Origin of the sequence: Pseudomonas sp. 51_B (genome assembly GCF_017491595.1) — a bacterium.
Taxonomy (GTDB): Bacteria; Pseudomonadota; Gammaproteobacteria; order Pseudomonadales; family Pseudomonadaceae; genus Aquipseudomonas; species Aquipseudomonas promysalinigenes.
This window is the reverse complement of sequence record NZ_JAFGYW010000017.1, coordinates 1-110,622: the sequence shown is the minus strand read 5'-3', so window position 1 is coordinate 110,622 and position 110,622 is coordinate 1. Positions and strand designations below refer to the sequence as shown.

Here is a 110,622-nt window from a genome sequence, read left to right as displayed (position 1 = left end):
GCTGATCAGATCCAGCGAGGCGAACTGGCGGGCCACCTGAAAAGGCTCGGTGTAGCTGACGGTGACCGTGGCCACCAGGCCGATGTGGGAGGTAACAGCTGCCAGCGCTGAAAGTATCGTTAGCGGCTCGAAGCGATTCAAATAATGGGGGCTGGAGCGGGCGTGGATGTGCAAGCTGTCGGCGATGAAGGCAAAGTCGAACTTCGCAGCCTCCGCCAGTTGTGCCTGTTGCTTGTAGTAGCCGAAATTGACACTGGCGTCAGCCAGTGCCTGCGGATGACGCCATTCGCCCCAGCCGTGGCCGACGCCATGAATCATTGCGCCGAGGTGGATCTGTCGTTTACTCATGCTCATTACCTCTGGCCGATAGGCCTCAATGTCTGATCCGCGCGACACGCCTGTGCCGCGTGGCACACCGGTCAAACCGCCACGGGCAGCACGCTGCGCGAATGCCCTGGTACTGCGTCGATCAGCGCTTGGGTGTAGACGCTGGCCGGTTGGCCGAACACCTGCACTGCCGGCCCTTGCTCGACTACCTGCCCGCGCCGAAGCACCAGCACCTGGTCGGCCATGCTTGCCACTACCGCAAGGTCGTGGGAAACCAGTACGTAAGCCATGCCCGATTCGCGCTGCAGTTCATCCAGCAGGGCGAGGATCTGTGCTTGTACCGATACATCCAGTGCGCTGACCGGCTCGTCGAGCAGTAGCACGTCGGGCTCCAGGGCCAGGGCTCTGGCGATGGCCACCCGCTGGCGCTGGCCTCCGGACAGCTCTCGGGGCAAACGGTCGAGCAAGTGCACCGGCAGGTGCACCCTGGTGATCAGTTCGCGGGCCTTACATTCCAGTGCATGGCCCCTCAGCAAGCCGAACGAAACCAGCGGCTCGACGATGCTATCGAACACGGTGAAACGCGGGTCGAGGGCGGCAAACGGGTTCTGCTGCACCAACTGAATACGTCGGCGCAGGGGCCGGAACTGCCGCCAACTGAGCCCGCTGATATTCGCGCCAGCGAACTCGACATGCCCTTGGCTAGGTTTCTCCAACCCCAGGGCAATACGCAGCGCCGTGCTTTTGCCTGAGCCAGACTCGCCCACGATGGCTAGCGTTTCCCCGGGATGCACTTCAAGGTTCAGATCATCCAGGGCGGTGAAGTGGGTATGCTGGCCTGGCAGAGCAAAGTGTTTACCGATGTGACTCAGGCGCAGCAGGGGCGCCTGGCGCGCCACTGCATGCGGCCGGCGTCGTGGGACGAGGGCCGGGGCGGCATTGAGCAGACTACGCGTATAGGGATGCCTAGCGCTCCAGAGTATTTCCCTGGCAGAAGCGTGCTCAATGAGTTTGCCCTGTTTCATCACTAGCAACCGGTCGGCGCGGTCGCATGCCATGCCCAGGTCATGGGTGATGATCACTAACGAGATGCCGCGCTCGGCCACCAGCTGTTGCAGATGATCGAGAATGCGCCGCTGTACCGTGGCATCCAGCGCGCTGGTGGGCTCGTCGGCAACGATCAGCCGAGGCTCGCCCGCCAAGGCGATGGCGATCAGCACACGCTGACGCATACCTCCCGATAATTCGTGGGGATACTGCCGCGCCCGCAGCGGCGGCTCGTCAAGGCCGACTTGGGCCAGCAGCGCCAGCACGTCGCTGTCTACCTCGGGGTAGTGTTGGCCACGGGCCAGCTTCAGGGCCTCGGCGACCTGCTGGCCAACGCGCAGGGTAGGGTTGAGGCTGACCATCGGGTCCTGCGGCACAAAGCCTACGATACGCCCACGCAACCGGCGCCTGCTTCGCTCGTCGGCTTGGGCCACATCGACGCCTTCGACCCACAAGTGGCCCTGGTCGATGCGAGCATTTTCCGGCAATAGGCCCAGCAGGGCGTTGGCCAGGGTCGACTTTCCCGAACCCGACTCGCCGACGATGGCTAGGGTTTCGCCTAGGTTCAGGTTGAACGACAACTGGCTCACCGCCTCGGTGCGTTGTCCGGCGCACGAGTAACTGACACTCAGGTCGCGTGCTTCGATCAAGGTCGACGGGTTCATCGAGCATGCTCCTCGGCGCTGCGCGCCAGGTGGTTTAAGCTGAACACCACGGCCACCACGAACAGCCCCGGCAGCACCGATACCCAAGGCGCCGTGACGAGGAAGTGACGACCGTTGGCGATCAGCGTGCCCCATTCAGCTGCTGGCGGCGCCGCTCCAAAGCCAAGAAAACTGAGGCCGGCAGTGGCCAGAATGGCGGCGCCGAAGTCCAGTGTGGCGAGCACGGCCACCGGGCCCCAGGCGTTGGGCAGCACATGGCGCAGCAGCGTGCGCGCCCAACTGGCGCCTCCCAGACGCGCCGCTTCGACGTAGGGCAGGGTCTTGATTCTTAGCACCTCGGCGCGAGTGGTGCGGGCGAAGCCTGGGATGATCCCGACGCCCACGGCGACAGCCACAGGCACCGTGCCGAAGCCGATAGCAGTGACGATGGCCAGCGCCAGGAGGAGGCCGGGCAGCGCCAGCAACACGTCGATCAAGCGCATCAGTGCAGCGTCGATGCGCCCCCCGGCAAAACCGGCCAGCGCACCAACACCAAGGCCACCGAACAACGCGATTGCCACCGCCAGCAGGGCGGCCAGCACTGACAGGCGTGCGCCGTACACCACTCGTGTGTAAAGGTCGCGGCCCAACTCGTCAGTGCCGAACCAGTGCACCACCCCGGGTGTGCTGAGCTTGTCGCCAGGCGAAGTGGCATAAGGGTCGAAGCTGGTCAGCAATTGCGGCGCCAGCGCTGCAAACAGTGCGAACAGCACGATCAGCAGCGCCAGGCTGAAGCCGGGTTGGCGCAGCAGCGCGATCAGAGTGTGCTTAGTGCGCTGCAATCGGCTACGACGCTTCCAGGCGGCAGCAGGGCGTGCCGGGAAACCTGCAGAAGCAGTATCGTTGCGGGGCACCGGGATATGCATGGTCATCTCAGTTCACCTTGCCATTGTGGGTGATACGCGGGTCGAGGTAGGGATAGAGCAAATCGACGAGCAGGTTGACCACCACGAATGCAGTGGCCGATACCGCGACGATGGCCAGTACTACCGGGATGTCCTGGCGCAGTACGGCCTCTTGGGCCAACCGACCGATACCGTTACGCGAGAAAATGGTCTCCACCAGCACGGCGCCAGACACCGTGTTGCCGACCTGCAAGCCCACCAGCGTCAGCAGCGGCAAGGCCGCGTTACGGAGGGCGTGACGGGCTTGTACTTGGGCTCGGCTCAGGCCTTTTGCGAAGGCTGTGCTTATGTAGGGTTCCTGCCACACCCCCTGGAAACCACGGTGCAACACCTGGGCGTATACGGCGGCGCTGGGTATCGCCAAGGTGATTGCCGGCAACACCAGGCTGGCGAGGCCCTGGCTACCGGTAGCCGGAAACCAGCCCAGGGCAAAAGCGAACACCTGGATCAGCAGCAGGCCCATCCAGAACACCGGCATCGAAAAGCCCAGGGAGGGCAGGCGGGCCAAGGCCATCTTCAGTGGGCGCCATTGCACATAAGCGGTCAGATAGGCCAGACCAATCCCAGCCATCAGCGACAGCACGATGGCAGACCCCGCCAGCGCCAGTGTTTGCGGCAGGCGTTCGGCCAGCAGCGAAGTCACTGGCCTACCCAATGACAGCGACTGCCCAAGGTCGCCGTGCAACGCGCGCCACAGTAGATGGAGATACTGCTCGAAAAGCCCTTTGTCGAGCCCGTAGTAGGCGCGGGCCTTGGCCAGGTCTTCGGATGACAGACCATCTGCTTCCATTCCGGAGGCGCTGAGCATGATCGCTAGGGTATCGCCGGGCAGCAGATAAAGAATGAAATAGGTGATGGTGTAGGCGCCCCAAAGCACCAGCAGCGCCTGGCCGATGCGGCCGGTCAGATAGCCCCTCATGGCTGGCCGACCTGGATGTCGCTGAACAAGGCGAAGCCCTCAGCTGTCCAGCGGAAATCCTTGACTCGCGCTGCAGTGGCGGCCTGCCAGACGCGCTCGTACAGCGGGAACGCTGAGGCCTCGTCGATCAGCAAGTCTTGCAGTTGGCCGTAGGCTTTAGCCCGTTGCCCGTCGGCGGTGGCGGTGATTCCGCTATCGAACAGACCTTGGGCTATGGTCAACGCGAGTGGTTCGTAGGTGTTGGTGGCCAATGTGGCGCTATTGGCCGCGCGGGGGTCGAGTATCGTCTGCAGGATAATTGGGTCGGCGCGGGTCATATAGGTGGAGGTCAGGTCATAGTTGCCTGATGCGTTACCAGCAACCCATTCGGCGCGGGTCAGCACATTGAGTTTGAGCTCTATACCCACCTTGCGCAGTTGGTCCTGTACCAACACGTCGCCGGCGCTTTCGGCAGGGGTGAGGTTGTAGCGAAGGGTCAGGCGGTTGCCGTTCTTGTGCCGGTAGCCGTCCTCGCCCTTGTGCCAACCGGCAGCGTCAAGCAGTTGCTCGGCCCCCTCGGGGTCGTAGGCAAGCTTGCTGGATTGGGCTTTGAAATACGGCGTGGTGAGGTCAAAGACCCCGCTCACCACCGGGAAGGAGGCGTTGTAAACGGTGTGCGCGTAGCTGGTGCGGTCGATGGCTTTCTGCAGCGCCTGGCGCACTTGCCGGACGGCCAGCAGGCGGTCATTGCGGGTGTTGGGATAAAGGTTCAGCGCCGGCCCCGGCAGCGAGCGGCTCTGGATGGTCGCGCCCTTGGACTTGAACAGGTTCAGGTCGATTTCCGAGAACGGGTTACGTGGCCACAGGATATCGGCCTTGCCCTGGAGGAACAGGCCATTACGCACGCTTTCTTCGGGGATGTAACTAATGTCTACGGCGTCCACGTGTGCCGGCCCCTGGTTGCGCATGTTGGCCAACGGCCAGGCATAGTCTGGTCGTTTGACCAAACGAGCGCCTACCTCGGGGGTATAGTGCTCGAGGATGAACGGGCCAGTACCGATGATTTTGCCCAGGGAGCGTTCTTGCGCAGTCAGTTGATACGAGGCCGGGGCGAGGATCGCCAAATTGGTGGTGGAAGTTGCTTGAAGGAAGCCTGCGTTGGGCCGTGACAGCACCAGCCGTATGGTGAAGTCATCGATGACCTCAGCGTGGTCGTAGCCGGCGAGGTAGGTGGCACCGAAAGTCGCGGGTAACTGGGTGGCGAACGCTTTATTGCTGTCAAAGGCAGCTTTCACCGCGTGGGCATCGAAGCGCTCGCCATTGCTGAACGTGACGTCCTGGCGCAAGTGGAAGGTATAGTCGAGGGCGTCGGCACTGATTTCCCAGCTTTTAGCCAGCCATGGGATTATGCGCCCGCTGTCTGGGTCTTGGTCTGTGAGTGATTCAGCGACGTTGCGCAGCAGCACGCGATGCTCCAGCCAGTAGACCTGAAAGGGATCGACGCTGACCAGGGTGGTGTTGTCGCCCCAGAAGGCAACGCTGAGACTATTGCTGGTGCTGCTGTTGTCGGCGGGCGAGCAGGCGGTGAGGGCCAGTGCCAGGGAGCCGGTGGCGAACAGACGGTGCAGTGCAGGCATGGGGTGATCCTTCAATGAGATAGAGTTATCTCTACCGGCCTTTTAGCGGCTAAATCCGCTTGCAAAGGCTTGTGGGTTGGAGATGTTTGGGCTGGTAGATCCACCCACGCTGAGGCCGGTACAGACGACAGCTGCCAGTCACTCCTGGTAATCACGCCCCTCACGTTCCAACTGCCGGATCAACGCATCCCAGTGCCGCTGAATACCTTCCCCCTTGCCATCTGAAAACCGTTTGGATTGCTCGTGTACTTTGGCTATAGCCGCTTGCGGCGCATGCAACAGCTGTTCATTGCCCCCGGCCTGTGCTGCTATCTGGATGTTGCACGCACGCTCCAGCCCATGCAGTTCGCGGAACGCGTGTTCCACGCTAATGCCCCCGGTAAGCAACCCGTGGTTGCGTAAGATGAGGATGTTGCTGTCGCCCAGGTTGGCCACCAGACGCTGCTGCTCATCCAGGTCCAGGGCCACACCCTCGTAATCGTGGTAGGCCACTCGGCTGTAATAGGCCAGGGCGTGCTGGGAAATCGGCAGCAGGCCGTCGCGTTGGGCCGACACCGCCGCACCGTCGCGGGTGTGGGTGTGCAGCACAGCTTTGAGGTCGGGCCTGGCGCGATGAATCGCACTGTGAATCACATAGCCGGCCTGGTTTATGCCCAGACCCAGTGGGTCGTCGATGATCGTGCCGTCGACGTCCACCTTGACCAGGTTCGAAGCGCTTATTTCATCGAACAGCAAGCCGAAGGCGTTGATCAGGAAGTGCTCGTCAGGCCCTGGCACCCGGGCAGAGAAGTGCGTGTAGATATGGTCGGTCCAGCGCAGGAGCGCCGCTAGGCGGTAGGCCGCGGCCAGCTTGACCCGGACCTCCCACTCTTCGGCGCTGACACGGTTGCGCACGTTGGTGGGACGTTGGGTGATGGCAGACAATGAACTCATGAGGTGCTCTCCGGTAGTCAGTAGCCGCGTGCAGCGTCGACCAGGTTGGCCAGGGGTGCCTGCTCGCGGTAGCGGTGGAAGTTGGCGATGAACGCTTGGAGAAAGGCGGGATAACCCTCCTCGGAAATGGCCGATGTATGTGGCGATAGAAATACCCGTGGGTGCTGATACAGCGGGTGGCCGACCGGCAGCGGTTCGGGGTCTGTGACATCCAGGCTGGCACGGCTGATCAAGCCGCTGTCCAATGCCTCAAGCAGGGCCTGCTGGTCGAGCAGGGCACCGCGGGCGATATTGATAAGGTGCAAGCCCGGCCGGGCATAGTTGAGGACCTGACGATTGATCAGGCCGCGGGTAGCGGGGGTTAGCGGAGCGGCCAGCACTAGGTGATCGCTGCCGGCGAACAGTTGAAGCAGGTCGGCCGCTCGTTCCACGCCAGGCGCTTCGGCGATTGGCTGGCCAGGGCGGCTCATCGCCAGCACCCGCATGCCGAGTGCCCCTGCCTTGCGTGCCAGGCTCTGGCCAATGTTGCCGAAGCCAAGCACACCTAGGGTACGACCGTGCAGCGGCGCCAGGGGGGTCAGGCGCCATTCGGCGTCCTTGACCCAGAGCGTTGGCAGTTGCTTCGCAGCGGCGAACATCAAGGCCAGCGCGAACTCGGCCACTTGCTCGGCGTTGGCGCCTTTGCCGCTGGTCACTTGCGCGCCCTTGAAGACCCAATCGGGGTAGAAGTCGATGCCCGAAGATACCAACTGCACCCATTTCAGACCCCAGGGCCAACCCGCAGGTGGGCTGTCGACGCGCTGCCCGCGCACGTTGAGAGGGCGCAGTATGAGTACATCGGCAGGTGCTCCGAAGACCAGTTCACCCGGGGCAATATCGATCACTTGATGACCGGCCAATTGTTCGCGCAGATGATTATTGGCGTGGACGTCGAGCTGGCTGGCGATGATCGAGTGACTCATGACTGAACCTCCGTCAGCGCGGCACGGCCGGCTTGGCCGAACACCACGTCGTCCTGCGGAGTGTGAATGCGGCTGCAGAGTACGTCGCGATAGTGCCGCTCCAGCGGGTTGCGCCTGGAAAGCCCTGGGTTGCCGACAGCCTCGACGGCAAGCGTCACCGCCTGGATAGCATTGGCGCAAACCATGTGCTTGAGCTGTCCAGCATGCTGTGCAGCAGTTTGCCCGGCGACCGCGGCATCGAGCAGGCTCTGATTGGCGAACAACAGCGTGTCGATGCGGCCCAGCAAATCCTGGAAACGCGGCAAGCTGGCCAGCGCAGCGCCCAAGTTTGAGGGGGTACGTTGCTTCAGGAAGGCTGCCAGCCAGTCGCGGGCAGCGCGAGCCACGCCGTCATACACCGCAGGCAGTAGCACGGCCAACCACAGTAGGCCCTGGTTATCGAGTTCCGCTTTCGCGGCACTGGCGGGGGTGACACTGACGGCGTGGTCGAGCGGGATCAGCACGTCATCGAACTGCACCTCATGGCTGCAGGTAGCGCGCATGCCTAGGTGGTCCCAGTCCTCGATGATGGTGATTCCGGGCGTATCGCGATGCACCAGAAAGCCACCGATAAGGGGGTCGGCATCGTCGCTGCGCCCCCAGACTAGGTACCAGGTCAAGCCGTGACTACCGGTGGAATAGATCTTGCGCCCGCTAAGCCGCCAGCCTTCGGCGCTGCGCCGGGCGATGGTGGCGGGTAACCCGCCGCGTGCAGGGGTGCCTAGTTCAGGTTCGACGCGCAATGCATTGATCAGCGCGCCGTGTTGCACGGCATCGCGGGCTACGCGTTGGCGCAGGTGCTCGGGCCAGCGCGCATCGTCCTGCAGGCGGTAATGCTGCAGGTAATGCATCACCAGAATCAAAGCCGTGGCCGGGTCGCCTTTACCGACCGCACCAATCACTCGGCGAGCGCTGGCCAGGTCGGCGCCGCTGCCGCCGAGGCTGCGGGGTACCGTAAGGGCGAGCAGGCCGCACTGTTGCAACAGGTCGAAGTTGTCCCACGGGAACTGGGCGCTGCGGTCATAGCGCTCGGCATTGGCTGCCAGGGCCCGTGTGAGCTCAGCAAGAGCACTGTCGGTGGGGTGACTCATGGGTTTCATCCCTGAATAACGGTGAATTGCTTATGACCGTATTCGTCTGGATGAGCCCTGTAAAAGTCTTTTTAGTTCTATGCTAATTATTTGTTTTGAGAATTTATATTTAGATAGTTTATGCAAAAAATGCATTTAGTGCTGCAGGCCACCTCAAGCCTGATGATTCAGCTCAACAGTCTGTGGCCAGCGATTTCACCAAACAAGTCCACGGGCTCCTGCAAATTGCCTAAGTAGCGCGGATGGAACAACCAGAGGTCCACCTGCGGCTTGAAATCGCTGACATTGAGCACGTCCAGCGCATCACGATGACGGCTGGCTTGCAGCAGGGGTTCAGGGACCAACCCCAAGCCCTGCCCGTTGGCGACCAGTCCCAGTTGCAACTCGGTGCCAAAGGTTTCCAGATTGATTGACAGGCTCAGCCCCTGCTCGCTGAGTGCACGCTGCAGCCCTGCGCGAAAACCACAGCCGTCAGGGTTGAGTACCCATCCACGGGTATAGCAGTCCTTGAGCTTATAGCTGCGCTTGGCTGCGGTGCCTCTGGCCGCTACCACCTTCAGCGGCATACGTATGATCGACTGGCTTGCGATTCCTTCCGGGAATATTTTGCCAGGGGGGAACAAGGCGGCAGCAGCGTCCAATTCCCCGTTCTCCATGCGCGCGATCAAGCTGCTGCCCCATCCGCTGCTGACCTGGGTACGCAGCTGGGGGTAGGCTTCGCGGATCTGCGCCAAGGCGTCAAGCAGCACAACATCCCCCAAGGTCTGGGGTACCCCAAGGCGCAGCGTTCCCGACGGGGCTCCATCGTTGGCGACCAGCTCGCGCAAGGAGTCGATCTCGCGCAGAATCGCCTTGCACTGCTCATAGACGCGCAGCCCCATAGGCGTTGGCTTCAAAGGCTTAGTGTTGCGGTCGAGTAGTAGGGCGCCCAGGTCTTCCTCGAAGTTCTGCACCCGGCGGGTGATCGCCGGTTGCGTCAGTTGCAAGGCTTCGGCGGCGAGGTTGGTCGACTGGCATCGGATGACCGCTACGAAGGCGTCCATATCATCGATTTTCATAATCGGCGCTCACTGGATCGAATGAGAAAAATAAGCCATTAGCATAATCGCATAGGGAGTTGATGCCATACATCAAGCGCTATCTGATTGAAATGCATATTAGCATATTCCTAAAATCAATTTAGTTTATCTTGCGGTCTTCGTTAGAGTCCTCAGACCGGGCGGCATGATGCCGCCCGCCCAGGCATCTAGGAACGCCATGTCCATTCGAACCAAACTCTTGACCCTTGCCGCGGCCTTGTTGCTGATGGGCCAGGCCAGCGCCACGGAGCGCCTGACCCTGCGCATCGGTGACCAGAAGGGCAACATGCGTGCCCAGCTGGAAGCGGCCGACGCCTTGCGCGATTTGCCCTACGACATCCATTGGGCCGAATTCCCGGCTGCCGCGCCGCTAGCCGAGGCGCTCAATGCCGGGGCAATCGATGCCGGCATCATTGGTGATGCGCCGCTGCTGTTCGTACTGGCGTCGGGAGCACCTGTCAAAGCCATCGCAGTAGACAAGTCCGATCCCTACGGTACTGCACTGTTGGTTCGGCCTGATGCCCCCCTGCAAGGTGCAGCAGACCTCAAGGGCAAGCGGATTGCCACCGGGCGAGGTTCGATTGGTCATCACCTAGCGCTCAAGGCTTTGGCCCAGGCCGGCCTTGGCGAGAAGGACGTAGAGTTCCGTTTCCTCGGCCCAGTGGATGCCAAGATCGCCCTGGCCAATGGCTCGGTGGATGCCTGGGCGACCTGGGAGCCTTACACGGCGTTGGCCGAGCTCAGTGGACAGGGCAGGGTGCTGGTCAATGGCCGAGGGCTGTCCAGCGGCAACAGCTTTCTAGCTGCAACCGATAAGGCGCTGGACGACCCTGCTCGGCGTGCGGCGCTACAAGACTATCTCAACCGTCTTGCGCAGGCGCAGGTATGGGCTAACCAGCATCTGGATAGCTACTCCAACACCCTGGCCGCAATCATCGGCTTCCCCAAAGACGCCGCTCGTTTGCAGTTCGAGCGACGCCAGCTGCGCTGGCAAGTGATCGAGCCACAAACGGTAGCCGTACAGCAAGACACCGCTGATTTTTATCATGCCCACGGCCTGATGACCGAACGCCTGGACGTAGCACCGACCTTCGCCAATGGTTTCACCGTTCCTGATGCAACCAAACTGGCTGCGCATCCTTGACCCTGGAGATCGCTTCATGCAATTGAAAACTCTACGCCAGCTTACTATCGCGCTGCTGACCAGCGCTCTGCTGCCAACAATGGCCAGCGCCGATCAGACGTTGCGCATCGGGTACCAGAAGTCTTCGACCCTGCTGACCCTGCTCAAAGCCCGTGGCAGCCTTGAGCACCGCCTGCAGGCCCAGGGTATTCGGATTAGCTGGCACGAATTCCCCAGCGGGCTACCGCTGTTGGAAGCACTGAACCTGGGCAACGTCGACCTATCGGCGGATGTGGCTGACACCGTGCCAGTGTTCACCCAGGCGGCAGGCGCCAAGCTGACCTATTTCGCCCGTGAGGCGCCATCGCCTACAGCCCAGGCGATTCTGGTGCCGGCGGACTCGCCGCTCAAGACCCTTTCTGACCTAAAAGGCAAACGTGTTGCAGTGACCAAGGCGGCCGGCAGCCACTACCTGCTGATCCAGGCTTTGGCCAAGGCCGGGTTGACTTTCAAGGACATCACACCAGCGTACCTGATTCCTGCTGACGGCAGAGCCGCGTTCGAGAATCACAAGGTCGATGCCTGGGTGACCTGGGACCCGTACGTGGCCAGTGCCCAGCGCCAGCAGAACGCGCGCATCCTGGCAGATGGCAGCGATCTGGCCAGCTACCAGCGCTACTACCTGGCCGGTAGCGACTACGCCAAGGCCCATCCCGAGGTGCTGCAGCAGGTCTATCTTGCTTTGCGAGAGGTCGGGGCCTGGACCAAGGCCAATCCGGTGGAGGCGGCCCGTATCCTAGGCCCGTTGTGGGGCAACCTCGATAGCTCCACGGTCCAGCAAGCCAATGCACGGCGCAGTTATGACGTGCAGCCTGTGAAGGTGGAGAACCTGGCCGAACAGCAGCGCATTGCCGATGCATTCTATCGCGAGGGGCTGCTGCCAAAAGCAGTGGATGCCAGCTCGGTGAGCCTGTATGAACCGGCGCAGAACTAGCTATACGAGCAAAGCGTTGGGGTGCTCGCAGTGCCCCAGCAAAGTCGTCTGTTCGCAGTAATTGGTTTTTGATGATGTCGAGGATAAGGGGCTCTGGGTAATCGTGCGTTGCTGCTCAAGCAGGCCGGAAGAAATCACATAGACGTTGTCGAGCTGCGGCTCTTCTTGCTCGGCGCCATGGCCGCAGAGTTGCGGCAGCGACAGGCAGGCACTGATTGCTCACTAGGCAGCACGGTTTGCAGGGGTTTGCAGAGCTTAAGGTAATTCCAAAAAGGTATTTGTTCCCGCTTTTTAAGATCGATTAGCTTTATGCCTTGAGAGGCTGTCGCGCCAGGCGTGCAGCGTTTTTAGGCGCCAGGCTTACAGAATTTTGTTTCCAGCCTGCGCTCAGCCAATTTTTCTACTCTGGTGCGGGCAAGTTGCGCGCATGCCAGGGTTGCTCGCCCGGAGCTCCAGTGACACTCATGCAAACTTCTTCGGCCACCTTATCGATCGACTCATCTCAGAGACTTGCGCAGTCCTTAAGCAATTATGCGAATAAAGGTGAGGTCGTGCTTGAACTGCGCAATTTGACCAAGGCCTATGACAGCAAAAATGCGTCGGCGCTGCCGGCGGTTAGCGACTTCAGCTTGAAAGTGCTGCGCGGCGAAGTCCTGTGCCTGATGGGAACATCGGGAAGCGGCAAGTCCACATTGTTGCGGCACGTCAATCGGCTGATCGAGCCTTCCAGTGGTGAAATCCTGATCGATGGTCAGGCCATTAGCGGCTTGGGCCCCAAAGCCTTACGTGATTTGAGATCGCGCCGCATCGGCATGGTATTTCAACATTTTGGGTTGTTGCCTCACCGCACCGTGCTGGATAACGTTGCGTTACCCCTTGAATTGCGTGGCGAGCCTGAGTCAAGTCGTCATGCAGCAGCTATGGTGCAGCTGCAGGCAATCGGTCTGGAAGGTTGGGCAGAGCATTATCCACATGAGCTGTCAGGCGGTATGCAGCAACGGATCGGTTTCGCACGGGCGCTGGTAATTGACCCGGACATCCTTTTGATGGATGAGCCATTCAGTGCTTTGGATCCGACCATCCGTCGCGATCTTCAGAACCATTTCCTGGCGCTTGCACGCGAGCGCGGTATCACCACTTTACTGGTCACCCACGACCCTGCTGAAGCCATTCGTCTTGCCGACCGGATTGCCGTGCTGCGCCGAGGCGAGTTGGTCCAATTGGGCACGCCTCACGACATGCTCGAGCATCCGGCTGATGCTGGGGTAGCGGATTTTTTCCAGGACTGCGCTACCAAGCCTGGACCTACGCGAAGTGTCGCAGATCTAGTCAACGAAACGCCCCAGAGCATGCCCTCAGTGCCGCATCAGCGCCCGGGGTTGCGCGCTTGGCAATCCTTGTTACTGGGCCCAGCCGCGCTGGCTGCGCCCGGCCAAGGTGGAAGGTTCTGGCTAGGCTTTGCAACAGAGCTTGCGGCTATGGCGACACTGGTAAAAGGAATTGTCACGTCGTCATGGTTGGCGGCTTTGTTCGCAATCGTCATTTTGGGAAGCAGCCGCTTCATGGCGGTTTGGCTTGGCACCCAACCCAGGCGGCAACCAAAAGCGGGTTGGGGGCTGCCATTGGCGGTGCTCGTGGCTAGTCAGGCATTGGTGATTTTGCGCATGGTGACACCAGATGCATCTGGCGTTTTGTTTGAGTTCCCTGCTGACCGCCAGATCTTGCTGCTAGTAGCCCAAAGCATCGATCAGTTCATCAGCTGGTCGCAACTGACATTTGAAGGCGCATTCGTCGGCATCATTTTTGCGGTGCGAACTGTCATCGAAGGCATTGAGAATGTCCTTTCTTGGTTACCATGGCCTGTTCCGGCTCTGGCTTTGATGCTTTTGGCGTGGCGTTCAGCCAGCTTGGGGTTGGTACTCACCAGTGGCGCGGCACTGCTCTACATTGGCGTGTTCGGGTTCTGGGAGCGAACCATCGCCACGCTGGCACTGGTCGGATCATCGGTGCTGATCGCCCTGGTCTTAGGCGTCCCGATGGGCATCCTGCTGGCGAAGCGTCCTCTGGTAAGGCGGTTGGTCACGCCGCTGCTAGACGTTATGCAAACCCTGCCCACCTTTGTCTATTTGATCCCGGCCGTTGCGTTCTTCTCTGTGGGTAAGACACCCGCCGTGATTGCTACGGTGATATTTGCCTTGGCGCCTATGATTCGCCTGACGTCCCTGGGTATTCAGGAAGTCCCCAAGGATGCCGTCGAGGCTGCCCGAGCTCATGGCGCTAGCCCCTGGCAAACCCTGATCAAGGTGCAGTTGCCGCTGGCCCGTCGCTCATTGTTGTTGGGGATCAACCAAACACTGGTCATGAGCCTGTCGATGGTTGTCGTGGCGGCCCTGATCGGTGCAGGCGGGCTGGGTTACGACGTGATGACGGCTCTGCGCAATATCAAGGGGGGAGAAGGGGTGCTCGCCGGAGTGGCGATTGTACTGTGCGCACTTGTCCCTGATCGAATCATTCAATCCAGCTTGAACAAGCAAGCTCATCTGCATACCTGATAATAGTGAGATTTAAAGTGAAGACACACCTCTTGCGCAAACTAGTGCACGCGGTAACGGTGACCGCCCTGATCATTCCAGCAACCGTGCTTGCCAAAGAAAAAATTGTCATCGGCGAGCAGAACTGGACAGGCGCCATCGCCATTCAACATATCCTTGGAAACATCATTCAAAACCGGCTCGATGGCGATGTGTCGTATTTGGCGGGTGATGTTCCGGTACTCTTTAGTGCCGCGGCGAAAGGTGATGGCACCGTTGATGTGCTGACCGACATCTGGCTGCCCAATCAGTCTGCCGCCTGGGCCAAGTATGTTACAGGGGGTACCCGCTCACTGATACCGAACACTCACCCTTATGCTGGCGAGCAAGGGTTCTACATTCCTGGGTATTTGCAGGACAAATACGGAGTCAAATCAATCTACGATCTCCAAAAACCGGAAGTGGCGAAGTTGTTCGAGCCACTGGGCGGTGGTAAGGCACAACTGCTGGTTGGACCGGCAGGTTGGGAATCGACCTACATTGGCCAGATCAAGGCTAAGGATTACGGCTTTGCCGACAAGTTTGAGTCTGTGTCGACCGAAGCATCGGTGACCTATGCAAAACTGGCCGCAGCTTATAAAGCGCAACGTGGTGTGGTGTTTTATGCGTATACCCCGGACTGGATCTTCTCGGCGTTTGATCTGCGTCGTCTCGAAGAGCCGGCATTTGATGGCTACGCCCAGGACAACAAGAAAGATGACCCGCTCTACAAGGCCGACGGCTGCTGGAAGTTCATAAGCCCAACCGTGGACCCGGATTGGCTCAACAAAAGTCAGATCACCTGCGCGTTCCCCGATGCCAAGGTCCATATTCTGGCGTCTTCAGCATTAGGCAAGCGTGCACCGAGAATCGCTGAGTTTCTGCGCAATGTTGCCATCGAGCCTGCGCAGCTCAATGAGCTGATCCTGAAAATAGAAAAGGAGAAAATACCGGCTGATGAGGCCGCTCAGGCTTGGATCAAAGCCAATGGCGCCACGGTTGATCAATGGTTGGCAGCCTCGGCCCCCCTGGTGAGTAAAGCGCAATGAGTACCTCAATTTTGCGCTTGCTGGACGGCGGCATGGGTCGAGAGCTAAAGCGTATCGGAGCGCCATTCCGTCAGCCTGAGTGGTCTGCACTTGCCCTGATCGAAGCGCCCAGTTTCGTGTTAAAGGCACATAGCGCATTCATCGAGGCCGGTGCTCGCATCATCACCACAAACAGCTATGCGGTTGTTCCCTTTCACATCGGTGATGAGCGCTTTGAGCGAGAGGGACGAACGCTGGCCGACCGTGCTGGGCAGTTGGCTCGACAAGCCGCTTCGAGCAGTAGTGAACACGTTACCGTAGCGGGTTCGCTCCCACCCGCGTTGGGGTCCTATCGGCCCGACCTGTTCGATCATCACCGATCAATCGCCATCCATAGGGAGCTCATTGACGGATTGAGTGCGTATGTCGATGTCTGGCTTGCTGAAACCCAAAGCTCGATCGCCGAGCTACAGGCAGTCGCTCAGGCGCTCGTTGCAGACGCCAGACCTCTGTGGGTGTCGTTCACGCTCATCGACGAGGCTGGGGCGCCGCCAAGATTGCGCTCGCATGAACCCGTCATTGATGCGGTCAGGGTGGCCGCCGAGCTAGGGGCTAAAGCGGTGCTGTTCAATTGCAGCCAGCCGGAAGTCATGGCGCAAGCGCTTGCTGAGGCTCGAAAGGCCATTGCGCAGTCTGGCCAGCGTATTGAGCTGGGGGTTTACGCAAACGCGTTTCCACCGGTTAGCGCAGAGGCCGAGGCCAACAGCACCTTGCTGGAAGTGCGTCGCGATCTGGGCCCGGAGTCCTATCTGGGTTGGGCCAGATCTTGGGTCGCTGCCGGCGCCAGCATCATTGGTGGTTGCTGCGGCATTGGCCCGGAGCACATTGAACATCTGCACCTTCACTTGATCGGTAACGAAGGGGTTGAGCCATGACAGATATCGAAGCTGGGTTAGAAATTGAGCAGGCCACTTTTGGTGCCGGTTGCTTCTGGGGCGCAGAAGCAGCCTTCAGGGCATTGCCAGGCGTGGTAGATAGTCGCGTGGGTTTTGTGCAACTAACCGCGGCCGAGACTGAGTCGATCGAAGTTGTCCAGGTAGACTTCAATACAACAGTCCTCTCCTATGATCAGCTGATCGAACATTTCTGGACACTTCACGATCCGACGTCCATTGACCGCCAAGGTGCAGATGTCGGGGTCAAATATCGTTCTGCAGTGTTTTATCACTCTATGCAGCAGGCTGCTGTGGCACGGGAGGCCAAACAGCAGGTGCAAGCCTCAGGCCACTTCGACAAACCGGTTGTGACCGTCATCCTTCCACTGGGTGACTTTCAGCTCGCGCATGAGGATCAGCAGCAGTATCTGGAGAAACACGGCTCAAGCAGCTGTTCAATTTGAATGGCGCCACCGACTTGAGTGACTGAATCTTCTCACGGCTTCTTGCAGATGAACTTGCAGGTCATCTACTGCGTAGATGACTCGAGCTCGTCAAGCCGCAGCACTTAACAGTAAGCCGATGCTGATTTACCTCGGCAAGGATCCCGTCGCCTCTAGCATCGAGATGCTATGCATCGCCCTAAACATTTAAAGGAACAGTGATGTCTGACCCTAAACCCCTTATGTTTGCGCTGTACGAACAGGCCAGTGTCGGTTGCGGTGGGGCGCCGAGTTTGTGGACGCACCCGGCAGATGAACGCTTGGCTGCGAACACCTTCGAGTTTTGGGCTAACCAGGCACGCATTGCTGACCAGGCTAACCTCGATATGTTGTTCTTCGCAGACGTGTTGGGCTTCTATGACGTATTCGGCGCTAATGCGCAGGCAGCCGTGGAGTGGGCTGTCGAGGCGCCTGCAAATGACCCGCTGATGATCATCCCGGGCTTGGCAGCGATTACCAAGAACCTAGCGTTCGGCGCTACCGTGTCCACCACCTACGAGCATCCTTTTGCCCATGCCCGTCGTTTCAGCACGCTCGATCACATGACTAACGGCCGGGTGGGTTGGAACATTGTCACCTCCTATCTTTCCAGTGCTGCGCGTAACTTCGGTCTGGAAGAAATGCTCAAGCATGCAGATCGATACGAGCGCGCCGAGGAGTTCATGGATGTGGTGTACAAACTTTGGGAGGGCAGTTGGGCAGACGACGCAGTGGTCGCCGATAAAACCCGCCGTGTGTACGCGCAAGGCGGTCGGGTCAAACCGATCGACCATGCAGGAGAGCGCTACCGCGTGGCAGGGCCTCATTTGTCCGCTCCGTCGCCACAGCGAACGCCATTGCTGATTCAAGCGGGCTGGTCTGGAAGAGGGCGCGAGTTCGCCGCCAAACATGCCGAGCTGATCTTCATAGCCAAGTCCAATCCACATGAAATCCGCCAAGGCTTGGAAGAGATCTGGACGATGGCTGAGGCACGTGGCCGTGCTAGGGATGACGTGCAGTCGCTAACAGTGCTGCGCATCGTGACGGCGAAAACCGAGATTGAAGCCCAGCGCAAGTACGACGAGCTCCAGAGCAACTATCACTTGGAGGCACAACTGGTCAGCTATGCAGGTGACACAGGCATCGACCTGAGCCGCTATGCGGACAGCGATGCCTTGTCGACTCATACTGAAGGTCTTACGTCCTACATGATGCGACCCGATGGAAGCGGGAGGCCTTTAACCGCCGGTGACATCAAGAAGCGCTTCGCCAACGTTACACGGGGCACCGATCTTATCTTGGTGGGCACTGCGCAGCAGGTGGCGGACAGCATCGAGGAGCATGCACGGATCTCCGGTACCAGTGGTTACATGCTTAACCCCTTAACGAGCCCTGGCACATTGGAGGATTTTGTGGAATTGGTCGTGCCGGAGCTGCAAAAAAGAGGGCTTTATCGAACCAGCCCTCAGAGCGGGAGTTTGCGTTCGAGGCTCAGAGCTGATGGATCCAGTCGTCTACCAGAGTCCGCCTACGGAGCCTCTTACCGCTTCCCGGCCTCCAACTGATCTTGCGTTCGCCATGCCGACTCATCCGCATCGCTGTGGAGCATTCACCCTAAACGATGGTTCAGAAAGGTGCGGTGAGGGGGCATTTGTAGGGCTTTGAATCTTGATCTGTGTCGAGAAGGAATAAGGTGACGAAGAGGTCTTTTCAGCGTTCGCTGAAAAGAGTACAAATGTGCTCCATGGACAATCTCACCCCAAAACGCCGTGCAATCCTCGAATACATCCGCGAGCGCATTGCCGACCACAGTCAACCACCAAGCCTGGCCGATATCGCCAGCCGCTTTGGTTTCGCCTCGCGCAGCGTGGCCCGCAAGCACATCACTGCGCTGTGCCAGGCCGGCTATATCGATGTCACGCCCAACCAGGCACGGGGCATTCGCCTGGCTGAGCCGCTTCGCCGGCCTGAACTCCTTGAGCTTCCAGTACTGGGTCAGGTGGCCGCTGGTGCGCCCATCGGCCCGGACCTGGGCATCCATGAGCAATTGCTTCTCGACCCCAGCCTGTTTCGTCGCACCCCAGACTACCTGCTCAAGGTGCGCGGCGATTCGATGATCGGCGATGGCATTTTCGATGGCGATTTGGTCGGCATCCTTCAGCAGAGTGAAGCACGTGATGGCCAGATCGTGGTCGCCCGTCTGGACGGCGAGGTCACCATCAAGCGGCTGCAGCGCCAACCCGGTGGTTATCGGCTGTTACCGCGCAACCCGGCGTACGCGCCGATCGACGTAGGCCCAGAGCGCGAATTCTTCATCGAAGGCGTGTTCTGTGGCCTGTTGAGGCGCGACTGATGGGCGCGGTGGTCGATCTTGATCGGCTGCTCGATCAACGCCAGATCTGGCGGGGGCGCCAGGGCCAGGTACGCCCGGCAGGGCTGCAGCCTACCGGGCACGCAGCGCTCGACCAGCACTTGCCAGATGGCGGCTGGCCTGCGGCGGCCCTCAGTGAGCTGCTGCTGGCCAGCCCAGGGTGTGGCGAGTTGCAGCTGCTTTGGCCATCGCTGGCACGCCTGACCGCACAAGGCGGCCGAGTAGTGCTGATAGCTCCGCCGTTCATCCCCTATGCCCCCGCTTGGCAGGCCGCAGGTGTGGACCTGCGCTGGTTGATCCAGGTCCAAGCCCCCCAGGCCGATGTGCTTTGGGCGGCTGAACAATGCTTGCGCTCGGCCAGCTGCGCCGCTGTGCTGTGCTGGCCGGAGCGTGCCGATGACCGTGCCTTGCGGCGTTTGCAGGTGGCCGCCGAAACCGGACAGGCGCTGGCCTTCGCCTGTCGCCCACAACAGGCTGCGAACAACCCGTCACCGGCGGCGCTGCGTATAGCCGTTGATACGCGGCCGGCGCAATGGCGCGTACTCAAGTGCCGTGGCGGTATGCCGCCGGCCCTGCCAATCGCCTGTCCTGGGCGAGGCTGATGTTGCATGCTCTGGGCCTGTATCCTCTTGCCCCAGCTGGCGCTGGACTCGATCCTGCGCGAGCGTGACGATCCCGATACCCCACTGGTGCTAATCGGCGGCCCTGCCCAGCGTCGCGTGTTGCAAGCTGTGAACCCAGCAGCGGCGGCGCTTGGCTTGCGCGCGGGGCTGACACTGACGGCAGCACGGGCCTTGGCCGATGGTTTTCACTGCGTCGAGGCCGACCCGGCGCGTATCGATCACCTGCAGCAGTTGCTGGCAGCCTGGGCTTACCGGTTCAGTGCCCACGTCAGTCTTCACTATCCGCGCGCTTTGTTGCTTGAGGTCGGCTCCAGCCTGCAGTTGTTCGGCCCCTGGCCTGAATTCCAGGCCCGCCTGCGTGAAGAGCTCGCTGAATTGGGTTTGCGCCAGCGCATCGTCCTTGCTACCAACCCGGTCGCCGCACGCATGCTCGCCAACGGCCATGACGGCCTGGCCCTGACCTGCGCTGAGCAGACCCGAACGGCGCTTGCGCGAATGCCTGTCGAGCGGGTCGGGTTACCAGCAGACGCTGCCCAAGCCTTTGTTCGCATGGGCCTGCGCCAGTTGGGGCAGGTTCTGGAATTGCCCCGTGATGCGTTGGCCCGGCGTTTTTCTGCCCAGGTCCAGTTGCATCTTGACCAACTGCTTGGCCTGCGTACCTTCGGGCTGGATTTCTACCAGCCACCAGATCGCTTCGACTCACGTCTAGAGCTCAACTTCGATGTCGAATCGCACCAGGCCCTGCTGTTCCCGTTGCGGCGCATGTTGAATGACCTGGGGGTTTTTCTTGCTGGGCGCGATTGCGGTGTTCAGCGGTTCTATCTGTATCTGGAGCATGCCCAAGGCGCGGATACACAACTGCACGTGGGCTTGCTGGCCGCAGAGCGTGACCCTGCCATGCTCTTGGAACTGGCGCGCGGTCGTTTGGAAGCGCTGCGCATTCGCGCACCTGTACGCAACCTGCGCCTGGTCGCAGATGATCTGCCGGCCTTCGTGCCCCAGCACCAGGCGCTGTTCGACCCACGGGCCCAGCAGGCCCAGCCTTGGGAGCAACTGCGCGAACGCTTGCGTGCGCGGTTAGGGGACGACGCCGTCAAGGGGTTGCGTGCAGGGGCCGACCATCGCCCCGAATGTGCCTGGCAGCTGGCCGAACAGGGTGCTCAGGGAGGCCTGCCAGCCTTGCCCGGAAGCCGCCCCGGCTGGTTACTGCCCATACCCCAGGCGTTGGATGCGACACAACACACCGTGCTCGGGCAAGCAGAGCGCATCGAGTCGGGCTGGTGGGATGGTGGTGATGTACGCCGCGACTATTACCGCATCGAAACCCGTGATGGCCTGCGTGGTTGGGCCTATCAAGACCTCGCTCAGCCTGGCCCGCTGTGGCTGCAGGGCTGGTTCGCATGAACACGTGCGGTTACGCCGAGCTGCATTGCCTGTCCAATTTCAGCTTTCAGCGCGGGGCATCCAGTGCCGAGGAGTTATTCGTCCGCGCCCGCGAGCAGGGCTACCAAGCCCTGGCGATCACTGACGAATGCACCTTGGCAGGTATCGTGCGTGCCTGGCAGGCTGCCAAGGCGCAGCAGCTGCGCTTGATCGTCGGTAGCGAAATGCGTTTGCAGGACGGCCCCAAACTGGTTTTGCTGGTGCAGGACCTGGCCGGCTATCAAAACCTCTGCGCCCTGATCACGCGCGCTCGGCGCCGGGCCGAGAAGGGTGATTATCAAGTGTTCGCCGATGACCTTCGGCAACATCACACAGGCTTGCTGGCGCTGTGGGTAGCCGACGATCCTGATGATCAGGCGACTGGCCACTGGCTACGCGAGCTGTTTGCCGAGCGCCTGTGGCTGGCTGTTCACTTGCATCGCGCCAGTGATGACGAGTTGCGCCTGGCCCGTTTGCGAGTTCTGGCAGCGCAGCTTGGCATTCGGGCGGTGGCCTGCGGTGACGTGCATATGCATGTGCGCGGCCGGCGTGCGCTTCAGGATTGCATGACCGCCATCGGCCAGCACTGCACTGTGGCCGAGGCGGGCCGCCATCTGTTCGCCAATGGTGAGCGCCACCTGCGGCCAATAGCGCAACTGGCAGCGCTTTACCCAGCAGATTTGCTGGCCGAGACCCTGCTCATTGCCGAGCGTTGCCAGTTCGACCTAGCGCAATTGCGCTATCAGTACCCGCGCGAACTGGTACCCGAGGGGCACACACCTGCCAGTTGGCTGCGCCAGCTGTGCGAGCGTGGCTTGCCACAGCGTTGGCCAACCGGGCCAAGCAGCAAGGTACGGGCGGTGCTGGACAAAGAGTTGGCGCTGATCCAGGAACTGGGCTACGAGAGCTATTTTCTCACCGTGCACGACATCGTCGCCTTTGCCCGCAGCCAGCACATCCTATGCCAAGGCCGGGGCTCTGCGGCCAATTCGGTGGTGTGTTTCGTGCTGGGCATCACTGAGCTGGACCCGATGGAGCATCGCTTGCTGTTCGAGCGTTTCCTGTCACGCGAGCGCAATGAACCGCCCGATATCGACGTGGACTTCGAGCACGACCGGCGCGAAGAGGTGATCCAATATGTGTTTCGCCGCTATGGCCGCCATCGCGCTGCACTCACCGCAGTGGTCAACACCTACCACGCAGCCGGTGCCGTGCGCGATGTCGCCAGGGTGTTGGGCCTGCCGGCCGATCAGGTCGATGCCTTGGCCAAATGCTGCGGTCGCTGGAGCGACCGTATTCCTGACTCGCAGCGTCTGGCCGAGGCCGGTTTCGAACCGGGCAGCCCTTCGCTGCGGCGCATTCTGGTTCTGGCCGGTGAGCTGATCGGTTTCCCTCGTCATTTGTCTCAGCACCCCGGGGGGTTCGTCATCTCCGAGCAGCCGCTGGACCACTTGGTGCCGGTAGAAAACGCCGCCATGGCCGAGCGTACGGTGATCCAGTGGGATAAAGACGACCTGGACATGGTCGGCCTGCTGAAGGTCGATGTGTTGGCCCTGGGCATGCTTAGCGCTTTGCGCCGCTGCTTTGACCTGGTGCAACGCCATCGTGGTCGGCAACTGACCCTGGCGACGATCCCCAGCGAAGACCCCGCAACCTACGCGATGATCAGCCGTGCCGAAACCATGGGTGTGTTCCAGATCGAATCACGGGCACAGATGGCCATGTTGCCCAGGCTCAAACCCAGCACGTTCTATGACCTGGTGATCGAAGTCGCCATCGTGCGCCCCGGGCCGATCCAGGGTGATATGGTTCACCCTTACTTGCGCCGGCGTTTGAAGCAGGAGCCGGTGACATACCCCTCGCAGAAGCTCAAGGAAGTATTCGCCCGTACTCTCGGCGTGCCGCTGTTTCAGGAGCAGGTCATGGAGCTGGCCATGGTCGCGGCCGACTATACCCCGGGTGAGGCCGACCAGCTGCGCCGCAGCATGGCAGCCTGGAAGCGCCATGGTGGGCTGGAGCCCCACCGTCAGCGGCTGGTCGAAGGCATGCTGCGCAACGGTTACGACGTGGCATTCGCCGAACGTATATTCGAGCAGATCAAGGGGTTTGGCAGCTACGGTTTCCCCGAGTCCCACGCCGCCAGCTTTGCCTTGTTGTGCTACGCCAGCAGTTGGCTCAAATGCCATGAACCGGCGATCTTCACCTGCGCACTGATCAACAGCTGGCCCATGGGCTTCTACAGCCCGGACCAGTTGCTGCAGGAGGCTCGGCGGCAGGGTATCGAGGTGCGTCCAGTGGATGTGTTCCATAGCCAATGGGACTGCACCCTGGAGCCTGATGGCCAAGGCATCTTGGCCCTGCGCCTGGGCCTGCGCCAGGTGCGTGGCTTCAATGAAGTGGATGCTCGCCGCTTGGAGCAGGCGAGGGCGCAGCGCCCCTGGCGTGATATCGAAGACCTGTGCCTGCGTGCAGGGCTGGACAGCCGTGCACGTGCCCGGCTTGCCGATGCCGGGGCTCTGCGTGCACTGGCGCGGGACCGGCACCAGGCGCGCTGGCAAGTCGCGGCAGTGCAGCCACAGTTGCCGCTGTTCGCCGAGGTTCAGGCGTTGCCGGAGGCCGAGGTGATGTTGCCAGCGCCTACTGTGGGTGAAGACCTGGTTGCCGACTACGACACCCTGGGCACAACCCTTGGCCCGCACCCGCTCAGGCTATTGCGTCCACGCTTGCGGGCGCTGGGCTGCCGCAGCTCTGCTGAACTCGCCGGGCTGGAACATGGCGATGCGATAGCCGTCACCGGCCTGGTTGTAGGGCGCCAACGGCCCCAGACTGCCAGTGGTGTGACCTTCGTGACACTCGAAGATGAGTTCGGCATGGTCAATGTGGTGGTGTGGCGGGACCTGGCCGAACGGCAGCGGCGGGCGTTGGTGGGGGCCCAGTTGCTTAAGGTCAGCGGGCGCCTCGAGCAGGAAAATGGCGTGCGCCATCTGATTGCCCGGCGCCTTGAAGACATCAGCCCTTTGCTAAAAGGGCTGGATGTGAAAAGCCGAGATTTTCACTGACCTCCCGAGCCTGTCAAACCATCGCCAAATGTTGCTTGCGCTGCGGCGCAGGGAATGCCCGGTCGATTGCCCGCAAGTCCTCTTGGGTGAGGGTCAACGCCCCGGCAGCCGCATTCAACCGCACATGCTCCGCTGACACCGCTTTAGGGATGGCAATCACATCATGTTTGCGGGTAACCCAGGCCAGGCTGACCTGGGCAGGGGTCGCGCCGTGGCGCTCACCGATTTCTCTCAACACTGGATGATCGAGCAACTGCCCAGCTTGTGCCAGCGGGCAGTAGGCCATGGTCGGCAAGCCTCGCTGGCGGCTCCACGGCAACAAGTCGAACTCGATGCCACGCTGCGCAGGGTTGTACAGCACTTGATTGGTCGCGCATCGAGGGTCGTGCAGCTCGCGCAGGTCGTCCACATCGAAGTTCGATACGCCCCAATGGCCGACTTTTCCCTGTTCGCACAAGCGCTCGAAGGCCTCGACCGTCTCTTGCAGGGGATACTGACCACGCCAATGCAGCAGGTACAGGTCGATCATTTCAGTGCCCAGGCGCTTGAGGCTTCGCTCACAGGCCTGGGCAACGCCTTGGCGGCTGGCATTGTGCGGGTACACCTTACTGACGAGAAACACCTTGTCGCGGCGCCCGGCAATGGCTTGGCCGACCACGGCTTCGGCACCGCCTTCGGCATACATCTCGGCACTGTCGATCAGGGTCATGCCCTGTTCGATCCCTTGTTGCAGGGCCGCCACTTCAGCGGCCTTGCGAGCAGGATCCTCGCCCATGTACCAGGTGCCCTGGCCAATGGCCGGCACCTTGCAACCTGCCAGTTCTACGTAACGCATGTCACCTCCGGAGTGTGGGTGTGGGAAAGCACCACTTCGAGCAGCGCCTGAGCTGCGGTTGACAGTTTGTGGTCGGCCAGCGCGATCACGCCAATTCGCCGCTCAACGGCAGGCTCGATCAAGGTCACGCATCGCGCACCGAGTTCCTGCATCTGGTTGATACATAGCGCCGGCACTGCGCTGACGCCAAGGCCGCTGGCGACCATGCGGCCAATGGTGGACAACTGATGGCTTTCGAACGCCACCGCCAGCCTGCCATGCTGGACAGCGATGTTCTGTTCAAGCAACAGCCGCACCGCCGATGGCCGTTGCAGGGCAATGAAGTCCTGGGCCAGCAGCTGTGCCCAAGTCACCTGGGTTTGCAGCGCCAGCGGTGAATCGGCCGGCACCACGGCAACGAAACGGTCAAGGTACAGCGGGTGAAAGTGCAGGCCATCGGTGTTTTCCGGCTCGAAACCGATGCCCAGTTCGACGCGGCGGTGGCGCACCAGTTCCAGTACTTGTTCGTTGATCACGTCATGCACCGTAACGTTGACCTTGGGGTAACGCTGGCGGAACACTTTAAGCGAATGCGGCAGCAGGTTGCCGGCAAAGGCAGGCATGGCAGCCACCGAGACGCGGCCCAATTGCAGCGTGAAACGCTGGCGCAGCATTTCTTCGGTGTCGTCCCAGTCGGCCAACAGGCGTCGGGCCAGCGGCAGCAACACCTCACCTTCGGCTGTGAGGCTGACGCTGCGGGTCGTGCGGGTGAGCAGTGCGCCGCCCAGGTTTTCCTCCAAGGCCTTGATGGTCAGGCTCAAGGCAGGTTGCGACACATGCAGGTGTTCGCCGGCCTGGGCGAAGCTCTGGTATTTGGCTACGGCGGCGAAGGCACGTAGCTGCTTGACGTTCATGGTAGCCTCAGCGTTGTTTTGCAAAAGTTATCAATCAATGATGAAAACAAAATTAACAAATCAGTCGCCAGCGGTGAAGATGTCGTTACACGCTCACCGACAGCCTCGTCGGTTCAACAACTACAAAGGCGGATCAACATGGCCGGACTGGACAAGCGCGTTGCAACCTATGAAGAGGCCCTGGCAGGCCTGACCGACAACATGACGGTACTGGCCGGTGGTTTCGGCCTGTGTGGTATCCCTGAAAACCTCATCGCCGAGATCAAGCGCCGGGGCGTGAAGGGGCTGACCGTGGTTTCCAACAACTGCGGCGTCGATGGTTTCGGCCTGGGCGTGCTGCTTGAAGACCGGCAGATCCGCAAGATGATCGCCTCCTATGTGGGCGAGAACGCTGAATTCGAACGCCAGTTGCTCAGTGGTGAGCTGGACGTCGAGTTGACCCCGCAAGGTACGCTGGCCGAGAAAATGCGTGCCGGGGGCGCTGGTATTCCGGCGTTCTACACCGCCACCGGCTATGGCACCCCGGTTGCCGAGGGCAAGGAGGTGCGTGAGTTCAAAGGCCGCAAGTACATCCTCGAAGAAGCCATTACCGGTGACTTCGCCATCGTCAAGGGCTGGAAGGCCGACCACTACGGCAACGTGGTTTATCGCCACACCGCGCAGAACTTCAACCCGCTGGCCGCCACCGCCGGCAAGATCACCGTGGTCGAAGTGGAGGAGATCGTCGAGCCTGGGGTGCTGTTGCCCAGCGAGATCCACACCCCTGGTATCTATGTCGACAGAGTGATCCTCGGTACCTTCGAAAAACGTATCGAAAAGCGCACCGTCAAGGCCTGAGCGCCGCCCATCAGAACAACAAAGAGATCCTGACCATGGCACTGACCCGCGAACAGATGGCACAACGCGTCGCCCGTGAATTGAAGGACGGCTACTACGTCAACCTTGGCATCGGCATCCCGACCTTGGTGGCCAACTATGTCCCGGCGGACATGGACGTCATGCTGCAGTCCGAAAACGGCCTGCTCGGCATGGGCGAATTCCCTACCGAAGCCAGCATCGATGCCGACATGATCAACGCCGGCAAACAGACCGTGACCGCCCGGCGCGGCGCATCGATCTTCGACTCGGCGCAATCGTTCGCCATGATCCGTGGCGGTCATGTCGACCTCACCGTGCTGGGAGCGTTCGAGGTTGACGTTGAGGGCAACATCGCTTCGTGGATGATCCCCGGCAAGCTGGTCAAAGGCATGGGCGGCGCGATGGATTTGGTGGCCGGTGCAGAGAACATCATCGTCACCATGACCCACGCTTCGAAGGATGGCGAGTCCAAGTTGCTGCCGCGCTGCAGCTTGCCCCTGACCGGCGCGGGTTGCATCCGCAAGGTGCTGACGGACCTGGCCTACCTTGAGATCGAGAATGGCGCGTTCATCCTGCGCGAAACCGCGCCCGGTGTAAGCATCGACGAGATCGTCGAGAAAACCGCCGGCAAGTTGATCGTGCCGGACGATGTGAAAGAAATGACCTTCTGACGCTTCGTATTGCACCTGTGGCAGTGGGTTCATCCGCCAAGGCTTCGGTTACTGCACCGTTGCTCTTGCGGGTGAACCCGCTGCCACAGGTTTTGTCGTTTTGCGTGAAAAACTTCATAAAATCAATAAAAGGAAGTAACCGTGGCCGCTGAAATTCAAGACAGCCGCTCCGCCCGCTTTGCCCTGCGCTGTTCCAATTGGGCCGAACGCTGGTTCCCTGACTCCTGGGTGTTCGCTGCCCTTGCTGTGCTGCTGGTGTGCATTGCAGCCCTGGCCATGGGCGCCAAGCCGACCGACACGGCCAAGGCCTTTGGCGATGGCTTCTGGAGCCTGATCCCTTTCACCATGCAAATGGCCTTTGTGGTCATCGGCGGTTATGTCGTGGCCAGCTCGCCTCCGGCCGCCCGCTTGATCGACCGTCTTGCGCGCATTCCCAGCAATGGCCGCTCCGCAGTGTGTTGGGTAGCATTGATCTCGATGCTGGCTTCGCTGCTCAACTGGGGCCTGTCGCTGGTGTTCGGCGGCTTGCTGGTACGTGCCCTGGCTCGGCGCACTGAGCTTAAAATGGACTATCGCGCCGCCGGTGCCGCCGCCTATCTGGGCCTGGGCGCGGTGTGGGCGCTGGGCTTGTCATCCTCGGCCGCGCAGTTGCAAGCCAACCCGGCCAGCCTGCCGCCTTCGATTCTGTCGATCACCGGTGTGATCCCGTTCACCGAGACCATCTTCCTCTGGCAGTCGGGGGTCATGTTGGCGGCCCTGGTCATCGTCTCGCTGGTGATCGCCTATGCCACCGCACCCGGTCCAAACAGTGCGCGCAGCGCCGAAGATTGCGGCGTCGACCCCAGCTTCACCGCCCCGCCGGCGGCCAAGCGCACACGCCCAGGCGAGTGGTTGGAACATAGCCCGATTCTGATCATCATGCTGGTAGCCCTGGCTGGCGGCTGGCTGTATCAGGAGTTCGCCAGCAAACCTGCAATCACTGCCATTTCCGGGCTCAACACCTACAACTTGCTGTTCATCACGCTCGGTGCCTTGTTGCACTGGCGGCCGCGCAGTTTCCTCGACGCGGTGGCGCGGGCCGTGCCGACCACCACCGGTGTACTGATCCAGTTCCCCCTGTATGGCTCGATCGCCGCGATTCTCACCCAGGTCAAAGGTGTGGATGAACAGACGCTGGCTCACCACATTTCGTTGTTCTTCACCCAGATCGCCACCCATGATACTTATGCACTGCTGATGGGGGTGTACTCGGCGGTGCTGGGCTTCTTCATCCCATCCGGCGGCGGCAAGTGGATCATCGAAGCGCCCTACGTGATGCTGGTGGCCAACGACCTGCAGTACCATCTGGGTTGGGCGGTGCAGATCTACAACGCTGCCGAGGCGCTGCCGAACCTGATCAACCCGTTCTACATGTTGCCGCTGCTCGGTGTGTTGGGGCTCAAGGCGCGCGACTTGATCGGTTTCTCGTTCGTGCAGTTATTGGTGCATGTGCCCTTGGTGCTGTTGCTGCTATGGGCGCTGGGCACTACGTTGCAATACATGCCGCCCGTTATGCCTTGATGGCAGTCCGGATGCAGCAAGGGGCAGGGTGATGATCGAGGTTTCACGGTTCTGGCGCGATCCTGCATTGCCCTTCGTCGAAGCCAGGCGCGTGGGGGATGGGTGCAAGGTCTGCTATGCGCCCCATTCCCATGAAAGCTTCTCCATCGGTGTGATCACTGGAGGGCGCAGCACTTATCACAGCGGTGCGAGCCAGATAGAGGTTCAGGCAGGTACCACCGTGCTGATGAACCCTGGCGTGGTGCACAGCTGCAACCCGATCGCCGGGCAGCCTTGGTCTTACCTGATGCTATTCGTCGACATGCCGTGGTTGCAGCAGCATGGGTTTGTTCTGCCTGCGCAAACCTTCAGCACATCAGCGCGCCTTTACAGCCGGCTGCTGCAGCTGTTCGCCGATCTGTTCGATGCCCAAACTACCGACCGCCAAGCTCGGCTAGCCATTTTTTTCAAGGAGCTGCCCACTTACCTGCACAGCCCGGTGCAAACGCTGCGCGCCGACCACCCACAACTGGATGCGGCGGCGGCTTTCATGCGCGCCCACCGCAGTGACCCTTTGACCCTGGCGGACGTATGCGCTGCTTGCGGCCTGTCGCGGTCTTACCTGATCCGTGCATTCGAGCAGCGCTTTGGCCTGACACCTCATGGCTACCTGCTTGACCTGCGGATACAGCAGGCACGTGCGCAGTTGCGCCAGGGCCGAGCGATCGCCGAGGTGGCGGTGGAGGCTGGGTTTGCCGATCAGTCGCATTTGCAGCGTGCTTTCAAGCGACATCTGGCGGCTACGCCCGGGCATTACCGCGATGCGCCGCCGCTACCCGCACCAGTGGCTTCTCTGAGTTGCGAAGAGGCCAGCAATGGCAGCTTCAAACCAGCAGGTACACAGCGCTGCCCACCAATAGCACTGCCAGCCCGCGATTGAATAATTGCAGGTAACGGGGTTGGCGCAGGTACTGGCCGATCACACTCCCTGCCCAGGCCCAGCAGGCTACCGAGACGAAACAGATCGGCCCATAGATCCAGGTGAACAGCCACAACAATTGATGTTCGCCGCCGGTGTAGGCGCCCACTCCTGCGACTGCCGCCAGCCAGGCTTTGGGGTTGAGCCATTGCATCGCCGCACCCTGCCAGGCCGTTGGGGCGTCGTGCTGATCGGGGCTGCCCAGTTGCCCATCGTCGCTGGCCAACTTCCATGCCATGTACAGCAAGAACCCCACGCCCCCCAGGTGCAGCGCCTGGCCGAGTAGCGGCCAGCGCAACAGCAGTTCGTGCAATCCGAGGCCAACCAGCAGTAACAGCAGGCAAAAGCCCAGTGTCGCGCCGGTCACATGCCTGAGGCTGGCGCGCAGCCCATGGCGGGCACCGCTGCCCAGCGCGACGATGTTGACCGGCCCAGGCGAGATCGATGCTGCAAGGGCGAATGCGGCCATTGAAATGGACAGGCTCATGGGGTGGCTCCGATTGATGGACAATGCCGCAATCCTGCGCCCCTTCAATGGCCAGGTATTGAAAAATAATCCCCTGTGAAAGCCGTTAAGGTTTTGAAATAGTTTCGCGCTATGCGAAAAAGCTACCTCACTTGTAGGATCGTGTTCCCTATTCTGTTTTCAGGTCTATATGAGCACCTTCGCGGAGCCCCCCAGTTTTCGGCCTTCCTGGCCATCCTCCCCCCGTCCATGTGACGCTTTCAACGTGAGCACCCGCTAATGGAATGGCTAGCCGATCCAACGGCCTGGCTAGGCCTGTTGACGCTTATCGTCCTCGAGCTGGTGCTAGGTATCGACAATCTGGTGTTCATCGCCATCCTTGCCGACAAACTGCCGCCGCATCAGCGTGACCGTGCGCGAGTGATCGGCCTGAGCCTGGCGCTGATCATGCGTCTGGGCCTGCTGGCCAGTATCTCGTGGATGGTCACCCTCACTGCGCCGCTGTTCGAAGTCATGGGCAAGAGTTTCTCCGGCCGTGACCTGATCATGTTGTTCGGCGGTGTGTTCCTGCTGTTCAAAGCCACTATGGAACTGCATGAGAGGCTGGAAGGGCATGTGACACAGGCCAGTGGCGTGCTGCGCCATGCTGCGTTCTGGCCGATCGTGGCGCAGATCGTCGTGCTCGATGCGGTGTTTTCGCTGGACGCGGTAATTACCGCGGTGGGTATGGTCGAACACCTGTCGGTGATGATGATCGCGGTCATCTTCTCGATCGGTATCATGATCGTGGCCAGTAAGCCGCTGACCCGCTTCGTCAATGCTCACCCGACGGTGATCATGCTGTGTCTGGGCTTCTTGATGATGATCGGCTTCAGCCTGACCGCCGAAGGCCTTGGGTTCCACATTCCCAAGGGCTACCTTTATGCGGCCATTGGTTTCTCGATCCTTATCGAGCTGTTCAATCAGTTGGCTCGCGCCCGTCGCAAACGCAGCCTGCAACAGCATCGTCCGCTGCGTGAGCGCACGGCTCACGCCGTTTTGCGCCTGCTGGGCGGGCGCCGGGTGGAAGCTGACGAGGTCGGTGAAGAAATTGCCGACCTGGTCGAAGGTGGCGGTGAGCAGGTGCTGTTCGACCGCCGTGAACGCGTGATGATCAGTGGTGTGTTGAACCTGGCCGAGCGACCGATCCGCACGGTGATGACCCCACGGGCGCAGGTCGATGTCATTGACCTTGCGCAACCTGCGCAGGCCATCAGCCAAGCGCTGGCCAACTCGCCCTATTCGCGTCTGCCGTTGATTCGAAATGGCCATATCGAAGAGCCGTTGGGCTTCGTACACAAGAAGGAATTGCTCAAGGAAATGCTCGGCGGCAGCCAGCCCAACCTCGAACGCATGGCCCGAGCCCCGCTGAACCTGTTGGAGAGCTTCAGTATCTTCAATGCCCTGGAGCAGATGCGCAGCCAGTCGACCCATATCGCTTTCGTGATCAATGAGTTCGGGGATTTCACCGGGCTGTTGACCATGACCGACATCCTCGAGTCGATCGCTGGCGAATTGCCTGATGCCAGCGAGGTCGAGGGCCCAGCGATCGTCGAGGAGGGTGATGGCTTCATCGTCAATGGCGCCATGAACCTCAGCCAGGTCCAGGCCCGTACAGGCTTCAGCGCCCGTGCCACTGAGGACTACCAGACCCTTGCAGGCCTGGTCATGAGCCTGCTGGACCGTCTGCCAGTGGTAGGTGACCGGTTAGCCTACGGTGGCTGGAGCATGACGGTGGTGGCGGTCGAGGAGCGGCGGGTACGCCAGGTGCGCCTCACACAGAGCGCCGACGCTGACGCAGCAGGTGCTTGAAGCCTTCAAGCACCAGCACCAGTACAGCGGCCCAGATCGGTAGGTAAGTCAGCCACTGATCCGGGCCGATCGTCTCCCCGAGCAGCAGGGCGACGCCGACCAGCAAGACGGGTTCGACATAGCTCAGCAGGCCGAACAGGCTAAAGGGCAACAGGCGGCTTGCCAGCACATACGCGATCAGTGCGCAGGCGCTGATCGCCCCCAGCAGCGGGATCAAGCCATAGAGGCCAGGGTGTTGCTGCATGTCTGTCGCCGACAGTGCACCTTGGGTGACGAAGTACAACGCCCAGGGCAGCAATAGGCACATGTCGCACCACAGGCCGCCCAGGTGATCGGTGCGGCAGCGTCGCCTCAGCACGAAGTAGATCGGGTAGCCGATCATTACTACCAACGTTTCCCAGGCGAAGCTGCCATGCTGGTAAAGCTCGTGCCCCACCCCCACAGCTGCGCAACAAACCGCCACAGCCTGCAGGCGTGACAGCCGCTCGCCATAGACCAGCCGCCCGGTGAGCACCATCGCCAGCGGCAGCAGGAAGTACCCCATCGACACCTCCAGGCTGCGCCCGTGCAGGGGAGCCCAAAGAAACAGCCACAACTGCACACCCATCAGCCAGGAAGTACCCACCATACCCAGCAGCAGCGCCGGCGTCTGCCGAACCCGAGCGAGCAGCTCGCCGACGCGCTTCCAGTCTTTGCTGGCCAGCATGAACAGCGTCAGGCAAGGTAAGGTCAGCAATGTACGCCAGCCAAAGATCTCCTCGCCATCGAGCGGCGAAAGCAGGGAGGAATAGAAATACATCACGGCGAACAGACAGGACGCCATGACCGATGAAATAATGCCTTTTGACACGAATGCCTCGGATAGGAGAGTGGACCGGTGGATCAGCCGGGCATGATCTCAGGGGGCGCGTCCTGCGGCAACCTTGGGCCGCCCGGTCGCGCCGCGAGTGCCCGAAGAAAATCGGCTGCTGGCATTGGCCGAGCGAACAGGTAACCCTGCTGGAAGTCCACGCCGCTGCGCGCCAGGTAGTCCCGCTGAACCTCGGTTTCAACCCCTTCGGCAACGATGCCCAAGCTCAATTTGGCGCAAAGCTCGATGATGCTGTCCAGGATATGTTGCGACAACGCATCGCCCCCGATCATGGCCACGAAGCTCTGGTCGATCTTCAGGTAATCGACCTTGAACTGGCGCAGGTAGTTGAGGCTTGATTGGCCGGTGCCAAAATCATCGAGGGCGATCATCACCCCCATCTCATGCAGTTTGGCGAACAATTCCAATGCGACCGGCGTGGCCTCGAGCAGTTTGCGCTCGGTCAGCTCCAGTGTCAGCCGTATCCTTCCTGCGGGGAAATGCTCAAGGAAGGTTCGGCAGTCGTCGAGCAGGCTCAAATCTCGACAGTGATCGGCAGTGATATTGATGCCGATATGAAAGCCGTCTTCCAACAACGCTGCGTAAGGGGCGAGGTTCTGCGCAGTGTGCAGCATCAGCGCCCGGGTCATCTCGACGATCTGACCGCTGTGTTCGGCGTAGGGGATGAACAGGTCCGGGCGGACCAGGCCTTCGCGGGGATGGTTCCAGCGCATCAGCACTTCGGCCCCCGCCCAGCGGTAGTCCCCTCTGCGCACAACCGGTTGGAAATAGGGCAAGAACTCATCGGCTTGCAACGCCCGCTGCAGTTCCGCACGGGGGGAGCTGGCGCGGCGCAGTTGCCAGTGGCAGACACTGCCGGCGGCCACCCCGAGTATCAACAACAGGCTGAGCAGGGCAGGGTAGTGACTGCGCAGCATCTGGGCAGGTTTGTCGGCCCCGTAGCCACCGTGCACGCTGAAAGGGTAGCGAGCCGAGCCTAGGGTTAGATCGGCGGTGGCGGCAACCGGTGGAACGCCGCTATGCACCACGCCGTCCTTGCCCATCCAGGCGTTGCCGACACGGATCTGTAGTGCCTCCTGCGAGCCGATCAAACGCAAAGCCGAGAGCAGATGGTCGCCGTCCAGCGTGGTAATCGCTCCGCGATCGCCATCGATGGCGCGATACACCAGCAGGGGGTGGCCAGGCGTTACCGAGTTGCCATTCATCAGCCAGAGCTGCCCGTCAGTGTAATCACTCGCGTGAACGGGCTCGTGGTAATCGCCAAACAGTGAGGTGCAATACAGGTTGTTCTGGCGAAACAGGTTGGTTGACCTGACAAAAGCATTGCGCGTGACCTGAGTGCGCAGTGCCAGCTCCACCTCGCTGCATGGGCTTCCTGCCAGCGGCAGCAGCGCCTGCGCGGCGTTGGCCAGGTTGTCTAGAATGTGATCGACATGCTCGACCACCTGCTGTGTAGTCGCCTGGCTGCTGGCACGCAATTCGCGCTCGATCTGCCAGTTCATCACCGCCAGGCCGCAGGCCAGCGGCAGCACGCCGACCGCCCACGGCAGCAGAGAGCGCCAACTGCACCGAGCGGGGCGTTTGGAGGTGAGAGGCATGCGCTGTCGATCTTCCTGAATGCTGACAAGCTGAGGATAGCCTTTTGCTGGGCAGCGTGACTAACTAATGCGCGACAAAGCCATTTACGCCATGTAGAATTCATTTACGAATACAACAATAAGGTCCTTCCAGCGTGAAGGGTCAACCCCGCCGAGAATGGGTCCATATGACATACCATGGGTTCAAGCTGATCATTGGTGACTTCCTCGCGCGTAGCGTGCGCGGTATCCCGTGCTCTCCGCCACTGTCGTTCCACATCCTACGCATTCTTTAATTTTCGCTGCAGATGAGGGTACGAACATGGCTGATATCTTTGACAATCCAATGGGCCTGATGGGCTTCGAATTCATTGAGCTCGCCTCGCCGACGCCAGGGGTGCTGGAGCCGGTATTCCAGATGCTGGGCTTCACCAAAGTGGCCACCCACCGTTCCAAGGATGTGCACCTGTATCGCCAGGGCGGTATCAACCTTATTTTGAACAACGAACCCAAGAGCATTGCCTCGTATTTCGCTGCCGAGCATGGGCCGTCCGTGTGCGGCATGGCGTTCCGCGTGCGCAACGCGCATGAAGCCTATGCCCGGGCTCTGGAGCTGGGGGCTCAGCCGGTCGAGATAGAAACTGGCCCGATGGAGTTGCGCCTGCCCGCTATCAAAGGCATTGGTGGTGCTCCGCTCTACTTGATCGACCGTTTCGAAGAAGGCAGTTCGATCTATGACATCGACTTCAATTTCATCGAGGGTGTCGATCGCAACCCGGTTGGCGCGGGCCTGAAGATCATCGACCACCTGACCCACAACGTTTACCGCGGGCGCATGGCTTATTGGGCCGGGTTCTACGAAAAGCTGTTCAACTTCCGTGAAATCCGTTACTTCGACATCAAAGGCGAATATACCGGCCTCACGTCCAAGGCCATGACCGCACCTGACGGCATGATCCGCATTCCGCTCAACGAAGAGTCGTCCAAGGGGGCGGGGCAGATCGAAGAGTTCCTCATGCAGTTCAACGGTGAAGGTATACAGCATGTGGCCTTCTTGACCGATGACCTGCTCAAGACCTGGGATGCCCTCAAGGGCCTTGGCATGCGCTTCATGACCGCGCCGCCGCAAACTTACTACGAAATGCTCGAAGAACGCCTGCCTGGCCACGGCGAGCCAGTGGGCCAACTGCAAGCGCGCGGTATCCTGCTCGATGGCGCTTCCGAGTCAGGCGACAAACGCCTTCTGCTGCAGATTTTCTCGGAAACGCTACTTGGCCCGGTTTTCTTCGAGTTCATCCAGCGTAAAGGGGATGACGGGTTCGGTGAGGGCAATTTCAAGGCATTGTTCGAGTCCATCGAGCGCGATCAAGTGCGCCGTGGCGTGCTCAGTGCCGATTGAATGCATACCGCGTTGCGCCGTCAGCCCTGGCTGACGGCGCCCCTCACGCGGCGGCTACGCTGCCGGAACAAGCCCCAGTAGGCAATTGCGCCGGTGATGATGCCCACCAGCGCCAGGGATGGGAATAATTGTTTCATGGTCTGGCGAGCTTCCCGGGCCGAGTAGCCTGACGGGTACCCCGCTTTGACGGTGTACCCGTACTTTTTCGAAACACCCTCTTGGAAAAACTCGGCTTGTGAGGGCCTGGACGCGTCGCGACTGTCGCCGTCGCTCCAGATATACAGGTCTTCGAACTCCAGCAACAATGTCAGGCCAGTTTGAAAAGCGCGCAGTTCATTTTGAAGCAGGATGCCATAAGACGTGGCGATGACTCCTCTGTTCTCTTGCGTGGTCTGATAGACCAAGAGCATGTCGTGAGGTGTTACAGGAGGGTCCAGCATCAAACGAAACTGCGAGCTGACATCGGCGAAGCTTTGATCCGGTGCAGACGGCGCCTTCATGCTGTTGCAGTAGGGTCGCCCGTTGGAAGTCAAAGCTAGCGAGCGTAGGTGAGGTGCTTGGGTTACCAAGTCGATCAATTGTGGCTCGGCGTTCTCGCAGTGGGTTCCTGCCAGTGTCATTGCAGCAGTGGCCGATGCCTTGATGCGGTCCAGTGCCAAGTCCACCGAATAGATGGCTTCGCCAACCGAGATTCTTGCCGTCTCCTCGAGCTTCTTGTCTTGTTGATAGAACATGATCATCAGCCCAGTGCCCACCGGCAGCAAACTTATCGCCAATGTCAGTAAAAGTTCGATCAAACTCTGCCCTGCAGTTTTGATTCTTGACATGAATGTCCAGCCCCATTTCCCAGCAGCTCGAGATGAGCCGCCCAACGGCAAGCCTAAGAATCAATCGATGCATGGGATGTAGTCCAACGCCTTTGCCGCTTCGTGAACTACGCCGCTCGCCTGTAGGACTCACTGCGCCTGCAGTGCAGTAATCACCTTTTGCGCCAGCAGCGCCGTTGAGGCAGGGTTCTGCCCGGTGAGTAACCTCCCGTCGCCAACCACGAACGGTTGCCAGGGGTCATCGCCTTTGTGATAGAGGCCGCCGCGTGCGATCAACTCATTTTCAGTGAGAAAAGGCACCACCGTGTCCAACGCTGCCAATTTCTCTTCTGTATTGGAAAAACCGGTTACCTGCCGGTCCTTGAGCAGCAGGCTGTTGTCGCTGAGCTTGATGTTCAGTAAGCCGACCACGCCGTGACAAACTGCGGCAATGATGCCATTGCTTTCATAGACCTTGCGCGCCACGCCTTGAAGCGGTTGATTGTTGGGGAAATCGAACATCACCCCGTGACCCCCGGTGTAATACATGGCGCAATAATCCTCAGCCTTGAGCTGGTCCGGGCTTGAGGTTGAGCCTAGAAGATTCAAGAACGACTTGTCTTCTAACCATTGCCAGTCCAGGTCCGGCGCCATCTGCAAGCTATGGGGGTCGATAGGCACATAACCGCCGCCAGGGCTCACGTAATCAACTTGGTATCCAGCCTTGAGTACGGCATCGACGAAATGCACGGCCTCACCCAACCACAGGCCAGTAGCTCGTTTGATGGCGGGATATTTAGGAGTATTGGTCAGTACCACGAGAATTTTCTTGCTCATCGCCACGCTCTCTGATCATTCTTTCGAGGCTATGCGTTGCTTGGCGCAGGTAAACCTTTTGAGCATAGCTTGCGTTGTACCAAGCGCCATTGCGCAACGGCTTCTATGCTCAAGGCAGCACCTGCTGCATGCGCCACTCGCGCGCAGTGAATGCGCTGACGGATTTTCCAGCAGATGCGTAAAACGGACTTTCAACCAGCAGTGGTGGAATCACAGCGATGTTCGCAAAAGACAGGCCGCACAAGGCGTCGGGGCAGGGCAGGGGGCAGGCCACTGGGGGGCAATCGCCATCGGGCATGGCTGCACAGATTGCCCAATTCGACTGGCATAACACTCCACTTGGGGCGCTGCCGCACTGGCAGGCACCTTTGCGCACAGCCGTAGATATGATGCTGCTCTCGCCGTTTCCCAGCGCGGTGGTCTGGGGCGCCGAGATGACAGTGGTGCATAACGACCCTTACCTGGCATTGATCGAGGGTGATGGCCATGGGCTGGGCCAAGCCTTTGACACGCTCTGGGCCACAGCCTGGGAGAACATCGGGCCTTGGGTGTTCGAGGCATTCAATGGAGGGGCGAACTTTGTCGAGAATCAACCTGTGCGGCTCGTTCGCAAGCGCATGGGCGGCCAAGCCTGTTTCGTTTTTAGCTACACCCCGCTACGCGACGAAGACCATGAGGTGGCAGGTTTCATGCACACGGTCATCGATACTAGCGCCGGTGTCGATGCACATGATAAATGGCGTGAACAAGCGCTGGCGTTCGAGCGCCAGATCGAGCGCGTTCTGGCCGACCGCGATCAGATCTGGCAGCTTTCCCGGGACGCCATGATCGTGGTGACCCGCGACCTGCTGTTGCAAGCGGTCAATCCAACTTGGCAGCGCGTTCTTGGCTGGGCCGAGGATGAAGTGCGGGGTACGGCGATATTGGAATTGGTCCATCCTGCCGACAGGGCCGAGGTTGAGGTGGCGGTGATGGAATTCGTTCATGACCGCGGGCTCGAGCAACTGGAAACACGTTTGCGCCACAAGGACGGGCACTACCGTATGTTCCGCTGGACCGCTACGTTCGACGGCACGTTGCTGACTGCCGTGGGCCGCGACGTGTCACAGGATCAAGACGATGCCTTGCGTCAACTCGACAACCTGGTCAGGGCCAGTCAGCGTCTGGATGCCGTCAGCCACGTAGCAGGGGGCATGGCCCACGAGCTTAATAACCTGCTGTCGGGCATCAGTGGCAGCCTGGAATTGATGCAGCGACGGATGGAGCAAGGCCGCCTCGAGCAGATCGATCGTTACGTTTCGATGGCCAACGATTCGGTGAGCAAGGCTATGTCGCTCACTCACCATTTGCTGGCATTTTCCCGCCATCAGCCGTTGTCACCCAAACCGTTGGACATCAATCGCGAACTCAATGCGATGGAGCCGCTGCTACGCCAGGTGTTGGGCGCCGAAATGCGAGTGAACTGGGAACTGGATTTTTTACCCTGGACCGTATGCCTGGATGTCGCGCAGCTCGAGAATGCTTTGCTGAACCTCCTAGCCAATGCGCGCGAAGCTTGCCTGGGGCAAGGCCTGGTCACGTTACGCACGATCAACACGCGCGTGCAGGCATCTTCTTCCGATAAGCGTGGCGTTGCCCCAGGTGACTATGTCGCACTCTACGTGTGCGACGATGGCCACGGTATGCCTGAGATTGACCTGGCGCGCGCGTTTGAACCTTTCTTCACCACCAAGCCAATGGGCCATGGCGCCGGATTGGGGCTGGCGATGGTCTATGGGTTCGTCGGCCAGTCGGGTGGCCATGTCTGGCTTGAGTCCGAGCCTGATCAGGGTATGAAAGTCTGTATGTTGTTTCCACGTTGCCTCGAACATATTGCCCAAGCCCCTCAGCAGCCTGTACCCAGCGTTTCAAGGGCCAATGGGCAGCGCGTGTTGCTGGTGGACGATGAGGAGAACCTGCGGCTGGTGATGAAGGAATACCTTCAGGAGCGCGGCTTTGATGTCTGCGATGCGAGGGATGCCAAGTCGGCGCTCGAGCGCTTCCGCCATCACGGCCCCTTCGATCTGGTGATCACCGACATCGGCTTGCCCGGCGGTTTCAGCGGGCGGCAGGTGGCCCGGGCGATGCGCATGGCTAGGCCTGAACAAAAGATCCTGTTGATTACCGGCTTCAATGACCAACCACTGGAACCGCCGTTGTCCAACGCACCGGGTACCGCTTTACTGCTCAAGCCGTTCGCGTTATCGAGCCTGATGAACCAAGCGCTGATCATGTTGGGTGAATGAACGCGCTCAGGGTTTGCCCAATATGTTGGCCACACGAGCCTGCAACTGCTTGAGTTCGAAAGGTTTGCTCACCAATTGCATGCCGGGGGCAAGAAACCCTTCACGTGCCATGGCCGTCTCGGCATAGCCGGTGATGAACAGTATTGGCAGATGCGGGCGCAGGGTTCGCGCGATCTCTGCCAGTTGTCGCCCACTCATGCCGGGTAACCCGACGTCGCTTAGCAGCAGGTCGACCGCCAGCCCTGAACGCAGCAGCTGCAGGGCTTCGGTGGCGTTGCCCACACTCTGGCAAGGGAAGCCTTCATCTTCAAGTGCCTGGCACAGCAGTTGGCGTACATGGGGGTCATCTTCGACCACCAGCACATGTCGACCTTCACGGGGCTGTGGTGAAGGTTCAGGTGTAGTGCAAGGTTGTTGCTGGTCGAGGTAGCGAGGTAGATAAAGATCGACCCGAGTACCATGGCCGATCTCACTCCACAGTTTGACTTGGCCATGGGACTGCTTGCTGAAGCCGTAGACCATCGACAGGCCAAGGCCTATACCTCGGCCCACGGGCTTGGTACTGAAGAAAGGCTCGAAGGCGTGTTCCAATGTGCTTTGCGACATGCCGTGACCATCATCAATGATGCTCAGCCGAGTAAATTCGCCGGGTTCCAGGGCGATGATGGCAGCGCCATGGGCATCCATACGCTGGTTGCTGGCCTGGATCCTAACCGTGCCACCATTGGGCATGGCTTCGCAGGCATTGACCAGAAGATTGGTGATTGCCTCCAGCAGTTGCTCACTATCGGCCTGAACCGGCCACAGATCTTGCGGCAATTCTACCTGCAGGCTTACGCCAGGATCGATACAGGCCTGAAGCCGCTGTGGTTCGAGCAGGGCATGCAGATCTATGTGCTGGCTTTGCAGCGACTGCCTGGACGAAAACGCCAACAACCGATGGGTGAGTGCTGCTGCGCGGGACACGGCTTCCTGGCCCATCTGCAGGATTGTTTGCAAGCCATCGCTGCGATGTTGCTTCAAGCGCCGTTCGATCAGCTCGAAACTACCCCCGATGCTGGTCAGTAGGTTATTGAAATCGTGCGCAACACCCCCAGCTAACTGGCCAATGGCTTCCATTTTACGGGTCTGTTGCCGGGCCTGTTCGGCCGCCCGCTGCTCGTCGCGGCGCGCATCAAGACACTGTTGTAGCTCATTGATATGGTCCCGGGCCATGTACTGCCGGCTTCGGTTTCGCAAGGCTGTGCGGATCAGGTGAAGCAGGTGTTGTTCATCGTACGGCACGGCCAGCAGTATGAGGTTGCCAAGTGCTAGCACCGAGCTTGAGCGAGTTACCTCGGGCGTAGGGGTCAAAAGCACGATGGTCAGGTCCGACCAGAGCGGCTGCTGGTCGACAAAGCTTTTGAGGAGCAACGCTGCTTCGCTGTCCAGCGCCTGTTCGGCAATGATTGCCACGCCTGCACCCTCGAACAGGCAGCTGTGCAATTTGGCGACATCCTTTGCACACAAACATTGCACCCCGGCAGCGGCCAGCAATTTCGAAGCATTACTGGCAAGCCGCCGCGGAGCCAGGATCAGAGCACGTTCGTCCATCGACAGCGGACTGGCCAATGCGATTCTCCTGATGATGTCGACAAGGTCGATTGGGGACCTCGTCACCTTCAATGGTCCGATAATCACTCGACCATGGCTATTCTCTGAGGGTTCAACGCATCTACAGGCCTTTTTGCAGGAAGGGGTCGTCCGGGTTCTGGCGCTCCAGCTCAGCCAGTAAGACTTGAACGTTCTGTAACTGGCCGGTCTCCTTCCAGTACTGGATCAGCAGCACCCGTGCTCGGCGATTGGCCGGTTGGCGGCTGAGCACGGTTTCCAGCTGCTTTTGCGCGGCGTCTGGTTGTTCCAGGTCGTGCAGGGTGACCGCCAGGGTGTAGCGGTAGTCGGTGTTTTCAGGCTCCAGTTCCACTGCCCGCGACAGCGCGAGCAGGGCGTACTCACGCTGATTATGGCGAATCAGCCACAGCCCGAGTTCATACTGCAGAAATGCTGAGTTCGGGCGCAGGGCCAAGGCTTTGGCAAGCACTTGGCGGGATTGGTCATGCAGGCCCTGGCGTTCGAGCAAACGTACATTTGTGGCGAGGGCGTCGAGGTTCTCGGGGTCAACGGCAAGGCTGCGCTGCACGGCCGCGGCAGCCTGGTCGTAATCATTTTCGTGCAGATAAAGGCGTGCCAGGTGCACCTGGGCTTGCGCATCGTCGGGCTGGGTTTCCAGCACCTGCTGGTACTGCTCCAGTGCGCTCTGCAACGGCCCGAAATAAAGGCCAATGGCGTCCGGGTCGAGGCCGAGCAAGGCGTCAACCGCCGCAAAGCGCACGCTCTGATCATCATCGTCCAGCAAAGGGCCTAGTACCAAGCTGCGTTGGGAAGGCTGCAAGAGCCTTCGAACACTGGCGATGGCAGCGCGGCGCACCAAGGGTTCATCGTTCTCCAAGCCAAGGCGGGCCAGCTGCAGGGCCTGGGGCGAGGGATAATTGGGCAACTCGGCGTAAAGCGCCGCGCGGCGGATCGGCGTCAGATCATCGCGTCGCAGCTGTTGATACAGCACTCGGGCTGCACCTGGCAGGCCATCATGTGCCTGGCGCAGCGCCTTGCTGTAGCTGTAAGGCGGTTGCGCTGGCGCAGAGGGCTCATCGCCCCGGCGCAGTAAAACGATGGCGATGAACACCAGAATCAGCAGCAGGATGGCGATCAGGTAGCTGTGGCGTCTGGGCATCGGGCACTGCGGTCCATGGCCGTGAAAACGCAAAGCTTGGGGCAGAATGCCTTGAGCTGCAAGTTGCAGGGTGGCTGGGCGAGACAAAAAAAGCCCCGCTGACCTAAGCCGGCGGGGCAAACGGTTGGGAAAACCAACCAAAGGAGTCGTTGAAGCTGCAGGGGTCAGCGCACGCTGGCAACCGTCTCTGGTTGCCAGCCGCCACCCAGGGCCTTGTAGATCGCGACGATGCCGCGGTACAGCTCTACTTCGCCCTGGGCCTGAGCATCTTCGGCGCTCAGGCGCTCGCGCTCGGCATCGAGCAATACCAGGTAGTCCACGGTGCCCTCGCGGTAACGCACCGACGCAAGGTCTGCGGCCTTGCGGCTAGCTTCGCTCTGGCGCATCAGCGACATCAGCCGCTGCTGGGTCTTGTCGTAGTCGCTGAAGGCGTTGGCCGACTCTTCCAAGGCCAGCAGTACCTGTTGCTCATAATTGGCCAGGGCGCCCTCGGCATCTGCCTTGGCGCCACGCAGACGGGCCCTTACGCTGCCCAGATCGAACGCCGCCCAGGTGATGCTTGGCCCTAACGCCCATGCATTGGCGGCCGAAGCGCCGATCTGCGAGCCACGGGCAGCGGTAAAGCCCAGGAAGCCGCTGAGGCTCACCCGAGGGAACAGGTCGGCGGTGGCTACACCCACGTTGGCAGTGGCCGCAGCCAGCTGGCGCTCGGCGCTGCGCACATCCGGGCGGCGGCGCAGCAGCTCGCCGGGGTCACCCACCGGCAGGGCCTTGGCGATAGCCGGCAAGGCTTTGGGCGACAGGTCAACGCTCAGCGCCTCGGGGCGCTGGCCCAGCAGGGTGGCGATACGGTGACGCGCCCTGGCCTGTTCGGCCTGCAACTGCGGAATCGTGGCTTGCACACCTGCCAGGCGCGCATCGGCACGCACCACATCAAGCTCGTTGCCAACCCCCGCGTCGCGCAGGGTCACGGTGATGGTCCGCGATTGCTGTTGAGTCTTGAGGTTGGCCTGGGCGATGTTTTCGCGCAGTTGCGCGCCCCGCAGTTGGCCGTAGGCATCGACCAGCTCGGCGATCAGGCTGACCTGCAACTGTTGCAAGTCGGCCTGGGCCGCCGCTGCTTGGGCTTCGCTGGCTTCGATCTGGCGCTGGATGCGGCCGAACAAATCAAGCTCCCAGGCCATGTCCAGGCCTAGATCATAGCGCTCGCTATTGACCCGTTGATCGGTCTGGCCAGGAATCTGGCCTTTGCCGATTTCGCTGCTGGCGCGGCTTGTGACGACCGGAAACTGATCGTTGGCAGCGTCATCGCGGATCGCTCGGGCTGACTTGAACCGCGCGAACGCCACGCGCAGGTCGCGGTTGCCCTGCAGCGATGCCTGCACCAACTGGTTCAGCACAGGGTCGTCGAACTGCTTCCACCACAGGCTTTCGAAGCGATTGCGATCCAGGGCCGTGGCTTGCATGTTGCTGTTGTCCAAGCGCGCAGGCTCGGTGTCGGGGGTCTTGTAGTCCGGCCCGACCGCGCAGGCGGCCAGGGCCAGCGCCAGCAGGCTGGGGGTCAGGGGTTTGAGCAGGTTCATGCGTGGTTCTCCAGCACGTGCGCGTGCTCGGCCTTGCGGGCCTGGCGACGCTCGACGAAGCGGCGGATCAGGAAGAAGAACACCGGTGTCAGGAACAGGCCGAATACGGTCACACCGATCATCCCCGAGAACACCGCCACACCCATGGCATGGCGCATCTCTGAGCCTGCACCGGAGCTGAACACCAACGGCACCACGCCCATGATGAAGGCGATCGAGGTCATCAGGATCGGCCGCAGGCGCAGGCGGCAGGCTTCCAGCACCGCAGCGAGGGGATCGAGGCCCTTGGCTTGTTCATCCTTGGCGAACTCGACGATCAGGATGGCGTTCTTGCACGCAAGCCCCACCAGCACGATCAGGCCGATCTGGGTGAAGATGTTGTTGTCCCCACCCGATACGATCACCCCAGTGATAGCCGACAGCAAGGTCATCGGCACGATCAGGATCACCGCCAGCGGCAGGCTCCAGCTTTCGTATTGGGCGGCCAGCACCAGGAAGGCCAGCAGCACGCACAGTGGGAATACGAACAGCGCCGTGTTGCCCGAGAGAATCTGCTGGTAGGTCAGGTCGGTCCACTCGAAGGTCATGCCGTTGGGCAGCTCTTGTTTGAGCAGCTTTTCCATCGCCGCTTCGGCTTGGCCTGAGCTATAGCCTGGTGCTGCAGCACCGTTGATCTCGGCGGTGATGAAGCCGTTATAGTGCATCACCCGGTCTGGGCCGGAGGTGTCACTGACCTTGAGGAAGGTCGCCAAGGGGATCATCTCGCCCAGGTTGTTGCGCACCTTGAGCTGGCCGATCTGTTCAGCGTCGAGGCGGAACTGCTGTTCGGCCTGAACGTTGACTTGGTAGGTGCGGCCGAACCGGTTGAAGTCGTTGGTGTACAGCGAGCCCAGATAGACCTGCAGGGTGTCGAAGATATCGGTGATCGCCACGCCGTGGGTCTTGGCCTTTTCCCGGTCGATGGCGGCATCGACTTGGGGCACGTTGACCTGATAGCTGGTGAACAGGCCCGCCAGTTCCGGCACCTCATGGCTCTTGGCGATGATGTTCTGGGTTTCTTTGTACAGCGCTTCGTAGCCCAGGTTGCCGCGGTCCTCGATCTGCAGGCGGAAGCCGCCGATGGTGCCCAGCCCTTGTACCGGTGGTGGCGGGAAAATCGCGATGTAGGCGTCCTGGATATCTGCGAACTTGGCGTTCAGTGCAGCGGCGATCGCAGCAGCCGATTGGCTCGGGTCTTTACGCTCGTCGAACGGTTTGAGCGGAGTGAACACGATGCCGCTGTTGGGGCTGTTGGTGAAACCGTTGATCGAAAGGCCAGGGAAGGCGACCGAATCGGCCACGCCCGGTTGCTCAAGGGCAATTTCGCTCATGCGCTTGATGACCGCTTCGGTGCGGTCGAGGCTGGCGGCGTCAGGCAACTGAGCGAAGGCCACCAGGTACTGTTTGTCCTGGGCCGGCACAAAACCGGTTGGCGTGCTGGAGAACCCCAGGTAGGTCAGGCCCATGAGCCCTGCATATACGAACAATGCGATGCCGCTGGAACGGATGACCCGGCGTACGCCGCCCACGTAGCGGTGGCTGGCGCGGTCGAAGAAGCGGTTGAACGGGGCGAACAGCCAGCTACCCAGCAGCCGCTCGAGCAAGCGCGAGAAACGATCCTTGGGCGCGTGATGGTCCTTGAGCAGCACCGCGGCCAGCGCAGGCGACAGGGTCAGCGAGTTGAATGCCGAGATCACGGTGGAAATCGCGATAGTTAGGGCAAACTGCTTGTAGAACTGCCCGGTAAGGCCGGAAATGAACGCCGCAGGCACGAACACAGCGCACAGTACCAGGGCGGTGGCGATGATCGGCCCGGTGACTTCACTCATGGCCTTTTGCGTGGCTTCGAGGGGTTTGAGGCCCAGCCCGATGTTGCGCTCGACGTTCTCTACCACCACGATGGCGTCGTCCACCACGATGCCGATGGCCAACACCAGGCCGAACAACGACAAGGCGTTGAGTGAGAAGCCGAACAGGTGCATGACCGCGAAGGTGCCGATCAGCGAAACCGGTACTGCCATCAACGGGATGATCGAGGCGCGCCAGGTCTGCAGGAACAGAATCACGACCAGCACCACCAGCACCAAGGCTTCGAACAGTGTGTGCACCACCGCTTCGATGGAGCCACGCACGAACACGGTTGGGTCATAGACGATGCTGTAGTCCATCCCCTCGGGGAAGTCCTTTTTCAGTTCGGCCATCTTCGCCCGCACTTCGTCGGAGATATCAATGGCGTTGGAGCCGGGGCGCTGGAAGATTGGAATGGCCACAGCCGGCTGATTGTTCAGCAGCGAGCGCAAGGCGTACTGGCTGGAGCCCAACTCGACCCGGGCGATATCCTTCAGGCGAGTGATTTCGCCATCGGCGCCAGCGCGAACGATGATGTTTTCGAACTCTTCCTCGTTGACCAGGCGGCCTTGGGTGTTGATCGACAGCTGAAAGCTGGTAGAGCCAGGGGCGGGCGGGGCACCAAGCTGGCCGGCAGCGACCTGACGGTTCTGCTCGCGGATGGCGGCGACCACATCGCTGGCGGTGAGGTTGCGCGAAGCGGTCTTGTTCGGGTCCAGCCATACGCGCAGCGAGTAGTCGCCCATACCGAACAGTTGCACGTCGCCGACCCCACCAAGGCGTGCCAGTTCGTCCTTGATGTTGAGAATGGCGTAGTTGGACAGGTACAGCATGTCGTAGCGGTTGTCCGGCGAGGTCAGGTGCACGACCATGGTCAGGTCGGGGGACGCCTTGTCCACGGTGATACCGATCCGTGTCACTTCCTCTGGTAGCTTGGGCTGGGTCCGAGTGACGCGGTTCTGCACCTGCACCTGGGCATTGTCCAGGTCAGTGCCAAGGGCGAAGGTAATGGTCAGGGTCAGCTTGCCGTCGGCAGTGGACTGCGAGGACATGTACAGCATGTTCTCGACGCCGGTAATGGCTTGCTCCAGTGGCGCAGCAACGGTCTCACCGATCACTTTGGGGTTGGCGCCGGGGAAGTTGGCGCGCACGACCACGGTTGGCGGCACCACTTCAGGGTATTCACTGATCGGCAACTGGAACAACGAGATCGAGCCTGCGATCAACAGCACCAGCGATAGCACCGCGGCGAAGATAGGCCGGGTAATGAAGAATTTCGAAAAGTTCATCGGTGTGGTCCTTTAACCGCGTGGCGCCTGGGCGCTGGCGACTTTATCGGTTGAGCCCGCTACCTTCTGCACCGGGTTACTGGCTTGCAGGGCCTGGCGCTGCTGGGCCAGAGCAGCCAGGGTCTGCTCACTGGCCATAGGCGTTTCTTCCGGGGTCACCGGCGAGCCAGGGCGCACCCGCTGCAGGCCCTTGACCACGATGCGGTCGTCCTTGGCCAGGCCGCTGCGCACGATGCGTAAACCCTCAAGCTTTGGCCCCAGCTCAACGGCGCGGTAGGCGGCCTTGTTGTCTTTGTCCATGACCAGCACGAACTTCTTGCCAAGGTCGGTGCCCACAGCTTCGTCGTTGATCAGCACGGCGTCATATTGGGCACTGCCCACCAGCTTCAGGCGGGCATACAAGCCGGGGGTGAACTGGCCGTCGCGGTTGTCGAACACGGCGCGACCACGGATGGTGCCTGTGCGCGGGTTGACCTGGTTGTCGACGAAGTTCATGTGGCCCAGGTGCGGGTTGCCGTTTTCGTTGGTCAGGCCCAGGTACACCGGGGTGCTCTGACCACGTTGGCCTTCCCGCGCCAGCTGGGTGTACTTGAGGTACACGCGCTCGTCGGCGTCGAAGTAGGCGTACACCTTGTCGGTGGAAACCACGCTGGTCAGCGGCGTCACATCGGCGGTGACGATGTTGCCGGCAGTGAATTCAGCACGGCTGACCCGGCCGCTGATCGGCGCAGTGACACGGGTGAAACTGAGGTTAAGGCGTGCCAGGTCGAGCTGCGCCTGGATCGCATCGACCCCAGCGCGTGCTTCGGCAGCGGCGCTGCTGCGCGATTCGGCCAGCTCGGCGGAAATGGCATTGCTGTCACGCAGGCGTTCGCCACGGCGGGCTTCGTTGGCGCTGCGCAGGGCGGTCGCCTTGGCCTGTTGCAATTGCGCTTCGAGGCGGCGGACTTCGGCCTGGAACGGACGAGGGTCGATCTGGAACAACAGATCGCCTTTCTTCACCTGGGCACCTTCGGTGAAACCCACGGAGTCGATCTGGCCCGATACGCGTGGCCGCACTTCGACGGTTTCCGGGGCCTCCAGGCGGCCGGTGAATTCGTCCCACTCGTTGATCGGCTGCTCGATGACCTTGGCAACGCTGACCTTGGGCGCGGCGGGAGCCTGCACGGCGTCAGGGGTGCGGCCACAAGCGCTGATCACCACCACTGCCAGGGCAGCGAGGGGAAAGCGCAAGGGTTTGATTGAGTGATCCATGGAGAACTCCGCCAATGTATTAGTAGTGGGCGGAGTGTGAGTGTCTTGCGCGCAACGCACGAATCGAACGCAGCGAAGGTCATTATCACGGGCAATGATATCTACACGACTACTATCGATGCCAGGCATGCGACCGTGCTTGCAGTTAAGCTCTGCAATGATATTGCCGCCGCACAGACCTTCGCACCCTCATTTGACATAGGCTTACCTTGCAGACTCATTCGCGTTTACCCGGCCCCTTTGGCATCGTTCTGCTCGGTATGCTGCAGATTCTGGTCTGGGGCGGCTCGTTCTTTCTCATGGCCGTGATGGCCGACCCGATCAGCCGCGATACTGGCTGGCCCAGCCAATGGGTCTACGGTGCGCTGTCCCTGAGCCTGATGGTTTCAGCGCTGGTCGCCCCTTGGTCCAGCCGGCTGATCGCCCGCTACGGCGGGCGCCCACAAATGGCGGCCAGCGGCGCGGTGGTGGCGTTGGGATTGTTGATCATGGGCGCCAGTCACGCCTTGGCGTGGTTTATGATGGCCTGGGCCGTAATAGGCATTGGCATGGCCATGGGTTTGTACGAAGCACTGTTCGCCACCCTCGGTGGACTGTATGGCGAAGGCGCGGGCAAGGCCATCACTGGCATCACGCTGATTGCCGGCTTCGCTTCGACGCTGTCGTGGCCAGCGGTGGCATTGGGCATCGAGCACATCGGCTGGCGAGCGACGTGCGTCTGCTATGCACTGCTGCTGCTCGTCGTGGTCGCGCCGCTGTATTGGCGGGTGCTACCAGAGGGAGGGAGGGTCGAACTGCCGGCCAGATCGCAAGCCCAGGCGAGCACAATGGGGGTGGAGCGCAGCCTGTATCTGATGCTGACGAGTATGTTCGCCATCGGCGCGATCATCATGACCGCTATCGCTGTACAACTGGTGGCGGTATTGCAGGGGTTGGGGCACTCTTTGCCGATGGCCATCGGCCTGGCGGCCATGCTCGGCCCCAGCCAGGTGGCATCGCGGGTATTGCAGATCCTGGCGGGCAAACGTCACCCGATATGGACCGCGCTGGCCTGGGTCAGCCTGGTGCTGGCCGGGCTGCTGATCGTGGCATTCGTGCCTGCAGCCACGGCCGTGGGTTTGCTGATATTTGGCTGTGGCAATGGCCTGCGAGCGATCGTGCGGGGGCTGCTACCGCTGGCGTTGATGCCGCCAGACCAGTACGTGCTGCTGATGGGGCGGATGTCTCGGCCGGCGTTGATCGGGCAGGCCGTGACACCAGTGGTAGGAGGCTTTCTGTTCGAGCATTACGGCGCCATCGGCGTGCTGTTGGCTCTCATCCTGCTGGCGCTGACCAATGTGCTGTTGGTGGTGATGGTGATGCGCCGTGTGAGACACCAGGCCAACGGAGTGTGAAGGTCACCCTTGTGCAAATGCCAACAGTTTGTCGCCGGCGAGCCGGTAGCGTACCCACTCGGCCTGGGGCTCGGCCCCCAGAGATTGATAGAATTCGAGCGCCGGGGTGTTCCAGTCCAGCACGCTCCACTCGAAACGCCCGCATCCTTTGGCCACCGCTTCTCGGGCAATGTGCCGCAATACCTCACGACCAGCACCCCCCCCCCGTTGCTGGGGCGTGATGTAAAGGTCTTCCAGGTAGATGCCATTACGACCTTGCCAGGTCGAATAGCTGTAAAAGTACACGGCAAAACCGATGGCTTGACCGTCACGCTCACAAATAAGGCTGTGTACGTTGCTCCCCTCGTCGAACAGGGTTCTCTCGATGTCGGCCACGGTGGCGACCACCTCGTGACGCGCGCGTTCGTACTCGGCCAATTCGGTGATATACGCAAGGATCTGCGCGGCATCGTTACGAACGGCGGGGCGAATGCTCAAGCTCATGAAAGGCTTCCTTGGCTTCGAATGGGTACAGTAAGGTGTGTCTACGTAATTTTAGTTAACTGTATCGGTCGCCGATCAGGCGGCTGCACTAGTGTGACAGCACCCGCCATCATTCTGGAATATCTGCGATGTTTGCGTCTTTGGATTTACTCGGCGCCTTTATGCTGTTCGCCTTCGTCTCTTCCATCACTCCCGGACCCAATAACACCATGTTGTTGGCATCGGGGGTGAATTTCGGAGTGCGGCGTTCGATCCCCCATGCCATGGGGATCAGCGTGGGTTTCATGGTGATGGTACTGGCGGTTGGGCTAGGGCTGGGCGAGGTATTCAAGGCCTGGCCGCCGCTATACAGCGTATTGCGCTATACCGGGGCGGCTTACCTGCTGTATCTGGCCTGGAAAATCGCAACCTCAGGTCCGCTCGCAACCGACTCGCCCAGTGCCCGTAAACCCTTGAGCTTCTGGGGCGCGGCGGCGTTTCAGTGGGTCAACCCAAAGGCCTGGGTCATGGCGGTAGGTGCGATCACAACCTATACGCCGGCTCAGGGCTACGTCACGAACGTGCTGGTGATCGCTGCGCTGTTCGCCTTGGTCAACCTACCCAGCGTAGGCGTTTGGGTGATGTTCGGCAGCGCGCTGCGCACTCTGCTGCACAATCCTCGCTGGCTGATGCTATTTAATGTCCTGATGGCCGTGCTGCTGGTGATTTCGCTTTATCCCCTGCTGTTTGTAGAATCGGCCTTTTCATGAACCATCGGGTGCAGTAAACCATGCAGTTGATCCCCTGGTCCTTCGAGGCCCGTGAAGGCTTTACCTTGCGTGGATGGCGTTCACCCGCCAGCGGCAAGCCGCTGCTGCACTTTCTGCACGGTAATGGCTTTTGTTGCCTGGCCTATCAGCCTTTGCTCATGACCCTGAGCGACCACTTCGATTTGTGGCTCAGTGATGTCCAGGGCCATGGTGACAGTGACCATGGTGGCGATTTTCTAGGCTGGAACCGCAGCGCAGCGTTGGCTATCGAGGCCTTCGAGGCTGGCCGCAGGGAGTATGGCGAAGTTGCTCGTTACGCCGTGGGGCATAGCTTTGGCGGGGTGTTGACCGGTTTGATGCTGGCCAGTGAACCGGGTCTGTTCGCGCGCGCAGTATTGCTCGACCCAGTGTTGTTCAGCCGGCGCATGCTGGGCGTGATGGGGGCGGCAGCGTGGGTTGGCCTGCACCGGCATCACGCCTTGGCTCGCAAGGCGGCCAGCCGACGCAGCCATTGGCCGAACCGGGAGTCGGCACGCGTATCGCTACAGGGGCGGGGCATTTTCAAGGGGTGGAGCGACGCCGCACTTGAGGCCTATGTCGAGCATGCCATCGGCGATTGTGGCGAGGGCGTGGTACTGAAGTGTCGACCCAGCCGGGAGGTGGAAATCTTCAGCTCGTTCCCTTCACGGATGTGGGCGCAAATGGGTTCGATCCAAGTGCCTACGCGGGTGCTCTATGGCGGGCAAACCTATCCGTTCGTGCCCCGCTCGGTGCAGCGCTTGTCAAGCCTCAACCCGCTGGTGAGCGCTCTTCAAGTTCCTGGCGGGCACTGCTTCATGCAGGAGGACCCAGCTATGGCCGGGCGAAAGGTGCTTGAGCATTTACTTGGCTAAAGGATTGTTCCACTGGTGGAACAATCAATGCCAGTATGCCTGGCTACCGGTCGATTAGTAGCATTGCTAAGGTCTACCCAGTATTAAGAGGAGGTTTCTCGTGAAAAAAATTCTGGGTATACACCGCAGCCCCCACGCTCATTGGGTGGGCGATGGTTTCCCGGTGCGCAGCCTGTTCACCTACGACGACCTGGCTAGCAAGATCAGCCCATTCCTGTTGCTCGATTATGCTGGCCCTCATGACTTCACCCCCACCAATGGCCGGCGAGGTGTAGGCCAGCACCCGCATCGAGGTTTCGAAACCGTCACCATCGTCTATCAGGGTGAACTGGAGCACCGAGACTCCACAGGAGCCGGTGGGTTGATCGGCCCCGGTGACGTGCAGTGGATGACGGCAGCCAATGGCATCATCCACGAGGAGTTTCACTCCCCGGCGTTCGCGCGCAGCGGCGGTACGCTGGAAATGGTCCAACTGTGGGTCAATCTGCCAGCACGGGACAAGCGCGCAGCCGCTGGCTACCAGACGCTGTTGTCTGCCGATATTCCAGTGCTGCAACTGCCAGACAATGTTGGGAGCTTGCGCGTGATCGCTGGGGCTTATCAAGGCCTTAGCGGCCCTGCGAAGACCTTCACTGCCATGGACGTTTGGGACATGCAGTTGAATGCCGGCAGCACGCTGCAATTACCCGTTGCGGCTGGGCGTAACGCCGCGCTGGTGGTGCTGCGGGGCACTGTGCGCGTCAACGGTGAGCGTGACGCAGGCCCGGCCAGCCTTGTGCTACTTGAGCGCGAGGGCGAGGACGTGGCCATTGAGGCGCTTGAGCGGGCCAGCTTGCTGTTGCTCAGTGGCGAACCCATCGATGAGCCGATCGTGGGGTATGGCCCCTTCGTGATGAACACCCAAGCAGAGATCGCGGAGTCTTTCGACGACTTTCACTCCGGACGCTTCGGGCACATGGCAGGGAATGCCGCTGATACTTCCCGTTGATCGATGCCCTTGGGTGACGCCGCGCCAATAAGCTTTTGTCCCAAGTGCCCGCCCACGCTTACCGCCTGTCGCGAAGTGCCAGCATTCGATCGAACAGTCGAAGGCGCCGGGCGTTCTTCCACTAAGGTGCTTAAGGATTCTTAGGCATCACCATTGCCAAAGACCATGGAAGGCCGCTTTGGCATGCTCATTCTCAATTGGCATCCTGCCCCTATGAGGCGTAATCACACAACAGGCCATCCACTCAAGAGAGGGTCGGACAATGTCGTTAATTGGCGTTTCAATGCTGGAAATGCGGCAAATCATCGAACAGGCCTGCCTGCCTGACCGGTGCGAAATCAGCTGCCCTGATGGTACTACTTTGACTATTCGGTTGGGGCAGGGCCAGAGCCTGGAGCAAGCCGTGACCCTGTCGGGTATCTCATTACAGAGCCTGAACAACTGCCGCGACCTGGTAAACCTCGTCGGCCAACTTCACACGCTGCGCGGCAAGCAGCCTAAGGTGATCAAGGCCATTGCCTGATGGCGAGTGTGGGCCGGTCAGTCAGTTGGCCGGCCTTGGTGTAGGGGCGGCGATCGCTAGTTCGAATACTACGCTGGCTATCTACCGCTCATTGGAGCTCAAGCAGCATATTCAAGCCGCCGTCACCGCATTTTCCGTGGTGACGCACAAGCCCGTGATAACTGCGGCCATCCCAGATGAAAGCCACGCTATGAGCGCGCTCGACTTTGTGCGGCAGAGGTGGACATATGTGCAGCCGCAGCGCAGGGCGACCTTGCAACGTCAGTGCTGCCATCTGGCACTGGCATTCCACGGTTTGAGCGACTGGCCCGAACAGCGTGTCACGGACGTAGTCCAAGTGGAGGTTGGAGTTGGGTGCGCGGCCTGGCATTTTCATAGCTGCAGGCTGCATTGAGAAGGGTAATTGGAAGTGCAAAGAGTAGGCATTCGCAGCTGGCTCCTGGCTAAACGATGGCATTTATCGTCTTTTTGAAGCTTAGCGGTGACGGATGTTCAATTAGTTTCGGGTTTTTTGCCAAGTGGCAGTCTTCAGGGAGTGTCAGTGGCTTGCAACTGTCACGTAGCTCATGGGTTACCTAGCCCCAATCAACCGGCTTTGCGCAGGGTGAGGTTGATCCGCCGCTCGCCCATTCGCGAATGCAGCCCTGGCTTGATCGGTAGCACACCATGGAAGCGCAGCCTGTCTTCGCCGCCCCACACCAGCACATCACCGTGACTCAGCGGTACCCGCACAGTGCGATCCGAGCGCTGCAACCCACCGAGCAGGAAAACCGCAGGCAGCCCCAGCGAAACTGACACGATCGGTTGCTCGAAGTCCCTTTCGTTGCGGTCCTGATGCAAGCTCAGCCGAGTACCTGGCAGGTATTGATTGATCAGGCAGGCGTCCGGCACGAACCCTTCAAAGCCTGCTGCCAATGCTGCGCGGCCTGCCAGTTCAAGCAGCACCTGGGGTAGGGCAGGCCAGGCTTGGCCGCTGATTGGATCACTGGTTGTGTAGCGATAGCCCTTGGCATCACTAACCCAGCCCAGTGCCCCGCAGTTGGTCAATGCCACGGCCATGTTCAGCCCACCGGGTGTTTGCATGTGCCGCAACGGCGCGGCCCGCAGCACCGGGCGTAGCGCATCGAGCAGTGGCTCAAGCACGCTCAGCGCGAAACCTGGCAATAGCACGGTCTGGCTGGCCAGGTGTTGCGGCTCAGGGCCGAACAAGTCGAGGTCGGACTGGATCACGGAGCGTATGCCTGGTTTGGGTTTAAGACAGGAACGGCCTGTGGTTCACCCCTATGCAGACGAAATCAGTGAACTCGGCGGGCAGGCTGGACGTTCATACAGGCATACTATGCGGGATATGGGGCGGCACGTGAAGACATCTGCTCAGCGGTCAGGGGAGCAAGGCTCAGCTGAGTGCCCGTGCCACAACCGGCGGCGCTCAGCGTCATCCCAGTAGCCAATCAGGGCTGTTGAAATTACTCAATCGCCGATCGTCACCCGCGCATTCCAGAGCTTGTAGTCCCTCGCGCAGCAAGGCCTTCTGCAAACTGCGCTCACCCTCTGCCCAAGCCTGTTCAAGTACCACCAGTACCCTGCGTGGCAGGACACAAAACATAGGCTGCCAGTACCCACCCTGGCGCACCATTGCGGCGCCATCGCCTGCTGCCGCGATCTGCCGCAGGTCATCGAGCAGTGGCCGGTCAACCAATGGCGCATCACAGGCCAGCAGTACCACCCAGTTATGCCTGGCTATCTTCAGCCCAGCTATCACCCCGGCCAGCGGCCCGGGAAAATCCGGGTCGCTATCGCTGACCAATTGGTCGGCATAAAGCCCGTATGCGTGCTGGTTGCGATTGCAGGAAACCACCAGGTCATCGGTCAGTGGCCGAACCGTACGGTGTAGATGCGCGATCAAAGGCTCACCGCGCCAGTCCAGCAAGCCTTTGTCACGCCCGCCCATTCGGTGACCGCGGCCACCAGCGAGGATCAGTACGGAGCAGGGGGGCAGTGCAGCAGCCATGAAAAAAGGTCCCGGGCAGTCGATCCCCGGAACCCTCTCATTCAACGCCCGGCTTGTCCAGTCAGCCTTCGTCGGTCTGTACGCGTTCGGTTCTGGCAGGGGCGCGACCGGCCAACCTCATCACCACCACGAAGAATACCGGCACGAATACCACCGCCAGCGTAGCGCTGAGCATCCCACCAATCACCCCGGTGCCAATGGCCTGTTGGCTCGCGGAGCTCGCGCCGGTAGCGATAGCCAGCGGTACCACACCGAGGATGAACGCCAGGGAGGTCATCACGATCGGCCGCAGCCGCAACCGTGCAGCCTGTACCGCTGCTTGAGTAGCCTCCATGCCTTGATCGACCAGGTGCTTGGCGAACTCGATGATCAAGATCGCGTTTTTGGCCGATAGCCCGATCAAGGTAATCAGGCCGACCTTGAAGAACACATCGTTGGGCATGCCGCGCAAGTTTACGGCCACTACCGCACCGAGCACCCCAAGCGGTACCACCAACAGTACCGCGGTAGGGATGGACCAGCTTTCATACAGGGCGGCGAGGCACAGAAACACCACCAACAGCGACAACCCCATCAGCAAAGGGGCCTGGCTGCCGGACAGCCGCTCTTGCAGCGAAAGGCCAGTCCATTCCAGGCCCGTACCGGCCGGCAACTTTGCCACCAGCCGCTCGATTTCAGCCATGGCCTCACCCGAGCTGTAACCGGCTGCCGGCTCACCGGAAATCGCCACCGCGGGGTAACCGTTGTAACGGGTCAACTGAACTGGCCCGCTGACCCACTTGGCCTGAACGAAGGCACTGAGCGGCACCATCTTGCCACTGCTATTGCGTACATGGATGCGCAACAGATCCTCGACTTGGCTACGTTGATCACCCTCGGCCTGGACCACCACTCGCTGCATGCGGCCTTGGTTGGGGAAGTCGTTCACATAACTGGAACCCACCGCCACATCCAGCACCGAACCGATATCGTCGAACGAGACCCCCAGGGCGTTGGCCTGGCGACGATCGATTTCCAGTTGTACCTGCGGGCTCTCGGCCAGCGCGGCCTCGCGAACATTGGCCAGAACCTTGCTTTTGTTTGCATTGGCCAGCAGCTCGTCGCGAGCGGCCATCAGCGCCTCATGGCCCATACCGCCGCGATCTTGCAGGCGCAGCTCGAAGCCGGTCGACTCCCCCAGCCCGTCGATGGGCGGTGGCAGCACGGAGTAGGCAATGGCGTCCTTGAGCTGGGTGAAAGCCTGCGTAGCTCGGTCGGCGATCGCCTGGGCACTGTCATCGGCGCCGCGTTCGGACCAGTCTTTCAGGGTAGTGAAGGCCAGGGCTGCGTTCTGGCCGCTGCCTGAGAAGCTGAAGCCCAGAATCATGGTGGTGTTGCCCACGCCCGGCTCTTGGGCATTGTGCGCTTCGATCTGGGCCGCCACCTGCTCGGTACGCATGCGACTGGCGCCGGGCGGCAGCTGGATGTCCGTGATGGTATAACCCTGGTCTTCGGTGGGCAGGAACGCCGTGGGCAACTGGCTGAAGCCGTAACCGAGCACCGCCAGCAGCACGCCGTACAGCAACAGATAACGGCCGCTGCGTTTGATCGCCTGGATGACCCAGCCCTGGTAGCCGTCGCTGAGCTTTTCGAAGCGGCGGTTGAACCAGCCGAAGAAGCCTTTGCGTGCATGGTGCTCACCCTTGGCCAGCGGCTTGAGCAGGGTGGCGCACAGTGCCGGTGTCAGGCTCAGGGCAAGGAACGCCGAAAACAGGATCGACACGGCCATGGATACCGAGAACTGCTGGTAGATCACCCCTACCGAGCCTTTCATGAAGGCCATGGGCAGGAACACGGCGACCAGCACCAGGGTGATGCCGACGATGGCACCGCTGATCTGGCCCATGGCCTTGCGCGTGGCCTGTTTGGGCGTCAAGCCTTCTTCGGCCATGATCCGTTCAACGTTCTCCACCACCACAATGGCGTCGTCCACCAGAATGCCGATGGCCAAGACCATGCCGAACAAGGTCAGCACGTTGACCGAAAAGCCCAGCGCCAGCATCACGGTGAAGGTGCCCATCAGCGCCACCGGAACCACCAGCGTCGGGATCAGGGTGTAGCGCAGGTTCTGCAGGAACAGGAACATCACCGCGAACACCAGCAGCATGGCCTCGAACAGGGTAGTGATGACCTGGTGGATCGACACTTTGACGAACGGCGAAGTGTCGTAGGGGATGTCGTACTTCACACCTTCAGGGAAATAGCGTGCAAGCTCCTGCATTTTCGCCCGGACCAAGGTGGCGGTTTCCATGGCGTTCGCCCCAGGCGCCAGCTGCACGCTGAAAGCGGTAGCGGGTTTACCGTTCAGGCGAGTGCCGTACTGGTAATCCTGGGCGCCGATCTGAACCCGTGCGACATCGCCAATGGTCACGCTGGAGCCGTCGGGCTTCGCCCGCAGGACGATGGCGGCGAATTCTTCAGGGCTGCTCAGTTGGCCTTTAACCACCACGTTGGCCGTGATTTCCTGAGTAGGGCGGGCTGGAAGATCGCCGATGCTGCCAGGGGCGACCTGGGCATTCTGCGCGGCGATGGCTTGCACCACATCATTGGGCGTGAGATCGAAACCGATCAGCTTACGGGGGTCGATCCAGATACGCATGGCGCGTTCGGAGCCATACAGCTGCGCCTTACCGACACCCTTGAGGCGGCGTATTTCGTTCATTACGTTGCGCGCCAGTAGGTCGGAAAGCGCAGTTTCATCCAGGCTGCCGTCCTCTGAGGTGAGGGTGCCGAGCAGCAGAAAACCGGTGGACACCTTCTCCACCTGCAGGCCTTGCTGGGTCACCTGACGCGGCAGGCGCGACTCGACCACCTTAAGGCGGTTCTGCACATCGACCTGGGCCAGGTCCGGGTGCGTGCCCGGCTCGAAGGTTGCAGTGATGGTGGCGCTGCCCAGGCTGCTTTGTGATGAGAAATACAGCAGGTTGTCGGCACCGTTGAGTTCCTGTTCGATCAAGCTCACCACGCTTTCATCCAGGGTCGCCGCCGAGGCGCCTGGGTAAACGGCATAAATCTCCACTTGCGGCGGTGCAACGTTGGGGTACTGCGCCACCGGCAATTGAGGGATGGCCAGTGTGCCAGCGAGCAGGATGAACAGTGCGATTACCCAGGCGAAAATCGGGCGGTCGATGAAGAACTGCGGCATGGATCAGGCCCTCACTGGCCGTTGTGCTGGACGATGGGTTGCGCGCTGGGGGCAAGCTGAACTTGATCGCCCGCCTTGATGTGCTGCAAGCCTTCGACCACCACCTGTTCACCGGGCGCCAGGCCCTCGCTGACTTGCCAGCGGTCGCCCTGAGCGCTGCCCAGTACCACTTGGCGTTCGCTCACCCGGGCCTGGGCGTCCACCACCAGCACCTTCGGCACCCCGGCACTGTCGCGCACGACAGCCCGCTGCGGCACACTCAAGCCTTTGGGCTGGACGGCCTGCTCCAGGCGCACGCGCACATAGCTGCCCGGCAGCAGGTCAAGGTTAGGGTTGGGGAATTCACTGCGCAGTGTGATCTGATTGGTGCTGGGATCAACGCTGATGTCGGAGAACAGCAGCTTGCCGGCAAACGGGTAGGCACTGCCATCGTCCTGAATCAAGGTGGCACTGGCCTGGCCATCGCTGGCCTGCTGCAATTGACCGGCGCGCAGTGCACGGCGCAGCGCATTGAGTTCGCGGGTCGACTGCGTGACATCGGCATGAATCGGATCAAGCTGCTCGATGGTGGCAAGTGGCGTGGGTTCGTTCTGGCCGACCAGGGCACCTTCGGTCACCAGAGCACGGCCGATGCGCCCGGCGATCGGTGCAGTGACGGTGGCATACCCGAGGTTCAGCTTGGCGCGCTCCAGCGCTGCCTTGGCTTCGGCAACGGCGGCATCAGCCTGCAGAAACGCCGCCCGGGCATTGTCGTACTCCTGGCGGCTGACGGCCTTGTCATCGACCAGTTGACGGTAGCGTTGCTCTTGCAGGCGCGCCTGATACAGCGTGGCCTGCGCTCTGGCCAAGGCTGCACGGGCGCTATCATGGTCGGCTTTCAAGGGCGCCGGGTCGATGAGAAACAGCACATCGCCTTGTTTGACGTCGCTGCCTTCGCGGTACACCCGCTTGAGCACCACGCCAGCGACGCGTGCGCGCACCTGTGCCGTGCGCGGTGCGAGGATGCGCCCGCTAAGCTCGGTGGTGATTGCCTGCGGCTGCAATTGCAGGGTCTCGACGCGAACCTGGGCAAGGGGCTGTTGTTCGTCAGGCTGGGTTGCGTCGTCGCAACCGGCCAGCATCAGCGTGAGCAGGGCCACCAGCGCCAACGGGCGCAGGAGGGGTGGGTAAGTGATAGGCATGCGGGTCTTCCAATGATGAGCTCGCCTATCCTAAGGCAACAGCTGCTGGGGTAGCTGTTAACAGCTGTAGAGGCTGTGTGAAAAAGTGTTAAGAACAGCCCTGCCTGTGACCAGGTTTCTATATTCTTCACGGACCTGCCCCGGCCTTGTTGCCGATCAACCCGTTCCCACAAGCTAACTTTCATGCCCAACATTCTTCTGGTCGAAGACGACAGCGCGTTGTCCGAGCTGATCGCAAGCTACCTGCAACGCAACGATTTCCACGTCCGGGTGATTGCCCGTGGCAACCATGTGCTGGAGGCTTTTCGGGAGGACAAGCCGGACCTGGTGATCCTCGACCTCATGCTGCCAGGCATCGATGGCTTGCAGTTGTGTCGCCTGTTGCGTCAGGAGTCGCTGAGCCTGCCGATCCTGATGCTGACCGCTCGCGACGACAGCCATGATCAGGTGCTCGGCCTGGAGATGGGCGCCGACGATTATGTGACCAAGCCCTGCGAGCCACGGGTATTGCTGGCTCGCGTGCGCACCTTGCTGCGTCGCAGCAGCGTCAATGAACCACGGCTGGACAACCATCAGATCGTCATCGGCGGCTTGGTCATCGACCTGGCCGAGCGCTTGGTCAGCTGGCGTGGCGAGGAAGTCGAGCTGTCCAGCGGCGAATACAACCTGTTGGTGGTGCTGGCGCGCAACGCCGGTGTGGTGCTCAGCCGCGACCGCATCCTTCAGCAACTGCGCGGTATCGAATTCAACGGCACCGACCGCTCAGTGGACGTGGCGATTTCTAAGCTGCGCCGCAAGTTCGACGACAGTGCCGGCGAAGCGCGCAAGATCAAGACCGTGTGGGGCAAGGGGTATTTGTTCAGCCGCGTCGAGTGGGAGTGTTGAGCGAGCATGCTGAAGATTCTGGTGCGCCTTTATCTGTTGGTCATCGTAGCTTACGCCGGCGCACTGCTGTTGATACCGGACGCCATCGTCGGCCTGTTTCACGATCGCTTCATGGCCTACAACCTGGATCAGGCCAAAGGTGTGCAGTCGCTGATTGTCCGCCAGTTCCGTCAGGTGCCGCAGCAGCAATGGCCGGCGGTGGAGCAAGACCTTGCCAAAGTGTTCGCGCCCTTGCAGGTCCAGCTGTTGCGCCGTGATCAGGCCGAGCTCAGCGCTGCCGAGCAAGCGCGTCTTGAGCATGGCCTGTATGCCGTGCGCATTGGTGACTGGGGCTACTACGAGACCGTGTTGGCGCCCTTGGACGGGACTTGGCTGGTGAGCCTGCATTCACCCCCCGACCCGCTGGATATCAACGTCCTGTCCTGGGGTGTGACGGTGCTGATCGGTGCGGCGATGCTCGGCTGCCTGCTGCTTTGGGTATGGCCGCACTGGCGCGACCTTGAGCGCATGAAGGAAACCGCACGGCGCCTGGGCCAGGGGCAGATGTCCGAGCGCACGCATATTTCGCCGCACTCCAACATCGGCGAACTGGCCAGTGTTTTCGATACCATGGCCAGCGACCTCGAACGCCACGTCAACCAGCAGCGCGAGCTGCTCAATGCGGTCAGCCACGAGCTGCGAACCCCGCTGACCCGGCTGGATTTTGGCCTGGTGCTGCTGTTTGACGAAGTCCCTGCTGCCAGCCGCAAACGCCTGCTGGAATTGGTCGGGCATGTGCGTGAGCTGGATGAACTGGTGCTCGAACTGCTGTCTTACAGCCGCCTGTACAACGCCGATCAGGCTCGCGAGCGGGTCGAGGTATCGTTGCTGGAGCTGGTCGACAGTGTACTGGGCGGGTTTGCCGAAGAGCTCGATGCCCGGGGAATTCAATGGGAAGTGCAGGCCGAAGCCAGTCTGCCACGCTTTGTGCTCGACCCGCGCCTGACCGCCCGAGCGGTGCAGAACCTGGTGCGCAATGCCATGCGCTACTGCGACACGAGCATTTTGTTGCGCTTGCGCCTGGAACAAGACGGCGCCTGCCTGCTGACCGTGGAGGACGACGGCATAGGCATTCCGGTGCAGGAGCGTGAGCGGATATTCCAGCCCTTCTACCGGCTTGACCGCAGTCGTGACCGCAACACGGGCGGGTTTGGCCTGGGGTTGGCAATCAGTCGACGGGCGATCGAAGGGCAGGGTGGTCAGCTGAGCGTGACGCAATCGGCGTTGGGAGGCGCACAATTCACCATTCGCTTACCCGCAGGTTAGCCCCTGTGCTTTTGATCGCTCAGGCCTTGTGTGCAGTTGCACGGTGCGTTGGTTGAGGGCGCGGTCGAGCTTGCGCAGGCTTCAAATTGAGGCTTTCTATTGGCCCTTTCATCTTGTAGCTTGGTACGCCGATTCTTCAAGGAAGCTGAACATGCAAGGCAAGGCGCGCAAGATCGTCCAGGCCATTCTTTACGAAGCCATCGCCGTAGCCTGTGTGGCACCGGCGCTGGAGCTGGCGTTCGGTGCCGGTATGGCCCAGTCGGCGGTACTGTCGGTACTGATGTCGGGCATCGCCATGAGCTGGAACATGGCCTATAACTGGGCGTTCGAGCAGTGGGAGGCGCGACAGCAGCAACGCGATCGCACGTTCCTGCGGCGCCTGTTGCATGCGCTGGGCTTCGAGGGCGGACTGGTATTGATCCTGTTGCCGCTGGTAGCGTTCTGGTTGCAAGTAAGTCTGTGGGCTGCGCTGCTGACCAACCTTGCACTGTTCGTGTTCTTCTTCGTTTACGCCTTCGTCTTCCAATGGGGCTTTGACAAGGTCTTCGACGTGCCGCTGTCGGCTCAGCAAGGCAAATGTTGACTTCGCGGGGGCCGGCAGGCTAACGTCCTTTGCCATGAACACCTTCCAGCACGTGAACGCCATTATTATTACCGCCATCATCAGTTTGGCGGGCTAGCGCTTACGTGCACCGAACCCGCCCTGGAGGCGGGTTTTTTCTCTCTGACTCCTGGGCACCGAACAAGCCAAGGAGTTGCCCTCGATGACCAGCCTCAACCTAAACCCTCGTACGTCCTCTTCAGCGCAGCATTTGCTGTCGGAGCAGGTACGCCGCATCCTGTCTGCGCCGGTATACGACCTGGCAATCGAGACGCCTCTGCAAGCGGCGCCAGCGCTGTCCGAGCGCCTTGGCAATCACGTGCTGCTCAAGCGTGAAGACTTGCAGCCAACCTTCTCGTTCAAGATCCGCGGCGCCTATACCCGGCTGTCGCGCCTGACCCAGGCCCAGCGCGAACGTGGCGTCATCACGGCCTCTGCAGGTAACCATGCCCAGGGCGTTGCCCTGGCGGCGGCGCACCTTGGCATGAAAGCCACCATCGTCATGCCGACCACCACGCCCTCACTCAAAGTCGAAGGCGTACGCTCGCGCGGCGGCCATGTGGTGCTGCATGGCGAGAGCTTTCCCCATGCGCTGGCTCACGCTTTGAAACTGGCCGACAGTGAACAAGCGACCTTCGTACCACCGTTCGACGACCCAGATGTGATCGCTGGCCAAGGCACCGTGGGCATGGAGATCCTGCGCCAGCAGCCCGGCGCCCTGGACGCGATCTTCGTGCCGGTTGGCGGCGGCGGCTTGATTGCCGGCATCGCCGCCTACGTCAAATACCTGCGGCCTGAGGTCAAGGTCATTGGCGTCGAACCCGAAGACTCCAACTGCCTGCAGGCGGCCATGGCGGCCGGCGAGCGAGTGATCCTGCCGCAGGTCGGTACCTTCGCCGACGGCGTGGCGGTGGCGCAGGTGGGCGCTCACTGCTTCGAACTGTGTCGGCATTTCGTCGATGAAGTGATCACGGTCAGCAGCGACGAGTTATGCGCGGCCATCAAGGACATCTACGACGACACTCGCTCGATCACCGAGCCTTCCGGCGCGCTGGCGGTAGCCGGGATCAAGCGCTACGTGGCCCGTGGCGGTGTACAAGGCCAGACCCTGGTGGCCATCGATTCTGGTGCCAATGTCAACTTCGACCGCCTGCGGCACGTCGCTGAGCGGGCCGAGCTTGGCGAGCAGCGCGAAGCGATCATCGCCGTTACCATCCCTGAGCAGCCCGGCAGCTTCAGGGCCTTCTGCCAAGCGCTGGGCAAGCGGCAGATCACCGAGTTCAACTATCGCTTCTACCCCGGCAAGGAGGCTCGACTGTTCGTTGGCGTGCAGACCCACCCGCAACATGATCCGCGTGATCAACTGCTGGCCAGCCTGCAAGGGCAGGGGTACAGCGTGCTTGACCTGACCGATAACGAATTGGCCAAGTTACATGTGCGCCACACCGTGGGTGGGCATGCAGCACCCGGGGCCGATGAGCGGGTGCTGCGGTTCGAATTCCCCGAGCGACCGGGAGCGCTACTGGGGTTCCTGGAGCGGCTGGGCAAGCGTTGGAACATCAGCTTGTTTCACTACCGTAACCACGGCGCAGCCGAGGCTCGGGTATTCGCGGCGCTTGAAGTACCTGCCCAAGAGCAAGCCGGCTTGCCCCAGGCGCTGGATGAGATGGGCTACCGCTACTGGGACGAAACCGCCAATCCGGCCTATCGGCTGTTCCTTGGCTAACGTTGTCCTGGATCAACACCGTGTTTAGTGATCAGGCGGATCCTCCTGGGCAGACAGACCAGCCAGGAGGACCCGGTCATGAGCAGCACCTTTTTCATTCCGCCCGTCAACATCATGGGCATCGATTGCCTTGAGGAGGCCATGGTCGCGATCGCAGGCTACGGCCTGCGCAAGGCGCTGATCGTTACCGACCAGGGCTTGGCCAAGGCAGGCGTCGCCGCTCGCATCGGCCGCATGCTGGCCTTGCAGGACATCGATTCGGTGGTATTCGACGGCGCCAAGCCCAACCCCAGCATCGCGAATGTCGAGGCCGGCCTTGCCCTGTTGCAGCGCGAGCGCTGCGACTGCGTGGTATCGCTGGGCGGTGGCTCGCCCCACGACTGCGCCAAAGGGATTGCCCTGTGCGCCACCAACGGTGGGCATATCAGCGACTATGAGGGTGTCGACCGCTCCAGCAAGCCTCAGCTGCCGCTGATTGCCATCAACACCACGGCGGGCACGGCCAGCGAAATGACCCGCTTCTGCATCATCACCGACGAGCAACGCCATGTGAAAATGGCTATCGTCGACCGAAATGTGACGCCGATTCTGTCGGTCAACGACCCCGCACTGATGGTGGCCATGCCAAAAGGGCTGACCGCTGCCACTGGCATGGATGCCTTGACCCATGCCATCGAGGCCTACGTTTCCACCGCTGCCACGCCAATCACCGATGCCTGCGCGCTCAAGGCAATCAGCCTGATCAGCCAGAACCTGCGCCAGGCCGTGGACGATGGCAGCGATCTGGTGGCGCGGGAGAATATGGCCTACGCGCAGTTTTTGGCCGGCATGGCGTTCAACAATGCGTCGTTGGGCTACGTGCATGCCATGGCACACCAATTGGGTGGTTATTACGATCTACCGCACGGGGTGTGCAATGCCGTTCTGTTGCCGCATGTGCAGCGCTTCAACGCCACGGTCTGCGCCGCCCGCTTGCGCGATGTGGCCAAGGCCATGGACGTCAAAGTCTGTGCGCTGGATGAGGCGCAGGGCGCAGGCGCAGCGATTTCGGCCATCGAACACTTGGCCGCCGCGGTAGGTATCCCGGCAGGCTTGGCTGAATTGGGCGCCAAGTTCGAAGATGTGGGCATTCTGGCGCACAACGCCCTGAAGGATGCCTGTGGGCTGACCAACCCGCGCCCAGCTAGCCAGGATGAGATCGAGGGAATCTTCCGAGCGGCGTTCTGACAGAGTGGAAGATGTGGCGGAGCCGGCCGCTTCGCGGCTAAAGCCGCGCCTACGCTAATCGCGCCAGCTTCAAGATCGGCGCGTCGCTGTTGGCGCGGCGGTCGTGACGAAGCTGGCGGCTTGGGCTCAGCGCTCGCGCATGAAGAACCCGGCCACGTACTTGCGAAAGGTATCGAGGCTCTTGAAGTCGGCGTAGCGCTTGAAGTTTTCCGCATCGGGCTCTGGCCCGATCGGTTGCTCCAGCAACGACACCGACAACACCCGGTCCTGATCCGAGGTCAGCACCAGTTCATCCATCACCTGCCCGCCGATCACCGGCCGACGCATCTGGACCTTGACGCCTTTGCTGGCCATCCAGTCGATCAGCGACACCAGTGCCTTGAGCGGCTCTCGCTCCTCATCGCGGTAAACCGGAAACAGCTGGGCGCGCGAGAGCACGGGTACGCTGGCCACGTGAATCAGCTCGTAGAACTGGCTGCCCGCTGTGGCCGGCGAGTACAGTGCCAGGGCCAACAATGGGCCTGACGCCCGGCTGCCACCCCAGTACAGATGGTGCCCCTGAAAATCGAAGCCGTCCTCGCTGCGGTTATTGAACAGCTTGCGCCCCCTGATCTGCTCCACACAGTCCAGCAACAGGCCATGGCGCCGGTGGCTGCCGAAGACCGTGGCTTCGCGCAGCCGCGCCTTGAGCATCATCATGTGCTTCATGTCCAGACGGGTTTCCAGGTAGTTGCTGGCCGGCACCCGTTCGAGCAGCGGGTAACGACTGGCGACACTGCGCAGTTCGGCAAACTGCCCGGTCAGGTCCTTTTTCAGGTGGCTAGCGTAAAGATTAAGGCCGCTGGTCTCGATCCACGTCAGCAGCAACGACAAGAGGCGCTGCTGCTCTCGCCGCCCTGCGCCCTCAGCGGTGGATGCAGTGGGCTCGTTGCCCATGCGGTAATCACCGATCAGCCGTAGCGGTGTATCCGGTGCCAGCCAGGCGGCAGGGGCTAGGGGTTCATCCCCTCGGTCGTCGGCTTCGCGTTCGTCCTTGGTGAAGGGGCAGCCCTGCGCATGTTCGGCGGTGCCGGGGTTGTTCTTCAAGAACAGCGTGCCGGTGCTGCCGTTGAGGGTGACATTGAGCACCGGCAGGGCGTCCTTGCGGCAATCGCAGGCCAGCCACTGATTGGCGCTACGCACCTTCATCAGCAACTGATTGGCTTGCAGCAGGCGTGGCCCGACGAGGTGGCCGGTGGCGAAAGCGACCAGCAGTTCCTCTTCAGCCGGGGTCAGGCTGCGCACCTGCGCGGCGGTTTTGTCGATGATTCGCATGAAGCAGCTCCAAGCTACGAGCCTCAAGCTTCAGGCAAACTCGCCGCGCTTTCAACTGATGGCTTAGTTATCGGCAAACATCTTTGCCGCGCGCGCACGGATCTCATCGGGGCTGAGGTCTTCCTTATGGGTGGCGACGAACCACTGGTGGCCGAATGGGTCTTTCAGTGAGCCGCTGCGATCCCCGTAGAACTGGTCCTGAACCGGATGCAGGGCAGTAGCACCAGCGGCAATGGCCTGGGCAAAGACACGGTCGCAGTCTTCGACATACAAGTGCAGGCCTACCCCAGCGCCGGCTAGTTTCTGGCTGGCAGTCAGGCCGCCTTCCATGTCGCAGGGGTCGGCCAGCATCAGCGAGGAGTCGCCGATGCGCAGTTCGGCGTGGCCGACACGGCCTTCAGGGCCTTCCAGGCGGAACATTTCGATGGCGCCAAAAGCTTGCTTGTAAAACGCGATAGCCTTGGCCGCGCCGTGGATGCAAAGGTAGGGGGTGAGGCTGTGCTGGCCATCTGGGATGGGTTTGGCGGGCATGGTGGACGCTCCTTGACGAAGGGGCGCCGGACGGCGCCCTGATGCTTAGAGTCGTCTGGAATGAGGGAAAATCGACCCTGACGCTAGATCGATTTTCCATAAGCGCAGCCGTTAGAAGATGTAATCGGTGGTCAGGAAGCTTGACTGGCGGTTGCGAATGATCTCGCTGATCAGTTCTTTATTGGCCGCTTGGAAGCGCGTTGCGACCAACGTCCGAATGGAGAAAACCCGCAAGGCATCGTCCACCGACAACGTGCCTTCGGCGCTGTTTTTGCGACCGTTGAACGGGTAAGTGTCAGGGCCCCGCTGGCACTGCGCATTGAGATTGATACGGCCAACCTGGTTGGCGAATATATCGACCAGGTTGCCGATGGTGGCCGGGTCATTGCCGAACAGGCTGAGCTGTTGGCCGTAGTCGGAGTCCAGCACGTAGTCGATCACCGTCTGCAGGTCACGATACGGGACTACGGGTACTACCGGGCCGAACTGCTCTTCGTGGTACACGCGCATGTCGCTATTTACCGGGTAGAGCAGGGCGGGGTAGAAGAACGAACCGCGGCTCTGCCCGCCAGCTTCGTTGAGGACCTGGGCGCCTTTGGCCTTGGCATCGGCCACCAATTGATCGAGGTAGTCGACTTTGCCTTGCTCCGGCAGCGGTGTCAGCGCAACGCCAGGCTCCCAGGGCATGCCGGGCTTTAGTGCGGCAAGCTTGCGCTTGAACTTGTCGAGGAACGCTTCGACCACATCTTCGTGCACGAACAGTATCTTCAGCGCCGTGCAACGTTGACCATTGAATGAAAGCGCACCGGTCACGGCCTCTTCGACGGCATTGTCCAGGTCGACCTGGGGCAGGATGATGCCGGGGTTCTTCGCATCCAGGCCCAGGGCGGCCCGCAGACGGTGGGGCCGTGGGTGAAGTTTTTTCAGGTCGCTGGCAGCCTTGTGGGTGCCGATGAAGGCGAACACATCGACCTTGCCACTGGCCATCAGGGCACTGACCGTTTCCCGGCCACGGCCGTAAATCACATTGATCACCCCTGGCGGGAAACTGTCGCGGAACGCCTCCAGCAGAGGGCGGATCAGCAAAACGCCGAATTTCGCCGGTTTGAACACCACCGTGTTGCCCATTATCAGTGCAGGGATCAGCGTGGTGAAGGTTTCGTTGAGCGGGTAATTGTAAGGGCCCATGCACAGTGCCACGCCCAGCGGTGCGCGACGGATCTGGCCCAACGTGCCTTGCTCGAGCTCGAAACGGCTGGAGCGCCGGTCGAGGTCCTTGAGCGCATTGATGGTATCGACGATGTAGTCACAGGTGCGGTCGAACTCCTTCTCGGAGTCCTTGAGGTTCTTGCCGATCTCCCACATCAGCAATTTGACCACTGCAGTGCGTTGCTCGCGCATGCGCGCCAGAAAGGTCTCGACATGTGCAATTCGCTCGGCAACCCGCATGTTCGGCCAGGCACCACGGCCCTTGTCGTAGGCGTTCACGGCGGCGTCCAGGGCAGTGAGGGCGGTGTCGGCATCGAGCAATGGCGCACTGCCGAGCACCACTTGGCGCTCGCCGTCGGCATGCTTGAGCCACACTGGGCTGCGCACGGTGGCCAAAGGCCCGCTCCAATGGCGCAACTCGCCATTGACCAGATAGTCGCGTTGCTCCAACGGCCCTTCCAGGCGCCAGTTTTCAGGGATGTCGCCGGCGGCAGGAAATAGCGAATCGAGCAGATGATCCATGGTACTGCACCTCACATGTCCGGTTAGGTGAAACGCTTCAGCTTCGAGCATGCACCTTGCTCAAGAAAAACTCCAGTGTGGCTCAATAACGCGACCGTGGCGCCGATACAGGGGCAATCGCTTACACCAACAGGCCTATGACCTCGCACAATCGCTCAATCAAAAACCAACGAACATCCGCCGCCGGCTTGTTGCGTCATACGCTCAGTCCACTGACGCCAATCGGCCTATTGCTGACCGGTATCGGCGTGTCCATGGTATTTGGCCATGCAGATATCCAGCGCCAGAGCAGCCCCCAGGCTACTAGTCTGTTCCACTCACCGCTGTTCTGGTTCGCCATGATCTGCAGTGGCCTGCTCAGCCTGTTCGTTGCCCGGATCAACCGCAGGCAGCGCCAGCTGCAACGGCGTAATTGCCGACTGCAGCGCTCCCAGGCCCAGCTCGAACGCCTGGCGCACTACGACACCATCACCGGCTTGCCCAACCGGGTGCTGTTCCAGCGGCAATTGGCCCAGGCTACCGCTCAAGGCCATGGCCTGGCCGTGCTGCTACTGGATATAGACGGTTTCAAGCAGGTCAACGACAGCTTGGGGCATGCCATGGGCGATTTGCTCTTGCAGCAGGCCACCGCGCGTTTTGTGCAAGAGCTGGGCGGCGGCGACCGGGTTTGCCGTTTGGGTGGCGACGAATTCGTGTTCATGCTTCAAGGCACCCAGATACAGGTCAGCCAACAGCTACGCCAGCTGCTGCGGTGCCTGCAACGGCCATTTGACCTCAACGGCAATACCGCCCTGGTGACCGGCAGCATCGGCATAGCATGGTGCCCGCAGCATGGCGAAGATGTAGACAGCCTGCTGCGCCATGCCGACACCGCCATGTATGCCGCCAAGGAGGGCGGGCGCAACGCCTGGCGTGCTTACCACCCTGACATGACAGCGCGGCTGCACCAGCGCCTGGAACTGGAACGCAACTTGCGCCGGGCGTTGCAGGAGAACGAGTTCGAATTGTGGTACCAGCCCAAGATCGATCTTTTCAGTGGCCAGCTCGAAGGCGTCGAGGCCCTGCTGCGTTGGCGGGACCCAGAGCATGGGTTGATTCCGCCTGGGGAGTTCATTCCGCTGGCCGAGCGCAGTGGCCTGATCATCCCGCTGGGCGAGCGCGTCCTGGACCTGGCCTGTGCGCAGTTGGCCCAGTGGTGTGCCGCCGACTGCCTGCCCGGGCCCTTGGCGGTCAACGTGGCAGCGCTGCAGATCGAGCGAAGCGACTATGTTTCGAGCCTCGCCATGGCGCTTGAGCGTTATGGCCTGGCGCCGCATCTGCTGGAAGTGGAGATCACCGAGAGCCTATTGATGGAAAGCCAACAGCAGGCCTGTGAGGCGTTGGCCCAGCTGCAGTCGATGGGCGTGGCGACGGCGGTGGACGACTTCGGTACGGGCTATTCGTCGTTGGCCTACCTGCGTGCCTTGCCTATCGATCACCTGAAGATAGACCGGGCATTCATCAAGGATTTGCCAGATGACGATGATGCAGTGGCCATTGCACGGGCTATCATCGATCTCGGCCATGCATTGGGGTACCGCATCACCGCCGAAGGTATCGAGACTCAGCAGCAGTATGACTTCCTGCGCAATGCCGGATGTGATCAAGGCCAGGGCTATTTGCTGGGTCGGCCGATGCCGGCCGCGCAGTTGCAGAGGTGGATGGCAGACAATCCTCGAACGGCGCGTGCGCCAAGTTGAGCGGGCCTGTGGGGGGCCGCTCATATAGCAAAGTCGATGTCGGATAATCGAATGAGTGGGCTTTTTTGACGCCAAGAAATACCTTCAGATACTGTCAAAATGCCGCTTGCCAATACCTAATGGTGCACCTTAAATTGTTACTGGATGTAAGCTGACTAATCTTCATATAACACCTGTATATCAATGTTTTATATGAATATCAGCAAGTTTTCATGCTCTGTCCCGCTCAGTTTCATTGGCATCAGCGAAGGACGTTGAAAAAGACATGAATGCAAAACTCAAAGCTATGGCACGAAGCTTCATCTCGCCATCGATGCGTTATGAGCTGCGCACTGTCTCAGACAAATTACGCGAAACGCTGGCCCGCGCCTGTTTCTGGAAGTGGGAAATCGCACGGTTCAGCCTACGCCAGCAGAGCCCCTACGACATTCTCTATGTAGGCCGCAAACAGCAACGGGAGATGGCTGCGCTGCTGATAGGAGGCAAGGACCCGTCGCCGGTAGAACGCATGGCCGGGGACGCAAAGCGCCCAGTGGTAGTGGTGAGTGAGTTGCCCACCGCAGGGGCATTGTCGGTTCCGCACTTTGTCAGTGCGGTGGTGCCCTTGGGGCGCCCGTTGGATGAGATCATCGCCCGCTACGACAGCGAACTGCGCCGCACTATCCGCAAGAACCGCCCGCTGTATCAGATGCGCCCGGTGGCGTCGGACGAGGAAATCGCCATGGCCGACCGCGATCTGTTGCGCCCGTACGCCACTGCACGCCAAGGCAGCAGGGCGGCGCAGTTTCCCACCGAGGAGGTGTTCCGCCTGGCCAAGGAGTACGGGCGTCTGGATCTGATTACCCTGAACGGCGAAGTGGTAGCCTGCCACCTTGGCTGTGAGGTCATCCGCGGTGGCAAACGCTATTGGAGCACGTTGCGCTTCGGCTACTGCGAAAGTGTCTTCAGCGATGCCAAAAAACTGCGAGAAGTCAATTCCATGACCACGTTCATGACGCTGGAATGGGCATTGGCCAACGGTTTCGATTACCACGATATCGGCTTGTGCGTTGCGCGCCCGGACGACGGCTTGCTCAAGTGGAAGCGCAGGCGTGGCGGCGATGTGGACACGCTGAACAATCACGCCTGCCTTTTCGTGCGCTTGCCCGCTACCGGTCAGGCGGATTTTCTGTGGGAAACCCCGCTGTTTGCCATGGAAGGCAACAAAGTCACCTTGCACTTGGGCCTGCCAGCTGAGGCCAGTGAGGAGGAAATTGCCAGCCGTTACCAGGAAATGGTGTTTGGCGGCTTGCATAAGATCTACCTCTACAGCGCCCCCCAGGCAGGGGAGGCTTTTCTGCAGACCCTGCGCAACCGTTATGCTGGCTTCCCCAGCCCTCCGATTCTTCAGCAGGTGGCTTGTCGCTGACCGGCGGCCTTACCTTCGCAAGTACTGGCCTGGCCTTCAAAGGAGGGCGCAAATGGGTACTGATATTTCCGGGTTCGCTTCATCGAGCGCTCTGCGCCGGGATCGGTGGACGCTGGCGGCATACCGCGAGATGCTGCGCAAGCGGCTGTGTCAGCAACCGGGCCTTGAACTCAAAAGCCTGGCCGAAAGAAGCTGGGATATCGCCCCTGGTGGCAGCACGGTTTCGCCTGCAGCCGTGTTCCTGCCCGGCCAGATGGAGCGTGTAACAGGCTGGCAGGAAAAAGAGTTCTTCCCCTATGTACACCCAGGGCCGACCATGCAAGGCGGGCTCACAGTCACCCATGGCCCTACACGCGGCTACTTGCTCAAGGATGTATGGTTGATCGACGGGGCGCTTTACAAGGGCAAAGCCAGCCAGTGGTTGTCATTGCGGCAGGTCAGCGTCCCATCGGTCAGGGTCGAGCACGAGGTCGAGCGCGCGGCCATTTATTGCACTCACAACGGCAACAGTTGGTTCGGCACCTGGCTGATGGAGGACTGCCCGACCTATGCCTTGGCTTGCAATGAAGGTGTGCCGGTTACCATTGCACCGTCGGCGCGCTTTCCGCTGTTCACCCAGGCCCCTGCCTATGAGGCTTGGCTAGGGATGCAACCGCTGCGGCTGCGTACGGCGTTTTTCCGTGAGCTGGTGGTGTTTGACGACATGAGCAACAACTTCAGCCGCTACCAGCGCTTTCGCGACATGGGCCACAAATTGCTGGCTCACGTGGCCCATGTGCCGCACCCGGGGGTCTTCATTCTGCGTGGGGGCGACGGCGAGCTACGCATGTTGCGCAACGAACTGGAAGTGGCTGAGCATCTGCGTAAGGTTCACGGTTTCAAGGTCGTGGACCCGCTGAAGATGCAGGTGCCGGACATCGTCGCAGCCTGTGCCGGCGCCCGCGTGGTGATGGGGGTAGAAGGTAGCCAGTTGGTGCATGGCGTCAATGTCCTGCAGCCAGGTGGCGTGGTGTTCACCTTGCAGCCGCCTAACCGTTTTGTCAGCTATTACAAATTCTTGACTGACCGTGATGGCCAACATTTCGCTTTCGTGGTCGGCAGCCCGGAAGGTGAGGGGTTCACCATCAGTATCGATGAAGTGGAGCGAACGCTCGACATGCTACCGGGTTGAACACAGGCCGAGCCCGACTTATGCAGCGGGTGATCTAACGCTTGCGTTATTCACGTTTGAACTCAATGTTATTGACGGATTAGTGGCGCTGTCGTTGTGACGGCGTCTCGCACATTTGTAGTGGGTCAGTCACTGCGCTGCAAATACATGAAATAGAGCCAACTTTTCGGATAATGAATAGCCAGAGAGGGCCTGCAATATCCGACGACGGCTTTCTGACGCAATGGCGGCATGGTGATTAATTTATATTATGGTGTCGGATCGTTGACGTAGTGTCACTCTGCCCATAAGCTCAAAACAGCTACCCACCACTGCCTCTGCCAACCTAAATAATAACTATCTTTCCTCTTCGCAGGAGGGGATTATGCGCTCGACTCTGTTCATCAAATCGATTTTTCTCTTGGTGTTAATGAGTGGTGCAGCGCGAGCCGCAGACTCATATATGAGCCAAACCAATATAGTACCGCTTGCCACAGCAGCCTGGCTATTCGGGGTCGCCATCGTCGGTTTCGTGGCTGTGGCAAACCGACGGAAAGTCTAGATTAGAGCCCATAATCTTAATGCCAATCTATTGACGCTTTAAATGTCGACATTTGAGTTTTCCAGCGTGCCGATGCTTGTGAATTTTACAGCCGTTGCTATATTCCACTAGCCAGTGCCGGTAACCTGGCAAAGCGGCAGAGTGAAATATCAAGATATTGGCGCCGGGCCTCCAGGAAGGCAGGCCAGCGCGGTGGCTCTCGCCACCGCGAAGAGGAGCGAGAGGTTTGCTGTTGTTCTCATTCAGTGCTCTTAACCTGGGCCGTCAGGCCGGAGGGATCCCTCATGGTACGTTTGCTGATGTCTGTTCTCTGCGCCTTGGCGGTCTGTTCTGCAACCGCCGCCGATACTTCCTCTTCTGCCTACCTGTTGAGCCCGGGCGATAAAGTCATGATCTCGGTGTGGCAGGAAGATACCCTGCGCCAGGAAACAGTTGTGCTGCCCGATGGCAGTATCACCTTCCCACTGGCCGGGCGCGTCGATGTCGCCGGCCTTGAAGCCACTGCAGTGGCAAGAAAGATCGAAACCGCATTGAAACCGTACCTGGCTCAGCCCAATGTCAGCGTGGTTGTCACAAGCACTGCTGGCAACCTTGTCTACGTACAAGGCAAGGTCATCAAACCTGGCCCAGTGCCCATGGCAGGCCCTACGGCGGTGCTTCAGGCATTGAGCATGTCCGGTGGTATGGACAAATTCGCTGACGAAAGTGCCATTAAGGTCATCCGTGGCCAAAAGGTCATGCCGGTACGCTACAAGGACCTGGTTTCTGGGCGTGACATGTCCACCAACTTCCAACTTCAGGCTGGCGATACGCTGGTCGTACCCTGACTTTTCACATTATTAAGAACGTCTTGTGCCTATCAATAAAACGACGAGTGTTGTAACGGCAATCATGATGATGCCGTTTTCTGGAATGGTTGATGCCGCCAGCTGGCAATCTTCAGTCGAGCTTCCAACGACTGTGGAACATGACAGCAACCCATTGCTCCTGACGTCCAAGGAGAAAGGTGTGACGCGTACCATCATTGCGCCTGATTACACGTTGGTGGGTCAGTTCGATCGGGATCAGTTGCGTATGGGCCTAGGCATGCACGTGCTGCGCTCTTCCGACCGCTCGGTCATCAAGGACCGCGAAGACCCTAAGCTGAGCCTGGGCTGGCAGCGCGAGACCGAAAGCGGCGGGTTCGGCCTGCTGGCAAGTTACGAAGAAAGCTCGACGCTTTCTGGCGCGGTGCAGGATACCGGGGTCGTCACCACCATCGACGGTACCCAGAAGATGTCCATCGTCTCGGGCAACTGGAGCAGTGCGGTCACCGAGCGCAGCACCCTGGCTAACGAGCTTCGCTACGCACACGCCACCTATGACGTCAATTCACTGACCGGTTACGACGAGTACACCAACGATTTCACCTGGACCTACGCCTGGAGCGAGCGCACCGATATCATCACCGGCTTCCAAGCGCGGCGCTATGAGCCAGACAGCACCAGCATAGCGGTCGCCACCAACAGCTATGTGCCCAGCATCGGTATCAAGTACCAGATTTCCGACAGCCTGGTCGGCGCCATGCACGTCGGCGTCAACCAGACCAACGGCGACGGCACGCAGCGCCGCGGCGAAGGCGGTGCGTCGTTGACCTATCGTGGTTTACGCACCGAAGCGAGCATCAGTGCCGAGCGCAGCACGATGGCCAACGCCCAGGGCGGCGCGGCCGAGATGGACATGGTTCGTGCCAGCTGGAGCTATTTGCTCACCGAAACTACCCGGGTCGGCGCCGATGCCTGGTGGCAGGACAGCAAGGGGCAGAACCCAAACACCCTACAAACCTACAGCATCTGGGCCAGCCGGGCATTTTCGCCGGCCTGGGATTTGCGTGTTTCGTTGTTGTACAAGGAACGTCAACAGAATGGCCTGCCTGATGCCGACGCTACCATCGCTGGTTTGACGCTGACCTACAGATACCCCGACATCTGAATTTCGGATTGGTGGCCACTATGAAATCTGAGTACGAGCTTTCCATCAAGGATTACATTGCCATCATCAAGGATCGCGCCTTGCTGTTGGGGATCGTCATAGTGGTCGTGTTGGCGGCAACCGTGGGGGTTGCTATCAGCGTGCCGCCAATCTATCAGTCGACCGGGACCATTCTGGTGGAGTCGCAGCAGATTTCCCCAGACTTGGTCTCCGGTGGCAACAACACGTTCGCCGATGAGCGCATCGAGGTGATTCGCCAGCGGGTGATGACCCGCGAAAACCTTCTGAAGATCATCGACAAGTACAACCTGTTCGCCGACCGCGGCAGCCGTTTCAGCGAGACCGACAAGATCGAGCAGATGCGCAGCGCGATCGCGGTGGCGACGTTGAGCACTTTCGTCAAAGGGCGCGGCGAAGCCACCGTGGCCTTTACCGTGTCTTATGAAGACAAACGGGCGGATGTGGCCAAAGAAGTTGCCGATGAGCTGGTGTCGCTGTTTCTCAACGAAAACGTCAAGCAGCGCACCGAGCGCGCCACCGAAACTACCGAATTCCTGACCCAGGAAGCCAACAAGCTTGGCGCCGAGCTGGCCGATTTGGAAAACCAGCTGGCAGACTTCAAGCAGGCACATTCCAATGCCTTGCCCGAGAACCAGCAGCTGCGAATGAGTATGTTGTCCCGCGCTGAGCTGGAATACCGGGAAGTCGACCGCGACTACAAGGCTGCCCAGGAAGAAGTGCGCTATCTGGAGCTTGAATTGGCTGCTGCCAACTCAGGCGTCTCTACCCAAACCGCCAACGGCAGGGCAGTTGCACCTGACCCGCAAGATCTGCCGAGCCTCAAGGCCGAATACGCACGGCTGTTGAGCAAGTACACCGAGGCGCACCCGGATGTGGTCGCCATCAAGCACAAGATCGACCTGCTCAAGGCCTCGGGCGATAAAGGCATCGCAGCCGCCGGGGCGATGAACCTGGATGCCGCCAGAGTACGCACCAAAATGGCTGCAGCGCAGTCGCGCATCGTCTCGCTGGCCGAGCAGAAGCGCCAGCTGACCAGCAAGATGGAGGCCTACGAGGCCGATATCCTGGAAGCACCGCAAGTGGAGCGTGGCTTGGTGACGCTGATGCGCGATCACGATAACGCTCGCAAGAAGTACGAAGAAATTCGCAACAAGGAAATGGGTGCCAAGATCACCGAAAGCCTGGAGCAGGAAAACAAGGCAGAGCGTTTCGTGCTGCTTGAGCCGCCCTTGATGCCAGAAAAACCGATCAAGCCCAACCGCAAGAAAATTGTCGCCCTTGGCTTGGTGCTGGCGCCGGCCGCAGGGGGGGGGCTGGTGATGTTGCTGGAGATGCTCAACCAGCGCGTGCGCGGTGTCGGCGCCCTTGAAAGCGTGCTGGGCCGGCGCGTGCTGGTAGCGGTACCTTACATCTCCACCAAGGCAGACAAGGCCAGGCGCAAGAAACTGATCACGATGATGGTCGTTGCCGGGGTGCTGCTGGTGGCTATCCTGTTGGTGGTCGTGCACATGTTCTACATGCCGTTGGACCTCCTGCTTTTCAAAGCTATGGGTCGGTTTGAATAGGGAGCGCAGCGATGGACAGAAGTACGCCGGCTGTTGGCAAGAACATTCATCAGGTCTCGCCTGGCACCTGCGACACGGCACAAGTGCCCTCGGTCAGGGAAAGGCCGGGTGAACTTGGCCAGTTCGACTATGTGCAAACCAAGGTGGTGCCGCTGGATGCGCAGCATCTGGAGCGCAATCGCATCGTCTCGTTCAACAAGAATTCGAACATGAGCGGTGCCATCGACCTGCTGCGCACCCAAGTGCTGCAGGCCATGGAAGACAATGGTTGGAGGACGCTGGCGATCACTTCGCCCACGCCTGAGGCGGGCAAGACCGTGCTGGCGGTCAACCTGGCCATGAGTATCGCGCACCACACCAACAAGACCGCGTTGCTGGCCGACTTCGACCTGCGCCGCCCGCGGGTAGGCAGCAGCTTGGGGTTGCCGATGGAAAAAGCACTCAACGACGTGCTCGAAGGCAAGGCCTGGCTTGAAGAGGCATTGGTCAATCCGACATTGCCACGCTTTGTAGTTCTGCCTACACGCGAGCCGGTACCGATGTCGACCGAGGTGCTGTCATCGGCGAAGGTCGACACGCTGATCAGTGAGCTGCGCGATCGCTACGACTCTCGCATTTGCATTTTCGACTTGCCGCCTTTACTGAGTTCGGATGACGCAATCACCGTGCTGCCGAAATTCGACTGCGTGCTGCTGGTCGTGGCCAACGGCATGAACAGCAAGAAGGATATCGAGGATTGCCTGTACCACCTGGCTGGGTCGAACCTGGTGGGGGCAGTACTGAACAAGGCAGATGAGCAGTTACGAACTTACTATTGAGCGGTGGATGGGCATCTGGAGCTGAATGCCAAGGGGGTGTTCATCTCCAGGGATATTTCAGCTCCCACGCCCAGGCATGGCGCACAATGTCCTGAAGTAAGGTAAAGCCAGGCTGCCACCCCAGTATGGACCTGGCCTTCTGTGCATCCGCTACCAACCGAGGCGGGTCGCCGGCCCGCCGCGGCGCCTGGTTGACCTTGATGGTTCGCCCGGTAACCTCGCGTGCCGTCTCGATCACCTGCTGCACGGAAAACCCCAGCCCATTGCCTAGGTTGAACGCCGTCGTCGCGCCGCCGGCCAGCAGGTACTCCACAGCCAGCGCATGCGCCGAAGCCAGGTCCGCCACATGGATATAGTCACGGACACAGGTTCCGTCGGCGGTGTCGTAATCGTGGCCGAACACGGTCACGGATTCACGACGGCCAGAGGCCGCCTGCAGGATCAACGGGATGAGATGAGTTTCTGGCAGGTGACACTCGCCCAATTGGCCGTCCGGATCAGCGCCGGCTGCGTTGAAGTAGCGCAAGCTCACCGAACGCAGGCCATAGGCCCGGTCGAAATCTTCGAGCATTTGCTCAACCATCCATTTGCTGCGCCCGTAGGGGTTGATCGGCACCTTGGGGTGTTGCTCATCGATGGGCACATATTCGGGGTCGCCATACACTGCGGCGCTCGAGGAAAAGATCAGCCGTTTCACCCCCGCCCGCACCATGGCCTCGAGCAGGCTGAGGGTTGCACAAACATTGTTCAGGTAATACTTGTCGGGGTCGGCCACCGACTCGCCGACCTGGATGAATGAGGCGAAGTGAAATACAGCATCGAAGTGATAGTCGCTGAACAGCGTATCGAGCCCATGGCCGTCGGCGATGTCCAGGCATACCCACTGCAAGCCCGGCACTGGCGCTTCAAGGTCTGCCACAACCACCTCATGGCCTGCGTGCAGCAGGTGCTTGACCATGTGTGAGCCGATATAACCTGCACCACCGACAACCAAGTACTTCATCCAATCCTCCTGGAGCAGACGTAGCGTCGAATGCCTGTCATGCAGGGCTTCAATGACTGTAGATGGCGATATGCCCTATTTCAAGAACAGCCAATTGGCCATGTGCTGGCCATCGAACGTGATCAGGTAGTGGCCGTCTTTGTAATCTACGGGCTGGTTTTTTTCCTCGCCGTCACTGCTGCGGCTGTAGAGTTTCAGCCCTGCTGGCGCCTTGATGCTCAGGCTCCCCTGCAGCGGTTCGACATGGAAAGGCGTGACATCCTCAGCCCTGGGTACGGCCCGGCTGCCGAGTGAAATCAGCAGCCTGCGCGACTGGCTCAAGGGCTTGTCGTCAAGGCTCTGGACCGCCACGCTGGCATAGGGGGTCGTGAGCTGCAGGGCGATGTCGCCCAAGGCCAGCGACTGGCTTCCCAGCCAGCCGGTTGCCGCCTGGGTCATTGGCGTGTCGATGGTGTAAAGGCCCTGCTGCCAGTTGTGCCGCAACTGGCCAGTATCGCTCAGCGCTTCGCTGGCACCGGGGTCGATCAGTGAGCGCCCTGGGTCGTTGAACACTTGCGCATCGGCAGGGATTTTACTGGGCTGCAGCCAGGGCAGCTCGGAGGCTGATGGCAGGGCGATCTGCAGTCGGCCCTTTTCCATGGCGGTGCGTAGCAGTACCGAGTTGGCCGGCGAAATATCCTGGTTGAACAGGGCTTGAGCAGTGGGTGCGAAGACGTAACGGGTCGACGCCGGCTGCACATCCTGGCGCCGGTAGAGCAGGGCGGCTGCCGGCAGGGTGGCGATCAGCCCAGGGTCATTGTAGGCATTCCAATTGTCGGCACGGCGCCACTGCTCGACCAAGGCTTGCTGGCTGTAGGCGTATTGCATGATCGCGTCCCAGCCCTGGTGACTAGCAGTCCCTGCGACATAAAGGGGCAGGGAGTGGCGGTCGGGCAGAGGGAAGGGTTCGGCGTTCCATTCTGTGACGGTCATCGGCTTGCCCAGCACCTGGGCAGCCCCCAGCCAATTGATCATGCCGTCGCTGGTCAGTGGGTTCTTCTCCAGTTGGCCCAGCCCGCCATAGCTATGCGCGTCGACAACATCCCCAGCGGTAAGCGCTGGCAGCGAGGACAAACCGTTCAGGCCCCAGGTGCTGGTGGTGGCGATGGGCACCTTGACCCCTAGCGTGCGCAAGTAGCTGATCATGTCGGCGTAGAAGCGTTGTTCCAGGTCGTTGAGAAACAGCTTCGAAGGGCCATACTCCCAGGCACGCCAGGTCTTGTCCGCAGGCAGGTCGTGGGCCTGGGCAAAGGCCTTGGCCTGATCCATGTACAGGCGGCTGTGCTTGGGTACCTGCTTGTCCGGTAGCAGGGCATTGCCGAAGTGGTGGGTGATGTCGTTTTCGTTGGTGATCAGTACTGCAGCGATGGCGGGGTCATCCTTGTAGGCAAGGCCGGTGTAACTGTTGACGTGGGTCAGGTACTGCTCGGCGAAGCGCTTGAGTGCCTGCTGCAAAGTGACGTTGACGAACAAGTAGCCTTTGAGCTCTGCGACGCCGTGCTCTTTGGGCAGTTCATCGAAGCCATAAATGTTGTCCGCCGCAGTCACCGGGCGCGACACATGCAGGTCGAGCCACACGTAGATCCCTTCGTCCTTCAGGCTTTTGATCCACAGGTCGAGTTTCTTCAACGAGTCAGCGCTCAGCTGTTGGGTGTTTTTGAGCTGCTGCAGATCGCCGAACACGTTGGGCGTCACCCACGGGGAGTCGTGGTGATGCACGCGCACCAGGTTGAAACCCAAGGCGGACAAGCGTTTTGCCTGCTGCTTGATGTCCTCGTCAGGGGTGCGGAACAACGAATAGGCTGACATGTTGGTGCCCCAGAAACGCGCGGGGGTGCCATCGGCGAACAGCAGCCGTTCACCCTCGGCCTTGACGAACCCTCGTTTGCCAGCAGGTTTCTCGGCGGCGTTGAGGAACGACAGGTCAACTGGCGACGTACGCCAGTCGAGCTGATCATCTGGCCACGTGTTGGGGTCGCTCATGCCGAAACGTTCGCTGGCGGTCTGGCCGATGCTGATATCACCGGTGACACTCATCTGCGCCTTGATCAGCTGTTGGCCAGGCTTGATAGGGTCGGTGTAGAAAAAGGTGCGTATCTGGTCGGTGTTGCCGCGTTCGAAATACACCTTGGCCAGGGGTGGGTCAAAACGCATTTCCACATGCGGCCCTTCAGGGTTCTTGCCCCAAGCCCAGCCGCGGTTCTCGGGCAGTAGCACCGGGTCGCCCATTTGACCGGCGATCAACCCGGGGTCGAAACGCCAGACGATGCCGCCGCCCATGACATCGCTTTGCCGGCTGTGGGCCTGCAAATCGAAGTCCCAGGTCAGGGTTTGCGGCTCGGGCTTGCGGATGTCCGCCTTGAGGTCGAAGTCCAAGTCCTTGTTATTGCCGGTGAGTGTATAGCGGTAAGGCCCATCGACTTTGAGGGTTGGATAGAACCCGGTCCAGCCCCAGTTCGCGCCCCAGAAGTCGAAGCTGGGTACGAACGCTGGGCCTCCTCCATACGTCAGTGTCGGCAGGCCGTTCTGTTCGTCTACACGTACCGTCCATGTCGACGCCCAGCTATTGACGGGCACCGCCAGCAGGCTGATGAGCAACGATGTGCGGGTCCATCTGGACAGGGCGAGCGTGAGCATCGAACTACCTCGGTTGAAGGCTGATGGAGGTCACCGGGCTGTCTTGGGTCACGGCCTGACGGCGCATCATGTGGATATAGGCGACGCTGACCCCGGCAATCGACCAGTAAATGATCGGGATGACGGTGATGCTGCTCACGGTGAAAATAGTCACCAGAATGCCCATCAATGTGGCCAGCAGAACACGCCCCAGCAGCCGATAGGGATCGGCGTTGTCAGGCACCGCCCGCATTGCCTTGCGCAACCCCAGCAGGATGTAGGCAAAAAAGCCCAGGAACAGCCCAAGCCCAAGCAGGCCAACGCGCAGCGCCAGGCCGACGTAGGTGTTGACGATGTCGATGATGCCTTCGCCCTGGATCATCGATTGCATCTCCGGGGTGCTGCGAAAATCGAATGAGCCGAACAGCGGATTACGCTGGATGACGATCCACGAGTTGTCGAGCAGGCGCTGGCGGTAGGTGATGTTTTCGGTGTCCACCTTGCCAATGAACGGCAGCAGGTCGAGTATCTTGTCCCCGCCAGGCATCACGGTCAGCAATGGGATGCTCAGCACCCCGGCCAGGGCAAGCAGTGCCAAACGCGAGGCCGCGTGCCTGCCCATCGCGATGAACACCACCACGATCACCCCAGCGCCGATCCACGGGCCCCGCGAAAGCGGTGCGAACAGCCCTGCGGCAAGCAGCAATGCGCCCAGGTAGCGGTGCACAGGTTTCTGCACGAAGTGCTGCACGAACAGAAACAAGCCAATCGCCACGGCCATCACATAACCGAGCACGATGGCCTGCCCGGTGGTGACACTGGCGCGCAGTGCCCCCCCTCGGCTCAGGTAGGCCTTCATGTCCCACTGCAGGCCCAAGGCGTCGATCAGCGCGTTGTAGAGCAGCCAGTGGCGCACATATTCGGCCACGCCCAGCAGTGCCAACAGGAAGGCCACGATAACGAATGCCAGCAGCGCGTCCTTGAAGTCGCTCAGCTCACGCAAGCCGCGGCTGGCCACGTAGTAGGGCAGGAACACGTCGATGTACAGGCTCAGCATTTGGCGCAGGGTATCGGTGACGGTGGTCTCGCGCAGCGCCAAGGCGCTGGTCAACGCCAGGCTTGCCAGCAGCAGCTTGTCGGGCAATAGCCGGCCGAACCGGATGCTCGTGCTTTGTTTTCGCAGTACCCACGCGGCAGGCAGCAGCACGCACAAGGTCAGCACGCGTTGATGGTTGATGTCGAACAGGTAGTTGACGATGCCAAAGCCCGGTATCTCGGTAGCGGCCGGCGGGATGAGAAACAGCAGCATGAAAAACAGCGCAAGCGGGTTGTGCTCGCGGCGCTGGGCAACCAGCAGAATGACCGTGGCCGCGCCTGCATACACCCAGAAGCTTTGGGCGAAGAATGCAACCAAGGTCAGCACGAACCACAAATTGCGACGCCGTTTGAAGTCCGCTGGGGGGATCAGGTCCGTTGCCGGACGCCGGGCCATGAAGAAAACCACGCTGGCCACAAACACAATGACGACCAGGGCTCTTAGATGTTCAGGCATGGGTTATAGGCACCTATCCCTCGATGGGCTGGATGGAGGCTAGCATCGTGGCTAAATGAAACTATAGTGACTTCTAGGCGCCGCGTGGAAAGTCTTGAGGCGAAGAGAAAGCCAGGCAAAAACAGCCTAGCAAGCACAGTTTCAGTTTTGCGCTTGACCTGCGAGGTCGCTTGTCGGTTGCGGCAACACAGTGTGGGGCGACAATAAAAACCAATGGTATGGGGCGGGGATCATGGGGAAGCTGCAGTTTTGTACCCCATTGCTGGGGCGCAGAGGCTTTATACGCAACTGTGTGTTGTTCAGTGCCGGGGTCGCCATGTTTGGGGGAAGTGCGCAGGCAGCGCGCAAGCCTGAGCCAACCGGCAGGTTCGTCATCATCAACGGCTGGGTGTTGCCGGTGGGGTATTTTCAGGACGAACGCTCATGATCAAGGACTACGATGCCGACAAGCGCCTGCGCGAGGCATACGACTTCTGCATCGTCGGCGCAGGCCCCGCGGGGATCACCCTGGCGTTGCGCCTGGCAGGTGCCGGCTGGAGTGTGGCTCTGCTCGAAGGAGGGGGCCGTGAGTACACGCCGCGGTCCCAAGCGCTGTACAAGTGCACGTCCACAGGCCTTGAGGTGTTCGCCGCCGAAGACCGCCTGCGTTACCTGGGCGGCACCTCCAATCACTGGGCAGGGCGCTGCCGCCCCTTCACCTCTGCGGATTTTGCGGTGCCACCACCGGTGGAGATGCCCGGCTGGCCTATCCCATACGCTGAGATCGAGCGGTACCTACCGGGTGCCATGGAAATCGTCGATCTGCCTCAGGGGGCCGAATTCAAAGCCGTAAACCCCGGCCTGAACGGCGGTGAGTTCGAGGCTGACCGCTTTCTGCTCAGCCCGCCAACGCGCTTTGCCCAAAAGTACGCCACCGCGCTGGACGAGACCCCGGGTTTGGACGTTTTCATCAACTGCAACTGCGTCGACTTGTTGTTCGACCCAGACGCTGGAAAATTGAAGGCTGTGCAGGTGTCGGACTACGAGGGCAAGCGCCAGCCTGTGGCGGCACGCAACTTCATCCTGGCCACCGGCGCCATCGAAAATGCCAGGCAGTTATTGAACAGCAAATCGCTGGCCCAGGCGGGCGTGGTGACCAAGGACGGCCTGGTTGGCCGATGCTTCATGGAGCACCTGAACATCGACATGGGGACGTTCATCCTGCGCAGTGGCGAAGGCACCGATCCTCGGCAGTATTTCACCACCGATGCTTTCGTCGCCCAGTACCAGGCGGGCAGAGGCAATGTTCTGGCGTCGGTTTTGGCCGATGTGCAGACCTATGGCCGTACGGCCGAGGTCAAGCATTTTCTGGAAAACCTGGCGTGCGACATGGGCGTGGCCAGCAAGATCGAGTTCGTCGCCAAGTTCAGTTGCCCGGGCGACGGGGTGATCAGCACTTTGATTGAGCAGTTCCCCAATGTGCACAGCCGTATCTCGCTGCTGGACGAGCAGGACGAACTGGGTGTGGCCAAGGTCAACGTCAATTGGGTGCTCAGCGACAGCGACCGGCACACCATCAAATGCATCGGCAGCGAACTGGCCAAGCAGTTCGCTGAAATGGGCCTGGGTTTCGTCAAGCTCAACGACTTCGTCTACGACACCAGCTTGCCGCTGAAGATGTCCCCCCATGCCCATCACATGGGCACTACGCGCATGGCGGCCTCAGCCAAGGATGGGGTGGTCGATACCAACTGCAAGGTGTTTGGCACCGAAAACCTGTATGTCGCCGGCAGCAGTGTATTCGCAACCGGCGGGGCGTCGAACCCGACGATGCCGCTGCTGCAGTTCGCCTTGAGGTTGGCCGACCATCTCAACCAGAAGATGCACTCGGCTACGGGGGCGGCAGCCTGAATACATTCAACTGAAGTAGCGCTGTGAAGGGGTGGAGTGCAACAGGGTCAGCACCTAGAAGAACGAGACCGTGTTTGCCTCAGGGACAGTCCAGGATCGCTCGAATCGCGAGGCTTGCCATATGTTGGGATGGATACGCAGTGCTGTGGCGCATTACGCCAATACGACCGGACGCGGCGTTGCGGCCTATAAAAAACTCTGCAACCCCACACCCAGGCAGTGGGGGGAGTACCAGTGCCGATGGGGCAAGTTCTATTCGGTAGGCACCAACTTTCACATGAATGTCGGCTGTAACGTCACCGACCCGGCGTTGGTGCGCATCGGCAACAACGTCGGCCTGTCCGATTGCACGCTGATAGGCCACGACGGTGTGGTGGCGCTGATCGAGCTCTGCTACGGCATGAAGCTCGACTCGGTCGGAGTCATCGATGTCAAGGACAACAGTTTCGTCGGCCATGGTGCGATCGTCATGCCGAGGGTGACCATCGGCCCGGATTCGGTTGTGGCCGCCGGCGCCGTGGTAACCAAGGACGTGCCACCCGGCACGGTCGTCGGTGGTAATCCTGCCAAGTTCATCTGCACCACGGCAGATTTGATCAAGCGGGTCGAAGAACGCTGCAATGCCTACCCTTGGATGGAGCTGATAAAAGAACGCAAAGGCTCGTATGACCCGGCGCTGGAGCCTACCCTGGCCATGCACCGGCGCCGTTATTTCTTCGGAGACGGCAGCAATGGATAACAAGCCTGTCGATGTGATGGTGGTCAATTTCAACACGGCCGGGTTGCTGCAGCCGATGTTCGATTCACTGCGGGCGGCCGGCGGCGAAACCTTGGCCAGTTACCTGGTGGTAGACAATGCCTCGGTCGACGACTCGGTCGAACGCCTGGGCCAGGTCTGCCCGCAAGCGCTTTTGTTGAGCAACAAACACAATGTCGGCTTTGGCCGGGCCAATAATCAGCTGCTGGCGCACCTACGCGGCAGGTACGCGCTACTGCTCAACACTGACGCCTTCGTGGCCGCCGACAGCCTGCAGAAAACCCTCGACTACATGGACGCGCACCCCGAATGCGGCATTCTTGGGGTGCGCCTGGTGGGCCGCGATGGCGAACTGCAACCCAGCTGCCGCTATTTCCCAACCCCGTTGAACCTCTTTGCAGCACGAACTGGGCTAGGGCGTTTCATGCCAGGGCTGAAAATGGTCGACGAAATGGACTGGGATCATGCCTCGGTGCGTGAGTGCGACTGGCTACCGGGTTGCTTCTACCTGGTACGCCGGGAAGTGCTCGACCAGGTAGGGCTGTTCGACCCTCGCTATTTTCTCTATTACGAAGAAGTGGACCATTGCAAGCGGGTCAAGGCCGCGGGTTGGAAAGTGGTGTATTTCCCTGATACCACCGTGGTGCATATCGGTGGCGAGAGCTCCAAGTCGGTGGCCGAGCTCGAGGCGGCCAGCCGACAGATATCGGCTTACCAGATCGAAAGCGAACTGCTGTACATGCGCAAGCACCATGGCGCGGCGGGGCTGGCCTTGCACATGCTGCTGGTGAGCCTGGGCGACCTGGTGCTGGCACTCAAGGCGCTGCTCAAAGGCCGCGGCATGGAGGCGATCAAGGCATGTTGGCGGCACACCCGCGCCACGTGGTCGCTGCTGCTCAAGACCCAGTTTGCCAACCAACCCACACGGTAGGTGAAACCATGTTCGATAACATCCGCGCAGACTTGCGCGCCCATGGCGGTGATTGGGGCGCTCAGGGGTTTTGGGTTCTGGTGGTCTATCGCTTCGGGCGCTGGCGCTATGGTGTGCGTCCGGCGTTGCTGCGCAAGCTCTGCTCTTTGGTCTACAAGGTATTGTTCAAGTTCGTGCAGATCATCACCGGCGTCGAGTTGCCTTGCGAGGTGGTGATTGGCCGCAACTTTGTCATCGATCACTTTGGCGGCATCGTGATCAGCGGCTACGCGCGGTTTGGCGATGACTGCCGGATTCGCAACGGCGTGGTGGTGGGGTTGAAGAATGTCGATGAACCCATCGCGCCAGTGTTCGGCAACAACGTCGACATCGGCGCCGGCGCCAAGGTGCTGGGCAATATACGCATCGGTAACAACGTCGCGATAGGCTCCAACGCAGTGGTGTTGACCGATGTACCGGACAACTCGCTGGCGGTCGGGGTGCCCGCTAGCATCAAGGCGCGCAAGCACAGCGATACCCTGCAATACACGTGAGCCGGCCCGAAACTGACGAGTGAACGCCATGGTGACAGGGATTGGAGTGGTGGTGATCGGCCGCAACGAGGGCCAGCGCCTGGAGCGCTGCCTGTTGTCCTTGATTGGGCAGGCGGACCAACTGGTGTACGTGGACTCCGGCTCCTGCGATGGCTCGGTGGAATTTGCCGCTGAGCTGGGGGTGCAGGTAGTGGCCCTGGACATGACCCAACCCTTCACAGCGGCGCGTGCACGCAATGAAGGTTTCACCTGCCTGATGGGTATCGTGCCGAGCATCAGCTATGTGCAATTCGTCGATGGTGACTGTGAAGTCGATGGCGGTTGGTTGAGCAAGGGCCAGGCCTTTCTCGATCAGCACCCGGATGTAGCGGTGGTGTGCGGACGGCGCCGTGAGCGCTTTCCCCAGCGCTCGGTTTACAACCTGCTCTGCGACCTGGAATGGGACACGCCGGTGGGGCAAACCAAGGCGTGTGGCGGGGATGCACTGATGCGCGTCGATGCGTTCATGGCCGTGTCCGGTTTTCGCCCAGAACTGATTGCCGGCGAAGAGCCGGAGCTGTGCCTGCGGTTGCGCGCAGCCGGCTGGAAAATCTGGCGCTTGCCCGAAGAGATGACCCTGCACGATGCCGCCATGACCCGGTTCGGGCAATGGTGGCGGCGCAGTCTGCGGGCCGGCTACGCCTATGCCGAAGGCGCCTACTTGCATGGGCTCAAGCCCGAGCGTCATTGGTTGCGTGAATCGCGACGGGCCTGGTTCTGGGGCCTGATCCTGCCGTTGGCGATCCTGATTGTGAGCCTTCTTTCGGGCGGCTGGGGGCTGTGGCTGTTACTGATCTATCCATTGCAAACCGTACGTCTGGCCCGCCGGGGCAGCCGCTCACGCCGGGAAAACTGGTGGCAGGCAGTGTTCCTGGTGCTGGGCAAGTTCCCTGAAATGCTCGGCCAGGCCAAGTTCCTGCTGAACAGGTTTGCGGCCGGTAAGGCGCTGTTGATCGAGTACAAATGACATGTCGATGACCTTCAGATCGTTAGCCAAGAGTGTGCTCACGCTGCAGCCAGGCTATTCGCTGCGAGCGCTCAACAACAAATACAAGTTGACGGTTTCGATGGCCCGCGAGTGGTCGGGGTTGCAGGCTTTCACTCAGCGCATGTCCAAGGCCTTGGGCCAGGAGCGCTTCGAGCAGTTGGGCGTGGACTGCATCGGTGTGGTGCAGTGGCCTTACATCAGCAAGCGCTGGAACGCTGCGCAGCGGCTTGCAGCTGTGGCCTCGCATTATGAAGTGGTGACCGCCCAGTGTGCGCCTTTGCTGCTGTTGCAGCGCGATGAGCAGCGCCAGCTATGCGACCTGTCAGGCTACTCAAGCGGGTGCCGGCTGGTGCTGGACCGGCCGATCTGGTTCAAGCGCGAAGGTGAGCTGGTGATCAACCTGTTCCAGGGCGACCTGCGTGTGGCCTCGCTGGCCTTCACCTTGTGCCACGAGGCCCAGGGTGTGTGCCTGTATATCGGCGCAGTGCAAGGCATTCACAAAGGTGTGGGCAGCGACACGTCCCTGACCATCTACCGCGACCTGACCAAGGACTTCGAAGGCCTACGCCCCAGAAGCCTGCTGATCGAGGCCATCAAGTGCATCGCCAGAACCCTGGCCGCCCAGCGTATCTATGCCGTCGCGGACGAATATCGCCACCATCGACACCCGTATTTCGGCGCCGAGAAGTCCCAGGAACTGGCGGCCAATTACGACGTGATCTGGCAGGAGAACGGCGCCGAGCCCTGCGAGTGGGTGGATTTCTTCAGCATCCCCCTGGCCCCCGCCCAGCGCCCGGTAGAGGAGATCGCGGCGAAGAAGCGGGCGATGTACCGCCGGCGCCATGCCTTGCTCGATGACGTGTTTGCCCAGATCCAAGCTGCCATGGTGGGCAGCACGGTGCAGCACAGCGCGGCCGACTTGGCCATTCGATGAACGGACACAGATTTGGGGCCTTATGCGAATTGCTTACTTCATCAATCAGTACCCCAAGGTCAGCCATACCTTCATCCGCCGCGAGATACTGGCGCTGGAGCGCCAAGGCGTCGAGGTGCAGCGCATCGCCCTGCGTGGCTGGGATGCTGAACTGCAGGACGCTGAAGACTTGGCGGAGCGGGGCAAAACCCGCTATGTGCTGCAGGACGGGCTGAGGGGGTTGCTCAAACCCCTGATGCAGGTGCTGCGGGCACGGCCCAAAGCGTTCCTGACGGCCCTGCGCCTGGCGCTTGGCCAGGGTTGGCGTGCCGACCGCCCGTGGCCATACCACCTGGTTTATCTCGCTGAGGCATGCCGGCTGCTGCAATGGTTGCAGGACGCTGCGGCAGAACATGTGCACGCACATTTCGGCACCAACTCCACGGAGGTGGTCATGCTGGCCAACGCGCTGGGCGGCCCGCCTTACAGCTTCACCGTGCATGGGCCGGAAGAGTTCGACAAGGCTCAGCTTCTGCATTTGGGCGAAAAGGTGCGGCGGGCGTCATTCGTTGTCGCCGTCAGCGCCTTCGGGCGTAGCCAGCTATGGCGCTGGGTGGCCCATGAGCAGTGGGGCAAGGTCAAGGTGGTGCATTGCGGCCTGGAACGCAGTTTTCACCAGGTGGCACCGCAAGCAGTCACCGCCACGCCTCGGCTGGTTTGCGTTGGGCGCTTGTGTGAGCAGAAGGGCCAGTTGCTGCTGATCGAAGCTGCACGTGGCCTGGTCAGTCAGGGCGTGCAATTGGAACTGGTATTGGCTGGCGATGGTGAATTGCGAGGCCCGATTGAAGCACTCATCGTGCGCTACGGTTTGCAAGCGCAGGTGCGCATCACCGGCTGGATCAGCAGCGCGCAGGTGCGCGACGAGATTCTGGCCGCGCGGGCCATGGTACTGCCAAGCTTTGCCGAAGGTTTGCCGGTGGTCATTATGGAGGCGATGGCGCTGCGCCGAACTGTTCTTACCACTTACGTGGCCGGTATCCCTGAACTGGTCCGCCACGGCGAGAACGGCTGGCTGTTCCCGGCTGGTAGCGTCGAAGCCTTGACCGAAGCGATGCGCCAATGCCTGGAGCAGCCCGTGCAGGTGTTGCAGCGCATGGGCGATGCGGCCTATGAGCGGGTATTGCAACGCCACGACATCGATACCGAGGCAGCCAAGCTGCTCAGCCATTTCAAGGTGCCGGCATGATGACCTTGCTGGCTTGGCTGCTGGGTGGCGTGGCGCTGTTGCTATTGGTACCGGCATTGCTGCTGTTCATCCAGGTGGTGCTGGCCTGCCTACCTGCTCGGGTGCGACAGAGGCCTCACCTGCCGCGGCCGCGGTTGGCAGTGCTGGTACCTGCGCACAACGAGGCGTCGCTGATCGTTTCGACGCTGGCCAGCATCCGGCCGCAGCTGCGCGATGGTGACCAACTGCTGGTGGTGGCCGACAACTGCAGCGACCAGACCGCAAGCCTTGCCCGCGCGGCGGGAGCGCAAGTGGTCGAGCGCGAGGACCTGCTGCGCCGAGGCAAGGGTTATGCATTGGATTTCGGGGTGCAGCACCTGCGCCTGTCGCCACCGCAGGTGGTGATCATCATCGATGCAGACTGCCAGGTTGGGGCCGGTGCGCTCGAGCACCTGGCTTGTAGTTGTATAGACCGCGGCCGGCCTGCACAGGCGTTGTACCTGATGCATGCGCCGCCCGGGGCGGGGCTGAAGGTGCAGGTTGCAGCTTTCGCCTGGCGGGTGAAGAACCTGGTTCGGCCGCAGGGTTGGGCACGGGCGGGCCTGCCATGCCAGTTGATGGGGGCAGGCATGGCGTTCAGCTGGCAAGACCTGTCGGCCGTCAACCTGGCTACCGGTCACCTGGTCGAAGATCTGAAGCTTGGCCTTGAGTGTGCCGCGCACGGTAAGGCGCCGGTATTCTGCCCGCAGGCTGTGGTGAACAGCCATTTTCCCACTAGCCAGGAAGGCCTGAGTATTCAGCGCAAGCGCTGGGAGCATGGGCATTTGGGGGTGGTCTTGGCCGATGGGCCCAGGCTGCTCGCCGCTGCGCTGCTCAAGCGTAATTGGCCACTGTTGGGCATGGCAGTTGACTTACTGGTGCCGCCCCTGGCCTTGCTGTCGTTGCTGTTGATGGGGGTCTTCGCTCTGACCTGGCTCACGTTCGGCGTGGGGGGGGCGCTGCTGCCTGCACTGCTCGCCACCTTGGCGTTGGCCTTGCTTGGCGCTGCCATCCTGTTGGCTTGGGCCTGTTTTGCACGGGAGCTGATTCCGTTTTCGGCACTGCTGTACGCACCGTTCTATGCGGCGCGGAAAATCCCTTTGTATCTAGGGTTCCTGCTCAAGCGCCAGGTCGACTGGGTGCGTTCGAAACGGGATGACAACTGATGACAGAGCAGGGTTGGCTGCAGCGCTGGAAGATGGTCATGGGCAAGCTGTGCCTGGTGGAGGATGCGGCACACGAGCAGCGGCTGCTGCAGTCACTGTGTTCGGCGCAGCGGCCAACGGTACTGGGCTTCGTCAATGCCCACGCGATGAACCTGGTGGCTGGCAACGCCGATTATTGCCATGCGCTGGCTGCTGCCGATGTGCTGCTGCGCGACGGTGCTGGCATGGCAGTGCTGCTGCGTCGCCTGGGGCTTGCGCCGGGCCTGAACATGAACGGCACCGATTTGATTCCCAAGCTCCTTACGGGGTTTGAAGGCCGCAACGTGGCTTTCTGGGGAACGCAGGATCCGTTCCTGACCGAAGCCGCGCGGCGTTGCGAGGCAGAGTTCGGCCTGCAGGTGGTGTCGCGACACCACGGTTTTGCCGATACCGATACTTACCTGGGCCTGGCTCAGCGACATCGCCCTGGGTTGATCGTGCTTGGCATGGGGATGCCCAAGCAGGAGCAGTTGGCCGCACGCTTGGCCGTTCTCGATTACCCCTGCCTGATCGTCTGCGGTGGGGCGATCCTGGACTTTCTCGGTGGCAAGGTCGCGCGGGCGCCTCGCTGGGTAAGGCGGATGAACGCCGAATGGGTGTTCAGGTTACTCAGAGAGCCCAAACGCCTGTTCAAGCGTTACGTGCTAGGCAACCCATTGTTCCTATTGCGTGCTCGGTTTTATGCCCGCTCGCCGATGCATCGCCGTTAGCGGCCATGCTCAACGCTATCTGTCGAACAGTGGTGGATCTTCACCGCAGCATGACCACGGTGCTGCTACAGTGATATCAAACAGACCGGCGCGGTTTGCAGGAGATTTCACAGATTTTTCAGGTACCTGAGTTGAATCTCCATCCCTTCGTTGTGATGGTCAGGCAGTTGCCACGCACGATTCAGTGAGGCCTTACGATGGTTTTTGAACCCAGAAGCAGTCGTTCGTTGCTCCAGCGTAGAAGTAGCGTCAGCAACGCCATTCAGGCGGGGCTCGACGGTATCGCCGTAACCAGTGTGGCGTGGTACCTGATTTACGACCAGTTTGGGTACATCACTTCCGACTACGTGATCATGCTGTTGCTGCTGATCGGGGCGCTGGCGGTCATCTATGACCATTACGCCATCTATCGCAGCAATGTTGGGCTGTCGGTTAAGGCTTTCAGGCTGTTCAAGGCCTGGTCGGCGACGTTCTGTTTCCTGGTGGTGATCGCCTTCCTGACCAAACAGAGCGAAACTTATTCACGGCTGCTGGTGGTCCAGTTGTTCGTCATTGGGTACTTCGTGCAGCTATTTCTGCATGTGGCGATGCGTGAGCTGCAAAAACGCTTCACCGCCCATGCTCGGCTGGACAATGCCTTGATCATCGGCGACGGCGACCTGGCCAATTTCCTTTATCAGAAAATCAGCAACAACCCGTGGTTCGGGGAGCGGGTGATGGGCTGCATCTGGGTCGATCAGGACGACGATCAGGCGCGCCAATCGCAAGAAGGCAAGCAGCGCCTGCCGGTGCTGGGCAGCATCGCCGACCTGGACCAGATCATCGCCCAGCACAACATTCGCACGGTTTACCTGGTGACGCCGTTAGGCGGCTCTGCAGTCATCCAGGATGTGTATCTGAAGTTGCTCGACAAGTGCATTGCAGTCAATTGGGTGCCCGATATCTTCTCGCTGCGCCTGATCAACCACAGCGTCCGGGAAATCGCCGGAATCCCGGTACTGACCCTGTCGGAAACACCGCTGACCGGCACCAGCCTGTTCTTGAAAAACCTCGAAGACCGTGTGCTGGCCGCGCTTATCTTGCTGTGCGCCTCGCCTGTGCTGCTGGCACTGGCGGTGATCATCAAGCTCGACAGCCCAGGGCCTGTGTTCTTCCGCCAAGACCGCACCGGCTGGACCGGAGAGTCGTTCCGGATCTGGAAATTCCGCAGCATGCATGTGCATCAGCCGGAAAACGGCGTGGTCCAGCAAGCGCAGCGCAACGACCCCAGGTTGACGCGAGTCGGCGCATTCATTCGGCGCACCAGCCTCGATGAATTGCCCCAGCTGTTCAACGTGCTGACCGGGGACATGTCTTTGGTCGGCCCACGGCCCCACGCCTTGCAACACGACACGCTGTATTCCCAGGACATCGTCGATTACTTCGCTCGCCACAACATCAAGCCTGGCATGACCGGCCTTGCGCAAGTGCGCGGATACCGCGGCGAAACAAAGGATATCGAGCAGATGATTCAACGGGTCAATTCCGACATCGAATACATCAACAATTGGTCCTTGTGGCTCGATTTCGTGATCCTGGTGCGCACGGTCAATGCCTTCACCGGCAAGCAGGCTTATTGACGCCGCAATTGAATAGCGTGCAGGGGAGGGATCGATGAGCATCTGGTCAGCAGGTGGGAGCGCTGGCGCGCAGCTGTTGAGGGCGCAGTGGCCTTCGCTGCTGCTGTGGGCGTTTCTGCTGTCGCCGTTATTTGCCAGACTGCTGTCCGATTGCCAATGCGCCAAGTTCGATGGCTTGGTGCTCTACACCTTCCTCATTTCAGTGCTGTGGCTGCTGGTGCTGCGCTGCGGCTGGGCCAACCAGTTCAAAGTGCATCTGTGGCTGTTGCCCTTTTATCTGCTGGCCAGTATCGATTTGTTCCTGGTGCTGAATTTCGGCTCCCGACTGACCGCGGCCTACCTGCTCATCGGGCTGACCAACTACAAGGAGGCAACGGATTTCCTCGCCACCTACTGGCGCTCGATGGCGGGCATCGTGGTGGTGTTCGTTGGCTGTTACGGGGTGGGCCTGGCCGGCCTGTATGGGCGGCGCCAGCGCCGTAGCAAAGCCATGTGCCAATTGGCATTGGCCGGCTTGGTGCTCGGTTATGGCGCCTACTTCGTTAAAACCGTCAGCATCAACGCGTTGAACAAGGACGCCGTACTCGATCTGGTGGCCAAGGACCAGAGCACCCCAGTGGGCTACCTGTCGCAGCTTGCACTGACAGTGGTGTTGTACGAGGAGTCCAAAGGGTACATCAGGAAGCGCCAGCAATCGCAGGTGCAGCTCACGGGTGTTTCCGACCAAGCCGGCATTCAGACACTGGTGTTTGTGATAGGCGAATCTTCGCGCCCGCACAACTGGTCCCTTTACGGCTACCCAAACAAGACCACGCCCAACCTTGAGCGCCAGCCAGGGCTGTTCAAGTTCAACCGCATGTGCACCACCGCGCCTTATACCTCCGTGGCCGTGCCTTCATTGCTCAGCCTGGAGCCGATCAGCGACTGGAACTTGATCGCATCCAACAAATCGTTGGTGGGGATCCTGCGGGCCGCCGGGTTCGACACTTACTGGTTGTCGTCGCAAGAGGTCGACAGCTTTGGTGGGATCATCCCGCAAATTGCCGCAGAAGCGCAGTACCGCCAGTACCTGGAACGCAGCTACGACGGCGCACTGCTGCCGGTGTTGCACAACGTGCTGAGCAAAGCCAACGGGCGCAGACAGGCGATATTCCTGCATATCAAAGGTAGCCACTTCGAATACGCCAGGCGCTTTCCAAGCGACTTCGCCCGGTTCAAACCCGCCAGCGGATCCCAGAAGGATCGGATTACGGCCGACTACGACAATTCGGTCCTGTACACAGACTGGATATTGTCCTCGATCATGCATCAGCTCACGGCCAGTCAGAGCAAAGCGCTGCTGGTATACGCCTCGGACCATGGCGAAAATCTGCTCGATGACGGCCGCAAACTGTTGGGGCACGGCATGGGTAACGAGTATGACCTGGCGACCACGGCGTTTGTCTGGTCCACTGGCGACCTGTCGGCCGCGCAGATGCGCAAGTTGCAGAAGTTGAAAACCCGGCAGGACCAGCAGGTCAGCATCGCCTCATTGCCCCATACGCTGCTCAACATCGCCGGCATTACGATGCCCGGCTACGACAGCACCCAGGACTTGCTCAGCGACGATTTCAAGGCCTCGCGTTGCCCACACCTGCTGGGCACAGGCTATGTACCGACGTTCGACTTCAGCATCAAGCACATTGCGGCTGAGTGATCAGCTTGCAAGTACCAATGGATGCAAGGCTCGGAAGTTGTGCGCTTCTTCTACCAGCCAGTCATGCACCGCGCGGGCGCCCGGCTGGTTCAAACCTCCTGGCGGATAGTGCACTACATAGCGTTTGTGATTGGCGATCGGGTGGCCAAACGGCACGATCAAAGCCCCTCGTTCCAGTTCGTCATTGAGCAGCGTGCGCCGAGCAATGGCTACGCCGATGCCGGCGATTGCCGCTTCGATGGTCAGGTGATTACGGTTGAAGGTGTGCCCGCGGCGCACGTCCAGGCCAGTGGCGCCGATACCTTCCAGGTAGAACTCCCATTCGGCGTATTCGGAACTGCCTCGCCACGCGGTGATGTCGTGCAGCAGCGGGTAGTGAGCCAGATCTGCCGGGCCGTGCAGTGGCGGCCGGGCACGCAGCAGCGCGGGTGAGCACACCGGGAAGATCTGCTCATCCAGCAACGGTGTCGACAGCATTCCGGGATAACTGCCGTCGTTGAGGTCAATGGCCAGGTCGAAATCGCCAGGGTGCAAAGCCTGGGCGCTGTCTTCGGCGACCAGGCGTAGCTCGATGTCCGGATAGCGCTGTTGAAACCTCGGCAACCTGGGGGTCAGCCATTTCGCCAGAAACGACGGGATCGAGCGCAGGCGCAGGGTGCCGCGTATTTCACCGGCATCCAAGCGCAACAGCTCAGCCTCGATAGCGCCGTAGGCGTCGGTCACCGTCTGCGCCAGCCGCTGGCCTTCGGCGCTCAGCTCCACACCCCGAGCCCGACGCAGAAACAGTCTGTAGCCCAGCCGCTGCTCGAGCTGACGCATTTGCTGGCTAACCGCGCCAGGGGTGATGTGCAGTTCCTCTGCACAGCGGGTGAACGACAGATGCCGTGCTGCGCAGGAAAATACATGCAGCCAGACGAACATCTGACCATTGAGTTGGCGTCGCATCGTTTAGTACCGCTAAAAGCTGGCTTAGGAAGTTTCGTTGGTCATCCTTGCGTGAGCGCGGCAGTATCGCGCAACTTTGCAGTACCGTTCAATTTTCTCAGACATCCGTGGCGCCGCTCTGACCGCCGGCACGGTTCAGGCATTAGTATGGCTATCAGTGTTTTCGACCTTTTCAAGATTGGTATCGGCCCCTCCAGCTCACACACGGTAGGGCCTATGCGAGCAGCGGCAAGCTTCGCCCAGACCTTGCGTGAGCATGGCTTGTTGCCCCAGGTGCAGCGGGTGGAGGTGCGCCTGTATGGCTCGCTGTCGGCTACCGGTGTGGGTCATGCCACCGACCGTGCCTGCCTGCTCGGCCTGATGGGCCAGTGGCCCGATCGCATCGACCCGGCCACCATCGAGTCGCGTATCCAGCAGCTGCTGCAGGAACGCTGCTTGTTGCTCGATGGCAGCCACCCTGTGGTGTTCGACTACCCGCGCGACATGCTGTTGCTGGACGAAAGCCTGCCTTACCACCCCAATGCCATGAGCCTGCAGGCTTTGGGCGGGCAGGGCAGCCTGTTGCAGCAGACCTACTATTCCATCGGTGGCGGCTTCATCGTCGAGCAGGGCGAGGTCGATGCGCCGCAGGGCCAGGCACAAACGGTCGAGCTGCCGTACGCGTTTTCCAGCGGCGCCCAACTGCTTGCCCTGTGCAAGGCCAACCAGCTGAGCGTGGCACAACTGATGATGGCCAACGAGTGCGCCTGGCGCCCAGAGGCCGAGGTTCGCCAAGGGCTGCTGCAAATTTGGGCAGCCATGCGCCAGTGCGTCGACAACGGCCTGCGCAACGAAGGCGTGCTACCCGGCGGGCTCAATGTCAAGCGCCGCGCCGCGCGGCTGCATCGCAGCTTGCAGGTGGCCGGGCAGCCCAATGTGATTGGCTCGACCTTGAGCGCCATGGAGTGGGTCAACCTGTTCGCCCTGGCGGTCAATGAAGAAAATGCCGCTGGCGGACGCATGGTCACCGCACCTACCAATGGCGCTGCCGGGATCATCCCGGCGGTATTGCACTACTACATGAAGTTCAACCCCACTGCCTGTGACGACGATGTGGTGGCGTTTCTACTGGCCGCTGCAGCGGTCGGCATCTTGTGCAAGATGAATGCGTCGATCTCAGGTGCCGAAGTTGGTTGCCAAGGGGAGGTCGGCTCGGCCTGCTCGATGGCGGCCGCAGGCCTTGCACAATTGCTTGGGGCAACCCCGGCGCAGCTGGAAAACGCCGCCGAGATTGCGCTGGAGCATAACCTGGGGCTGACCTGCGACCCGGTCGGTGGGCTGGTGCAGGTGCCGTGCATCGAACGCAACGCCATTGCCGCGGTGAAAGCGATCAATGCCGTGCAGATGGCGCTGCGTGGTGACGGTGAGCATTTCATCTCGCTCGACCGGGTAATCCGAACCATGCGCGATACCGGTGCCGACATGCATGCCAACTATAAGGAAACCTCCCGCGGTGGTCTGGCCGTGGCCTTCCCCGAGTGCTGAGCGTAGCACCGCCTGGTGCTAGCCCAACGCCTCGCGTAGTCGATACCACAACATCCCCAGGGCAAGCAGCGGCGAGCGCAGAGCCTTGCCCCCCGGAAAGGTCAAATGAGGCACCGCACTGAACACATCCAGCCCCTGACTCTGACCCTGCGCGATCCCCTCGGCCAGTAGCTTGGCCGTCCAGTGCGTCACGTTCAGGCCATGCCCGGAGTAGCCCTGGGCGTAGAATACGTTCGGGTGCTGGCGCAGGCGCCCGACCTGGGGGAAGCGGTTGGCGGTGATGCCGATCATCCCGCCCCACTGGTAGTCGATCTGCACATCGGCCAACTGCGGGAACACCTTGAGCACCTTCGGGCGCATGTAGGCTGCGATGTCTTTGGGATCGCGCCCGGAGTAATGGCAGGCGCCGCCGAACAGCAGACGACGATCGGCGGTGAGCCGGTAGTAGTCCAGGCCGACCTTCTGATCACACAGCGCCATGTTCTGCGGTATCAAGCGGCTGGCCAATGCTGCAGGCAGCGGCTCGGTTGCCACCACGTAGCTGCCAGCGGGCAGTACTTTGCCGCTCAGGCGGGGCTCCAGCTCGTCAAGGTGAGCATTGCAGCCCAGCACCAGGTTTTGCGCGCGCACCTTGCCGCTGGCAGTGTGCAAGATCGCCGTGGGGCCATGCTCGATGCGTAGCACCGGGCTCTGCTCGAAAATGCGCACACCCAGGCTTTGGGCGGCACGTGCCTCGCCTTGAACCAGGTCCAGCGGGTGCAGGTGGCCCGAACCCATGTCTACCAGCCCGCCTGCGTACTGGTCGCTGGCGACGATGGTGTGCAGGTCCTGCGGCCCGACCAAGCGTGTTTCATGACGGTAGCCAAGGTGTGCCAGTTCTTCCTGCTCAGCCTTGAAAGCGGCGAACTGCGCTGGGGTATTGGCCAGTTCGCAGAAGCCCCAGCGCAGGTCGCAGGCGATTGCGTACTGTTCGATGCGCCGTGCCACCAGGGCCACCGATTCAATGCCCGCATGCTGCAGGTAGCGCACGCCTTCCTGCCCGACATAACGGGCAAAGCCGCTGACGTCGTGGCCGATCCCGCGTATCAGTTGCCCGCCGTTGCGCCCGCTGGCGCCCCAGCCAATGCGCCGGCCCTCCAGCAGCACCACGCTAAGGCCGCGCTCGGCCAGTTCCAGCGCGGTGTTGACCCCAGTCAGGCCGCCGCCGACCACGCACACATCTGCCGTAAGCTCGCCCTGAAGGCTGGGGTAGGGCGCCGCATCGCGCGCAGTGGCGGCGTAGTAAGACGCGGTATGTTGATTTTCGAAAGGCATGGTGCGTTCTCGGCTCAGCGGTTGGACTTGATCTTGCTCCAGGAGCGGGTCATGACACGCATGATCTTCGGGCTGGGGGTACTTGAGATGTACAGCTTGTCGAGCACTTCTTGGGGCGGATAGATCTCGGGGTTCTCGACCAGGGATTTGTCCATGTAGGCCTTGGCGTCAAGGTTGGCGTTGGCGTAGCCGACCGTGGCGCTGATTTTGGCGATGACTTTGGGGTCGAGCAGGTAGTTGATGAAGGCCAGCGCCTGCTCGGGGTTGCTGGCATCCTTGGGGATGGCCAGCAGGTCGAACCACAAGTTGCTGCCTTCCTTGGGAATGCTGTAGGCGATCTTGACGCCGTTCTTGGCCTCCACGGCGCGATTGGCGGCTTGGAACACGTCGCCGGAGTAACCGAAGGCGATGCAGATATTACCGTTGGCCAAGTCCGAGACGTACTTGGAGGAATGGAAGTAGGTGATGTAAGGCCGCAACTCCATCAGGCGCGCTTCGGCCTTGGCATAGTCGCCGGGTTTCTCGCTGCGAGGGTCCAGGCCGAGGTAATTGAGCACCGCTGGGAACAGTTCGTCGGGCGAGTCCATGAAGGCCACGCCACATTGCTTGAGCTTCTTCAGGTTCTCTGGCTCGAACAGGGCTGCCCATGAGTCGATGTGATCAACGCCCAGCGCTGCTTTGACCTTTTCGACGTTGTAGCCGATGCCGTTGGTGCCCCATAGGTACGGCACCGCGTATTTGTTGCCTGGATCGTTATGCTCCAGCTGCTTGAGCAGTTTGGGGTCCAGATGCTGCCAGTTCGGCAGCTTGCTGCGGTCCAGCGGCAGAAACGCACCGGCCTGGGCCTGGCGAGCGAGGAAATGGTTGGACGGCACGACTACGTCGTAGCCAGTGCGGCCGGCCAGCAGTTTACCTTCCAGGGTTTCATTGGAGTCGAACACGTCATAGACGACGTTGATCCCGGTACTGGCCGTGAAGTCGGCCAGGGTCGTGTCACCGATGTAGTCGGTCCAGTTATACACGCTGACGCTCGGCGCTGCTTGGGCGGCGGCGCCGAACAACAGGGCGAATGTGGCGGGGATCAGGGCTTGCAGATGACGCATGTCGACACCTCGTTGGTTTTGTTCTTCACGTTCGGTGCAAGGGGGGCGCTGGCGCCCCCGGCGGCAATCACACGCTCAGCAGCAGGAACTCGCGCTCCCAGGAGCTGATGACGCGCTTGAAGTTTTCATGCTCGGCGCGCTTGACCGCGACGTAGCCTTGGACGAACTGCTGGCCCAGGTACTGCTGCACGGTCTGGCAGTCCTCCATGTGCTGCAGGGCATCCTCGATGGTGATCGGCAAGCGCAGGTTGCGCCGCTCGTAGGCCCGGCCTTGCACAGGCGCACTCGGCTCGATCCCTTCGATCATGCCCAAATAGCCGCACAACAAGCTGGCGGCGATCGCCAGGTATGGGTTGGCGTCGGCCCCCGGCAGGCGGTTTTCCACACGCATCGCCTCGGGGCTGGAGGTAGGTACCCGCAGGCCGGCCGTGCGGTTTTCCTCACCCCACTCGACGTTCACCGGCGCCGAAGTGTCGGGCAGGAAGCGGCGGAACGAGTTGACGTTCGGCGCGAACATCGGCAGCAGCTTGGGAATGTACTTCTGCAGGCCACCGATGTGGTGCAGGAACAACTCGCTCATGCTGCCATCGTCATTGGCGAACACCGGTTTGCCCGTGGCAATGTCGACCACGCTCTGGTGCAGGTGCATGGCACTGCCCGGTTCGTCGGTGATTGGCTTGGCCATGAAGGTGGCGGTGACGTTATGTTTGAGCGCTGCCTCGCGCATCGTGCGCTTGAACACGGTGATCTGGTCGGCCAGGTCCAGTGCGTCACCATGGCGGAAGTTGATCTCCATCTGCGCGGGGCCGTCTTCGTGGATCAAGGTGTCCAGGTCCAGGCCTTGCAGTTCGCACCAGTCGTACACATCTTCGAACAGCGGGTCGAATTCGTTGGCGGCATCGATGGAGAACGACTGGCGTCCACTCTCTGCCCGGCCAGAACGGCCCAGCGGCACTTGCAAGGGCAAGTCTGGGTCTTCGCAGCGCTGGGTCAGGTAGAACTCCATTTCCGGGGCGACGATCGGCTGCCAGCCTTTGTCGGCGTACAGCTTGAGCACCTTCTTCAGCACGTTGCGCGGCGACAGCTCGATGGGGTTGCCCTGCTTGTCGAAGGTGTCGTGGATCACGATGGCGGTCGGTTCGATGGCCCAGGGGATCTGGTAAACGGCGCTGGGGTCGGGGCGGCAGACCATGTCGATGTCAGCGGCATCGAGCAGGCTGTAGTAGATGTCATCATCGACGTAATCGCCGGTGACGGTCTGCAGCAGCACGCTTTCAGGCAGGCGCATGCCACGCTCATGCAGGAACTTGGCAGTCGGTGCGATCTTGCCGCGGGCGATGCCGGTCAGGTCGCTGATCACGCATTCGACTTCGGTGATGCGGTGTTCTTTCAGCCAGGCGGACAGCTGATCGAAAGGGGCGTTCATACAGACCTCTTGGTTGGGTTTTTTTATGGGAGCCGCGTTGCCCGTGAAAGCCGTTGCGCGGTTTCTATGGGTTCACGCTTCCCAGGTGACACGCTGAGGACTATCTTGGCGGCAGGCCGGCAACGGCATCTATCCACTTTCTTCGTCAAGCAATGCACCAAAAGAGTGCAAATAGGACTAAGCGTGACAACGCCCAACGCCTTGCAGGTTCAAGCTTTTCACACCACCGACGTCACCGAGCAAGTGCGTGCCACCCCTGGTTGGCAACAGCAGTATCGGCAGATGTCACCGGGGCATTTCAGCGGCCAGCTGCGCTGCCTGGAACTCGACGGTGTAGAGGTCTACGAAGAGCGTCTGAATACCCGGGTCGAGCAATTTTTCCGTGCCCCCAGCGGTTCGCTGGCGTTCTGTTTCGACCAGAGCGAGAACAGCCTGTACCTGCTCAACGAGCAGAGCCGCAATATCTGGATCACGCCAGAGAACTACCAGGAAGTGGCAGTGGTGTTCGATCAGGCGTTTCTAGCCCGTCATGGCCTGAACCCGGGGCGTATGGAGGGCTTGTTCATGGTGCCCCTAGGCAGCGGGCAGAATGCATTGTTTGGCAGTTGGCTCAGCGCTACCTTGACGCGTCTCGGGCAGGCCGACTGCACGTTACAGGGGCAGGCGCTGGCCGAGCAGCTGCTCGAGGACTGCCTGTTCATCCTCGACAATGCCTGCCAGCGCCTGCAAGGCGGCGCTCTGGGGCGTCGCGGCGAGGAGCGGGCGATCATGCAACGGGTTAGCGAATGGGCGGCCGATTGCCCCGAAGAAAGCTTGAATTTGATGGAGCTGGCGGAAGTGGCTGGGGTTTCGCTGCGTCAGCTGCAGCAAGCGTTCAAGGCCTTCACCGGCATGCCCCCGGCCCATTGGCTGCGCTTGCGTCGGCTCAACGGTGCGCGGCGAGACCTGCTGTGCGGCGGTGAGGTTACCGTGGCAGAGGTTGCTATGCGCTGGTCTTTCTGGCATTTGGGAAGGTTTTCAGAGAGTTACCGGCAATTGTTCAAGGAATTTCCAAGCGAGACACTCAAGCGCTGCAGGGCTTGAGACAGATGGGTGACTGCATAGGCCTGAATGGCGCACGGTAGGTTCTTCTCACTAAAGAATTATTATTTTTATCAGATACTTGATAGCAATTGTTAAAGTCCTTTCTATCGATACGCCAGCGAACAGTGCCAGCGATATGTCGCGCCCGTGCTGACCACTGGGCCAGTGGTAATAGCCGATGACTCAAGGCCTGCGTTGACTGCGCGTGAGCGAGCGCACCCGCGAAGAGGCCAGCACAGTCAACCCAGCATTGACGGCGGAAAATTGCTATCGTGCGCGGCAGTTTCCACCCGAGGTTTCGATGTTCTACCTGCCATTGCCCAGCGACCAGGCTGACCGCCTGGCGAGCGAGCCCACCGCCACCGACTTCTTCCCGACCGCCAGCCTGCTGGAGGTCGCCGCTGTGCTGTTCGTGCAGAACCTGCCGCGGCAACCGGCAAACGCCTCGGCAGAGGCACAGGAGCGCCGGTTTGCCGAGATCGTTCGCATCGCCCATGACGTTGAAAGTGCGGCCGCAGGCCGCTTTCAGGGCCAGGTAGCGCAGCGTTTCGACCGTGAAGCGTTCGCTATGGGGCTGGGAATGCTGGGGGATAACGGCGCTGCCCTGGTGTCTGCCGAAGCCCAGTACCAGGCCGATGAGTTCTTGGACGGCGAAGGCCAGTGGAATTTTCAGTTCGCCGAGCGTTACCGGCAACGCGTCACACCACTGCATCCGGTGCACTTGCCCTCGTTGGCCAGTAACCTGGAACTCAGCGACCAGCAGAACCGCCTGCTGCGCGAGTTTCTCAGCGGCGTCGACGAATCGGTCGCGGTGCAAGGGTTCGCCGGTACCGGTAAGACATTCCTGATCCATCAGTTCGCCCGGTTGCTCGACCCTCAGCGCACCCTGCTGCTGGCCCTCACCGAGGGCCAATTGCGAGCGTTGAAGGGGCGGGTGAAAGATGCCCAGGCTTACGCAGCCCTGACCTTTGGCCAGTTGGCCGATGAAATGCTCAACCGCGACATGACCAGCAATGGCTGGCGCCTGCGCGACCCGTACCGCACCAAACTGTCCTGGCGCCCGCAGGAAGCTCAGGTGGTGCGCTGGCTGAGCATCCCCGATATCGGCCCGCTGGCGGCGCGCGACGTGGTTGCCCTTTGCATCAAGGCTGTGCGCAATTTCTGTCGCGGCGCTGACAGCCAGTTGCAGTTGCATCATTTGCCATCGGCAGGGCCAGGCACCACACCACTGGATCAGCAGGTTCTGCTGGAAAAGGCTCGCTTGTACTGGCAGGAGTTGATTCGCCCCTCGGCGCGCGAGATTCAGCTGCCGGTGCGCGATTATCACAGGGTCAAGCTACTGTCGTTGACAGCCCACGCGATCGACAGCCGGTACACCCATGTCATCGTGGACGAAGCCCATGAGCTGTCCGCGCCGATGCTTGCGGTGCTTGACCGCAGCCCGCAAGCGGTCATTGCCCTGGGCGACGAGCTGCAGAACCTCAATGGCCTCAGCCCGCACCACAGCAACTTCATTCGCCAACGTTACATCGACCATTCGCTGCGCGCCGGCCCCTCCATGGACGCGGTGCTCAACCCGTTGATCCAGGCGCACCCGGCGGCGATTCAGGCCGCATTTACCGGCAGTGCCGAGCATTACACGCGGGTAAGCTTCTTCGACACGGTGACGTTGCCCGAGCAGCCCACTGCGTTGATCGTCGACGATGAATGGGGCTTGTTTGGCTGGTTCCAGCGCCTGACCCACCAAGGGGTGCCGTTCGTGCTGCTGCACGGCGCGCGCAAGGATTTCGAGCTGTTCGTCGAAGATTGCATCGAGCTTTACCGTTACGGCACCCGCGCCCGTCACTCGATGCTGTTCCGTTACCCTAGCTGGCAGGCGCTGGAGCAGGACAAAGGTGACGACAAGGCATTTATCGCCGTGGCTGGCATGCTGCGCAAAGGTTACACCCCCGAGCACTTTGCCAAAGCCAAGAGCCGTTACCGCTGGGACAAGGCGCCGAAGCTGTTCCTGGGCCGGGTGAGTGATGTGAAGAACATGGAATTCGCCAGGGTAATGGTGTCACCCGAGCTGATGGTCGCACCCACTGCGGCGGGCAACCGCAATGAGCGAGCAAGAATGCTGGCGGGGTTGTATACCGCCTGTTCGCGGGCGCGGCATGAACTTATCGTGCCCGGAGCAATGCTGGACTGGGTCAAGGACCAGCTCAGAGGTTGAGGGCCGGGGCCGCAGAGCGGCCCCGGCAGCGCTGAATCAGTTGCGATCCAACCACACGGTCTGGGCGTTGGTGAACTCGCGTACACCAAAGTGCGACAGCTCGCGCCCAAAGCCGCTCTTCTTCACCCCGCCAAACGCAACCCGGGGGTCGGAGGCGCAGTAGCCGTTGATGAACACGCCACCGGTATCCAGTGCTGCCGTCATGCGCTCAGCCAATGCGTAGTCGGCGGTATAGATGGTTGCCGCCAGGCCGAATTCGCTGTCGTTGGCCAGTTCCACCGCATGCTCGGCATCCCGAGCGGTAATGATCGCCGCCACCGGGCCGAACAGCTCCTGCTTGAAGGCGGTCATGTCCGGGGTGACATTGGCAAACACGGTCGGTGCGTAGAAGTTGCCCACGCCTTCGACCTTGTTACCGCCCAGCAGTAGGGTGGCACCTTCGCCAAGCGTTGCCTGCACCTGGCCATCGAGTTCGTCACGCAGGTCGTAACGGGCCATTGGGCCGATATAGGTGTCGTCTTCCAGCGGGTTGCCGAGCTTGAGCTTGCGTGTTGCCTCGACGAACTTTTCAGTGAATGCCTCAACGATGCTTTGTTCGATGATCAAGCGCTTGGCCGCCGCGCATACCTGGCCTGTGTTCTGGTAGCGACCGATGACAGCGGCCTGCACGGCTGCGTCGAGGTCGGCATCGGCCAGCACGATGAAGGGGTCCGAGCCGCCCAGTTCCAGCACGCACTTCTTCAGCGCGGCACCGGCTTGGGCGCCGATGGCCATGCCGGCGCGCACGCTGCCGGTCAGTGTCACCGCGGCGATGCGCACGTCATTGATGGCGCGGGTGACACCCTCCGGGGTCACGTTCAGCACCTCGAAAACCCCCTCAGGCAGGCCTGCGTCCTTGAACAGTTCACCCAGAAGGTACGCGCTGCCCATCACGTTCGGCGCGTGCTTGAGTACATAGGTGTTGCCTGCCAGGATCGCGGGCACCGCACCGCGCAGCACTTGCCAGATCGGGAAGTTCCACGGCATCACAGCAAGGATCGGGCCCAGCGGGCGGTACTCGATGCGTGCTTTCTGGACCTGGGTGGGCTCAGGCGCCAGCATCGCCGGGCCGTGTTCGGCATACCAGCGGCACAAACCCACGCACTTGCTGACTTCGCCCCGGGCCTGGCTGATCGGCTTGCCGATTTCGCGGCTGATCATCTGGGCGAAGGCTTCGGCCTTGGCGTCGAGGGTATTGGCCAGGGCGAGCAGGTATTCGCTGCGCTGACCCAGCGACACCTGACGCCACTGGCCGTAGCCTGCCTTGGCCCGTTGCAGCGCCGCTTCCAGTGCGGCGTCGGTGTCGTAAGGGTAGGCGCCAATCTGCTCACCGGTGAACGGGTCGAGGGAGATGGCGTGGGTCAGGCTGCTGATTGCACTCATGGCTGGACACTCTCGTCGTTGTTACTCAGTGACGCCAGACTAGTGGGCTACAGCTTTAATGAAAACTGAATAATAATGAGCGAAACATTCACGATTGGAGAATGACTGTGGACCTGGTGCAACTGGAAATCTTCAAGGCCGTGGCCGAGCAGGGCAGCATCAGCGCCGCCGCCCAGCATATCCACCGTGTACCGTCGAACCTGACCACGCGCATCAAGCAGTTGGAAGAGGATTTGGGGGTCGAGTTATTCATTCGCGAGAAGAGCCGCTTGCGCCTGTCGCCGGCCGGCTGGAATTTTCTTGAGTATGCTCGCCGCATTCTTGATCTGGTGCATGAGGCGCGGCTGACCGTTGCTGGCGAAGACCCCCAAGGCACATTCGCCCTCGGGTCGCTGGAAAGCACCGCCGCCGTGCGTATTCCGGCACTGCTGGCGCTCTATAACCAGCGTTACCCCAAGGTCGACCTGGATTTGTCCACCGGCCCCTCCGGGACCATGCTCGAGGGCGTGTTGTCAGGGCGCCTGGTGGCGGCCTTCGTCGACGGCCCGGTGCTGCCCCCAAGCCTTGAAGGCATACCGGTGTTCGAAGAGGAGATGGTGATCATTTCGCCACTTAACCACGCCCCGGTCACTCGCGCCCAGGATGTAAACGGCGCGAGCATCTACGCCTTTCGCGCCAACTGCTCCTACCGACACCACTTCGAAAGCTGGTTTGTTCAGGACCAGGCCGTACCCGGCAAAATCCACGAAATGGAGTCGTACCACGGCATGCTCGCCTGTGTCAGTGCCGGTGCCGGGCTTGCCATGCTGCCGCGCAGCATGCTCGACAACATGCCTGGCTGCAGCACGGTCAGTGCCTGGCCGATGCAAGAGCAGTTTCGCTATCTCAAGACTTGGCTGGTCTGGCGCCGGGGCACGGTGTCGCGCAGTTTGAGCATGTTCGTGAAGTTACTGGAAGAGCGCCGAGCGGGGTGACTGGGGTGTGGCCCTAGGCGCGATCGCCACGGCGGCGATACCGCCGTGAGCCCCGTGACAGAGGCATACTGGCAATTAAATACGCCAATACTGGCAATTCACTTTCATCTTTCTGATTAGCTGGACAATAATCAACAAAGTATTACCTCGTGTGACCGGCTGTAACGTCGCTCACCGTCAAAATCGAGGGGTTCAAGCCCCCCAACTTGCCAGCAACCGTTGTCCGATGGCAGCGGTTCGCCTGTATGAACATCAGGAGTAGTCATTGATGAAAAGCCGTCTTGCCAGCACGCTGGCTGTCGCTGTACTCGCCCTAGCTGGCAGCCAACTGGCCCAGGCCGCGCAGGTTTCCGGTGCGGTCGGGGTTACCAGCCAGGGCGACATGACTTACCGTCTGGGCATGTCGTTCGACTGGGACAAAAAGTGGCTGCAAAGCGATATCGGCTACGTGACTGGCTATTGGGATGCCGGTTACACCTACTGGGAAGGTGGCGAGGCCAGTGGCGCACACTCGCTGTCGTTCAGCCCAGTGTTCACCTATGAGTTCAGCGGCTTCACCTACACCCCTTACATTGAGGCCGGCATTGGTTTGGCGGCTTTCTCCAAAACTGACGTGGGTGATCAGCGCCTGGGTTCTTCGTTCAACTTCGAAGACCGTATCGGCTTGGGTCTGAAACTGCCGGGCGAGCAAAAGGTGGGTGTACGGGCGATCCACTATTCCAACGCCGGCATCAAACAGCCCAACGATGGCATCGAGTCGTACTCGCTTTTCTACAGCAAAGGGTTCTAAAAGCTGGGGCCGCTTAGCGGCCCCGGTTTTCTCAGAAGGTGTAGGCAACCCCCGCCTGCACCGTGCGCGGTGCGCCGGGATACACGTAGGTGTTGAACGCCCCCTCGTCGTAGCCTTTGTTGAATAGGTTTTTCACATCCAGGTTCAAGCGCACGTGCTCGTTGACCTGGTAGAAGCTCAACAGATCCACCACGCTATAGCGCTGCATGGTGTAGGTGGTCGCTGCCGTTTGCCCGGCGCGGTCATCCACATACTTCACACCAACGCCCAACCCCAAGCCTTTGGCCAGCCCGTCCTGAAACTCATAGGTGTTGAGTAGGCTGAAGCTGTTGCGCGGGATGTTCGCAAGGCGCGTACCGAGAGGAAGGCTGTTGTCCTTGGTGACCTCGGCGTCGACGTAGGCATAGCCGCCGATCATTCGCCACTCGGGCGTCAGGTTGCCCGCCACGTTGATGTCCACGCCGCGGCTGCGTACTTCACCCGCTGCCACGCTGTAAGTGCCGGTGGGGTCGTTTGGGTCGCGTGTCAGCACGTTTTCTTTGACGATGTGGTAGATCGCGGCATCGACGCTCAGCTGACGGTCCAGCGCCTCCCACTTGACGCCCAGTTCGTAGGCTTTGCCTTTTTCAGGATCGAAGCCTGTGCCTTGCAGGCTGGCACCGCTGTTGGGCTTGAACGAGCGGGAGGTAGTGGCGTACACAGCCAGCGTATCGGTCAGGTCGTAGATCAGGCCCAGACGGGGCGTCACGCCGTTCTCAGCTTTGCTGAAGTCCCCAGTATTGTTGAGCTTGGTGTCGTAGTCATGTTCGAAGCGTTCCAAGCGTACCCCGGCCAAGGCTTTAAGGCGTTCGGTGAGGGCTACCTGGTCCTGGACGAATGCCGCCCAGGTTTTGAGGTTTTCCCGGTCATGGGTGGTGGTACGGGTGAGGGCAGGGCGCGGCTGGCCCAGGACTGGGTCGAAAATGTCGACCGGATAAGCGCCGGCGCCTGCCGCCGAACGCTGAATGATCGAGTTGTAGTCGTAATCTTCGTACTCGATACCCGTGAGCAGCGTATGGGCGAAACCGCCGGTATCGAAGTGGCCCGTCAGGTTGAGCTGGTAGTCGCGATCGCGCCATTGCAACTTGCGGTAGTTGAAGTTGCGCCCCAGCGTGCGGCCGTCGGCCTGAAGGCCGTTTGCCTCCACCGCATTGCCTTGCAGCGAGCCGTCCAGCCACTGCAGCCCGCCAGCC

At 60.8% G+C, this 110,622-nt stretch carries 90 protein-coding genes; 51 read left to right on the top strand and 39 right to left on the bottom strand.

Annotated elements, in window-relative coordinates; translation table 11 throughout:
• The 9 genes from J5M56_RS17670 to J5M56_RS17630 all read right to left on the bottom strand — a co-directional run.
• On the bottom strand, window positions 1-348 hold a 348-nt coding region (locus tag J5M56_RS17670), incomplete at its 3' end, for an LLM class flavin-dependent oxidoreductase (RefSeq protein ID WP_207937441.1).
• Between the two features lie 71 nt (window positions 349-419).
• Window positions 420-2,039 (bottom strand): ABC transporter ATP-binding protein, encoded by a 1,620-nt coding sequence (locus tag J5M56_RS17665; RefSeq protein ID WP_186477105.1) that lies wholly within the window; start codon window positions 2,037-2,039, stop codon window positions 420-422.
• Window positions 2,036-2,950 (bottom strand): ABC transporter permease, encoded by a 915-nt coding sequence (locus J5M56_RS17660; RefSeq protein WP_207937440.1) that lies wholly within the window; start codon window positions 2,948-2,950, stop codon window positions 2,036-2,038. Before J5M56_RS17660 ends, J5M56_RS17665 begins: the two co-directional genes overlap by 4 nt.
• Before the next feature lies 1 nt (window position 2,951).
• Complete coding sequence (locus J5M56_RS17655) at window positions 2,952-3,902, bottom strand: ABC transporter permease (protein WP_207937439.1); 951 nt, start codon at window positions 3,900-3,902, stop codon at window positions 2,952-2,954.
• Window positions 3,899-5,518 (bottom strand): ABC transporter substrate-binding protein, encoded by a 1,620-nt coding sequence (locus J5M56_RS17650; RefSeq protein ID WP_207937438.1) that lies wholly within the window; start codon window positions 5,516-5,518, stop codon window positions 3,899-3,901. The genes J5M56_RS17655 and J5M56_RS17650 overlap by 4 nt, the downstream gene beginning before the upstream one ends.
• 138 nt (window positions 5,519-5,656) lie before the next feature.
• The gene (locus J5M56_RS17645) at window positions 5,657-6,451 is read right to left on the bottom strand and encodes a class II aldolase/adducin family protein (RefSeq protein ID WP_207937437.1); all 795 of its coding nucleotides are present in this window, start codon (window positions 6,449-6,451) and stop codon (window positions 5,657-5,659) included.
• A 17-nt stretch (window positions 6,452-6,468) separates the two neighbouring features.
• The gene (locus J5M56_RS17640; RefSeq protein ID WP_207937436.1) at window positions 6,469-7,413 is read right to left on the bottom strand and encodes a D-isomer specific 2-hydroxyacid dehydrogenase family protein; all 945 of its coding nucleotides are present in this window, start codon (window positions 7,411-7,413) and stop codon (window positions 6,469-6,471) included.
• Complete coding sequence (locus J5M56_RS17635) at window positions 7,410-8,543, bottom strand: acyl-CoA dehydrogenase family protein (protein WP_207937435.1); 1,134 nt, start codon at window positions 8,541-8,543, stop codon at window positions 7,410-7,412. The genes J5M56_RS17640 and J5M56_RS17635 overlap by 4 nt, the downstream gene beginning before the upstream one ends.
• Window positions 8,544-8,710: 167 nt before the next feature.
• Window positions 8,711-9,601, bottom strand: a complete 891-nt coding sequence (locus J5M56_RS17630) for a LysR family transcriptional regulator (RefSeq protein ID WP_207937434.1) — start codon at window positions 9,599-9,601, stop codon at window positions 8,711-8,713.
• Window positions 9,602-9,800: 199 nt separating this feature from the next.
• Here J5M56_RS17630 and J5M56_RS17625 point away from each other — a divergent pair, with 199 nt between their 5' ends.
• The 11 genes from J5M56_RS17625 (at window position 9,801) to J5M56_RS17575 (ending at window position 24,229) form a co-directional block, all read left to right on the top strand.
• Complete coding sequence (locus J5M56_RS17625) at window positions 9,801-10,766, top strand: ABC transporter substrate-binding protein (protein ID WP_207937433.1); 966 nt, start codon at window positions 9,801-9,803, stop codon at window positions 10,764-10,766.
• A 16-nt stretch (window positions 10,767-10,782) separates the two neighbouring features.
• Window positions 10,783-11,739, top strand: coding sequence for an aliphatic sulfonate ABC transporter substrate-binding protein (locus J5M56_RS17620; protein WP_186477113.1), 957 nt, complete (start codon window positions 10,783-10,785; stop codon window positions 11,737-11,739).
• A gap of 464 nt (window positions 11,740-12,203) precedes the next feature.
• Window positions 12,204-14,291, top strand: a complete 2,088-nt coding sequence (locus J5M56_RS17615) for an ATP-binding cassette domain-containing protein (RefSeq protein WP_207937432.1) — start codon at window positions 12,204-12,206, stop codon at window positions 14,289-14,291.
• A 59-nt stretch (window positions 14,292-14,350) separates the two neighbouring features.
• Window positions 14,351-15,358, top strand: a complete 1,008-nt coding sequence (locus tag J5M56_RS17610) for a glycine betaine ABC transporter substrate-binding protein (protein ID WP_225915527.1) — start codon at window positions 14,351-14,353, stop codon at window positions 15,356-15,358.
• Window positions 15,355-16,272, top strand: coding sequence for a homocysteine S-methyltransferase family protein (locus J5M56_RS17605; protein WP_207937431.1), 918 nt, complete (start codon window positions 15,355-15,357; stop codon window positions 16,270-16,272). The genes J5M56_RS17610 and J5M56_RS17605 overlap by 4 nt, the downstream gene beginning before the upstream one ends.
• Window positions 16,269-16,736 (top strand): peptide-methionine (S)-S-oxide reductase MsrA, encoded by a 468-nt coding sequence (msrA, locus tag J5M56_RS17600; protein WP_207937430.1) that lies wholly within the window; start codon window positions 16,269-16,271, stop codon window positions 16,734-16,736. Before J5M56_RS17605 ends, msrA begins: the two co-directional genes overlap by 4 nt.
• A gap of 200 nt (window positions 16,737-16,936) precedes the next feature.
• Complete coding sequence (locus J5M56_RS17595; protein ID WP_186477118.1) at window positions 16,937-18,319, top strand: LLM class flavin-dependent oxidoreductase; 1,383 nt, start codon at window positions 16,937-16,939, stop codon at window positions 18,317-18,319.
• A 170-nt stretch (window positions 18,320-18,489) separates the two neighbouring features.
• Window positions 18,490-19,107 carry a transcriptional repressor LexA gene (gene lexA, locus J5M56_RS17590; protein ID WP_186477119.1) on the top strand — a complete coding sequence of 206 codons (618 nt, stop codon included), beginning with the start codon at window positions 18,490-18,492 and terminating at the stop codon, window positions 19,105-19,107.
• On the top strand, window positions 19,107-19,727 hold the full coding sequence (gene imuA / locus J5M56_RS17585; RefSeq protein ID WP_060476540.1) for a translesion DNA synthesis-associated protein ImuA: 621 nt from the start codon (window positions 19,107-19,109) through the stop codon (window positions 19,725-19,727). Before lexA ends, imuA begins: the two co-directional genes overlap by 1 nt.
• A gap of 6 nt (window positions 19,728-19,733) precedes the next feature.
• Window positions 19,734-21,152 (top strand): DNA polymerase Y family protein, encoded by a 1,419-nt coding sequence (locus tag J5M56_RS17580; protein ID WP_207937429.1) that lies wholly within the window; start codon window positions 19,734-19,736, stop codon window positions 21,150-21,152.
• Window positions 21,149-24,229, top strand: coding sequence for an error-prone DNA polymerase (locus tag J5M56_RS17575; RefSeq protein ID WP_207937428.1), 3,081 nt, complete (start codon window positions 21,149-21,151; stop codon window positions 24,227-24,229). The genes J5M56_RS17580 and J5M56_RS17575 overlap by 4 nt, the downstream gene beginning before the upstream one ends.
• A 13-nt stretch (window positions 24,230-24,242) precedes the next feature.
• On the opposite strand, the gene J5M56_RS17570 is transcribed toward J5M56_RS17575, so the two are convergent.
• On the bottom strand, window positions 24,243-25,064 hold the full coding sequence (locus J5M56_RS17570; protein WP_207937427.1) for an aldo/keto reductase: 822 nt from the start codon (window positions 25,062-25,064) through the stop codon (window positions 24,243-24,245).
• A complete protein-coding gene (locus tag J5M56_RS17565) occupies window positions 25,052-25,957 on the bottom strand; it encodes a LysR family transcriptional regulator (protein ID WP_207937426.1) in 906 nt (301 codons plus the stop codon). The genes J5M56_RS17570 and J5M56_RS17565 overlap by 13 nt, the downstream gene beginning before the upstream one ends.
• A gap of 138 nt (window positions 25,958-26,095) precedes the next feature.
• On the opposite strand from J5M56_RS17565, the gene J5M56_RS17560 reads away from it, so the two are divergent.
• The 4 genes from J5M56_RS17560 to J5M56_RS17545 all read left to right on the top strand — a co-directional run bounded on the left by J5M56_RS17560 (window position 26,096) and on the right by J5M56_RS17545 (window position 29,965).
• On the top strand, window positions 26,096-26,794 hold the full coding sequence (locus J5M56_RS17560) for a CoA transferase subunit A (RefSeq protein ID WP_060476536.1): 699 nt from the start codon (window positions 26,096-26,098) through the stop codon (window positions 26,792-26,794).
• 35 nt (window positions 26,795-26,829) lie between these two features.
• A complete protein-coding gene (locus J5M56_RS17555; protein ID WP_186477123.1) occupies window positions 26,830-27,486 on the top strand; it encodes a CoA transferase subunit B in 657 nt (218 codons plus the stop codon).
• 141 nt (window positions 27,487-27,627) lie between these two features.
• The gene (locus tag J5M56_RS17550) at window positions 27,628-29,046 is read left to right on the top strand and encodes a TIGR00366 family protein (RefSeq protein WP_207937425.1); all 1,419 of its coding nucleotides are present in this window, start codon (window positions 27,628-27,630) and stop codon (window positions 29,044-29,046) included.
• A 31-nt stretch (window positions 29,047-29,077) separates the two neighbouring features.
• Window positions 29,078-29,965: an AraC family transcriptional regulator gene (locus tag J5M56_RS17545; protein WP_207937424.1), complete on the top strand. Its 888-nt coding sequence runs from the start codon at window positions 29,078-29,080 to the stop codon at window positions 29,963-29,965.
• Here the strand turns inward: J5M56_RS17545 and J5M56_RS17540 are convergent.
• Window positions 29,910-30,491, bottom strand: coding sequence for a LysE family translocator (locus tag J5M56_RS17540; RefSeq protein ID WP_207937423.1), 582 nt, complete (start codon window positions 30,489-30,491; stop codon window positions 29,910-29,912). The two genes, J5M56_RS17545 and J5M56_RS17540, sit on opposite strands and share 56 nt — an antisense overlap.
• A gap of 258 nt (window positions 30,492-30,749) precedes the next feature.
• On the opposite strand from J5M56_RS17540, the gene J5M56_RS17535 reads away from it, so the two are divergent.
• The gene (locus J5M56_RS17535) at window positions 30,750-32,321 is read left to right on the top strand and encodes a TerC family protein (RefSeq protein ID WP_207937422.1); all 1,572 of its coding nucleotides are present in this window, start codon (window positions 30,750-30,752) and stop codon (window positions 32,319-32,321) included.
• Here the strand turns inward: J5M56_RS17535 and rarD are convergent.
• Together rarD and J5M56_RS17525 are read right to left on the bottom strand one after the other, a co-directional pair.
• On the bottom strand, window positions 32,284-33,171 hold the full coding sequence (gene rarD / locus J5M56_RS17530; RefSeq protein WP_060476531.1) for an EamA family transporter RarD: 888 nt from the start codon (window positions 33,169-33,171) through the stop codon (window positions 32,284-32,286). The two genes, J5M56_RS17535 and rarD, sit on opposite strands and share 38 nt — an antisense overlap.
• Window positions 33,172-33,203: 32 nt before the next feature.
• Window positions 33,204-34,790 carry a cyclic diguanylate phosphodiesterase gene (locus J5M56_RS17525; protein ID WP_207937421.1) on the bottom strand — a complete coding sequence of 529 codons (1,587 nt, stop codon included), beginning with the start codon at window positions 34,788-34,790 and terminating at the stop codon, window positions 33,204-33,206.
• Window positions 34,791-35,091: 301 nt separating this feature from the next.
• On the opposite strand from J5M56_RS17525, the gene hppD reads away from it, so the two are divergent.
• Window positions 35,092-36,168 carry a 4-hydroxyphenylpyruvate dioxygenase gene (hppD, locus tag J5M56_RS17520; RefSeq protein ID WP_207937420.1) on the top strand — a complete coding sequence of 359 codons (1,077 nt, stop codon included), beginning with the start codon at window positions 35,092-35,094 and terminating at the stop codon, window positions 36,166-36,168.
• A gap of 20 nt (window positions 36,169-36,188) precedes the next feature.
• Here the strand turns inward: hppD and J5M56_RS17515 are convergent, their stop codons facing one another.
• Both J5M56_RS17515 and J5M56_RS17510 read right to left on the bottom strand, forming a co-directional pair.
• Window positions 36,189-36,908 carry a CSS-motif domain-containing protein gene (locus J5M56_RS17515; protein ID WP_243430818.1) on the bottom strand — a complete coding sequence of 240 codons (720 nt, stop codon included), beginning with the start codon at window positions 36,906-36,908 and terminating at the stop codon, window positions 36,189-36,191.
• A gap of 216 nt (window positions 36,909-37,124) precedes the next feature.
• Window positions 37,125-37,811 carry a type 1 glutamine amidotransferase domain-containing protein gene (locus J5M56_RS17510; protein WP_060476527.1) on the bottom strand — a complete coding sequence of 229 codons (687 nt, stop codon included), beginning with the start codon at window positions 37,809-37,811 and terminating at the stop codon, window positions 37,125-37,127.
• Between the two features lie 296 nt (window positions 37,812-38,107).
• On the opposite strand from J5M56_RS17510, the gene J5M56_RS17505 reads away from it, so the two are divergent.
• Window positions 38,108-40,096: a PAS domain-containing sensor histidine kinase gene (locus J5M56_RS17505; RefSeq protein WP_207937444.1), complete on the top strand. Its 1,989-nt coding sequence runs from the start codon at window positions 38,108-38,110 to the stop codon at window positions 40,094-40,096.
• 6 nt (window positions 40,097-40,102) lie between these two features.
• On the opposite strand, the gene J5M56_RS17500 is transcribed toward J5M56_RS17505, so the two are convergent.
• From J5M56_RS17500 to mexE, 5 genes are all read right to left on the bottom strand, one after another.
• Complete coding sequence (locus J5M56_RS17500) at window positions 40,103-41,707, bottom strand: response regulator (RefSeq protein ID WP_207937419.1); 1,605 nt, start codon at window positions 41,705-41,707, stop codon at window positions 40,103-40,105.
• A gap of 103 nt (window positions 41,708-41,810) precedes the next feature.
• Window positions 41,811-42,866 (bottom strand): tetratricopeptide repeat protein, encoded by a 1,056-nt coding sequence (locus tag J5M56_RS17495; RefSeq protein ID WP_207937418.1) that lies wholly within the window; start codon window positions 42,864-42,866, stop codon window positions 41,811-41,813.
• A gap of 164 nt (window positions 42,867-43,030) precedes the next feature.
• Window positions 43,031-44,449 (bottom strand): TolC family protein, encoded by a 1,419-nt coding sequence (locus tag J5M56_RS17490; protein WP_207937417.1) that lies wholly within the window; start codon window positions 44,447-44,449, stop codon window positions 43,031-43,033.
• Window positions 44,446-47,625, bottom strand: a complete 3,180-nt coding sequence (locus J5M56_RS17485) for an efflux RND transporter permease subunit (protein ID WP_060476522.1) — start codon at window positions 47,623-47,625, stop codon at window positions 44,446-44,448. The genes J5M56_RS17490 and J5M56_RS17485 overlap by 4 nt, the downstream gene beginning before the upstream one ends.
• 12 nt (window positions 47,626-47,637) lie before the next feature.
• Window positions 47,638-48,879 carry a multidrug efflux RND transporter periplasmic adaptor subunit MexE gene (gene mexE / locus J5M56_RS17480; protein WP_207937416.1) on the bottom strand — a complete coding sequence of 414 codons (1,242 nt, stop codon included), beginning with the start codon at window positions 48,877-48,879 and terminating at the stop codon, window positions 47,638-47,640.
• 260 nt (window positions 48,880-49,139) lie between these two features.
• Here mexE and J5M56_RS17475 point away from each other — a divergent pair, with 260 nt between their 5' ends.
• On the top strand, window positions 49,140-50,273 hold the full coding sequence (locus J5M56_RS17475; RefSeq protein ID WP_186477133.1) for an MFS transporter: 1,134 nt from the start codon (window positions 49,140-49,142) through the stop codon (window positions 50,271-50,273).
• Window positions 50,274-50,276: 3 nt separating this feature from the next.
• Here the strand turns inward: J5M56_RS17475 and J5M56_RS17470 are convergent, their stop codons facing one another.
• Window positions 50,277-50,756: a GNAT family N-acetyltransferase gene (locus J5M56_RS17470; RefSeq protein WP_186477134.1), complete on the bottom strand. Its 480-nt coding sequence runs from the start codon at window positions 50,754-50,756 to the stop codon at window positions 50,277-50,279.
• 119 nt (window positions 50,757-50,875) lie between these two features.
• Here J5M56_RS17470 and J5M56_RS17465 point away from each other — a divergent pair, with 119 nt between their 5' ends.
• From J5M56_RS17465 to J5M56_RS17450, 4 genes are all read left to right on the top strand, one after another.
• A complete protein-coding gene (locus J5M56_RS17465) occupies window positions 50,876-51,505 on the top strand; it encodes a LysE family translocator (RefSeq protein ID WP_186477377.1) in 630 nt (209 codons plus the stop codon).
• A 20-nt stretch (window positions 51,506-51,525) separates the two neighbouring features.
• Complete coding sequence (locus tag J5M56_RS17460; protein ID WP_207937415.1) at window positions 51,526-52,398, top strand: alpha/beta hydrolase; 873 nt, start codon at window positions 51,526-51,528, stop codon at window positions 52,396-52,398.
• A gap of 100 nt (window positions 52,399-52,498) precedes the next feature.
• Window positions 52,499-53,386 carry a pirin family protein gene (locus tag J5M56_RS17455; RefSeq protein WP_207937414.1) on the top strand — a complete coding sequence of 296 codons (888 nt, stop codon included), beginning with the start codon at window positions 52,499-52,501 and terminating at the stop codon, window positions 53,384-53,386.
• Between the two features lie 262 nt (window positions 53,387-53,648).
• The gene (locus J5M56_RS17450) at window positions 53,649-53,909 is read left to right on the top strand and encodes a DUF1652 domain-containing protein (protein WP_060476515.1); all 261 of its coding nucleotides are present in this window, start codon (window positions 53,649-53,651) and stop codon (window positions 53,907-53,909) included.
• 88 nt (window positions 53,910-53,997) lie between these two features.
• Here the strand turns inward: J5M56_RS17450 and J5M56_RS26790 are convergent, their stop codons facing one another.
• From J5M56_RS26790 to J5M56_RS17430, 5 genes are all read right to left on the bottom strand, one after another.
• Window positions 53,998-54,285, bottom strand: a complete 288-nt coding sequence (locus J5M56_RS26790; protein ID WP_243430817.1) for a hypothetical protein — start codon at window positions 54,283-54,285, stop codon at window positions 53,998-54,000.
• Window positions 54,286-54,494: 209 nt separating this feature from the next.
• A complete protein-coding gene (alkB, locus tag J5M56_RS17445) occupies window positions 54,495-55,139 on the bottom strand; it encodes a DNA oxidative demethylase AlkB (protein ID WP_207937413.1) in 645 nt (214 codons plus the stop codon).
• Between the two features lie 205 nt (window positions 55,140-55,344).
• Window positions 55,345-55,920: a molybdenum cofactor guanylyltransferase MobA gene (gene mobA / locus J5M56_RS17440; protein ID WP_207937412.1), complete on the bottom strand. Its 576-nt coding sequence runs from the start codon at window positions 55,918-55,920 to the stop codon at window positions 55,345-55,347.
• Window positions 55,921-55,981: 61 nt separating this feature from the next.
• Complete coding sequence (locus tag J5M56_RS17435; RefSeq protein WP_207937411.1) at window positions 55,982-59,104, bottom strand: efflux RND transporter permease subunit; 3,123 nt, start codon at window positions 59,102-59,104, stop codon at window positions 55,982-55,984.
• 11 nt (window positions 59,105-59,115) lie between these two features.
• Window positions 59,116-60,285 carry an efflux RND transporter periplasmic adaptor subunit gene (locus J5M56_RS17430; RefSeq protein ID WP_207937410.1) on the bottom strand — a complete coding sequence of 390 codons (1,170 nt, stop codon included), beginning with the start codon at window positions 60,283-60,285 and terminating at the stop codon, window positions 59,116-59,118.
• A gap of 183 nt (window positions 60,286-60,468) precedes the next feature.
• On the opposite strand from J5M56_RS17430, the gene J5M56_RS17425 reads away from it, so the two are divergent.
• The 5 genes from J5M56_RS17425 to yiaY all read left to right on the top strand — a co-directional run bounded on the left by J5M56_RS17425 (window position 60,469) and on the right by yiaY (window position 66,029).
• A complete protein-coding gene (locus tag J5M56_RS17425) occupies window positions 60,469-61,170 on the top strand; it encodes a response regulator transcription factor (RefSeq protein WP_207937409.1) in 702 nt (233 codons plus the stop codon).
• Between the two features lie 6 nt (window positions 61,171-61,176).
• Window positions 61,177-62,475: an ATP-binding protein gene (locus tag J5M56_RS17420; protein ID WP_207937408.1), complete on the top strand. Its 1,299-nt coding sequence runs from the start codon at window positions 61,177-61,179 to the stop codon at window positions 62,473-62,475.
• 151 nt (window positions 62,476-62,626) lie between these two features.
• Window positions 62,627-63,058: a PACE efflux transporter gene (locus J5M56_RS17415; protein WP_060476508.1), complete on the top strand. Its 432-nt coding sequence runs from the start codon at window positions 62,627-62,629 to the stop codon at window positions 63,056-63,058.
• Between the two features lie 181 nt (window positions 63,059-63,239).
• Window positions 63,240-64,802, top strand: a complete 1,563-nt coding sequence (gene ilvA / locus J5M56_RS17410) for a threonine ammonia-lyase, biosynthetic (RefSeq protein ID WP_207937407.1) — start codon at window positions 63,240-63,242, stop codon at window positions 64,800-64,802.
• 78 nt (window positions 64,803-64,880) lie between these two features.
• A complete protein-coding gene (yiaY, locus tag J5M56_RS17405; RefSeq protein ID WP_207937406.1) occupies window positions 64,881-66,029 on the top strand; it encodes an L-threonine dehydrogenase in 1,149 nt (382 codons plus the stop codon).
• A gap of 126 nt (window positions 66,030-66,155) precedes the next feature.
• On the opposite strand, the gene J5M56_RS17400 is transcribed toward yiaY, so the two are convergent.
• From J5M56_RS17400 to J5M56_RS17390, 3 genes are all read right to left on the bottom strand, one after another.
• Window positions 66,156-67,343, bottom strand: a complete 1,188-nt coding sequence (locus tag J5M56_RS17400; RefSeq protein ID WP_207937405.1) for a hypothetical protein — start codon at window positions 67,341-67,343, stop codon at window positions 66,156-66,158.
• A gap of 63 nt (window positions 67,344-67,406) precedes the next feature.
• Window positions 67,407-67,874 carry a VOC family protein gene (locus J5M56_RS17395; protein WP_207937404.1) on the bottom strand — a complete coding sequence of 156 codons (468 nt, stop codon included), beginning with the start codon at window positions 67,872-67,874 and terminating at the stop codon, window positions 67,407-67,409.
• 111 nt (window positions 67,875-67,985) lie between these two features.
• On the bottom strand, window positions 67,986-69,605 hold the full coding sequence (locus tag J5M56_RS17390) for an NADP-dependent glyceraldehyde-3-phosphate dehydrogenase (protein WP_186477146.1): 1,620 nt from the start codon (window positions 69,603-69,605) through the stop codon (window positions 67,986-67,988).
• A 188-nt stretch (window positions 69,606-69,793) separates the two neighbouring features.
• Between J5M56_RS17390 and J5M56_RS17385 the strand changes: the two genes are divergently transcribed.
• From J5M56_RS17385 to J5M56_RS17355, 7 genes are all read left to right on the top strand, one after another.
• Entirely contained in the window at window positions 69,794-71,344 is a 1,551-nt protein-coding gene (locus J5M56_RS17385; RefSeq protein WP_243430816.1) for an EAL domain-containing protein, read from the top strand.
• 265 nt (window positions 71,345-71,609) lie between these two features.
• Window positions 71,610-72,752: a hypothetical protein gene (locus J5M56_RS17380; RefSeq protein ID WP_186477148.1), complete on the top strand. Its 1,143-nt coding sequence runs from the start codon at window positions 71,610-71,612 to the stop codon at window positions 72,750-72,752.
• 52 nt (window positions 72,753-72,804) lie between these two features.
• Window positions 72,805-73,923, top strand: a complete 1,119-nt coding sequence (locus J5M56_RS17375) for a glycosyltransferase family 61 protein (protein WP_207937402.1) — start codon at window positions 72,805-72,807, stop codon at window positions 73,921-73,923.
• Window positions 73,924-74,748: 825 nt separating this feature from the next.
• A complete protein-coding gene (locus J5M56_RS17370; RefSeq protein WP_060476501.1) occupies window positions 74,749-75,291 on the top strand; it encodes a polysaccharide biosynthesis/export family protein in 543 nt (180 codons plus the stop codon).
• A gap of 25 nt (window positions 75,292-75,316) precedes the next feature.
• Window positions 75,317-76,435: a hypothetical protein gene (locus tag J5M56_RS17365; RefSeq protein ID WP_207937401.1), complete on the top strand. Its 1,119-nt coding sequence runs from the start codon at window positions 75,317-75,319 to the stop codon at window positions 76,433-76,435.
• 20 nt (window positions 76,436-76,455) lie between these two features.
• Complete coding sequence (locus J5M56_RS17360; RefSeq protein WP_207937400.1) at window positions 76,456-78,021, top strand: Wzz/FepE/Etk N-terminal domain-containing protein; 1,566 nt, start codon at window positions 76,456-76,458, stop codon at window positions 78,019-78,021.
• Between the two features lie 11 nt (window positions 78,022-78,032).
• Window positions 78,033-78,839, top strand: a complete 807-nt coding sequence (locus J5M56_RS17355) for a CpsD/CapB family tyrosine-protein kinase (protein WP_060476498.1) — start codon at window positions 78,033-78,035, stop codon at window positions 78,837-78,839.
• A gap of 40 nt (window positions 78,840-78,879) precedes the next feature.
• On the opposite strand, the gene galE is transcribed toward J5M56_RS17355, so the two are convergent.
• From galE to J5M56_RS17340, 3 genes are all read right to left on the bottom strand, one after another.
• The gene (gene galE, locus J5M56_RS17350; protein WP_207937399.1) at window positions 78,880-79,842 is read right to left on the bottom strand and encodes a UDP-glucose 4-epimerase GalE; all 963 of its coding nucleotides are present in this window, start codon (window positions 79,840-79,842) and stop codon (window positions 78,880-78,882) included.
• Window positions 79,843-79,917: 75 nt separating this feature from the next.
• Window positions 79,918-82,518, bottom strand: a complete 2,601-nt coding sequence (locus J5M56_RS17345; RefSeq protein WP_207937398.1) for a cellulase family glycosylhydrolase — start codon at window positions 82,516-82,518, stop codon at window positions 79,918-79,920.
• Window positions 82,519-82,522: 4 nt separating this feature from the next.
• Entirely contained in the window at window positions 82,523-84,049 is a 1,527-nt protein-coding gene (locus J5M56_RS17340) for an O-antigen ligase family protein (RefSeq protein ID WP_207937397.1), read from the bottom strand.
• A gap of 423 nt (window positions 84,050-84,472) precedes the next feature.
• Here J5M56_RS17340 and J5M56_RS17335 point away from each other — a divergent pair, with 423 nt between their 5' ends.
• The 11 genes from J5M56_RS17335 to J5M56_RS17285 all read left to right on the top strand — a co-directional run bounded on the left by J5M56_RS17335 (window position 84,473) and on the right by J5M56_RS17285 (window position 96,594).
• Window positions 84,473-85,939, top strand: coding sequence for a GMC family oxidoreductase (locus J5M56_RS17335; RefSeq protein WP_207937396.1), 1,467 nt, complete (start codon window positions 84,473-84,475; stop codon window positions 85,937-85,939).
• Window positions 85,940-86,060: 121 nt separating this feature from the next.
• Window positions 86,061-86,678: an acyltransferase gene (locus J5M56_RS17330; protein ID WP_060476492.1), complete on the top strand. Its 618-nt coding sequence runs from the start codon at window positions 86,061-86,063 to the stop codon at window positions 86,676-86,678.
• Window positions 86,671-87,627, top strand: coding sequence for a glycosyltransferase family 2 protein (locus J5M56_RS17325; protein ID WP_207937395.1), 957 nt, complete (start codon window positions 86,671-86,673; stop codon window positions 87,625-87,627). Before J5M56_RS17330 ends, J5M56_RS17325 begins: the two co-directional genes overlap by 8 nt.
• A gap of 8 nt (window positions 87,628-87,635) precedes the next feature.
• A complete protein-coding gene (locus J5M56_RS17320) occupies window positions 87,636-88,160 on the top strand; it encodes a serine acetyltransferase (RefSeq protein WP_060476490.1) in 525 nt (174 codons plus the stop codon).
• A 28-nt stretch (window positions 88,161-88,188) separates the two neighbouring features.
• Window positions 88,189-89,166 (top strand): glycosyltransferase, encoded by a 978-nt coding sequence (locus tag J5M56_RS17315; protein WP_186477156.1) that lies wholly within the window; start codon window positions 88,189-88,191, stop codon window positions 89,164-89,166.
• Between the two features lie 7 nt (window positions 89,167-89,173).
• Window positions 89,174-90,121: a VirK/YbjX family protein gene (locus tag J5M56_RS17310; RefSeq protein WP_207937394.1), complete on the top strand. Its 948-nt coding sequence runs from the start codon at window positions 89,174-89,176 to the stop codon at window positions 90,119-90,121.
• A gap of 22 nt (window positions 90,122-90,143) precedes the next feature.
• Window positions 90,144-91,346 (top strand): glycosyltransferase, encoded by a 1,203-nt coding sequence (locus tag J5M56_RS17305; RefSeq protein ID WP_207937393.1) that lies wholly within the window; start codon window positions 90,144-90,146, stop codon window positions 91,344-91,346.
• Window positions 91,343-92,530 (top strand): glycosyltransferase family 2 protein, encoded by a 1,188-nt coding sequence (locus J5M56_RS17300; RefSeq protein ID WP_207937392.1) that lies wholly within the window; start codon window positions 91,343-91,345, stop codon window positions 92,528-92,530. Before J5M56_RS17305 ends, J5M56_RS17300 begins: the two co-directional genes overlap by 4 nt.
• Complete coding sequence (locus tag J5M56_RS17295) at window positions 92,530-93,279, top strand: WecB/TagA/CpsF family glycosyltransferase (RefSeq protein ID WP_207937391.1); 750 nt, start codon at window positions 92,530-92,532, stop codon at window positions 93,277-93,279. The genes J5M56_RS17300 and J5M56_RS17295 overlap by 1 nt, the downstream gene beginning before the upstream one ends.
• 197 nt (window positions 93,280-93,476) lie before the next feature.
• On the top strand, window positions 93,477-94,898 hold the full coding sequence (locus J5M56_RS17290) for an undecaprenyl-phosphate glucose phosphotransferase (protein WP_060476485.1): 1,422 nt from the start codon (window positions 93,477-93,479) through the stop codon (window positions 94,896-94,898).
• A 34-nt stretch (window positions 94,899-94,932) separates the two neighbouring features.
• A complete protein-coding gene (locus tag J5M56_RS17285; RefSeq protein ID WP_207937390.1) occupies window positions 94,933-96,594 on the top strand; it encodes a phosphoethanolamine transferase in 1,662 nt (553 codons plus the stop codon).
• Here the strand turns inward: J5M56_RS17285 and J5M56_RS17280 are convergent, their stop codons facing one another.
• The gene (locus tag J5M56_RS17280) at window positions 96,595-97,539 is read right to left on the bottom strand and encodes a LysR substrate-binding domain-containing protein (RefSeq protein ID WP_186477161.1); all 945 of its coding nucleotides are present in this window, start codon (window positions 97,537-97,539) and stop codon (window positions 96,595-96,597) included.
• 147 nt (window positions 97,540-97,686) lie between these two features.
• Here J5M56_RS17280 and J5M56_RS17275 point away from each other — a divergent pair, with 147 nt between their 5' ends.
• Window positions 97,687-99,063: an L-serine ammonia-lyase gene (locus tag J5M56_RS17275; RefSeq protein WP_186477162.1), complete on the top strand. Its 1,377-nt coding sequence runs from the start codon at window positions 97,687-97,689 to the stop codon at window positions 99,061-99,063.
• 18 nt (window positions 99,064-99,081) lie between these two features.
• Here the strand turns inward: J5M56_RS17275 and J5M56_RS17270 are convergent, their stop codons facing one another.
• The 3 genes from J5M56_RS17270 to J5M56_RS17260 form a co-directional block, all read right to left on the bottom strand.
• Entirely contained in the window at window positions 99,082-100,377 is a 1,296-nt protein-coding gene (locus tag J5M56_RS17270) for an FAD-binding oxidoreductase (RefSeq protein WP_186477163.1), read from the bottom strand.
• 14 nt (window positions 100,378-100,391) lie between these two features.
• On the bottom strand, window positions 100,392-101,480 hold the full coding sequence (locus J5M56_RS17265; protein WP_207937389.1) for a polyamine ABC transporter substrate-binding protein: 1,089 nt from the start codon (window positions 101,478-101,480) through the stop codon (window positions 100,392-100,394).
• 67 nt (window positions 101,481-101,547) lie between these two features.
• Window positions 101,548-102,906, bottom strand: a complete 1,359-nt coding sequence (locus tag J5M56_RS17260) for a glutamine synthetase family protein (protein WP_207937388.1) — start codon at window positions 102,904-102,906, stop codon at window positions 101,548-101,550.
• A 183-nt stretch (window positions 102,907-103,089) separates the two neighbouring features.
• Here J5M56_RS17260 and J5M56_RS17255 point away from each other — a divergent pair, with 183 nt between their 5' ends.
• Window positions 103,090-103,989: a helix-turn-helix domain-containing protein gene (locus J5M56_RS17255; protein ID WP_186477166.1), complete on the top strand. Its 900-nt coding sequence runs from the start codon at window positions 103,090-103,092 to the stop codon at window positions 103,987-103,989.
• Window positions 103,990-104,290: 301 nt separating this feature from the next.
• Window positions 104,291-106,204 carry an AAA family ATPase gene (locus J5M56_RS17250; RefSeq protein ID WP_207937443.1) on the top strand — a complete coding sequence of 638 codons (1,914 nt, stop codon included), beginning with the start codon at window positions 104,291-104,293 and terminating at the stop codon, window positions 106,202-106,204.
• A 36-nt stretch (window positions 106,205-106,240) separates the two neighbouring features.
• On the opposite strand, the gene J5M56_RS17245 is transcribed toward J5M56_RS17250, so the two are convergent.
• Window positions 106,241-107,626: an aldehyde dehydrogenase family protein gene (locus J5M56_RS17245; RefSeq protein ID WP_207937387.1), complete on the bottom strand. Its 1,386-nt coding sequence runs from the start codon at window positions 107,624-107,626 to the stop codon at window positions 106,241-106,243.
• Between the two features lie 107 nt (window positions 107,627-107,733).
• On the opposite strand from J5M56_RS17245, the gene J5M56_RS17240 reads away from it, so the two are divergent.
• Both J5M56_RS17240 and J5M56_RS17235 read left to right on the top strand, forming a co-directional pair.
• Window positions 107,734-108,600 (top strand): LysR family transcriptional regulator, encoded by an 867-nt coding sequence (locus J5M56_RS17240; RefSeq protein ID WP_207937442.1) that lies wholly within the window; start codon window positions 107,734-107,736, stop codon window positions 108,598-108,600.
• 268 nt (window positions 108,601-108,868) lie between these two features.
• Window positions 108,869-109,390, top strand: a complete 522-nt coding sequence (locus tag J5M56_RS17235; RefSeq protein WP_060476475.1) for an acyloxyacyl hydrolase — start codon at window positions 108,869-108,871, stop codon at window positions 109,388-109,390.
• Between the two features lie 31 nt (window positions 109,391-109,421).
• On the opposite strand, the gene J5M56_RS17230 is transcribed toward J5M56_RS17235, so the two are convergent.
• Window positions 109,422-110,622: TonB-dependent receptor (locus J5M56_RS17230; RefSeq protein WP_207937386.1), on the bottom strand; the 1,201-nt coding region annotated here is incomplete at its 5' end.

Bases quoted from the DNA above. Each gene is read 5' to 3' on its own strand.
- J5M56_RS17515 (WP_243430818.1), bottom strand. From the start codon at position 36,908: ATGATCATGTTCTATCAACAAGACAAGAAGCTCGAGGAGACGGCAAGA.
- J5M56_RS17605 (WP_207937431.1), top strand. From the start codon at position 15,355: ATGAGTACCTCAATTTTGCGCTTGCTGGACGGCGGCATGGGTCGAGAG.
- J5M56_RS17490 (WP_207937417.1), bottom strand. From the start codon at position 44,449: ATGAACCTGCTCAAACCCCTGACCCCCAGCCTGCTGGCGCTGGCCCTG.
- J5M56_RS17525 (WP_207937421.1), bottom strand. From the start codon at position 34,790: ATGCCTCTCACCTCCAAACGCCCCGCTCGGTGCAGTTGGCGCTCTCTG.
- J5M56_RS17390 (WP_186477146.1), bottom strand. From the start codon at position 69,605: ATGGATCATCTGCTCGATTCGCTATTTCCTGCCGCCGGCGACATCCCT.
- J5M56_RS17575 (WP_207937428.1), top strand. From the start codon at position 21,149: ATGAACACGTGCGGTTACGCCGAGCTGCATTGCCTGTCCAATTTCAGC.
- mexE (WP_207937416.1), bottom strand. From the start codon at position 48,879: ATGGATCACTCAATCAAACCCTTGCGCTTTCCCCTCGCTGCCCTGGCA.
- J5M56_RS17275 (WP_186477162.1), top strand. From the start codon at position 97,687: ATGGCTATCAGTGTTTTCGACCTTTTCAAGATTGGTATCGGCCCCTCC.
- J5M56_RS17655 (WP_207937439.1), bottom strand. From the start codon at position 3,902: ATGAGGGGCTATCTGACCGGCCGCATCGGCCAGGCGCTGCTGGTGCTT.
- J5M56_RS17540 (WP_207937423.1), bottom strand. From the start codon at position 30,491: ATGAGCCTGTCCATTTCAATGGCCGCATTCGCCCTTGCAGCATCGATC.
- galE (WP_207937399.1), bottom strand. From the start codon at position 79,842: ATGAAGTACTTGGTTGTCGGTGGTGCAGGTTATATCGGCTCACACATG.
- J5M56_RS17400 (WP_207937405.1), bottom strand. From the start codon at position 67,343: ATGCGAATCATCGACAAAACCGCCGCGCAGGTGCGCAGCCTGACCCCG.
- J5M56_RS17380 (WP_186477148.1), top strand. From the start codon at position 71,610: ATGAATGCAAAACTCAAAGCTATGGCACGAAGCTTCATCTCGCCATCG.
- J5M56_RS17295 (WP_207937391.1), top strand. From the start codon at position 92,530: ATGACAGAGCAGGGTTGGCTGCAGCGCTGGAAGATGGTCATGGGCAAG.
- J5M56_RS17280 (WP_186477161.1), bottom strand. From the start codon at position 97,539: ATGCGACGCCAACTCAATGGTCAGATGTTCGTCTGGCTGCATGTATTT.
- J5M56_RS17290 (WP_060476485.1), top strand. From the start codon at position 93,477: ATGGTTTTTGAACCCAGAAGCAGTCGTTCGTTGCTCCAGCGTAGAAGT.
- J5M56_RS17420 (WP_207937408.1), top strand. From the start codon at position 61,177: ATGCTGAAGATTCTGGTGCGCCTTTATCTGTTGGTCATCGTAGCTTAC.
- J5M56_RS17425 (WP_207937409.1), top strand. From the start codon at position 60,469: ATGCCCAACATTCTTCTGGTCGAAGACGACAGCGCGTTGTCCGAGCTG.
- J5M56_RS17460 (WP_207937415.1), top strand. From the start codon at position 51,526: ATGCAGTTGATCCCCTGGTCCTTCGAGGCCCGTGAAGGCTTTACCTTG.
- J5M56_RS17475 (WP_186477133.1), top strand. From the start codon at position 49,140: ATGCTGCAGATTCTGGTCTGGGGCGGCTCGTTCTTTCTCATGGCCGTG.
- J5M56_RS17535 (WP_207937422.1), top strand. From the start codon at position 30,750: ATGGAATGGCTAGCCGATCCAACGGCCTGGCTAGGCCTGTTGACGCTT.
- yiaY (WP_207937406.1), top strand. From the start codon at position 64,881: ATGAGCAGCACCTTTTTCATTCCGCCCGTCAACATCATGGGCATCGAT.
- J5M56_RS17645 (WP_207937437.1), bottom strand. From the start codon at position 6,451: ATGAGTTCATTGTCTGCCATCACCCAACGTCCCACCAACGTGCGCAAC.
- J5M56_RS17360 (WP_207937400.1), top strand. From the start codon at position 76,456: ATGAAATCTGAGTACGAGCTTTCCATCAAGGATTACATTGCCATCATC.
- J5M56_RS17650 (WP_207937438.1), bottom strand. From the start codon at position 5,518: ATGCCTGCACTGCACCGTCTGTTCGCCACCGGCTCCCTGGCACTGGCC.
- J5M56_RS17300 (WP_207937392.1), top strand. From the start codon at position 91,343: ATGATGACCTTGCTGGCTTGGCTGCTGGGTGGCGTGGCGCTGTTGCTA.
- J5M56_RS17640 (WP_207937436.1), bottom strand. From the start codon at position 7,413: ATGAGTCACTCGATCATCGCCAGCCAGCTCGACGTCCACGCCAATAAT.
- J5M56_RS17450 (WP_060476515.1), top strand. From the start codon at position 53,649: ATGTCGTTAATTGGCGTTTCAATGCTGGAAATGCGGCAAATCATCGAA.
- J5M56_RS17580 (WP_207937429.1), top strand. From the start codon at position 19,734: ATGCTCTGGGCCTGTATCCTCTTGCCCCAGCTGGCGCTGGACTCGATC.
- J5M56_RS17395 (WP_207937404.1), bottom strand. From the start codon at position 67,874: ATGCCCGCCAAACCCATCCCAGATGGCCAGCACAGCCTCACCCCCTAC.
- J5M56_RS17345 (WP_207937398.1), bottom strand. From the start codon at position 82,518: ATGCTCACGCTCGCCCTGTCCAGATGGACCCGCACATCGTTGCTCATC.
- J5M56_RS17660 (WP_207937440.1), bottom strand. From the start codon at position 2,950: ATGACCATGCATATCCCGGTGCCCCGCAACGATACTGCTTCTGCAGGT.
- J5M56_RS17555 (WP_186477123.1), top strand. From the start codon at position 26,830: ATGGCACTGACCCGCGAACAGATGGCACAACGCGTCGCCCGTGAATTG.
- J5M56_RS17620 (WP_186477113.1), top strand. From the start codon at position 10,783: ATGCAATTGAAAACTCTACGCCAGCTTACTATCGCGCTGCTGACCAGC.
- J5M56_RS17375 (WP_207937402.1), top strand. From the start codon at position 72,805: ATGGGTACTGATATTTCCGGGTTCGCTTCATCGAGCGCTCTGCGCCGG.
- ilvA (WP_207937407.1), top strand. From the start codon at position 63,240: ATGACCAGCCTCAACCTAAACCCTCGTACGTCCTCTTCAGCGCAGCAT.
- J5M56_RS17495 (WP_207937418.1), bottom strand. From the start codon at position 42,866: ATGCCCAGACGCCACAGCTACCTGATCGCCATCCTGCTGCTGATTCTG.
- J5M56_RS17320 (WP_060476490.1), top strand. From the start codon at position 87,636: ATGTTCGATAACATCCGCGCAGACTTGCGCGCCCATGGCGGTGATTGG.
- msrA (WP_207937430.1), top strand. From the start codon at position 16,269: ATGACAGATATCGAAGCTGGGTTAGAAATTGAGCAGGCCACTTTTGGT.
- J5M56_RS17335 (WP_207937396.1), top strand. From the start codon at position 84,473: ATGATCAAGGACTACGATGCCGACAAGCGCCTGCGCGAGGCATACGAC.
- J5M56_RS17315 (WP_186477156.1), top strand. From the start codon at position 88,189: ATGGTGACAGGGATTGGAGTGGTGGTGATCGGCCGCAACGAGGGCCAG.
- J5M56_RS17630 (WP_207937434.1), bottom strand. From the start codon at position 9,601: ATGAAAATCGATGATATGGACGCCTTCGTAGCGGTCATCCGATGCCAG.
- J5M56_RS17325 (WP_207937395.1), top strand. From the start codon at position 86,671: ATGGATAACAAGCCTGTCGATGTGATGGTGGTCAATTTCAACACGGCC.
- J5M56_RS17285 (WP_207937390.1), top strand. From the start codon at position 94,933: ATGAGCATCTGGTCAGCAGGTGGGAGCGCTGGCGCGCAGCTGTTGAGG.
- J5M56_RS17310 (WP_207937394.1), top strand. From the start codon at position 89,174: ATGACCTTCAGATCGTTAGCCAAGAGTGTGCTCACGCTGCAGCCAGGC.
- hppD (WP_207937420.1), top strand. From the start codon at position 35,092: ATGGCTGATATCTTTGACAATCCAATGGGCCTGATGGGCTTCGAATTC.
- J5M56_RS17510 (WP_060476527.1), bottom strand. From the start codon at position 37,811: ATGAGCAAGAAAATTCTCGTGGTACTGACCAATACTCCTAAATATCCC.
- imuA (WP_060476540.1), top strand. From the start codon at position 19,107: ATGGGCGCGGTGGTCGATCTTGATCGGCTGCTCGATCAACGCCAGATC.
- J5M56_RS17305 (WP_207937393.1), top strand. From the start codon at position 90,144: ATGCGAATTGCTTACTTCATCAATCAGTACCCCAAGGTCAGCCATACC.
- J5M56_RS17560 (WP_060476536.1), top strand. From the start codon at position 26,096: ATGGCCGGACTGGACAAGCGCGTTGCAACCTATGAAGAGGCCCTGGCA.
- J5M56_RS17570 (WP_207937427.1), bottom strand. From the start codon at position 25,064: ATGCGTTACGTAGAACTGGCAGGTTGCAAGGTGCCGGCCATTGGCCAG.
- J5M56_RS17435 (WP_207937411.1), bottom strand. From the start codon at position 59,104: ATGCCGCAGTTCTTCATCGACCGCCCGATTTTCGCCTGGGTAATCGCA.
- J5M56_RS17265 (WP_207937389.1), bottom strand. From the start codon at position 101,480: ATGCGTCATCTGCAAGCCCTGATCCCCGCCACATTCGCCCTGTTGTTC.
- mobA (WP_207937412.1), bottom strand. From the start codon at position 55,920: ATGGCTGCTGCACTGCCCCCCTGCTCCGTACTGATCCTCGCTGGTGGC.
- J5M56_RS17485 (WP_060476522.1), bottom strand. From the start codon at position 47,625: ATGAACTTTTCGAAATTCTTCATTACCCGGCCTATCTTCGCCGCGGTG.
- J5M56_RS26790 (WP_243430817.1), bottom strand. From the start codon at position 54,285: ATGAAAATGCCAGGCCGCGCACCCAACTCCAACCTCCACTTGGACTAC.
- J5M56_RS17415 (WP_060476508.1), top strand. From the start codon at position 62,627: ATGCAAGGCAAGGCGCGCAAGATCGTCCAGGCCATTCTTTACGAAGCC.
- J5M56_RS17245 (WP_207937387.1), bottom strand. From the start codon at position 107,626: ATGAGTGCAATCAGCAGCCTGACCCACGCCATCTCCCTCGACCCGTTC.
- J5M56_RS17505 (WP_207937444.1), top strand. From the start codon at position 38,108: ATGGCTGCACAGATTGCCCAATTCGACTGGCATAACACTCCACTTGGG.
- J5M56_RS17595 (WP_186477118.1), top strand. From the start codon at position 16,937: ATGTCTGACCCTAAACCCCTTATGTTTGCGCTGTACGAACAGGCCAGT.
- J5M56_RS17470 (WP_186477134.1), bottom strand. From the start codon at position 50,756: ATGAGCTTGAGCATTCGCCCCGCCGTTCGTAACGATGCCGCGCAGATC.
- J5M56_RS17665 (WP_186477105.1), bottom strand. From the start codon at position 2,039: ATGAACCCGTCGACCTTGATCGAAGCACGCGACCTGAGTGTCAGTTAC.
- J5M56_RS17615 (WP_207937432.1), top strand. From the start codon at position 12,204: ATGCAAACTTCTTCGGCCACCTTATCGATCGACTCATCTCAGAGACTT.
- lexA (WP_186477119.1), top strand. From the start codon at position 18,490: ATGTGCTCCATGGACAATCTCACCCCAAAACGCCGTGCAATCCTCGAA.
- J5M56_RS17635 (WP_207937435.1), bottom strand. From the start codon at position 8,543: ATGAGTCACCCCACCGACAGTGCTCTTGCTGAGCTCACACGGGCCCTG.
- J5M56_RS17545 (WP_207937424.1), top strand. From the start codon at position 29,078: ATGATCGAGGTTTCACGGTTCTGGCGCGATCCTGCATTGCCCTTCGTC.
- J5M56_RS17625 (WP_207937433.1), top strand. From the start codon at position 9,801: ATGTCCATTCGAACCAAACTCTTGACCCTTGCCGCGGCCTTGTTGCTG.
- J5M56_RS17260 (WP_207937388.1), bottom strand. From the start codon at position 102,906: ATGAACGCCCCTTTCGATCAGCTGTCCGCCTGGCTGAAAGAACACCGC.
- J5M56_RS17430 (WP_207937410.1), bottom strand. From the start codon at position 60,285: ATGCCTATCACTTACCCACCCCTCCTGCGCCCGTTGGCGCTGGTGGCC.
- J5M56_RS17235 (WP_060476475.1), top strand. From the start codon at position 108,869: ATGAAAAGCCGTCTTGCCAGCACGCTGGCTGTCGCTGTACTCGCCCTA.
- J5M56_RS17250 (WP_207937443.1), top strand. From the start codon at position 104,291: ATGTTCTACCTGCCATTGCCCAGCGACCAGGCTGACCGCCTGGCGAGC.
- J5M56_RS17565 (WP_207937426.1), bottom strand. From the start codon at position 25,957: ATGAACGTCAAGCAGCTACGTGCCTTCGCCGCCGTAGCCAAATACCAG.
- J5M56_RS17340 (WP_207937397.1), bottom strand. From the start codon at position 84,049: ATGCCTGAACATCTAAGAGCCCTGGTCGTCATTGTGTTTGTGGCCAGC.
- J5M56_RS17355 (WP_060476498.1), top strand. From the start codon at position 78,033: ATGGACAGAAGTACGCCGGCTGTTGGCAAGAACATTCATCAGGTCTCG.
- J5M56_RS17270 (WP_186477163.1), bottom strand. From the start codon at position 100,377: ATGCCTTTCGAAAATCAACATACCGCGTCTTACTACGCCGCCACTGCG.
- J5M56_RS17370 (WP_060476501.1), top strand. From the start codon at position 74,749: ATGGTACGTTTGCTGATGTCTGTTCTCTGCGCCTTGGCGGTCTGTTCT.
- J5M56_RS17330 (WP_060476492.1), top strand. From the start codon at position 86,061: ATGTTGGGATGGATACGCAGTGCTGTGGCGCATTACGCCAATACGACC.